This window comes from Gordonia humi (assembly GCF_014197435.1).
In the GTDB taxonomy this organism is placed as follows: domain Bacteria; phylum Actinomycetota; class Actinomycetes; order Mycobacteriales; family Mycobacteriaceae; genus Gordonia; species Gordonia humi.
Map to the genome: position 1 here is coordinate 2,005,569 of NZ_JACIFP010000001.1, position 115,343 is coordinate 2,120,911.

Consider the following 115,343-nt stretch of genomic DNA (forward strand, 5'->3'; position numbering starts at 1 on the left):
GCCACCCTCGTCGCAGCCGCGGTGTGGGTTTTGGCTGGAACCGGCGACTCGGTGGACCCCGCTGTCTGGATGCTCGACTTCGCGGGATTGCCCGCGGTGGCCGTCGCCGTCGCGCGACCGATGCGAGAGGCCCTCGTCGCACTCGTGATGTGCAAGGCTGCGGCTGTCGCTGTCGCACTGGCGCACAGCCCGACGACCGACGTCGGCGCGATGATGCGTGAGGGCGCCTTCGGCATGCTGTTCACCTCGGCCTTCGTCTACATCACCGCGATGGTCGTGCGGGCGGGGAGTGCCCTCGACTCGTCCCGCTGTGAGGCCGCCGACCTCACCGCGGTGGGCGTGCGCAACGCCGAACTCGCGCGGATCGACGGACTCATCCACGACCATGTGATCTCCACGCTCGTCGCGGTGACCGCCGACCCCGCCGACCCGCGCGTCGTCGAGGCGGCGCAGGCCGCACTCGCGCGTCTGGACGCACTGGCCGCCGACGACGGCGACGACGAGGTGATCGCCGAGACAGAACTGGTCGCGAGGATCCGCACCGCCGTCGATCCGTCGGTCGCGACGGTCGTCGACGTCTCCCGCGACCTGGACGGCTGCTACCCGGTCGCGGTCGGTCGGAGTCTGGCCGAGGCGGTGGGCGAAGCCGTCCGCAACTCCCGGATCCATGCGGGCGAGCACGCCGAGTGCGTCGTGGCCATCGAAGTGACCGGTGATCGTGTGGCGGTCACCGTCGCCGACGACGGCGTCGGTTTCGATCCGAGCACCGTCGCGATCGACCGACTCGGGCTGGCGTTGAGCGTGCGTCGCCGGATGGGATCGCTCGAGGGCGGTCGCGCGCACGTACGCAGTTCACCCGGACGCGGCACGACCGTCGAACTGGAATGGATCCGGCCGTGACCGCGGCGCAGACCGGCCCGCTGCGTCGCCTGCGGACCCCCGAACGGGAGGACGCCTCGGCGGTCGTCGGACTCCAGGACGGTCGTGTCCAGATCGCCGCGGCTGTCGTGCTCGCCGGCTTCGTCCTCCTCGGGCTCACCGGGGAGGGCGTCGACAGCCCGTGGCTCTACACCGCGGCGTTCGGTCTTCTGGTCGTCGCCTGGGCGCTGCCGCTGCGGGCGCCGGGCACCCCGATGGACGGGCGGGCCGCGGCGGCTGTTCTCGTGTCCCAGAGCGTGGCCGTGATCGGAGTGGTCGCGGCGGTCGAGCCGGTGGTCCGTGGGCCGCTCATGCCGTGCGCGGGTGCGACGGCGATCGTCGGCGCCCTGCTGTGCCTGCGGGGCCGGGTCGGCACCGCCTGGATCGCCTTCGTCGTGCTCACCGCGATTCTGGTGATCGCCGGTGTCGTCCGCGCGCAGCCGCTGGACTACGTGCAGATCATCGTGCCCGGGAACCTGGGCATCGTCGTCCTGCTGAGCGTCTTCGCGTCCGTCGTCGCACCCCGGGCGGATCAGATCTTCGCTCTCCGGCGTCAGGCCAGACGCGCCGCGGCCGAGGTCGCGGCGCGCACCGTGCGCGACCAGCAGCTGGCGCGTCTGGACAACCGGGTCCGACCGCTCTTACAGCGCATCGCCGACGGGCAGGTCCTCACCGAACGCGAACTGAACCAGTGCCGACTGGTGGAGGCGCAGCTGCGCGATCGGATCCGCGCGCCCGGTCTCGACCTCCCTCACCTGTTCGACTGTGCCTGGGCCGCCCGCAGCCGCGGCGTCCGCGTGGTGCTGCTCGACGACGGTCCGACCACGTCCGTCGCCGTCGACGATCGCCGAGCGCGAATCCTGGCAGAAGCGAGTTCGGCGGCCGTGACGGTGCTGCGCGACGCGGCGTCCGGCGCCCTCGTCACCGTCCGACTGCTCCCGGCAGGTCGGGACGCCGTCGCCACGATCTCCGTCGCGGTCGACGGCTCGGTGTCCCTTCAGGAGTTCTCCTGAGCGTCGATCGCGGGCAGTGCCTGTCGGACGCCCGGGCGGATTTGTCTCTGACCGGCAGGTTCGCCTACACTAGACCGGTTGCCTGCGGCGCTGCGCGTCGCAACCGGCACGCGAACCCACTCGGTGCGGATCCGTTCACGCGGAGAAGCCCAGGCAGGCGCATGTTCAGGTGGCAACAGACCATGCACGTCGGGTCGGCAATCCGGCGGGCATAGAAATCCAGGTCAAGGAGACAAGCAGTGATTCAGCAGGAATCCCGCGTGCGCGTCGCCGACAACACCGGTGCCAAGGAAGTCCTTTGCATCCGTGTCCTCGGCGGATCGTCGCGTCGTTACGCCGGCGTGGGCGACGTCATCGTCGCCACCGTCAAGGACGCCATCCCGGGCGGCAACGTGAAGAAGGGTGAGGTCGTCAAGGCCGTCATCGTTCGCACCACCAAGGAGCGTCGCCGCGCCGACGGTTCGTACATCAAGTTCGACGAGAACGCCGCCGTGCTTCTCAAGAACGAGAGCGACCCGCGCGGTACCCGTATCTTCGGCCCGGTCGGCCGTGAACTGCGCGACAAGCGCTTCATGAAGATCGTGTCGCTCGCACCGGAGGTGATCTGACTCATGAAGATCCACAAGGGTGACACCGTCATCGTCATCGCCGGCAAGGACAAGGGCGCCAAGGGCAAGGTCCTCGAGGCCTACCCGAAGCGTGAGCGCGTCCTCGTCGAAGGCGTCAACCGCATCAAGAAGCACGTCGCCGAGTCGGCGAACGAGCGCGGTGCCAGCTCCGGCGGCATCGTGACCCAGGAAGCGCTGATCCACGTCTCGAACGTGATGCTCGTCGATTCCGAGGGCAACCCGACTCGCGTCGGCTACCGCCGCGACGAAGAGACCGGCAAGAACGTCCGTATCTCGCGCAAGACCGGGAAGGACATCTGATCATGACCGCATCCGAGAAGGTTCAGCCGCGCCTCAAGGAGCGCTACCGCTCCGAGATCAAGGACTCGCTGAACAACGAGTTCAAGTACGCCAACGTGATGCAGATCCCGGGCGTCGTCAAGGTCGTCGTCAACATGGGTGTCGGTGACGCCGCCCGTGACGCGAAGCTGATCAACGGCGCCGTCTCCGATCTCGCTCTGATCACCGGCCAGCAGCCGGAGATCCGCCGCGCCCGCAAGTCGATCGCACAGTTCAAGCTGCGCGAAGGCATGCCGATCGGTGCCCGCGCCACGCTGCGCGGCGACCGGATGTGGGAGTTCCTCGACCGCCTCGTGTCGATCGCGCTCCCGCGTATCCGCGACTTCCGCGGCCTGAGCGACCGCCAGTTCGACGGTAACGGCAACTACACGTTCGGCCTCAACGAGCAGTCGATGTTCCACGAGATCAACATCGACAGCATCGACCGGCCGCGTGGTATGGACATCACCGTCGTCACCTCGGCCACCACGGACGACGAGGGTCGTGCGCTGCTCCGCGCACTGGGCTTCCCGTTCAAGGACAACAACGCTAAGGACAACTGACATGGCAAAGAAGGCTCTGGTCAACAAGGCCAACAAGAAGCCGAAGTTCGCCGTGCGTGCCTACACGCGCTGCAACAAGTGCGGTCGTCCGCACTCGGTCTACCGTAAGTTCGGTCTGTGCCGCGTGTGCCTGCGCGACATGGCTCACGCCGGCGAACTCCCCGGCGTTCAGAAGTCCAGCTGGTGACTTCTCCTCGGATCTTCTCTCTGCGCTGATCCGAGGACGCTCATGACTGCGGCCCCGCCTCCCTTGTCAGGAGGCGGGGCCGCAGTGTTTGTAGCGACACGCGATGCGTCGGTGGGCTTCTCACCCGGGACGGGACCGCAGCAGTCTGTTCGACCGTGTCCACCCTGTTCCACCGTGTCCACCGAATCGTGTCGGGGCCACCAGGTGCTGCGCGGTCGCGCCGCCGGCGCCTCGGCGGGGCCGAGACGCCGGTAGTCGACTACTTGATGATCGCCGCGAGCTTCGGCGTCACTGCCTGGACCGCGAGCGCGATGGACTGCGGGGTCCCGGCCGCCAGGCCCTGATTGATCTCGTCGTTCTCGTCGATGATCAACGCCCGGCCGTCGCGCACGACAGGCAGCGAATCTATCAGTCGGTCCGACTGGAGTTCGGACAGCGGCTTCGAGATGGTCGTGAAGACAGCGGTCTGTGCGTCGAGGGCCGTGACCTTCTCGGCCGGGACGTTGACGAAGAATCCGCTGGTCTTGAGGTCTTCGACCGGCTTGTACGCGGCGAAGCCGAGTTCGGCGAAGACGTCGAAGCGGGCGTCGCCGCGGATGTAGGCACCGTACGCGTCGCCGAACTTCGCGGCGTAGACGAACGAGCGACCGGCGAACTCGGGGTTGGCGGTCTTGGCCTTCGAGATCACCGAATCGGTCTCGGCGACGGCGGCCTTCGCCTCTTCGGTCTTGCCGATCGCCTTGCCGATCAGTTCGGTCTGCTCACGCCAGTTGACGGCGAAGTCGGGAGTGCCCGCCGGTGCGGAGGCCACCGGTGCGATCTGGCTGAGTCGGTCGAACACCTTGCTGTCGCCGGACGCTCGCACATTGAGGATCAGATCCGGTTCGAGCAGTTCGATCTGCTCATAGTTGTATGTGGTGCCGGAATTCTTGATGACGGTCGGAGAATCGTCGCCGAACTTGTCTGTTGCCCACGGACCGACGCCCTTGTTCTCGTCGCCGAATCCCATCCAGTCGTAGATGGCGACAGGCTTGACGCCGAGTGATGCCGCGATCTCACCGTCCGACCAGCCCAGGGCGACGACGCGGAGACCGTCCTTGGACTCGCGGACTTGAGTGGTCGGGCCGCGGTCGACCGACCCGACGACCTTTCCGTCGGCGTCGTCGTTCGACGACGAACAGCCCGCAGCCACTGTCACGACGGCGGCCAGTGCGGCGAGCAGAGCCAGCAGTCGTGTTCTCGATCGCATCATTTCGGTTGCCTTTCTCACGAGTCCGTGGACTCTGTCTGGAGCCTGGCCGCGTGTGATCGCGCGGCTTGGTAGTTCGCGGTGTCGCCGGGAAGGGCCGAGACCTTCACCGCACCCGATGCGAGCGGAACGACCATCGGCGTCCCGGTCTCCGGATCGGCGATGATCCTGCTCGCGACCCCGAACACGTTCTCCACGTTCTCGACGGTGACGACGTCGGTCGGCGGTCCCTCAGCGACGACCGTCCCGCTTCGCATCGCGATGAGGTGAGTCGCGTACCGTGCCGCCTGATTCAGATCGTGCAGGACGGCGACCAGGGTGACACCCCGTCGGTTGAGGTCTGAGCACAGGTCGAGTACTTCGAGTTGGTGTGCGAGGTCGAGGTAGGTCGTCGGTTCGTCCAGCAGCAGTACCGGCGTGTCCTGTGCGAGGGCCATCGCGATCCACACGCGCTGTCGTTGGCCGCCGGACAACTCGGCGACCGGTCGGGTCGACAGATCCGTCAGCCGGGTCGCCTCCAGTGCGTACCGGACCGCCTCCTCGTCCTTGTCGGTCCACTGAGCGAACATCGACTGGTAGGGGAACCGCCCGCGTGAGACGAGGTCGACGATGGTGATGCCGTCCGGCGCGATCGACTGCTGCGGCAGGAGCCCGACCTCGCGGGCGAAGGCCTTGCCGTTCCACTGCTGCACGTTCTTGCCGTCGAGGAGAACGTGCCCGCGCGACGGTTTGAGCAGCCGGGAGAGCGCCCGTAGGAGCGTCGACTTGCCGCACGCGTTCGGTCCGACGATCACCGTGAACGAGCCGTCGGGGATCATCACGCTCAATCCGTCGATGATCGTCGCGTTGTCATAACCGACGGTGATCGTCTCGGTGCCGAGTCGACCGGTGGTCGCCGGATCGCTGGTTCTGGTGGTCACGACGCCGCCTTCCGAGATTGTGCGATGAGGAGTCCGACGAGATACACGCCGCCGAGCGCGGTGGTGACGACGCCGACCGGCAACTGGGTCGGAGCGAGGAGTGTGCGGGCGATCGCGTCGCTGAGCACCAGGAGTGCGGCGCCGACAGCCGCGGAGGTGACGAGTGGGATGCCGGGGCCGCGCGTGATGCGCGCCGCGACCTGTGGTGCGATCAGGGCGATGAACGCGATCGGGCCGGCGACCGCGGTGACGACGGCGACGAGGCATACCGCGATGCCCAACAGCCAGAGCTGGATTCGGTCGGTGTCGACCCCCTTGCTCTCCGCGGAGTCTGTGCCGAGTTCGAACATCCGCATGCTGGGTGCGAGATAGGCGAGCATCGGGACGAGGAGGACCAGGGCGATGGCCACGGGCACGATGTCGGTCATGGTGAGCTGGTCGAAGATGCCCTGACCCCAGGCGGCGGCCACCGCGGCGTTCTCGACGCTGGAGTTGACCAGGAGAAAGCTGTTGAAAGCGATCAGCATCGCGCTGATGCCGATGCCGATCACCACCAGTCGGTTGCCCTGCAGCCCCTGCCCCCAGGTGAGCAGGTAGATCACCGCACCGGTGCCCAAGCCGCCGATGACGGCGCCGATCGTCGCCCCGGAATAGCCGAGTCCGAAGGTCAGCATCGCCAGCAACGCTCCGGTGTTGGCTCCGTTGGTGAATCCGATGATGTCGGGGCTGCCGAGTGGGTTGCGGGTGAGTGTCTGGAACACGGCTCCGGACAGCGCCAGCGCCATGCCCGCGACGATCGCGACGAGGACGCGAGGCAGCCGACCTTCCACGACGATCCGGTTGACCGCCGCGGTCTCGTTACCGAGGATGGCGCTCGCCACGCGCCCGAGCGGCAGATCCGCGCCTTCGACGGACCCCAGGGTCAGCGACCAGAGAGAGACGCCGACGACGGCGACAGCGAGGACCAGGGTCACGGCGACGGCCCACAGATCGATCTTGACTCGGTGTCGTCCGAGTTGCACGAAGCGGATGCGGCGAGGCCAGATCTGCGGTGACGAAGCGACGGGCTCGACACCGGTCGTCGGTTCAGACCGGCTCACAGGGCGACTCCCTTCCTGCGGACGAGAATGATGAGGGCGGGAGCGCCGATGAACGCGGTGACCATTCCGACCGGCAGTTCGGTCGGTGTGACGACGCGGCCGACGACGTCCGCGGCCACGAAGACTATCGGGGCGCACAGCGCGCTCGCGGGAATGATCCAGCGCTGGTCGGGACCCACGACCATCCGTACCAACTGGGGGATCATCAATCCGAGGAACGTGACCGGCCCGATGGCCGCGGTCGCCGCCCCGCACAGGAGCGTCATGGACACGAAGCCGAAGGCGCGGACCGTGGTGACCGGGACACCGAGGGATCGCGCGCGATCGTCGCCGAGGCCGATGGCGTTGAGGTATCCGGTGAGGGCGATCGCGATGACGATTCCGACGGCGATGTACGGCCAGACGGTTCCCAGGATCTCCCCGCCGTGATCCTTCTGGAGCGAGCCCACCTGCCAGGCGCGGATCGAGTCGAACGCTTTGGGGTCGACCATCGTCATACCGAAGGCGACACCGGTGAACACACAACCGACCGCGACGCCGGTGAGAACGAGCTTCGCCGGTGCGGCTCCGCCGCGTCCGCGCGATCCGACGAAGTACACGAGGATGGCGGCGAGGAATGAGCCCACGAGAGCGAACAGCACGTTCTCGGACGTCGAGGTCGCGCCGAGGATGGAGAATCCGACGACCATGAAGAAGTAGGCGCCCGCATTGACTCCGAGGATGCCGGGGTCGGCGAGTGGGTTTCGAGTCATCGCCTGAATGACGGCGCCGGCCACACCGAGTGCGGCGCCCACGACGATGCCGAGGATCGTCCGCGGAATGCGGGTGGTCCAGATGATCTCGGCGGTGGTCGATCCGTCATTGCCGGTCCACAGGGCGTGCCACGCCTGCGCGGCGGTGATGTCGCCACTGCCGACGAGCAGGCTGAGCACGGCTACCGCGATCACGAGCACCGCCAGTACGGCCAGCGCAGACAGTCGGCTGCTGAAGCGGCCTCGTCCGATCGGCGGACGGTCGACCGGTCCCGGGGCACTGTCCGGGCTGGTCGCTCCCGGCCGACTCGGCGACTCCGTGGCGGTACCCTCCGCCACAGTCGTCTCCATCGCTGGATCCATCCGAACCTCAGCTTTCGGAGTCGGGCTTGTCGCACTTTACGTTTGGCTACCCTAACACCTCAGTGGCTGTGTCGCACCGAGAGATCGTCGGTTTGCTCCTCGGCTATGCGAACGCTCCGATCCGCTTCGACGACGTCGTGGTCCGTCGCGCCGCCAGGTAGTCGGCGATCGACTCGACGGCACGACCGAGGACCTCGGCGTCGGGTAGGCACACGATCCGGAAATGGTCGGGCTCGGGCCAGTTGAAGCCGGTGCCGTGGGTCACCAGGACGTGCTTGGAACGCAGGAGGTCGAGGACGAACTCCTCGTCGTCGTCGATGCCGTACATCGCCCGGTCGATGCGTGGGAAGCAGTACAGGGCCCCGCGCGGCGGCACGCAGCTCACTCCGGGGATCGCATTGAGCGCCTCCGCGGTCAGTTCCAGCTGCCGCTCCAGTCGTCCGTCCGGGTCGACGACGTCGCCGGGAAGGGGCGAGTCGGCCGAGAGTGCGACGGGGATCGCGTACTGACCGGTGACGTTGGGGCACACGCGCATGTTCGACAGGAGGGTGATGCCCTCCAGTAGATCGGCGGCATCGTCCAGCGGGCCGGTGGCGACGACCCAGCCGGCGCGGTACCCGCACACCCGGTAGGCCTTGGAGAGGCCGCCGAACGTCAGGCATAGGACGTCGTCGCCGGCGGCACGCGCCGCGTGATGGTGGCGGGCGTCGCCGAATACGAGTTCCTCGTAGATCTCGTCGCTGAGCAGGACCAGTCCGTGGCGGCGCGCGATGTCGGCCATGCCTGCGACCGTCTGCTCGCTGTACACGGCCCCCGTCGGATTGTTCGGGTTGATCATCACCAGCGCGGTGGTGCGGTCGGTGACCTTGGACTCGATGTCCTCGAGAGAGGGGTTCCAGCCGTCGGACTCGTCGGCCAGATAGTGCACGGGCACGCCTCCGGTGAGATTCACCGCGCCGGTCCACGTGGGGTAGTCGGGCGCCGGGACGAGGATCTCGTCGCCCGGGTTCACCAGGGCCTGCAGGGTGAGGGTGATGAGTTCGCTGACCCCGTTGCCGAGGAAGACGTCGTCGCCGGACACGCCGTCGACACCGAGGCGACGGTAGTGGTCGGCGACCGCCTCGCGAGCGGGGCGGATGCCGCGTGAGTCCGAGTACGCCTGCGCGTCGTCCAGACCGGTGGCGACGGCCTCCACGATCTCCGGTCGGGCCTGCAGTCCGAACGGACGCATGTTGCCCAGATTCAGACGCAGGACGTCATGACCCTCGGCTTCCAAACGCATGGCTTCGGTCAGAATCGGGCCGCGGACGTCGTAGCGGACGTCGCGGAGTCGGTGGGACTGTCGGTAGGTCGTCATAGGACTACTACACCGCCGAAGTGGATCCGGGAGAAGGTCCACTTCTCTCAATCTCGTGGGACCACTTAAGGTGGGCGTATGGCCCGCACTGCTACGTCTGGTTCTCTCGTCCTGTCCCCGGTGTCCAGTGCCGCGGATCTGGTCGACGGCATCGTCGACCGGATCGTCGACGGGGCCCTGGTCGACGGCGATCGTCTTCCGTCGACCAGGGTCCTCGCCGAGCAGACCGGGCTCTCTCGCGGGACGGTGGTGCGCGCCTTCGACGAACTGGCCGCGGCGGGCTTCGTCGATTCGCGACACGGTTCCGGCACGCTGGTCAGCGCGGGTGCGACGCAGGCGGCCCGGGCGGGCGCCCGCACTCGCAAGCACGACGACGCGGTGCCGGCACCCGTCGTCGAACAGCGACGAGGCCGGTCGTCCCGCGACCTGCGCCCTGGCGTCCCGGACGCCGATCTCGTGGATCGACGGGCGTGGCGGAGCGCGGTCCGATCGGCCGTTACGGCGGGTCTGGCCGGATTGAATCCGTGGGAGGAGCCGAGTCCCATTCTGCGGGCCGCCCTGTCCGAGCACCTACGACGCCATCGCGGGATCGCCGCCGCCGATCCGCTGCTGTTCGACAGTTCGCGCTCGGCCGTCGCCGCGCTGTGCGCGGTGTTCGATGCCCGAGTGTTCCACGTGGAGGATCCCGGCTACCGCGGTGCGGTGCTGATGGCGCGTGAGCACGGGCTCGAGCTGCGGTGTCACCCGGTGGATCCGGACGGGCTCGACGCCGCGCGGTTGGGCGACGAGTCGGCGATCGTGTTCACCACCCCGGCGCACCAGTACCCCCTGGGGCATCGGGCGAGTGTGGATCGCAGGGTCGCGCTCGTCGAATGGGCGCGGCGGACCGGATCGTTGGTGATCGAAGACGACTACGACGGCGAGTTCCGCTACGGGGTGGCTCCGTTGCCCGCGCTGGTCACCCTGCCGGGCGCTGCCGACCATGTGGCGTACGTCGGCACGTCGTCGAAGTCGATGTCTCCGGATCTGCGGGTGGCGTGGTGCCTACCGCCCGCGGCTCTGCGTCGGGACGTGCAGCGTTGGCTGGCCGTGCACCGCCGCGGGCCGTCGTCGCTGCCCGCCGACGCGTTGGGCGAGTTCATCGGGTCGGGGGCGATGGACCGTCATCTCGCGCGTGCGGCACGTGTGTACAGCGACCGCCGGTCGCGGCTGGTGGCAGCGCTCGCCCGCGAGTGTCCAGACGTCGCCGTGACCGGGGTCGAGGCGGGGCTCCATCTGTGCGTGCTGTTGCCGGATCACGACGACGACGCCGTCGTCGACGATCTGGCGGAGGCCGGGTGGCGCACTCGATCGCTGAGCAGCCAGTCCTCGCGATTCCCCGTCTCCGGTCTGGTGCTGAACTATGCGCGGCTGGGCGGTCGAGACGCACGCGAGTTCGCCGCCGTGCTGCGCGAAGTCCTGAGTGCGGGAGCGTGAACGCTCAACGGCCGAGGAATCCGCCGAGCATGCCGCCGTCGTTCCCGCCGCCGGTGCCCCCGATGAATCCGCCCGGCGGTTGCTCGGACGGCTGCACCACGACGAAGCCCTGACCACCGAACGCGAGGGTGAAGCGCTCACCGGTGTTGCGGCCCATCAGGGTGTTGAGGCCGAAGGAGTCGTTGGTCTTGACCGACGTGCGCAGGCTCGACGACCATGCGACCGCGGCCTGCGGATCGGCGTAGGTGTCGCCTGCGACGCTCAGGACCACCGGTGAACCGTTCGTGGTGATCGCGATGCGGCCGCGGCCGGTGAACACGCAGTTGAACATGCCCGCGTTGCTCATCGCACCGGCGCCGCGCACGCGCTCGACGGTGTACTGCAGCGTCGGTTCGAAGCACAGCACGTTGGCGCCGTTGATGGTCAGACCGTCGGACCCGTCGAGATCGATGAGGTGCACCTCGCATGCGTTGTCGGCCAGGAACAGATCGCCGCGCCCGCTGACCTTCATGATGGGCACGCCCTCGCCGGTCATCGCCTGTTTCAGCGCGCGGCTGAAGCCGCCTGCGCCGAGCGCTTCGAAACGGAGATCTCCCTGGTAGGCGACCATGGAGCCTTGACGTGCCATGATCTCGCCGTTGAGACCGACTCGGCACATCTTGCTGCCCTGTTTGCCGATGCCCTGTGTCTGGATCTCGGCGTGCGCCGGTGCGAAGAGCTCGCTCTGCATGGACCCTCCTGGGGTGTGTGCGCTGCTGGGCGCGACTGCGGGGTTGGGGATCGGACTCTGCGGCTGATGCTGAGGCTGTTGCTGCGGCGGCCAGGGTTGTGGATCGGCGACGTGGGGTGCCGCCGGGACCGCGGGCTCGTCGTCGACGCTGATGCCGAAGTCGGTGGCGAGGCCCGCCAGCCCCGAGTCGTACCCCTGTCCCACGGCGCGGACCTTCCACGCGTCGCCGCGCCGATACACCTCGAGGCACACCACGGCCGTCTCACTGGTGAGCCCTGGTACGGGGAAGTCGGCGGCGACCGCGCGATTCGCGTCGAAGACGGTCGCGCGCAGCGCACCCGCGGTCGCGAACGACGCGGGTCCGGTGCCGTCGAGGCTGGCGGTGATCGCGATTGTGGTGATCTCACTGTCGACGGCGGCGGTGTCGATGCTGACGGTGTCGACCTCGCCCTCGTCCCGATACTGGACCCCGCGGGCCGAAGGCTGGTTGTAGAAGACGAAGTCGGCGTCCGACCGGACCCGGCCGGCGTCGGTCAGCAGGAGGGCGGACGTGTTGGCCGGCGATGCGCAGTGCACCTGCACGGTGACCGTCGACGACGGCAGGGGTTGGTTCTCGCCGGGGGACAGTTGTCTCACAGTGGACAGTCTACGAGGAGTGTGGAGTTCCCTCGGTTCGGTCGTCTGTCGCATGACCGACGGTTCGGCGACCGAGGACGTCCTCGCGTGATGATCTGGAAGTGCGTTCGGCCTAATGTCGTTCCTGTGCCAGACAGATTCGCGGTCGACCGATCAGCATGTGCAGGGGGCAGTCAGTGGTGAGTGTCGTGCTCGCAACAGGAATCGACGATGCGGCGTCGGTCGTGCAGCAGATCGGCGAGATGATCGGTGTGGTCGCCTTCGCCGCATCGGGAGCGTTGGCGGCGGTGCGCCGGAATCTGGACATCGTCGGAATCGTGTTTCTGGCGGTGAGCACGGCGCTGGGCGGCGGAGTCATCCGTGACGTCCTGGCGGGCAACACGCCCCCGACCGCGTTCACCGACTTCACGTTGATCGCGGCGGCCTCGGCGACGGGGCTGGTGATCTTCTTCTGGCATCCTCCCGCGCGGTTGACCCACTGGCCGTTGGAGGTGACCGATGCGATCGGGCTCGGACTGTTCGTCGTCACCGGGACCGCGGTCGGCTACGACTGGGGTGTCTCGGCGCCGTCGGCCGCGTTGCTGGGGCTCACGACCGGCGTCGGCGGCGGCATCATCCGCGACGTCCTGTCGGGTCGGGTCCCGGCTATCCTGCGAACCGACGAACCGCTGTACGCGATTCCGGCGTTCTGCGGCGCGGTCCTGACGGCGACCCTCATGCACTTCGATTGGTACCGAGCGTGGATAGGGTTGCTCTGCGCCCTCGCCGTGATCGCGTTCCGCCTGCTCGCGCTGCGCTACCGCTGGCACGGGCCTCGGCCGTACTACGTGTCGCGCGACGAGTAGGTCTCGCGCGACGAATAAGCTGCGCGGAGACCGTCCAGCTCGGCCTGCAGGGAGGCGAGATAGGTGGGGAGGTCGGTCAGCTGCTCCGGATCCGCGAGGATTCCGATCGACAGGTTGTCGCCGAAGGTCGACACGGTGTGGTTCACTCCGAGCCCGTCGTTGATCGGCGTGACGCCGAAGCAGGCGACAGCCGGCAGACCGGCCAGTGTCCAGTGCTCCGCCGACCCCTTGGGGATCGTGCTCACGCGCAGCTGGGTCGTATCGGGCTTCGGCTTACGCGCGGCACGCCGCTGACCGGTCCGGTACAGGATTCGGTAGATCCAGCCGGGAAGGCGGGGCAGAGCTCCGTACATCGCGGCGAAACTCGGCAGGTTCAGGCGGTCGCGCTCGGCCCGCACCTGTTCGTGGACGGCGACGACCTGCTCGGGGAACGGCAGGTCGGGCCGCAGGGGGACGGTCCCGAAACCCAGTGCGTTGCGCATCGCGGGGTCCAGGAGCGAACGGACGGAGACCGGGACGCTGGCCGCTATCGCCTGATCCGGGTCGCCGAGGTGAGCCGCGATCGTGCGGCCGATGACGCTCAACACCACATCGTTGACCGACACCCCGTGAGCCCGTGCGACGACGCGCAGGCCGGCGACCGACTGGAAGACGATCGCCGACTCCCGTCTGCCGCTCAACGACCCGTTGAGGCGGGTCGCCCGCGGCTGCGCGTCGGGCATCGACCACAGTCCCGCTTTGCGGTCGCGTGAGGCGCGCCGACTGACGCCGATCAACCGCCACAGGTCGGCGAGGACGAGGAACGGCCGGAGCGGGACGCGGGCGAGTTCGAGGGCGGCCAGTCGCGCACCGCTGTCCGGCGAGGCCGGCGACGGCGTGCCGACGTCGGCGGAGAAGAGGGAACGTGCGATGGCCGCGACACCCATTCCGTCGGCCATGGAGTGGTGGAACCGCAGGACGACAACTGTGCACGGCGCGTGCATCGCGCCGACGCCGATCACGTTGCGCACGATGTACAGCGACCACCGCGGGCGTGCCTCGTCGAAGGTCTGCTCGTGCAATTCGGTGATGAAGTCGACGAGTTGATCCCAGCCCATCGCGGGCAGGTGGTCGATGTGGTCGCGAGGGTCGAACTCGGGGGTGTCGGTCCAATACGCGTCGCCGATCCCGCCGAGCGGGATCACCAGTCGCTGCCGCAGGACCTCGATTCCACCAGCGCGTGCGGCGAGCCACTCGGTGAGGTCCTGACTCGAGGAACTGCTCTCGGGGAACGCGTACGCGGTGACGATGGACGATCGGACCCGAGGCGACTCCGCATATGCGAAGTTGACGTCATACGGGGATACTCGGGAGGTTGTCACTCTTCGAGACTAGGTTGTTCGGACGATGAAATGTAATCCGAATGATCCAATTGGTCGGTGTTTCTGTCCTCGATGCCGGTCTCAGCGGGTCAATGCGACGGGATGTCGAGGACGGTGGACAGTGGCTCGGAACTCATGGGCAAGCGAGTCATCGGCGCGGGGGCATGACATCTCCCTCTCCTCGCGGTGATCGCGGAACACCTCGACGAGGGCACCCGCGCGCATACGGGTGACGGACGCAGGTCGGGGGCGGGTGCCAGCTGAACGCGGCACGGCGGTGGCCCGCTTGCGGGTGGTCCGGGCCGACCGCAAGCATACGTCGGACTCTATGCCCGATACGGACGTACTGCTGCCATCGCACGAGAATCGGGACCAAAGGATCCGAGCGTGCCAGGACATGGGAGGCAGGTGTGCCAGACCGAGCATGCACAGGCGTCTCGGTGGCACTGTTACGTTCGCGGGGGACGAGCCGAAGGAGACGTGGTGAGGACAGTCGGGCGAGGCGTGTGGAGTGCTCTGTGCGGGCTGAGGCTCGAGCACTTCACGTTCGTCATGGCGACCGGGATCGTCTCGACGGCGGTCGCCAACTCCGGTGCGGACGATCTCGCTCGGGTCCTGTTCTGGATCGGGCTCGTCGGCTATGGCGTGCTCGCGGTCGGGACGGTTCTGGGCTTGGTGCGGCGGCAGTGGTCCGTGCGCGCCGAACTCCACGACGGTGCCTGCTCCGCACTGGCGTTCGTCGCCGCGGGCGGCGTGCTGTCGGCGCACGCGACGTCGACTGGATCGACCACGCTCGCGCTGGTGCTGATCGTCGTGTCGGGTGTCGCCTGGTTCGTCCTCCAGCACGGCGTGCTGGCGTCCCTGGTGGTGCGTGCGAGTACCGGTGACGGGCCGCGCTCGTTGTCGATGTTCGACGGCACCTGGTTCCTGCTGGTGGTCTCCACTCAGGCGCTCGCCGTGTCGCTTGGTGCGTGGTCGAAGATCGTGCACACCGACGTGGGTGCGACTCTCGCGGTCCTCGCGTGGGGGCTGGGTGTGCTCCAATTGATCGTGATCGCGTGTCTCGTCTCCGCGCGGCTGCTGGTCGTCGGCGTCGGACGCGACGACGACGTCTCCCCCTATTGGGTGTTCCTCGGCTCGGGCGCCATCACGATTCTGGGGGCGGCCGAGGTGCTGGGCGCCGCCTATGATCAGATCCTCCTCTCGCCCGAGCTGATCGGCGGTGTCGCGATGGCGATCTGGGCGTTCGTCACCTGGATGCTGCTGCCGACCGTGGCTCTGCAGGTGTGGCAGGAGTTGCGCTCCGGATCGCGCGGACGTTATCGTGCCGCGCTCTGGTCCGCGGTGTTCCCCATCGGCATGTACGGCGAGTCGAGTCGTCAGCTCGGATTCATCCGCGGCACGTCGTGGCTCGACACGCTCGGCACCTGGGAGGCGTGGGTCGCCCTCGGTGCGTGGATCGCGGTGGCGCTCGGGTTGGTCTCAGCGATCGGCGGACTCGTCGCCGGCGGTGCTCCGCGGTGGCGACGTTCGTGATCCGTGTGACGGACTCATCGGGCGGCTCCGTGGTCGTGCAGAACGGCGACGACGGCGGTCTGCCCCCGGTTCAGTGCGTTGGTGAGCACGGTGCGACCGTCGGCATCGCGGATATCGGGATCGGCACCGGCGTCGAGCAGGTCGGAGACCACCTGGCGGTGGTTCTGCGAGCCGTCGCCGTAGACGACGGCCTCGTGCAATGCCGTCCACCCGGGAGTGTTCACATGATTCACGTCGACACCGGCGTCGATCAGCGTTCGGACGGTGGAGACGAATCCGTGCTCGGATGCGGGAATCAGTGCGGTGCCGCCGAATCGGTTCACACTGCGCAGGTCCGCGCCGTGGTCCAGGGTCATGCGCAGGATGGTGTCGTAGCCCTCGGCGCCCGCGTAGAGGTAGGCCGAATCCTCGATGTCGTCCTTCGCGTTCACATCGGCGCCCGCGTCGATGAGGACGCGAGCGGCGTCCACCCCTCGATTCTTGGTGGCGGTCACCAGTGGTGTGCGCCCCTGGCCGTCGCGGCTCTCGATCTCAGCACCGCGCGCGAGCAGGTCGCGCACCTGTGCGGCGTCGTTCGCGGCGGCCGCGCTCTGCAGCGGGCCGTTGAGTGACGGGTCGACGATCGTCGGCGGTGCGGTGGTCGGCGGCGGCGTCGCGACGACGCCGCCGGTCGTGGCATGTGTGCGGCTGGTCGAGGGAGCGGCGGCCGTCGACTCCTCCGATGAGCAGGCGGTGACGCAGACGGTCGTCGCCGCGACAGCCGACGCCAGGATCAACGTCCGGCGAATCGCACTCCTCATGAGAACCTCCGTGTCTGCGGGTCGAACTCCAGCATGCCCACCGATTTCGATAGTGTCCAAGTCGCACTTGCCATGATTTCAATAGATGTCATCTATCGTCCCCGTATGGAGTTGCGCCACATCAGGTATTTGCTCGCCGTCGCCGATCACGGCAACTTCACCAGGGCCGCGGAGGCGCTGCACATCTCGCAGCCGACACTGTCTCAGCAGATCAAGCAGCTCGAACGGAGCCTGGACGTCGAGCTACTGGATCGTTCCCATCGAGTAGTGACGCTGACCGATGCCGGCGCCGCCTACGCTCATCACGCGCGTCTGGCTCTGCGCGATCTCGATGCCGGCAGTCGCGCGGTGCACGATGTCCTCGACCTGTCTCGCGGGCACGTGCGCGTGGCGATGACACCCACCTTCTCGGCCTATCTGGTGGGGCCGCTGATCAAGCGGTTCCGTGAGGAGTGCCCGCATCTCACGCTGACGCTTCTCGAGACAACTCAGGATCGGATCGAGACCGGTCTGATGGCCGACGAGATCGACGTCGGCATCGCGTTCGCCCGCCCGCATCTTCCGGGAATCCTGGCCTCCGGCTTGTATGTCGAGGGCCTGACGCTTGCGACTCGGCGCGGACACGGGCTCGTCCGACGGTCGTCGGCGACGCCGATCGACGCACTCGACGACGTGCCTTTAGCGCTGCTGAGCACCGACTTCGCGACGCGTACACACATCGACCGCCATTTCGTCGACAGCGGAGTGACGCCGAAGGTGACGGTGGAGGTGAACTCGGTGAGTTCACTGATCGAAGTGGTGCGAAGCTCCGATCTCGCGACCGTGCTGCCGACTCTCGCGACCGATGCGCACGACGACGTCGCGCGCGTGCCGGTGACGCCCGCTCTTCCCGACCGCGCTGTCGAGCTGTTGGTTCGCGAGGCCGGTCACCGATCGAGCGCCGCGCGAGCATTCGTCACGGTCGCACACCGCGTCTCGGGCGAGGTGACGGTCTCCTCCCGTGGCGGCATGGATCCCTAGTCGAGACGTCCGTCGATCGCAATCGGCCCGCCCGGTCTACGGGCGACGACGTACTGTCCTCGTCGTGACCCGACTGTCGGTGCGGATCGCCGTGAGCGTCAGGCGGGCACCTGGTCCAGGAATCCTCGGACGTCCTGGATTCGTCCCTGCTCATCGAGGACTATGACGTCGAAACCGATGATCGCCGGTTCTGCGCCCGCAGGCCCGAGTCCCCATCGGAACCGGAGCTGCCGATGGTGGGCGTCGACCTCGCCGATCCTGGAGAACACGAAGTCGGGAAACTGGTCGTGCACGCCGTCGATCACCGCACTCATGCCGGAGTGGCCGCTGACCTCGGCGAGCGGATCGACATAGGAGACCGACGGCGACCAGGCCGCCGTCAGAAGGTCTGCTCGGTCGGTCCCGCTGGCATTCCATGTCTTCAGGTACTTCTCGGCGATGTCGTTCATCGTTCTTCCTTCCAGAGCCGGTCATGTCGACGTGAACAAAGTCTGACGAGAGCGAGCCGTGTGGACCATGACCTCGGAGGTCATAGCCCGTCACGGCGGTGTTCGGCCGCTCGACCCCGACTGCCGCGCGCATCGCTCCGCAGATCGGCCCTATGTCTTCAAGACGACTTCGCCGGAGGGTTTGTAGTCCGAACCGCTGAGGAGTCTCATCGACCGGTATCTGCCGCCGTTCTCCTTGACGTAGCCGATCAGTTCGTCGTCGAGGTTCTCGTTGTAGACGAGAGCTCCCGGACGAAGCTTGTGCTCGATGGTCTTCAGGACCTCGAGTGAGACGGCCGGTATCCATCCGTCGATGACCGCGAGATCGATTCGGTCTGGAACCGAGGAGAGCGCTTCTCTTGCGTCGCCCTCGAGAATCTCGACGTAGTCGGACAGTCCCGCGCGATCGATGTTCCTCCTGGCTTGCTCGACCTTACTCGGCACCAGCTCGGCGCTGTACACGATGCCCGCGCCTGCCTCTTTGAGTGCGGCCGCGATGAAGATCGTCGAGAAGCCCAGCGAGGTCGCGAATTCGACGACGTTCGTCGCCCGGCCGTATCGCGCGAGCAGGTACAGCTGGTCGCCTTGCTCCGGGCTCATCGAGAATCCTGTCTCCGGATGCGCGTAGGGGTCGAGGTCGAAGTCGTAGCTCCCCCACTCGATATGGCGCTCGCGCTCATAGAGCTCGTGCAGAACCGCCAATACTCTCTCATCTGTTATCAGTGCACTGCTGAACTCTGGTCTTGGCACGGTGTGTCACTCGCCTTCTGTCGATGCGTCCGGTCGGATGTCGGTGGTCGTGATCTGGAGGTCGGTCGCCTCTGCGCAGTGCGGCTCGTCAGGCCGAGCCCCCGAGGAATGGTGGCGTCCGACGGGAATCATCATCGGCTTCCGGGAGATCGGGTCGCGGCCGACTCGGTTGGCCAGCCCGAACACTCGGGTGATGTTCTCGGCGGTGAAGACCCGGCTCGGCGGCCCGGCCGCTTCGCATGCTCCATCGGACATCAGTACGAGATGATCCGCATAGCGGGCCGCGAGGTTCAGATCGTGCAGGACCATGATCACCGTGGTGCCGTGGTGACGGTTACGGTCGGTGAGCAGGTCGAGCACTTCGATCTGATGGCTGACGTCGAGGAATGTGGTCGGCTCGTCGAGCAAGAGGATGCTGGGTTGTTGCGCCAGGATCATCGCGATCCATACCTTCTGCCGCTGACCACCGGACAGTTCGTCGATGGCGCGATCGGCGAGTCCGGTGATGCCGGTGTCGGCGAGGGCGTCGGCGACGGCCGCATCGTCCGCCGCGCTCCACCGCGACACGATGCTCTGGTGGGGGTGCCGGCCCTGCCCGACCAATTCGGCGACGGTTATGCCCTCCGGAGCCGTCGGCGACTGCGGAAGCAGCCCGACGACGCGAGCGAGCCGTTTCGCGTTCACCCGATGCAGTGGCTTGTCGTCGATCAACACCCGGCCGCTGGTCGGGCGGAGGATGCGCGACATCGACTTCAACAACGTCGACTTTCCACACCCGTTCGGGCCGATGATCGCGGTGGTCGCTCCGGCCGGGAACGCGAGCGTGAGGTCGTCGATGACGATCCGCTTGCCGTAGCCCACAGTCAGGGACTCGGTGCGCAGGGAGTGGTCGGCGGTCATAAGGCTCCTCCTGACCGGTTCGACCGGACGATGAGATAGACGAGGTACGGGGCACCGAGAACGCCGGTGACGACCCCGACCGGGAAGCGGTTGTCGAAGGCGAACTGGCCGCAGAAGTCCGCGACAGTGACGAGCAGTGAGCCGACGAGCGCCGCAGGCAGCAGCGGCGCACCGCCCGCCGGTCCGAGCATGCGCACCGCGATCGGCCCGGCGAGAAACGCGGCGAAGGCGATGGGGCCGGCGGCCGACGTGGCGAACGCGATGAGGACCACCGCGACGACCGTGGTCAGCAGTCGGCTCCGGTCGACGCGGACTCCCAGCGATGTGGCGGTCTCGTCGCCGATCTGGAGCAGCCGGAGAGTTCGGTCCATATAGACCAACACCGGGGCGAGGACCGCGAGTGCTATCACTACCGGAACGACCGACGGCCAGGCGGCGTTGTTGAGACTTCCCGACAGCCAGCGGGTCGCCGCCTGCAGGTCCCAGTCGGTGGCGAGCGTCAGAATGTACGACGTCGCACTGTAGAGCATGGCGGCGACGCCGATGCCGATGAGCACGAGCCGGGCGCTCGCCGAGCCTCCTCGATACGAGAGCAGGTACACCACGAGCGCGACGACCAGTGCGGCGACTATGCCGAACACGGACACCACGGGGCCGCTCAGCGAGAGAACGATCACCGCGAACGTCGCGGCCGTGCTGGCTCCCGCACTGATACCGATGATGTCGGGACTGGCCAGTGGATTCCTGAGCATCACTTGGAAGGCTGCGCCGCCGAGTCCGAAGCAGGCCCCCGCGACGACGGCCAGGACGGTACGTGGAAGACGAAGGGTACCGACGGTGTAGCTGGCGCCCGGCACGGTCCTGCCCGCGATGACATCGATGACGTCGGCAGGCGGATAGTAGGTTCGGCCGCAGGTGAGGGAGACGACGACGGCGGCCAGTACGGCGAGCGACAGGCCCGCGACGACGAGCCCGCGGCGGGTACGTCGCCGCCGACGTGCCCGACGGACGACGATGAGTGCGGCCGACCGCTCCGGTGCCGGCGAACTGGTGGTCATAGACTGCGAATCCTCTGACGTCGAACGATGTAGATGAACACGGGAGCACCGATCAACGATGTGATGATGCCGACCTCCACCTCGGTGTCGCCGGCGATGACACGGCCGACGATGTCCGATGCGGTCAGCAGCGCTGCACCGACGACGGCCGCTATCGGCATGGTCCACCGGTGGTCGACCCCGAGCAGCAGTCGGCAGACGTGCGGGACGACGAGCCCGACGAACCCGATCGGACCGGCGATCGCGGTCGCCGCGCCGCACAGCACCACCGCGCCGAACGATGCGACCACGCGAGTGCGGGTCACGTGCTCACCCAGCCCCGACGCGGTCTCGTCGCCGAGAGCCAACGAGTTCAGAGACCGGGCGGTCGACCAGCACACGACGAACCCGACCGCCAAGAACGGGGCGATGAGCCGAAGCGAATTCCATGTGCCGCCGCCGACGCCGCCGATCTGCCAGGAGCGCACGCTGCCCGCGATATCGTTGCGCGGTAGAACGGTGGCGATGACCAGGGACGACAGTGCCGCGGAGATCGCGGCTCCGGACAATGCCAGCTTCAGCGGGGTCGCACCGCCGCGGCCCATCGAGCCGACCGCGTAGACGAAGACCGCGGTGACCGCCGCCCCGACGATGGCGGTCCAGACGTACGAGCTCGCCGTGGTGAGCGAGAAGAACGCCATTCCGACGACCACCGCGAGCGATGCGCCCATGTTGACGCCGAGGATTCCCGGGTCGGCGAGCGGATTGCGGGTGACCGCCTGCATCGCGAGGCCGCTCACCGCGAGTGCCGCCCCCACCGCCATCGCCAGCACCGTGCGTGGAATCCGGCGAGCCACGACGGCGTGCGCCAAGGCGTCGCGATCGCCGAACAGGGCGGCGAAGAAGTCGTCCGTCGAGATGTCACGCGACCCGAATCTGATCGACAGGACGGCCATGACGAGCAGGACGACGGCGGCCGCCGCGGTCCACGCCCACCGACCGCCGCGTCGTGCCGGGGCGGACGCCTGCTCGACGAGACGGTCGGCGACGCTCATGACTTGGCCGGCGACGCTTTGTCGAGGAGGTCGAGGTAGTCGTCCAGGGTCCAGGTTATCGACAACGGTGTCGGGTTGGCGGCCGTGCCGAGCGCACTGTCGCCCGGGAGGTTCACCACCGCGTCGTTGGCGATCGCGGGGATTCGGGACAGCAGGGAGTCCTTGCGCAGAGCGGAGATCACATCGTCGCCCCCGTACGTGACGATGATGTCGACGTCGGCCAGGGCATCGATCTGTTCGGCACTCTTGGTCAGCGAGAACTTGTCGGTCTCCGCTGATGCTGCGGCGATGCTCGGCGGGGTCTTCATGCCGAGGTCGGTGAAGAACATCGCACGCGTGTCATGGGTGGTGTAGAAGCTCACCGTGCTCAGGTCGGTGGTGTCGACGTGCGTCAGGAACATCACCGACTGGTCCTTGATCGCCGGGTGCTCGGCCGCCTTCTCGGCGACGGTCTGCTCGATCGACGCGATCAGACCCTCGCCCTCGTCGCTCTTGCCGATGGCCTTGCTGTTGATCCGGATCATCTCGCGCCACGGCGTGCCCCACGCGGTCTCCGGGTACGCCACGGTCGGCGCGATCTTCGAGAGCTTGTCGTAGTCGTCCTCCGACAGCCCGGAGTACGCCGCGAGGATCACGTCGGGTCGGCTGTCGGCGACCGCTTCGAAGTCGATGCCGTCGGTCTCATCGAACAGGACCGGCTTCTCGCCGCCCAACTCGTCCAGCTTGTCCTTCACCCAGGGGAGCAGGCCGTCCCCGTCCTCGTCCCCGAAGTTGGCGCGGGCCATTCCGACCGGCACCACGCCCAGAGCGAGGGGGACCTCGTGGTTCGCCCAGGCGACAGTCGCCACGCGCTCCGGCGCACGATCGATCACCGTCGTGCCGAGGGCGTGTTCGATGGTGATCGGCTGCCAGTCCTGATCGGCGCGGCTGTCGTCGTTCGACGAACATCCGGCGGCGAGCAGAGCGACGATGAAGACAGCGAGCGCGGCGATGGCGCCGCGCGGTGTCGTTCGCATCAGAGTTCCTCTCGGTGAATCGCACGACCATGACCGCACCCGACGTGCGGGTACGCGGTGATGACGTGCGGAGTGAGGGAAGCACCAGTCGGATTCTGACTGAGTGCAACCTAAGTTTTCTTAGGCTAAGCAACAGAAAGAAGGGCCGCAATCAATCAAATTGGACGACCACTAGTCCGTTTCGGACACCGACATGGCCTCATCGTGGTCGTATGTGGTGTGGCGCGATCGGAACTGGCCCGGTGTGAGGCCTGTCACCTTGCGGAACGCGACACTGAAGGACGTTGCCGTGTGATACCCGCACGGCTCGCACAGTTCCTCGAGTGTCGCGCCGTCCAGCAGCAGCGGGATCGCGTACTGAATCCGCGCTCCGCGCACCCACTCGGCGAAACCGCAGCCCGCGTGCTCGACGAACTGCCGCCGCAGAGTTCGACTGCTCACGCCGAGTCGCTGGGCCCAGCCGTCGAGGGTGGTCTGCGTCGACGGGTCGGCGAGCACCGACTCGATGATCGGAGTCAGCGACATGTCGGTCGGCATGCTGACGCGGAGTTGGCGTTCGGCTGGACTGATGACGTCGAAGACCATCGCTTCGGCGACGGTGCGCGAGTCGCTCGACAGGTTCGGTTCACTCAGACGCAGCAGGAGCAACCGCAGCAGCGGAGTCACCTCGACCGCGACCGGTCGAGTGGAGAGCGCGTCGAGCGAGTCGATGTCGAAATGAGTCGAATACGACGTCGAGGACGCCATCATCCAGCCCGAATGCGGCGTACCCGCGGGGATCCACAGGCCGAGCCCGGGCGTGGTCGTCCACCGCTCGCCGTCGGCGACCACCACGCCGGCTCCCCGGTCCTTCCACACGAGTTCGTGGGTCGGGTGCGAGTGGGTGTCGAAGTACACTCCGTGATCGGAGTGCTCGTGGTGATTGTGAATCGCGACCGGCATGGCGATCTCGCCGGCTCGATAGTTCGGCAGGGTGCGATACTCACTCACGCCGCTGACCGCACGCCACCGCACGGGCGGCCGCACCTCTGGCATACGGACAACCTTCCCTCGCGTCCAGGTGACGGGTCTCCATAAGCCGGCGACCTGAGGTCACGACGGCCCTGATCGACGGGCCGACCCATCTGTACCGTAGACGGCTCCGGAGCGTCGTCGGCCGGGGCCTCGGGGTGGATTCCCGACCCACTCGATGCGCACGCGTCGAACGGGCTCTCGTCGTCGGGCTGTCGACGTTCGGCGGTCAGCCGTAGACCTGCGTCGATCGCACCGAATCACGGCCGAGTAGGAACCACAGAAGTGACCCGATCAACGGGAGGCCGATGACCGCGACAGCCCACACCGACTTGCTCAGCACCGACAGGCCCTTGATGCCCATGATCTGCGCCAGGGCCGACATGACCAGCCCGAGCACAGCGAGCCCGGCCAGCAGGCCCCCGATGACGAGTCCGGTCGCATATCCCGATGTCAGACTCTCGCCCGAATCGGCCACAACCGGAAAAGTGTCTGCGTTCATGAAACAGGCCCCTTTCGGACACGCCGGCACAGAGCCTCGCTCCGGGTGCCGCCACTACGGTGTTGGTGTTCATGTAGTCGCGGTCTCGAGGGTCTTCTGCACGAAATAGTGAGAAGACTCACACTCGGGAGCTTCTCGCAGGCGGGCTCGATGTCGACTGACGGCGTGAGTCGACCGTTAGAGACGTACTGTCGCGGATCGTTCAGAACCGGTGCTGCCGCGACGACGGTTCGGGCTGCTGGTATTCGATGTTGCCCACGAACACGAGCCCGTGGAGGTCATGTCCGGCACCGCGATAGATGTGCTGTTCGAGGATGATGTGAGTGTTCGCGACGGTGCTGTCGTGCCGCGTGGCGCCTTCTCTGAGCGGTGCGAGATCCTCCGGCCCGAGGCTGTGTGTCCGCGATCTCAGCAAGGACGTCGTCGACCGGCCGATGTTCCCGGTGCTCTGCGTCGCGGAAGTCGGGGTCGTACAGGCGTCGGCCGATCGGCCGGTCGTGAACGGGTGCTGTTGAGCGCGGATTCACTTCTCGACGCGGCTGTGCAGGGCGGCGTTGAGATCTCGGCGTGCTCGCGTGGCGGAGGCGGTGATCGAGGTCGGCCCCGCCAAGGCTAGAAGCCCGTCGACGACAGCGCTCGGGCCAGACTTGTCCCACTGATGAACATCGGGTGAATCCTCGCGGAGTGACGAGAAGGTCGATCACCGGCTCGCGGCAGCGGTAAGGCCCGCGCGTCTGGAGGCGGGGGTGCGCCCGGCCGATGCCGTACGCCGTTGCTTACTCGGGGGAGAGACGACTTACGGGAACACAGCACATCCCTCGATGTGGTGTGTTCCCGTATTGCGCTGCTGTGGAGCTAGGGAGAATCGAACTCCCGACCTACTCGATGCGAACGAGTCGCGCTACCAACTGCGCCATAGCCCCGGGTGTCACCGAAGTGAACCGTGAACCACTATAACAGCGCCGTATGCTGACAGTGGAATCCGGGTCGCGTCCGCTGCGACCCGGATTCCACTCAGGCTGTATGTCAGGCGCCGAAACCGAAGGTCAGAGCAATCGACAGGAAGTCGCCGCCGAAGACGGTGATGTCGTTGAAGAACTGGGTGAGGGCGGGGAACATGGCGTTCCTTTCGGTTGGATTCCAAGCGCATCGTTTGATGCACGAGAATCGTTACATGAGGATTGCCTAAGTTGTAGATGTCCCGGCGTACGTCACAGCCGGTTACATGTTGTGACGGGGCGCAAGTTTCCTCGATCGTCGCCTCTCGCTGCCGCGCTGAGCTGGTCTTATTCGACGATCAGCATGGTTATCGCGGTAACTGAACGTTAGCGCGCAACACGGCGTTCATGTATCCGAAGGTTACGGAAATATTCAGACGATTGCCGAGATCTCAACTGCTGCTTGAGATTCAGCACGCGGCGAGGACTCGCTGCATCGCCTCCTTCTCCGCCTTCGTGACCCACAGACGGTAGGAGGCCTTCACCTCGATCTGCCGCGAGACGTAGGTGCAGCGGTATGCGCGGTTCGGCGGCAGCCACGTCGCGGCGTCTCCGTCCTTCTTGCGGGCATTGGTCGGTCCGTCGACGGCCTGCAGATTGAGCGGATCGTTGGCGAAGGACTTCCGCTCGTCCGCGGTCAACTGCTGTGCGCCTTTCTGCCAGGCGTCCGACAACGCGACGACGTGATCGATCTGCACCGCGTTCGACGTCGTCTCGCCGCGCTGGAAGTCGATCACCTTGCCGGTGTACACGTCGTCGAGAATGCCGGTGAGGATCACGCAGTCGCGCGTTTTCGGCTTGGTCGTCAGATCGATGAGATCTCGGCGGAGGATGTCGTTGCGGGTGTCGCAGCCGTTGTGCCCGCCCTCGACGTCGACGTCGTCGATCCATCCCTTGCCGAACTGGCTGCGCGTGTAACCGGTCTTCGGTGCGCGCCCCTTGACCGGGATCGTCTCGAGGGTCGCGAGCGCGTTCGAGGCGGGACCCGTGGTCGGCGTCGCGGGCTCGATCGGCGTCGTGGGCTCGACCGGTGACGGCGACGCACTGGTGACCGGCGCATCTTCGACGATGGAATGACCGTCGATCGCGGTGCTCGACCACGACACGTCCGTCCGGGCCTCATCGGGCAATGCGCAGCCGGAGACGACGAGACCGGCGGCGGCGACCGCGGTGACGGCTGCGAGGCGGACGGAACTGTGATCGGAGAACAGCGACATGGCTCCCATTGTGCCGACCGCCCCCGACAATTCCGGCTCGGCGCCCGCCGGGCACCGACGGTCACCGCACGAACGGCGCGAACGGAGCGATGAGGCTGTCGAGGATGACGCGGCCGGTGAACTCTGCGTAGAGACCGACACTGTCGTGGAGTGTCTTGTTCGCGTCGTCGATCTCGTGCATATCGGGCACACGTTCGACGTAACGATCGGGGTCGTCGCCCCGGATGACGCTCGCGATGGCATTGAACGCATCCGAGTCGGTGTCGTCCAGATACGCCGAATGGGAGTCCCTGCCCTCCAGCAGCCGACGATGCCCGTGTTCGTCGGGGGACAGGTATCCGCTGTCGAGACGGATGACGCCGTCGGCGTCGTCGGGGTCCCCGCCGTGCAGTGGTGTTCCCGCCTCTTGCGCGTAGTGGATGACGTCGCCGGGCGGGGTGATCGAATAGCGGATCACGTCCGGGGCCGCGTTGTGCCATTCGCCGGGCAGTGCGCCGGTGCCCGCGGCCGACGCGTAGACCACGCGGTCGGCCCGTACGCCGAGTTGTTCGGCGGTACCCACGATCGTGCCGCCGTACGAGTGCCCGATGAGAGTGGTGGCGGCTCGCGGCGCCGCGACGGCCAGCTCTGTGTCGAGTGCATCGACGAACTGTTTGAGCCTCGGGGCGGCCTCCACGGCCAGGCGCGGGTCGACGGCCGTCGTCTTGAGCGGGGCCTTCCACGGCGCCGCCACGATGCTCTGCGGGAACTCGGAGTCGGCCCACACGATCACCGGGGAGCCGGTCTTCTCGTTCAGTGCCACCGCCCGCCTGCGCAGCGCGTCGGCGTCGTCGCCCGCTGTACCGGTGCCGGGAACGAAGACGGCGACGCCCGTCGACGACGCGTTCAGATCGCCGACGATCTCGACGAACCGTCCTCCGGCGTCGGGCTCGTAGGCGAGGAAGGCTCGGCGGTCGTCGAGCATCGACTCCAGGCGCTCGCGTTCGTCCGGATCGGATGTCGTGTCGGCGCGCATGAGCATCGTGTACCGGTTCGCGGCGACTCGATCGTCGAACGGAATGCCGTCCAGGTTGCCCACGACCGCCGACGAGGCTGTGATCACCCGGTCCTTCTCGTGCTGGGACAGCGACTCCCAGTACGACCTGCGCAGTATTGTCGGCAGGCTGCGCAACCGGTCGGCGGCCTCGGCCGGAGTCTGCGTGGTCCCGTCGGGCAGGGTGACCCGGTCTCCTGAGCCGTCGAGGTGTCCGACGGCGTCGGTGACGATGTCGTGCAGCAGCCGGTCGGCCATGTCCGCCTCGGTCAGGAGTGCGCGGATACGACCGGCGAGGTACCGGGCGTCGGTCCGCTTGGCCGGGTCCGGATGAGTCACCGTGCCGTCGGCGGCGACGGTGTAGCCCTGCGAGCGGGCCAGTTCGACGCGCTCGCGCAGCGTCGTCTGGATGTCGGCCAGCACCGAGGTCCGGGAGCGGACGGCGTCGGCCGCCGTGTCGATCGCGTGCGCCGAGCGCCCGAGCGACGACCCGACGACGAGCGTCTGCGTCAGTGCCGCATCGTGGGTGCTGCCCGACCATTCCGGATCGGCGCCGCACGCGCGCAGCGAGCGTCCCGCCGCGTCGACGAGCCGGTCGCTGAGAGTCTCCAACCGGGTGGCGACCTCCCGGAGGTCGTCGAGCCGCCAGGAGAGGACGTCGTCGACGCCGGTCATCGGACGTCCGCGTCGCCCGCGTCGCCGAGGGCGACCGCCGCCTGGGCGTCCGACTGCTCCGTCTGCGCGTTGAACACGGCGAGCGCGTCCCCGAGCGCTATCAGCCGTCGGCCGTCGGCGTCGCAGATCGTCGTGGCACGTGAGCAGAACGCGGCCACCGCAGCGACACCGATCGATGAGCCCGCGGTCGGCTGCGGCACGCGCACGTCGACGATCGCGTCGCCGACCTCTCTCCACACCGACGCGATCACCGCGATCCGGTCAGGAGTGATCCCGAACGGCGACATGGCTCCCCCTGCAGCAGTAGTGCGCCCGTATCGGGCCTCTACAGGGTCAGACGCACGCGAGCCCCGTGCGGTTCCGTGGTTGTCCACAGACCCGCGCGGGGCTCGTCACGCGGTGGCGTCAGCTCAGTACCGACGTCCTCGCTTCGACGTCGGCGAGGAGGTTCGCCACCGTCTCGCCGGAGTCGGTCTTGTTGGTGCCGATGAAACCGGACGGACCGCGCTTGATCCACCCGGTCACATACACGCCCGGGACCGGGACGTCGCCGTCGACGACGCGACCGGCGACATTCGCCACGGTGCCGGTCGCGTCGTCGAACGGCAGTCCAGGAACGGGAACTCCCCGGTAGCCGATCGAGGTCAGCACGACGCCCGCGTCCATCGTCTCGGACCGGTCGGTTCCGGTGTGCACGAAGCGGACGCCCTCGACGCGGCCGACGCCGACGATCTCGGCGGGCGTCCGGCCGAACGTCAGCCGGATGAACGGTTCGGCGGGCCGGGGCCGCTCGGAGATCTCACGCAGCACGGACACCTTCGCGGCGACGGTCGGATCGTCGATGTCGTCGGCGTTCGTCCCCGCCAGATCGGCCGGGTCCACCCAGACGCGGGCGTGGCCGTCGGCGAGTCCGATCAGTTCGGGCAGGGTGAACGCGGCGTGTTCGGGTCCTCGGCGTCCCGCGACGACCACCTCGCGCACCGACGACGACCGGAGAGCGGCCAAAGCGTCGCGTGAGATGTCGGTCTTCGCGAGTTCGTCGACGTCGCCGGTCAGGATGCGAGCGACGTCGAGCGCGACGTTGCCGTTGCCGACGACCACCACGCGCTCGGTCGAGAGATCGGGACCGGCGTCGAGGAAGTCGGGATGACCGTTGTACCAGCCGACCAGCGATGTGGCGCTCTGAACGCCGGCCAGCTCGATGCCGGGCACCGCCAGCGGCTTGTCGGTCGGTGCGCCGCCCGCCCACAGCACCGCGGTGTAGCGGGACCGCAGTTCGTCGAGCGTGACGTCGCGTCCGACCTCGGTGCCGAGGCGGATCTCGATGTTCGGATGGCGGGCGATCTCGTCGAACAGGTTCATCACAGTGCGCGTGGCGGTGTGATCCGGTGCCACGCCGAACCGCGACAGGCCGAACGGCTGCGACAGGCGTTCGAAGACGGTGACGCGCACGCGCGGCTGCTTGAGCAGTTCGTCGGCCGCGTACATCGCCGACGGTCCGGAACCGACGATCGCGACGTCGACGACCTCGGGACCGCCGCGGATGGCGCGCGGTTTGGAGATCGGCGCGAGCGGCAGACGCTTGGACTTCTCGACGGGGAACCGGACGGCGTCCTCGGGCGGAATGCCGTAGTGCGCGGCGTTGACGTCGACGAACCGTTCGGCGGCGTCGGCCAGCCGATGGCCGGGGACGATCGCGCCGACCGGACATGCCGAGACGCATGCACCGCAGTCGACACAGGTCGACGGATCGATGTACAGCATCTCGGCGACGCCGAAGTCTGGCTCGTCCGGGGTGGGATGGATGCAGTTCACAGGGCATGCATAGACGCACGAGGCGTCGCCGCAGCACGCCTGGGTCACGACGTGAGGCACAGGCGTATCAACTCGCGGTGTAGGCGGGCTCGCTGCGGAACCGCGACGAGCGGCCGTCGATGCCCAGCGCCTTCCACACGCGACGCGACACCGGGTTCATCAGTCCGCACTGGTCGGCGAGCATGCGGACGTCACCGAACACGCCGGACAGGAACACTCGCGACTGCTCGGACTCCCAGAAGATCTCCTTCATCACCTCGCGCGGGACGTTGAACTCCTTGGCGAACTCGGCCGGGGGAACGACGATGGCGCCGCACAGCACGCGCATCACGAGCGGCATCACGAGCGACAGCACGAACTTGGCGAGCCGACCCTTCTTCGGGATGGTGGTCCGCAGGTGATTGTGCGCGAACGAGATGTGCCGTGCCTCCTCCGCGACGTGCAACTCCATGACCGCGGACATCGCCGGGTGCATCTCGCTGTCGCGGCCGGCGCGCAGGAAGTCCTTCTGGATGTGGTCGATCGGCTCCTCGCCGGCCAGAACGCCGAAGAAGAACACGGTCGGGGTGAGAGTGGAGAACAACGGGATGATCGGCGAGAGAAGACGCAGCCAACGGCGCATGCCCGGCGTCGGCATGTCGATCCGGTTCACCAGCTCCTGGAACATCAGGGTGTGATTGCACTCCTCCTTGGATTCGTGCGTCACATAGCGGAAGCGCTTGTCGCCGTTGTCGAGACGGTCCGCGTACTGGATGAGTCCGCGAATCAGGATCGACTCGAACTGCAGGCCGACCTTGGCGACGTTGGCCTGGCGCCACATGCCGATGCGGATCTGCTCCGATTCCGGCAGGGCCTGGTACCACGGATGGCGGCCGATCGGGTCGACGGTGTAGTTCAGGATCCACCGGCTGTCGTTCGGAACGACCGCCATGTCGGGTGCGTCCCAGGCGATGTCGAGATACGGATCGAAGTTCCGGTGCACCGATGCCGACGAGAGGTCGTCGAGGACCTGCTCGTAGTCGAGCTTGTCGTCCTGCTTCACTGGCGGCTGGTAGGTGTGCGGCCGCGGCTGCGTCGAAGTCATCTCGAATCTCCTCACTGGTGACGGCCGGGTCCCGGCCGCGTCGACCTTCTGACACCAACCGTGACATCAAGCGTTGATCTTGTCAATGGCCGATGACACGATGGGGATTGTCGGACGGGTCCGTTCGGATCGAGTCCGTCGCCCGCGTCGCCCCGACCGTGAGCGATGCCGGATAATAGCCGACGTGGAACTCGTCCTGATCGTCGTCTTGTGTGTTCTCGCGATCGCGGCCGCCAACCTGCTCGCGCCGCGGCTGCGGATCGCCGCACCGCTCCTACTCGTGATCTTCGGTGTCGTCGTGAGCTACTTCCCGGGTGTGCCCCGCATCTCGGTCGACCCCGAGATCATCCTGATGGGGGTGCTGCCGCCCCTGCTCTACGCCGCGGCCGTCGCTATGCCCTCGATGGAGTTCAAACGCGACTTCCAGGCGATCAGCGGTCTGTCGGTGGTCCTGGTGGTAGTCAGTTCGCTCGGGTTGGGCGTCGTGTTCATGCTGATCCTGCCGGAGGCCGACTATGCGACGGGAGTCGCGCTGGGCGCGATCCTCAGTCCCACCGACGCGGTCGCGACGACGACGGTCAAACGAGTCGGCGCACCGAACCGACTGATCACCGTCCTCAGCGGCGAGAGTCTGTTCAACGACGCGAGTGCACTGGTCATGCTGCGCGCGGCGATCGCCGCCATGGCCGCGAGCGTGTCCCTGTGGGGCGTCGCCGTCCAGTTCGTGTGGACGGTGGTCGCCGCCGTCGTCGTCGGTGCCGTGGTCGGCTGGGTGTTCATCCGCATCCGCGCCAAGATCGAGAACGCGGTGGTCGCCACCGCGATCTCGTTCGTCACGCCGTACGTGGCGTACGTGCCCACGGAACTGATCGAGGGCTCGGGCCTGGTCGCCGCGGTCGCTGCCGGGCTGGTGTCCGGTCGAGGCGCGGTCCGACATCTGAACGCCGCGCACCGTCGGTCGGATGTGCAGAACTGGCGGCTCGTGGAACTGCTCTTGGAGGGCAGCGTCTTCCTGCTCATGGGTCTGGAACTCAAAGACCTGGTCTTCGACGTGCACGAGAGCCACGAGACGATCTGGCACGCCCTGTGGCCGGCCGCCCTCGGATTCGTCCTGCTCGTGGTGCTGCGGCTGATCTTCGTCATCCCGCTCGTCCACTGGACCGAACGGCGTGCGCAGCGCGTGATCGCGCGCGAGGAACGGCTCGAGCAGTTGCAGAGCGACCTGGCCGACGCCGAACACCTCGACAAGCGTCGCGCCCGACTGGTGCAGAACCGCATCGATCGTCGACTCGCCGACATCGCCTACTACCGGATGGAGTCGATCGGCACCCGCGAGGGATTCGTCGTGGTCTGGGCGGGGATGCGCGGTGTGGTGACCCTGGCCGCCGCTCAGACGCTGCCCGCCGACACCCCGTACCGCTCGATGCTGGTGCTGTCGGCGTTCTTCGTCGCCGTGGGCTCGCTGATGCTGCAGGGTGGCACGCTCGGCTGGTTCGTCAAGAAGATGAGACTGCCCGACCAGGAGGCTCAGGAGGCGGCCCAGCGCCGGGCGATCGGCCGCGAGATGGCTTCGGTGACCCAGCGGGTGATGATGGAGCCGGACGCGTGCGGTGCCGATCCTCAGCTCGCCCGCAGCATCGAAACGGTACGTCGGCTCGAGTCGGCCGACGGGGAGGACGAAGTCGGCGAGATCGACTATCTGGGCGACGAGATGGTCGACCGCCGCCTCGAGACCGCCAAACAGCTGCGCCGCGTCCGACGGCTCATCGTGGCCGAACAGCGTAAACATCTGCTCGGCCTCCGCGAACGCGGCTCGTACAGTTCCAGCGCGCTCACCGCGGCGCTGGACCGTCTCGACGCCGAAGAGCTCAGTCTCGACGCGCAGGCTCCGCCCGCATCGACCACCTGACGACGCGCGAGGCGGTCAGACGACGGCGGGGACGGCGCCGAAGACCCACGTGACGGTCAGCGCGAGCAGGAACCACGACGCGCCCTGCCACACCTGCCAGCCGACGTTCGCGCGCCAGGCGAGCGCGGTGCGGATCATCGCGGCGATCGCGCCGATGCCCACGACGACGGGGCCGGCGATGATCAGCCCGTCGCGCAGACCACCGGAGGTGTTCATGGCGGCGATGAGGACGACGATGCCGACGGCGAAGGTCACGAGAATGTGGATTGCGGCGTCGCGTGCGGGGCCGGAGCGTCTGGGGGAAGTCATCTGCTGGTGTCCTGAAGTCGGATGAGCGTGCACCATCACCCTACCGAGGACTTTCGACCCGACGTCCGACGGTGCAATTCGGGAGCGATTGCGACAGAATGGATTCAGGCGCACCGAGGGAGCCGAGACCGCGGCTTCCCGGCCTCTTCGAGAAGGAGTGCATTCGAGATGAGCTTGATACTTGTCGGCGTGGACGGTTCGGACACATCGAAGGACGCGGTCAAGTGGGCAGCGAAGGCCGCTGCGGCGGAGAAGCTTCCCCTGAAGATCGTGGCCGCTTACACCTCGACGACCAGTGACTATGCGCCCGGGCTGGTGATCCCGCAGGACGTGATCGACGCGATCCGTGCCGAGGCCACCGAAGCCGTCCAGAAGGCCGCCGACATCGCTCGCGAGGAGGCCGACGGCATCGAGGTCTCCGGATCGATCGTCGAGGGCGACGCCGCGCGGGTCATGCTCGAGATCGGTGAGCACGCGCACATGATCGTCCTGGGCACCCGCGGACTGGGCAGCGTCAAGGGACTGTTCCTGGGTTCGGTCAGCACCAGCGTCGCCGCGCATGCCAAGGGACGCGTCGTGATCGTGCCCGCCGGAAGCACCGACAACGACGGCCCGATCGTGGTCGGCGTCGACGATTCGGCCACCAGCGACCCCGCCGTCGCCGAGGCGTACCGCCAGGCAGGTCTGCGGAACCGCGAGCTCACCGCGGTGCACACGTGGACCCCGCTCGACGCGGACGCCCTCCACGGCTTCGGGCTCGACCAGGCCGAGATCGACGAGATGTCGCGGCAGGCCGTCGAAGCGGTCTCCGAGCGCATGGCCGGATACTCCGAGGACTACCCCGACGTCGAGGTGAACCGGGTCGTGATTCCCGAGGAGCCGGCCAAGGCGATCCTGGCGGCCGCCGAGGACGGCGCGTCGATGATCGTGATGGGCAGCCGCGGTCGTGGCGGCTTCACCGGTCTGCTTCTCGGCTCACGCAGCCAGAAGGTGCTCCATCACGCACATGTGCCGGTGATGATCGTCCGCAAGTGAGTCGACCGAACGAGGACGGGCGCCGGCCGGAAGGTCGGCGCCCGTCGCTATCTTTGAAGGCATGAAGCAGCTCCCACGCGGACTATGGGTCCTGCTGGCGGCGAACGTCGTCATCGCTCTCGGCTACGGGCTGATCGCTCCCGCCCTACCGATCTTCGCCAGTGACTTCGGTGTGGGCGTCACGGCCGCGACCGTCGTCGTATCCGCCTTCGCGATGATGCGGTTGCTGTTCGCGCCGCCCACCGGTCGCCTGGTCTCCTTGTTGGGGGAGCGGCGGATCTATCTGACCGGTCTGCTCATCGTCGCGCTCAGCACCCTGGCCTGCTCGTTCGCCCAGGCCTACTGGCAGCTGTTGGTCTTCCGCGCGGCGGGCGGCATCGGTTCGACGATGTTCTCGGTGTCCGCGATGGCACTGCTCATCCGTCTCGCACCGCCGCAGATCCGTGGCCGGGCGTCCGGTTACTACTCGGCGGGCTTCCTGATCGGCAACCTCGCCGGACCGCTGCTGGGCGCCGCACTGGTCGACGTCCTCGGGCTGCGCCTGCCGTTCGCCGTCTACGCCGTCGCCCTGCTGATCGCGGCAGCCGTGGTGGCGATCGCGATGCCCGCCGTCCCGCCGCCCGCCCAGACCCAGCCCGGCGCCGCGGCGCCGCTGCCCGCCGCGACGTTCGCCGAGGCGATCCGATGGCCCGAGTACCGCGCGATCCTGGCGGCCAATTTCGCGCAGGGCTGGGCGTCGATGGGCGTCCGCGTCGCCGTCGTCCCGCTGTTCGTCGAACAGGGACTCGGCCGTTCCGGAGGGTGGGCGGGCATCGTCCTGGCCTGCTACGCGGCCGGGAACATCGTCGCGATCATGGTGTCCGGTCGGCTGTCTGACCGGTTCGGGCGGCGCCCCGTGATGATCCCCGGACTGACCGTCGCCGCCGCGTCGACACTGGTGCTCGGCTGGTCGCCGAATGTCGAGACGGTCCTCGTGCTGACCGCCGTCGCGGGTGTCGGGTCGGGGCTGTTCGCACCCACTCACCAGGCGGCGTTGGGCGATCTGCTCGCCAAGCGAGCGCGCGGCGGTTCTGCGCTGGCCGCCTACGGCATGTCGTCGGACATGGGAACGGTGGCCGGACCGATCGCGGCGGGGTTCGTCGCCGATCGGTGGGGGTACGGGCCGTCGTTCGTGCTGACCGGATGCGTCGTCGTGCTGGCGCTGATCCTGTGGCTCTTCGCGCGCGGCGACACGACGCGCGCCGTGACCGTCACGTCCAACTCGGCAACCACATCTGACGACCCCACTCCACGTTCGAGATAGGCGCGCCGGTCAGAATCGGCCACAGCCAGATGAAGTTCGCGATCACGAGCGCCACGTAGACGGCGACGATCAGCACCGCCAGGGTCCGCCGGTCCGGCCGTCTGCTCTTGGCGCCCCACGCCAGGACGTCGCTGCAGCAGAGCGCCAGACCCATCATGAGGAAGGGCGCGAACGCCGTCGCGTAGAAGAAGTACATCTGCCGGTCGAGTTCGGCGAACCACGGAACGATTCCGGCGGCGTACGCGACGAGGACCGCGACATAACGCCAGTCGCGGCGGGAGGCGATCCGCCACAGCGCCCAGGCGATCATCGCGAGCGACAGCCACCACATGGCGGGGGTGCCGACGAGCATCTGTGCGCGGACGCAGTCGCCGCCACCGCACTGGTCGGGCCCGTAGTCGATCGCGTACAGCATGGGACGAAGGCTCATCGGCCACGTCCACGGCTTCGACTCCCACGGGTGATGGTTGCCCGCCGAGTTCGTCAGTCCCGCGTGGAACTCCAGAATCCCCGACTCGTAGAACCAGAGGGAGCGCAGCGCGGCGGGCACCCAGGCGAACGGTCCGCCCGTGCCGACCTCGGTTCCGACGACGTACCGGTACACCGACGACTCGGAGGCGAGCCAGGTGGCGAAGGTCGCCAGGTAGATGCCGATCGGCATCACCGCGAGCGAGAGCCCGGACGGGATCAGGTCGCGACGTGCGACGCCCGCCCACGGGCGTCGCACGTGGTAGGCGCGGCGGGCCGCCACGTCGAATCCCAGCGACAACAGGGTGAAGAAGATGACGAAGTACAGGCCCGACCACTTGGTGCCGCAGGCCAGACCGAGCATCGCGCCCGCGGCGAACCGGTACCAGCGAAAGCCCAGTCGCGGACCGAACGGCGAGTCGTCGATGCGGCCCTGCGTCCAGACGCGGTGCAGGCGGGCGCGCATCTGATCGCGGTCGGCGACGATCGCGGCGAACGCCAGCACGATGAACAACGCCTGGAAGATGTCGAGCATGCCCATCCTGGACTGCACGAACAGCACGCCGTCGCAGATGGCGAAGATGCCGGCGAGCGCGCCGACCAGTGTCGATCGCGCCATCCGGCGGACCGTCAGATAGACGGCGACGACGATGATCACACCCGAGACCGCCGACGCGAAACGCCACCCCATCGGTCCGTAGCCGAACATCCACTCGCTGATCGCGAGCATCCACTTGCCGACCGGCGGATGCACCACCAGCCCGTACCCGGGGTTGTCCTCGATCCAGTCGCCGCCGGTCAGCGTCTGCCAGCCCTGCGGGACGTAGTGCTTCTCGTCGAAGACCGGGGTTCCGTCGGACGTCGGATGCGTCAGATCCCAGAGGCGCGTGGCGACCGCGATCAGCGCGATGACGACCCCGACGATCGTGCCGCGCAGACGGTCGGTGGGTCCGAAGACCGGCTCGGGCACGGCGGGACCGGGACTGGTGCCGAGGTCCTCGGTGTGCGGCCTGGGCGCGTCGGGTGCGCGGTCGGCGGCGAGATCGGCGGTCGTCACTCGATACAGCCTAGTGGCTCGCGTCGCGGCCCGGCTCGGCCCGCGGCCCTGGCACGTATTGTTAGAACGCTTGCGGGTCGATCTGAGCTGTGACTACGGTCGAACCGCAGGGCCGATCGATCGAATTCGACAGAGGGAGCGCGGGAATGGCACGGTTGACCCTGGAACAGCGTCGGGAGGCGGCGATCGAGGCCACCCTGCGCGTGATCGCCGCCGACGGCGTGGAGGCCGCGACCACGCGCCGCATCGCCACGGAGGCGAAGATGGGCCAGTCGAGCATCTTCTACGCGTTCTCCTCCAGGGACGAGCTGCTCGCCGCCGTCGTCGAACACGGTGTGGCACAGGAACTCGAGTCGATGAACGAGTGGCTCGAGACGCTGGTGGACTTCCCGACGAGCGGCGCACCCACCGAGGACCTGATCCGTGGTGCACTGGGCGCCTTCGCCGAGAACGCGATCTCCGACACCGCACGTCAGCAGGTGCTGATCGGACTGGCGCTGTACGCGCGTCGCACGCCGGGTCTGGAGCATCTGGCCGAGCGCCTCTACGAGGGCTACTACGAGGTGGCCGCCGGACTCCTCGACCAGGCCTCGCGCATCTCCGGTTGCGTGTGGACCAGGCCGACCGAGGAACTCGCGCCGATGGTCATCGCGCAGACCGACGGCATCACCCTCTGCTGGTTGGGCACGGCCTCGCGTGATCACGTCGACGCCGTCATCGACAGTGCGGTGACCTTGATCCTCACGTACCTGGAGTAGGCCCTACCCTGGAGCGGGTGAACAGTTCAGACGGGTCCGGCGTGCTGATCCTGGCGGGCACCCCGATGGGGCGGTTCGACGACGCGTCGCCCCGCCTGCGGGAGGCGTTGACGACGGCCGACATCGTAGCCGCCGAAGACACTCGCCGCACCAAGGCGTTGGCGGCCTCGCTCGGTGTCGAGATCGGCGGACGGATCGTCAGTTACTACGACCAGGTGGAGGCCGTACGCGCGCCGAAGCTGGTGGAGGCGATCGTCGGCGGAGCCACGGTCCTGCTGGTGACCGATGCGGGTATGCCGTCGGTGAGCGACCCCGGCTATCGGGTGGTCGTCGCATGCGCCGATGCCGGACTCCGCATCACCTGCCTGCCCGGTCCGTCCGCGGTGACGACGGCGCTGGCCCTGTCGGCGATGCCGTCCGAGCGGTTCGCGTTCGACGGTTTCGCCCCGCGAAAGTCCGGCGCCCGCCACGACTGGCTGACGAGCCTGCGCTCCGAGCAGCGGACCGTGGTCTTCTTCGAGTCGCCACACCGCCTCGCGCAGACCCTCGCCGACGCCGCAGAGGTCCTCGGGGCCGACCGGCGCGCCGCCGTGTGCCGCGAGCTGACCAAGACTTACGAGGAGGTCCGCCGCGGCGGGCTCGGCGAACTCGCGCGGTGGGCTGCCGACGGGGTCAAGGGCGAGATCACCGTGGTGATCGCCGGCGCCGCGGAGATCGACGAGACCGTCCCTCTCGAGGCGCTGGTCACGCGCGCCGAAGAACTGGCCGACTCAGGTGTCCGGCTCAAGGACGCGTGCGCGCAGGTCTGCGCCGGGACGCCGTTCTCCAAGCGAGACGTGTACGAGGCGGTGCTGGCGGGGCGGTAGGCGACGGCCTACGCCGCCACCCGGTCCCGGCCCGCCAGGTATCCGGCGGCGATGATCACGCACGTGCCGACGAGCAGGATCACCAGCACCGGCGTCCAGGAGTCCGTGGCGTCGTGCAGCGCACCGGCGAGGACGGGGCCGACGGCGGCCAGGACGTAGCCGAAGCACTGGGCCATGCCCGACAACGATGCGGCCTGCCGGTGGTTCGCGGTGCGCAGCCCGAACAGCGACAGCGACAGCACGATGGCGGAGCCGCCGCCGACGCCGAACACGCACGCCCACACGATTGACGCCGACGGTGCGACGAGGACACCGACCACGCCGATCAGCAGAACGGTGCCGATGGCCGCACCGAGGTAGCGCTGGTCGGCGAGCCGGGCGATCAACGCCGAGCAGCCGAGTGCTCCGACGATGCCGCACGCGTTGAGCATGAACTGGTGTGCACCCGCGGCGCCGTCGCTGACTCCGGCATCGGTCTCGATGGTCGGCAGCCAGGTGATGACGACGTAGAACACCGTGGACTGCAGACCCATGAACAGGGTGACCTGCCAGCCGAGCAGTGTCCGCCACGGCGAGCGCGCGGCCACTGGGGCGGGCGTGGGCTGCACAGACACGTCGACGGGTTCGGCCACCGCCGTGGTACGCCGCAACTGCGGCGCCATCACACCCAGGGCGACCAGTGCCAGGCCCGCCCACATGCCGAGCGGCAGCCGCCAGCCCAGCGCGGTCGCGCCCGCGACGGGTACGGCGACGCCGGCGGCGATCGCGGCGAACGTCGACTGCACGGCCGAGTACGCGCCGGTGATCTGGCCGATCCTCGTCGGGAAGTCGCGCTTGACCAGTGCGGGGAGCACGACGTTCAAGACGGCGATCGCGACGCCGATCAACGCCGTGCCGATCCACAGCATGGCCTGCGGCGGAACCGAACGGAGCACCAGACCCAGCGCGAGCACGCCGAGCGAGGCTCCGATCGCTCGTTCGAGACCCATCCGGTCGGCCAGCCGTGGCACGAACGGCGAGACCGCCGCGAACGCCAGCAGCGGCAGACTCACCAGGATCGACGCCGCCGACGACGGGAGGCCGAGATCGTCCTCGATGTCGGTCAGGACGGGGCCGACGGTGGTGATGGCGGCACGGAGATTGCCCGCGACCAGCAGGACGCCCGCCACGACGAGCGCGGTCGGCAACGGATGCGAGCGCGCGGCGGCGCGGACGTCGACGGTGCTCACCGGTTATCCTCCGCCCAGGCGTGCACCATCACGACGGTGCGGTCGACGGCCGCGGCCGCGGCCTCGGGGTCTCGTGCGGCGACGGCGTCGAAGATCGCCTGGTGCGCGCGGTCGATCTCCACGACCTCGGGGGCCGACGTGATGGGGAAGTCGCGGGAGTTGAGATGTTCCAGCGCCTGCTCGTTGCCGCCCACCCCGCGATACAGCTCGGCGAGCAGCGCATTACCCGACGCGTCGAGGAGGATGCGGTGAAAGGCGATGTCCGCGGCCGCATAGGCGGCGCCGTCGACGGCCTCCGCGCGAGCGGCGAGCGCCTCCCGCAGACCGCGAAGGTGATCGGCGGAGGCGTTGCGGGCCGCGAGCCGGGCGCCTTCGCGTTCCAGGATCGACCGGACCTGTTCGACGTCCGCCGTCCGGTCCCGGTCGACGCGTCGTGCGAGGGCGGGCGCGACGTCGCTCGTCGCCGTGACGAACGTGCCGTAGCCGGGGCGGGCACCCAGCATCCCGGCGAGGACCAGCGACCGCAGCGCCTCCCGGACGCTGCCGCGGCTGACACCCATCTCCGCGGCGAGGGCGAGTTCGCCCGGCAGCAGTGAGCCGACCGGGAACTCGCCCGCGGCGATGCGGTCGCGGAGCTGATCGGCGACCTGCTCGGGCAGAGTCCGGTTCTGTGCGATACGAGGCATGATATCGACGCTATCTCTTTGACCAAATGTAGGACAATCTGTGCGAGCAGTGTGATCGATCACCGTCCGACTGGTTCGGTGACATGCGTTTCGAGTACTTTCGTGAGGTGCTCGAGAAGACGATCCGCGGCCTGAACCCGGCCGGCTTCGCCATGGTGATGGCCACCGGGATCGTCTCGATCGCCATGAACGTACAGGGGTGGGACGTCGGATCGTCGATCCTGATGTGGATCGGCATCGTCGCCTACGCGGTTCTCGTCGTGGCCTACCTGGTCCGGTTCGTCCGGTACAGGCACGCGGTGGCCACGGACCTGCGCATCCCGTCCCGCACGTTCGGCTTCTTCACCGTCGTGGCGGGCACCGGGGTGCTGGGTTCGAGGCTGCTGCTCGACGGGGCGATCCGGTGGGCCGAGATCGCGTTGATCGTCACGACCGTCCTCTGGGCGATCCTCGGCTACCTTCTGCCCGCGGTCGCCTTCGGCGCGCGAAAGGACGAAGCGCCGCTGCGCACCGCCGACGGGAGCTGGTTCGTCTGGGTGGTCGCCACACAGGCGGTGGCGGTCCTCGCGTCGAGTCTGCAGCCTGAACTCGAGACATGGCGCACCGAACTCGCGCTGCTCGCGGTGTTCTGCTGGGCGGTGGGCGTGTTCCTTTACGTGGCGGTCGCCGTGTTCGTCGCCGCTCGCCTGCTGTTCTCGCGGCCCGCGCCGGCCGACGTGTCGGGCGCCTACTGGGTGGCGATGGGGGCGACGGCGATCTCCGTCGTCGCCGGAGCCCACATCGGGGACATGACCGACGTTCCGCTCTTGGACGTCGTCGGGTCGACGGTCGCGGCGGCCACCTTCCTGCTGTGGGCGTTCGGCACCTGGCTGGTGCCCGCGCTGCTCGTCGCGGGGTACTGGCGGCATGTGATCCATCGTGTGCCACTGCGTTACGACGTGTCGCTGTGGACCATCGTCTTCCCGCTCGGCATGTACGGAGTGGCCAGCCGCACCCTCGGCGATACGCACGATCTGCCGATCGTCGACGGCATCGGGCACGCCGAGATCTGGCTCGCCGTGATCGCCTGGGGCGTCACCTTCCTGGCGATGGTGTGGTCGCTGGGGCGGCGGTTGTCGGCACGGGACGCACGCACGCCGTAGCGTGCGGTCAGCGGGCCGCGAAGCCGACGATCGACGCGGCCTTGTCCAGGCACTCCTGCCATTCGGCTTCGGGGTCGGAGGCTGCGGTGATGCCGCCGCCGACACCCAGCGTCAGGGCGCCGTCGGGGGTGACGGCCACCGTCCGGATCGCGACCGACAAGTCGAGCAGTCCGCCGGGCCCGGCGATGCCGATCGCCCCGCAGTACACGCCGCGTTCGTGCTCCTCCCATCCGGTGAGCAGGTCGGCGGCGCGGATCTTGGGGGTGCCGGTGACCGAGGCCGGCGGCAGCGTCGCGGCCAGGAGGGCGTCGTGGCCGATGTCGGGGCGCAGTGTCGCCGACACCGTCGACACCAGATGCCACACGCCCGGGGCGCCCATCACGTGCAGCAGTTCCGGGACGCGCACCGATCCGATGGTCGCGACGCGGCCGAGGTCGTTGCGGACCAGATCGACGATCATCACGTTCTCGGCGATGTCCTTGGTCGACGCCGACAGCACGGCCGGGTCGACGTGGACGGGCACAGTGCCCTTGATCGGCGACGACGACACCTCGTCGCCGCGCCGGTCGAGGAACTGTTCGGGGGACAGACTCGCGACGGACCCCCAGTCGCCGGTCAGCCAGGCGGCCTTGGCCGGGGCAGTCGCCGCGGCGATGTCGGCGAAGAAGTCGAGCGGGTCGCCGTCGAGGCGGCCGGTGAACCGCGTGCACACGCAGGCCTGATAGATCTCGCCCGCGCCGATCGCATCGATGCACGCCGCGACGGCGTCGATGTGGGGTGTCTTGGCCGGGGGAGTCCATTTCGCCGACCACGCCGTCGCCGACCACGCCGACGTCGGTTCGACGGCGGCGAGGCAGTCGACGACCCAGGCCGGGCACGGGGATCCGTCGATCGACTCCCACTCCCATGCGTCGTCGCGCAGCAGGAGGAGCCCGTCGCAGATGCCGCCGACCACATCGGGCGCCTGCCCGGGCGGCGCGTACGAGATCGCCCCCAACCAGAAGTGGTCGGGCCGATCGGGCGGCGCGACACCGCGTCGCACCTCGACCGACGGCGCGATCACGGCGTCGGCGTCGGCCCACCGCCCGATGAGCGCCGCGGGCGGCGCGAGCCCGTCGCGTCGTGTGCGAGCGTGCAGGGCGCGCAGAACGGGGAGCGGGGATGGGTCAACCACCGGGCCGCCTCATCGCCGTCGCGCGAGCACTACGCCTCGTGGCGCGGGAACACCGGGCTGGGCTGGGGCAGGACGGTCCCCGGGGCCAGCCGGTCGCCGAGCGAGGCGAAGGTGCGCGCATCGGCGTCGACGGCCAGGTAGTCGAGGATCGTCGACGTCGAGCCGGGCATCGTCGGCTGGGTCAGCAGCGTGACGATCCGGACCACCTCGGCGCACACGTACAGCACTGTCCCGGTGCGTTCGAGGTCGGTCTTGGCGAGTTTCCACGGCTCCTGCGCCGAGATGTACCGGTTGGCGTCGGCGAGCGCCGACCACAGGGCTTCGAGGCCGAGGTGGATGGCCTGGACGTCGAAGTGCGCGCGGACCTTCTCCAACAGCGCGTCGGCGGTGTCGAGCAGCGCCCGGTCGTCGGCGGTGAACTCGCCGGGCGTCGGGAGCACGTGGTCGAAGTACTTGCCGACCATCGACAGGGTGCGCTGCGCGAGGTTGCCGTATTCGTTGGCCAGGTCGGCGTTCTTCCGGGAGACGATCGCCTCGGCCGAGTACGAGCCGTCCTGTCCGTACGAGACCTCGCGGAGGAAGAAGTAGCGGACCGGGTCGAGGCCGAACTCGGAGATCAACACGTGCGGGTCGACGACGTTGCCGACCGACTTGCTCATCTTCTCGCCCTTGTTGAACAGGAAGCCGTGCGCGAACACCCGCTTGGGCACGGCGATCCCCGCACTCATCAGGAACGCGGGCCAGTACACACAGTGGAAACGGATGATGTCCTTGCCGATGACGTGCAGATCGGCGGGCCAGTAGCGGTCCATCGTCGCCGGATCGTCGGGGAAGCCGACACCGGTCAGGTAGTTGGTCAGTGCATCGACCCATACGTACATGACGTGTCCGTCGGCGCCGGGAACCTTGACGCCCCAGTCGAAGGTGGTGCGCGAGATCGACAGGTCGGTCAGTCCGCCCTCGACGAACCTGACGACCTCGTTGCGTCGCGAGTCCGGTCCGATGTACTCGGGGCGGTCGCGGTACAGGTCGAGCAGTGGCTCGGTGTACTTGGACAACCGGAAGAAGTACGTCTGCTCCTGCGTCCACGTCAGCTTGTGGCCGTTCTCGGTGGCGATCCGATCGCCGTCGTCGTCGAGGCTGGTCTCGTCCTCGGTGAAGAACGCCTCGTCGCGTACGTCGTACCAACCGGCGTACGTGTCGAGATAGATGTCGCCCGCGGCCTCCATACGCTTCCAGATCTCCTCCGACGCGCGATGATGGTCGGCGTCGGTGGTCCGAATGAACCGGGTGAGGTCGGTGCCCAGCGCGTCGTGCAGCGCCTGGAAGCGGTCGGAGTTCCGACGCGCCAGCTCGGCGGTCGACACGCCTTCGGCCTCCGCCGTCTGCTGCATCTTCTGACCGTGCTCATCGGTGCCCGACTGGAAGCGGACGTCGAAGCCGTCCAACGCCTTGAACCGGGCGAGAACGTCCGCCGAGATGAACTCGTAGGCGTGCCCGATGTGCGGGGCGCCGTTCGGGTACGCGATGGCGGTGGTGATGTAGTACGGCCGGGAGGCGTTTTCGGGGGCGTTGACCATAATGTTCCCAGGATAGTCAGAGCGAGCGACGGTACGGCTCGCACCCCGCGGGAGCGGCCGGAGCCTGTCGCGGGAGAGGCTGGGAGATCGGCTTGCGGACCGCGACGTCGCCCAGCACGAAGCGTTCGCCGTGATGCGCGAGTTCGATGGTCGGACCCGACATCAGCCGGTACGTCGCCGAGTCGGCGGTGATCGCGACCACGATGCGCGACTCGCCGATCGTCATCCGGAAGCTCATGTAGGTGAGCTGGCGCGGCAGCTGCGGGGCGAACGTGATGTCGCCGCCGAAGTCGCGCATCCCGCCGAAGCCCGCCACGCAGTCGGTCCACGCGCCCGCCAGGGCCGCGATGTGCAGACCCGACGACACATTGGAGTGCAGGTCGTGCAGATCGGTGAACACCGATTCGCTCATCAGGTCGTAAGCCAGGTCGAGGTAACCGACCTCGGCGGCGGTGACCGCCTCGCAGCATGCCGACAACGACGAGTCGCGCACCGTGATCGGGTAGTAGTAGTCGAAGTTCTTGAGTTTCTGCTCGGCCGTGAAGTGCTGGCCGAACAGATACATGGCGAATACGAGATCGGCCTGTTTGACGACCTGCTTGCGGTAGAGGTCGTAGTACGGATAGTTCAGCAGCAGGGGGTAGCGGCCGCGCGAGCGGTCGAAGTCCCAGCGGTCGAGCAGGGTGAAGCTCTCGGACTGCTGGTGCACGCCGAGGGACTCGTCGTATCCGACGGTCATGTCGTCGGCACACGCCGTCCAGTGCGCGGTCTCGGCGGCGGTGACCCCGAGATCGCGTGCCACGCTGGGGTGTCGCCCGGCTGAGGCGACGGCGTCGCGCAGCGCCTGCTGGGCGGCCAGATTCGTGAACAGGTTGTTGTTGACGATGGCCGTGTACTCGTCCGGTCCGGTGATGCCGTCGATGCGGAACTTCCCGTTCGCGTCGTGGTGGCCGAGACCGGTGAAGAAGCGGGCGATCTCCACCAGCAGCTCGACGCCGCACTCGATCTCGAACGCTTCGTCGCCGGTGGCGCGGATGTAGCGGGCCGTCGCATTGGCGATGTCGGCGGACACGTGGACGCCCGCGGTGCCCGCGGGCCAGTACCCCGAGCACTCGTCGCCGTTGATCGAGCGCCACGGGAACATGGCGCCCGATGCGCCGAGTTCGGCGGCGCGGGCCTTGGCCTTGTCCATGGTGCCGTGCCGCCAGCGCAGTTCCTCGCCCGCGGCCGCGGGCACGGTGTAGGTCAGCATCGGCAGGACGAAGGTCTCGGTGTCCCAGAAGGTGTGCCCGTCGTACCCGGGGCCGGTCAGGCCCTTCGCCGGAATCGCCCTGGACTGCCCGCGTGCACCGGCCTGCAGAATGTGGAACAGCGAGAACCGGAGAGCCTGCTGCATCTCCGAGTCGCCGTCGATCTCGATGTCGGCGTCGGCCCAGAACTCTTCGAGGTAGGCGACCTGTTCGGCCTTGAGCGCATCCCATCCCGTCTCACGGGCCATCGCCAGCGCGGCATCGACCTGCGCGCGGAGCGCGGGCACGCTGCGTCGCGCCGACCAGCCGTAGCCGAGGAACTTGGTGAGCACGATCTTGCTGCCTTGCGGCACGGTCGCCGCGACGGTCAGTCGGGCGAGGTCGCCGTCGGCGCGGATCGAGGTGTCGCCGGTGGCGGGCAGTTCCAGTTCGTGGTCCATCGCGGCGGCGACGGTGAGTGCCGAGCGTCGGGTGTGGTGGACCAGGACGGCCGAATAGTCTTCACAGTCGGCGAGGTCGGCGACCAGCGGCTTGTCCAGGGCGGCGGCCAACCGCGGATCGTCGGCCGCCGACTTCCCGCCCGGGCCGCCGATCGGCTCGTTGGCGAGCAGATCGGACTGCAGCACCAGTTTCATGTCCTCGCCGACCGGCTCCACCTCGTAGCGGATCGCGGCCACCGTGCGTTTGGTGAACGAGACCAGGCGCTCGGATCGGATGCGGACGGTGCGGCCGGTCGGCGAGGTCCACAGGGTCTCGCGTTTGAGGGTGCCGGTCTTGAAGTCCAGGACGCGCTCGTGTTCGACGGTGCTGCCGTACCGCAGGTCCATCGGCTCGTCCTCGACGAGCAGGCGGATGATCTTGCCGTCGGTCACGTTCACCACGGTCTGCCCCGACTCGGGGTAGCCGTAGCCGCTCTCGGCGTACGGCAGATCGCGCAGCTCGTAGAAGCCGTTGAGATAGGTGCCCGGGACGTCGACCGGCTCACCCTCCTCGAACGTGCCGCGCAGACCGATGTGGCCGTTCGAGAGCGCGAACAGCGCCTCGGTGCGCCCGATGGTGTCGATGTCGAAGCCTCGCCACCGCAGTTCCCACGGACTGACGTCGAATCCGTGGTCCGGGCGCGTGCCGTGGACGGGCACGTTCAGTGTGTCCGGATGGCTCGACGTGTCGCCGTGGGTGGTGTGCGCGAGGTCAGCGGAGTACTGGTCCATGTGTTCGGGAAGATCCTTCAGCTCTGCAGGAGGTCGGCGAGGTCGGTCACGACGATGGAGGCGCCGGCGGCACGCATGGCGTCGGCCTGACCGCCGCCGACGCGGTCGACGCCCACGACGTAGCCGAAGTGCCCGGCGACGCCCGCCTGGACGCCGGAGATGGCGTCCTCGAAGACGGCGGCCTGTGCGGGCGTGACGCCCATCAGCTGAGCGCCGCGCAGGTACGAATCGGGTGCGGGTTTGCCGGGCAGGTTCTCCGCGACGATGGTGTTGCCGTCGACGCGGTGCTGCGCGAACTGCGCCAGGCCTGCCGCGTCGAGCACCTTCGCGCCGTTCTTCGACGATGTGACCACCGCGACCCGCAGTCCGGCTTCGCGCGCAGCCTGCAGATAGCGGAGCGAGCCCGGGTAGGCCCGTGCGCCGTCGCGGTCGAGCGCGGCGAGGAACTCCTCGTTCTTCGCGTCGCCGATCGCGGCGGCGGCCTCGTCGTCGACGGTGATGCCGCGGGAGGCGAGAAAGCTGCGGACGCCGTCGAGTCTCGGCCGACCGTCCACATAGTCAAGGTAGTCGCGGTCGGTGAACGGACCCGACGTGTCGCCGCGTTCGGTCAGGAAGGCGTCGAAGGCCTTCTTCCACGCGGCCTGGTGAAGGACGGCGGTGGTCGTCAGGACCCCGTCCATGTCGAAGAGGGCGACGGTGACGTCATCAGGTAGACCCAGCACCGATACGAGGCTACCGGGTACGGAGAGTTTGCGCGCGTGCGGTGATCGGGCACAGTGGTTCCCTGTGAGTTCCAGCAAGAAGGACCGTCGTCGCACACCCCCGCCCGACCCGGAGCCGCTGCCCGGTCTGATCGACGCCCACACCCACCTCGCGGCCTGCGGCGGGCGCACCGCCGAGGACGTCCGCGCGATCCTCGACCACGCCGAGGCGGTCGGCGTGTCGCAGGTGGTGACCGTCGCCGACGACATGGTCGACGCCCGCTGGGCCGTGGCGGCCGCGCACTGGGACGCTCGCGCATTCGCGGCGGTGGGGCTCCATCCGACGCACGCCGCCGACCTCGACGACGCGGCCCGCGCCGAACTGGAGGAGATGTCCGGCGACGAGCGGGTCGTCGCCATCGGCGAGACCGGCCTGGACTACTACTGGACGACGCGCTCGTACGACTGCGCCGACCCGGCGGTGCAGCGCGACGCGTTCGCCTGGCACATCGACCTGGCCAAGCGGACCGGCAAGGCGTTGATGATCCACAACCGGGAGGCCGACCGCGACCTGCTCGACGTCCTCGCCGCCGAGGGGAGCCCGGAGACCGTGGTGATGCACTGCTTCTCCGGCGACCGCGCGATCGCGGCCGAATGCGTCGACCGCAACTACTACTTGAGCTTTTCCGGCACTGTGACGTTCGGCAACTCGGACGAGTTGCGTGCCGCGGCCGACATCACCCCGGCCGAGCTGATGCTGGTGGAGACCGATGCGCCCTTCCTGACCCCGCATCCCTACCGTGGCCAGCCGAATCAGTCGTATTGCGTGCCGTACACGGCTCGGGTTCTGGCCGCCGTCAAGGGGCTCGACGAGCAGGAGACGGCGCGGATTCTGGGGGCGAACGCGCGGCGTGCGTACTCGTTGCCGTTGCGCTGACAGCACCCTTTTCGTTACCGTATCGTGATCCCGCAACTGATCAGGATGAATGAACCTTGTCTGTTTTCACTCGTATCAACGCGTCAACGTCCATGCGTGCCCGCCTCGCGGTGGGGGCTGTGGCCTCCACCGTCGCAGCAGGCGCCGTCACCGGTGCCGTCATGCATCGCGAAGTGACGCTCGCCGTCGACGGTGAGCAGACCACGGTCAGCACCATGGCGTTCTCCGTCGAAGGCGTTCTGAAGGAGAACGGTGTGGAGCCGGTCGGTGGCGACCTCGTGAGCGCACCGCTGGCGAGTTCGCTCAGTGACGATCAGACCATCACCGTCGATCGCCTCAAGCAGGTCAAACTGGTCGTCGACGGCAAACCCGAGGTCGTCACGACCAATGCCTCCGACGTCCGTCAGGTGCTCGCCGAACAGGGCTTGAGCACCAGCAAGGTGGACGATCCGCTCGACGCTCCGCTGCCGGTCGACGGTGCCGACCTCGACGTCACCCTGCCCAAGCGCGTCGTGCTGCACGACGGCGGCGACGTCTCGCGGCCGACGATCGCCGCGAAGACCGTCGGCGATCTGCTCGCCGAGGCCGGCGACCCGCTCGAGTCCACCGACACGGTGGTTCCCGCCGCGACCACGCCGGTCGCCAAGGACATGGTCATCAAGGTGACCCGCGTCCGGACCGAAGAGGTCACGGTCGACGAGGCGGTGAAGTCGCCGGAGATCGAGAAGAAGGATCCGAAACTCATCAACGGCAAGCGTGAGGTGATCGAGAAGGGCACCCCGGGCAAGTCGAAGGTCACCTACAAGGTCACCAAGCGCAACGGCAAGGTGGTCAAGAAGGAGAAGGTCTCCGAGCAGGTCCTGACGAAGCCGACCGCGAGCACCGTCCGCGTCGGCACCAAGCCGGGCGCCCCGGACGTCCCGTTCGGCGTCTGGGACCGTCTGGCCCAGTGCGAGTCGACCGGCAACTGGGCCATCAACTCCGGCAACGGCTTCTACGGCGGCATCCAGTTCGACCAGAACACCTGGGACCGCTGGGGCGGCCAGGAGTACGCGCCGCGCGCCGACCTCGCCACCCGCGAGGAGCAGATCGCGATCGCCAAGAAGACCCAGGCGGCACAGGGCTGGGGCGCCTGGCCGTCGTGCACCTCGCAGCTGGGCATCGGCTGACGCCTATTCTTGGCGGTATGCCTCCTCGACTCCTCGGTCCCGCCGAGATCCGCGCGCTCGCCGCGGAGTTGGACGTCCGGCCCACCAAGACACTGGGTCAGAACTTCGTCCACGATGCGAACACGGTGCGTCGCATCGTCACCTCGTCCGGTGTCGGCGCCGACGACGTGGTCCTCGAAGTGGGGCCCGGACTCGGGTCGCTGACTCTGGCACTGCTCGGTGAGGCGGGGCGCGTCGTCGCGGTCGAGATCGACTCCAAGCTGGCCGCCCGGCTGCCGCGGACCGTCGCCGATTTCGCGCCCGAACAGCGCGGATCGCTCGACGTGGTGACCGCCGACGCGCTCACTGTGACCCCTTCCGACCTGCCGGCGACGCCCACCGCGCTGGTGGCGAACCTGCCGTACAACGTCGCCGTTCCGGTGCTGCTGCATCTCATGGCCCAGCTCCCGACGCTGCGCACCGCGCTGGTGATGGTGCAGGCCGAGGTCGCCGACCGCCTCGCGGCGACCCCCGGAGGCCGTATCTACGGTGTGCCGAGCGTCAAGGCGCGCTACTACGGCGACGTCACGCGCGCCGGGTCGATCGGCAAACACGTCTTCTGGCCCGAGCCCAAGATCGAGTCGGGTCTGGTCCGTATCGAACGGACCGACCGGTTCGGGCTCGACGAGGACCGTCGTCGTCGCACGTTCGCGGCGATCGACGCCGCATTCGCTCAGCGACGCAAGACCATGCGTTCGGCGCTGGCGGTCTGGGCCGGCAGTCCGGTGCGCGCCGAGGAACTGCTGCGCGCCGCCGACATCGACCCGCGGATCCGCGGCGAGCGCCTCGAGGTGGACGACTTCGTGCGCCTCGCCGACGTCGCCGCATCGGCGGATATCATCGAACGATGATGATCGGCGGTGCCACCGCACGAGTCCCCGCGAAGATCAACCTGCATCTGGGCGTGGGACCGCTGCGCGACGACGGGTTCCACGAACTGTCCACCCTGTTCTGCGCCCTGGGCATGCACGACGATGTGACCGTCCGTCCGGCCGAGGAGCTGACGGTGACGGTGACCGGCGAGAATCGTCGTGCCGTGCCGTCGGATGCGTCGAATCTCGCGGCGAGGGCCGTCGTCGCCCTGGCGGATCGGATCGGGCGGTCGCCCGACGTCTCGATCACCATCGACAAGCACATCCCCGTCGCGGGCGGCATGGCGGGTGGATCGGCGGACGCGGCCGGTGCATTGATCGCCGCGGCGCGTCTCTGGCGCGTCGACCGCGATCAGGTCGACCTGCACGAGATCGCCGCCGAACTCGGATCGGACGTGCCGTTCTCGCTGACCGGCGGCGCGGCACTCGGCACCGGTCGCGGGGAGAAGCTGCTGCCGGTGCTGCACCGCGGCGAGTTCCACTGGGTCCTCGCGGTGTCCGGGACCGGACTGTCGACGCCGGACGTGTACCGCGAGTTGGACCGGCTCCGCGCGGCGGGCGACCGCACCACCGACGCGGGAACCGCGCGTCCCGACGGGTTGATGGTGGCCATCGCCTCCGGTGACGTCCGCGCGGTGGCTCCGCTGCTCCACAACGATCTGCAGCCCGCGGCGCTCTCGCTGCGGCCGCTGCTTCGTCGCACGCTCCGCGCGGGCACCGAGGCCGGAGCCCTGGCGGGCATCGTCTCGGGTTCGGGACCGACGTGCGCCTTCCTGTGCGCCGACGCCGCTGCCGCGGTGGACGTCGCCGCGGAGCTGTCCGGCTCCGGCGTCGCCAAGGCGGTACGGACCGCGTCCGGTCCGGTCGCGGGCGCCCGACTGGTGCCCCACTGACGTTCCTACGCCCTCGCACCGATCTCACCACCCACAACCGTCACACGACACAGAACGGAACCCATGGCCTCGGTCAACAACGGCACCAACACCTCACTGATCACCGCGGAGAAGATCAGTAAGAGCTTCGGGATCAAACCGCTGCTCGACGAGGTGAGCGTCGGCGTCCACGAGGGCGAGCGGATCGGCGTCGTCGGACTCAACGGAGGCGGTAAGACCACGCTGCTGGAGATCATCGCGGGCATCACCGAACCCGATGAGGGACGGGTGTCCCGCGTCGGGGGCGCCGTGGTCGCCACGGTCACCCAGCGCGGGGAGATGCCTGCCGATCACACGGTGGCCGATGTCGTGGTCGGGGTCGGGGTGGCCGAACACGAGTGGGCCGCGGACGCGAAGATCCGCGGCATCATGGAGGGCATCGGTGTCGACGAGATCCTCGACCGCAAGGTCGACGAGCTCTCGGGCGGGCAGCGTCGTCGCACGGCGCTCGCGGCCGCGCTGGTCACCGACGCGGACCTGCTGATCCTCGACGAGCCGACCAACCACCTCGACATCGAGGGCGTGCACTGGCTGGCCGAGCACCTGAGCAACAGGCGCAGTGCGCTGATCGTCGTGACGCACGATCGCTGGTTCCTCGACACCGTCGCCACCCGTACGTGGGAGGTCCACTCCGGCCGCGTCGACGAGTACGAGGGCGGCTACAACGACTGGGTCTTCGCCCGCGCCGAACGCGCCCGACAGGCCGACGCCGCCGAGGAGCGCCGCCGCAACCTGGCCCGCAAGGAACTCGCCTGGCTGCGCCGCGGAGCACCCGCGCGCACGTCCAAACCCAAGTACCGGGTGGAGGCCGCCGAGAAGCTGATCTCCGACGTCCCGCCGCCCCGCGACTCGGTCGCGCTCTCGGCGTTCGCCAAGCGTCGACTCGGCCGTGTCGCGATCGAGCTGGAGAACGCGCAGTTGCGCACGCCCTCGTCCGACGATCGGCCCGGCCGCGTGCTGTTGGAGGACACGACGTGGCGGTTGGCGCCGGGGGAGCGGGTCGGTCTGGTCGGTGTGAACGGCTCAGGCAAGACCACACTGCTTCGCGCGCTCGCCGGCGACGCATCGGTCGAGCCCGGCAAGCGCATCGAGGGCAAGACCGTATCGATCGGTTGGCTGCGGCAGGAACTCGACGACCTCGACGAGTCGCTCCGGGTGCTCGACGTGGTCGAGAGCGTCGCGGGCCACATCATGCTCGGCGACAAGGAGCTCTCGGCGAGCCAGCTCGCCGAACGCCTCGGCTTCTCGCCGGCCCGCCAGCGGACTCCGGTCCGCGACCTGTCCGGTGGCGAGCGTCGTCGCCTGCAGTTCACCGTCGTCCTGATGGGCGAACCCAACGTCCTGTTGCTCGACGAACCGACCAACGACCTCGACATCGACACCCTCCAACAGGTCGAGGACCTCCTCGACTCGTGGGCGGGCACCCTCGTGGTGATCAGTCACGACCGCTACCTGATCGAGCGGATCTGTGATTCGACGTGGGCGCTGTTCGGCGACGGGAAGCTCACCAACCTGCCGCGCGGCATCGAACAGTATCTGGAGCGACGTGCGCGGGACGCGCAGAAGCCGACCAAGTCGGCGGTGCGACCGGCCGAGGCCACGGCCGCCGCGGACGAGGCGAAGGTCTCCGCGGCCGAGCATCAGGCCGCGCGCAAGGAGTTCAACGCCGTCGAGCGGAAGATGGAGAAGCTGTCCGGGCAGATCTCGACGCTGCACGAGCAGATGGCGGCGCACGACCAGAGCGACTACACCGGCCTCGGTGAGCTGACCGAGAAGGTACGGGCCGCCGAGATCGAGAACGAACAGCTCGAGGAGCGGTGGCTGGAGTTGTCGGAGATCATCGGCTGACGGCGCCACCCGGCGAAGCACGCGTGTACGTGGACATCGCCGGTAGCCGCTCCGGTCGCTCGCCGCGCCGGACGACGGCGCGGCGAGCGCAGGGGAGTCGGATCAGAGGAACGAGTCCTCACGAGTCAGACCGTAGCGGGGGTGTTCGCCGACGATCGACTCGAAGATGCCGTAGCCGGTCGCATCGCCCTCCTTGGTTCGGATCACGCAGTCGCGAAGCTGGTGCGCCTCGTCGATCGTCTCCCGTCGTGTCATGTCCTCGTACCGTTCACCGGCGGTGTGGTCGACACCGTGCCACATGCCGTGGCGATCGCCCTTGAAGCCGAAGTACAGGGCGGTTCCGAGATGGAATCCGGTGTCGGACACCGGCTCGATCTCGATGGTCCGCTTCTCACCCCACCCGGCGTCGAAGGTCATCGTGCCGCCGAGGAGGCGTCGGGTGGCCGGATCGTACTTCAGGTCGTCGACGCATCCGTGCAGCGGTTCCTGCCTGCCGTCCGGGTAGTTGACGAACCCTGAGAAGTAGTGCACCTCGCCGTCGACCCACTGGAGGTAGTGGTGGATCTCGTATGGATCGCTCCCGTCGGCGGGTTGAAAGTACATCGGACTCCAGGTGAGCAGGAAGTCCTCGTTCATCCTGTTCGGCGCCTTGACGTCCGGCGCCGGTTCGCCGACGTCCATCCGGACGCCCCACGAGCGGTCTCGGTAGCCGAGCCACGTCTCGTCGGTGATCTCGGTCCGTTCGCCGTCGATCTCCAACCACCCGGAAACAGTGCACAGCTGGTGGAAACGGCGCAGGTCGGAGGCCACCCGGAAGCCGTCGGACCCGCGTTGCGCGTCCTTGCGCTCCAGGAACGGCGGCAGCACGGCGGTGAGCGTGACGTCGAAACTGATCGGCTGCACGTCGTTGGCGCGCAGCACGGCGCGCACCTTGTTCATCGGCTCCACGACCTCGTAGTCGATGGGTCCGACGCCCACACGACTGAAGTCGGTGTCCAGTTCGGTGCTGGCACGCACGGTGATCTGCTCGACGCCCCGGGAGACGCCGGCGAAACCGTCGATCACATTGCGGTTGTGATATTTGCCGATGCCGAAGTCGATCTGTACGGAGCCGTCGCGGGCGAACAGCGACAGCCAGACCTTCTCCGTCCACGAGATGTCGGCGTTGGAGACGGTGGCGAAGGTCTCGGGGGTCTGATGGACGAGGTACTCGTCGGCGGGGACGACGACCTGCATGATTTGGCGCATGGGTGTTCCTTTCGGGAGGTCTCGGAGTCGAGTCGTGAGTCAGCGGGTGGCGCTGAAGGCGCTCGGTCGGTCGTGCCCGACGAGCGCACCGCCGAAGATCGCGGCGGCCTGGTCGTCGTCCCCGAGCGGTTCGGGGAACAACGCCATGGTGGCGGGGGAGATCTGCCAGTCGATCGCGTCCTCGACTCCGGCGACCCGAGCGAACGGGCGCAGCCCCCAGGTGTACATGCGGGTCGCGGACAGGATCCGGTCGTCGCGGCCCATGTCGCTGAACGTCTGATACAGCTTCAGGTGCTCTTCACCGATACGGCCGGCGAGGTCGGGCCATTCGCTCGGCGTGAGGACTCGACTGGAGCCGTCCGCGTAGCGCGCGATGACCGACGCCGAGGTCACGGTCGACAGGAAGTTCTCCGGCTCGGTGAACGTGGTGCCCCAGTCGTTGATCTCGAACTCGCGGAATCCCTCGGTCGGGAACGACAGCACGAGCGTCACCCCGGCTACGCCGGGATCGCACTCGGCCGCCCACGGATACGAGAACTGCCCGGAGTCGAGGCTGAGGAAGTCGCGCACGAGCGTCGCGCGACCCGGCTCCTCGGGATACGGTCCGTTGTCGCAGATACCGACGCGCGAGTCGGTGAAGTACATGAAGCAGTACCCGGACAGCGCCGCATTCAGTTGCCGCAGCGCGCGATTCGCGTCGTCGTCGAGAGGTGCGATGCGGGAGCGGAGCGATGCCACGTCGGCCGCGGGGAGGAAGCGGTTGGTGAAGCCCGCGTCCTTGTAGTCGAGTGTTCCGTCCCCGCGATGTGCCAGTGCCAGTCGCCGCCAGAAGTCCAGCACGGTCGCGACGTCGTCGAGGGCCTCATCGGGGGCGAGTCTGCCCATCGAGATCAGCAGCTCCCGTCCGCACAGGTAGTGGTAACCGACCATCCAGATCCACAACGGGCTGATCTGCCCGGCGTGGCGTAGCCGCGCGCCGATCTCCTCGGCGGACAGCGCCGCGTCGATGGCGCGAACTCGGACCGGATAGCTGTGGAAGTCCTCGACCACCGACATCGACATGTACGGCATCATCGGGAAGATCTCCGAGGTGAAGTCCGAACGCCGTGTCATCTCCGGTTTGAACGACCGACCCATGTGACTGATCAACTGGTCGAGTCGGTCTCGGGTCAGCTCCTGTCCGAACAGGGCGGGCAACGCGAGCTCGTCGACTGAGGCCGGGAACGGTTTGCGGCCTATCTCGTCACCGGCCGCGTCCACGTAGTCCCACCAGTCGGTCGCCGGATCGCCGGAAGTCCGCGCGGTGCGCGGTCGGTCGGCGGCTGCCGCGTTCCCGGTCGGCACCGTCGAGCTCGTCCCGCCGGTCTCCGGAGCCTCAGGCGGTGTCGGCGGTGCGACCGCCGACTCGTCGCGGCCGGATGTCAACCATCCGTCGCCCGAGCTCGCCGCGCGTAGCGTCACCTCGTCGCCGTCGGCGGGACGCCAGCCGTCGAACTCCACGGACAGCAGACAGGGCACCTCGTACTCGCGCGAGACGATCGCCAGATGCGAGCGGGTGGTTCCGGACTGGCAGACGATGCCGCCCAGACGTCCCAGAACCGGGGAGGAAGGTGGTGCCGCCCGATTCGACGAGTGCGATCACCTCGTCGAGGTCGTCGCCGAAGGCGTCTATCACGTCCTGTGGGCTGCTGAACGTGCGTATCCGGCCGCTGCGCGCCCCGAAGTCGTACGAGCTGATGCCGGCGGCCGCCTTCTCCGACGTGGTCATCGTGCGCCCCCGATCGGCCGGAAACAGCTGTCTCGGTCGGGAGGCACGAAGATCCCGCCGATCAAGCCGAGCGCCACATCGGGATCACTGAATCGCTCGTACGAGTCGGCGACCGACTCACTGACCGACCAGTCGATGTCGTCGTAGCACCCGGCGATGCGCGCCCACGCCTTGAGCTTCCAGCTGTACATCTGGGTGGCGTACAGATTGCGTTCACGCGCGGGCGTCTCGGCGAGTCGTGCGTAGAGTGCGCGGTGCGCCGTGCGGATGTGTGCGGTCATCTCCGTCACGTCGGTGTGCGACAGGGGCCGCAGCCGACCGTCGCGGACCGCGAACACGCGGGCCGCGAGCACGTCTGCCAGATAGTCGTCCGGTTTGAACCAGGCGGTGCCCCACACGTTGTTGTCCATCGAGACCGAGTCCGGCAGCCGGTACGCCAACACGAAGTTGTGCTCGGGCAGAGTCTCCCGGATGCCGTCGAGCCAGGGGAAGTCGCCGACTCCGTCACAGGACAGTTCCCGCAGGGCGACGAACGTGCCGTCGCCGAGGTCGTACGGACCGGTGTCGCAGACCGCGGTCCGGGCATCGCAGTTCTCCAGGAACGCGTACGCGGTGAGGCGCGCTGCGAACTTGCGGATGGTCGCGGTCGCGGCGGCGTCCACCGGCTCGAGCTGGTCGACGATGTTCGCGAGGAGGTCGCCGTCGACGATGTGCGAGCTGTTCGCGGGATCGGCGTCCATGTTGTAGAGGACGCCGTCGGTGCGCATCGCGATGGTGGCACGGCGCCAGAACCGCAGCACGGTGAGTTGGTCGTCGAGACCCTGTGCGGCGTCGTTCTCGCCGAGGTCGACGAACAGTTCGCGGCCGGTCATGTAGTGCAACGGCATCGCGGCGAGATTGATGAAACTGCGCTTGGAGCCGATCGGCAGTCCTGCGGCCACGATCTGTTCGGGTGTCGCGTGCGCGGCGATGGTGCGCAGCCGGTCCGGCACTTTGAGGTAGTCCTCCATCATCGACATCACGATGTAGGTGTTCATCCCGAAGAGTTCGGATTCGAAGACGGTGCGCAGTGCCAGCTCGTTCTTGTACGCACGACCGCCCTCGTCGATGAGCTGATTCCACTCCTCGAGGGTCGGCTCGTAGTCGGGATCGGTGAGCAGTCGCGGGTGCGTCACGGCGGTCATGCGGTCACCGCCGATTCGACGACGTCGATCGTCGCGGTCTCCGAGTCGGTCAGGCCCAGCCGGACCCGGGCTCCGTCGGGGATCTCACCGGCGATGGACGCGACGAGTACGCACGGCACCGCGGATTCACGCGACAGGATCGCCAGGTGTGATTCGCGGCTGCCCGCGGTGCAGACGATCGCCTTCAGATCGGGAAGGATCGGCGACAGGAACGTCATCCCGCCCTTGTGGACGAACGCGATCGTGTCGTCGAGGTCGTCGTCGTCGATCTCGAGCACGTCAGTACGACTCGATCCTGTCGGTGGGACCCGCCGACGGCGGCGGGACCCTCGTCGTATGGACCGCGGCGTTGTCGGCGGACGAGTCGGTGATCGCGATGGTCGAGTCGATGTACGACGGCGGGCTTGCGGAATTGACGTCGACGGCTGCTCGGGGCTTCGGTGCGCACGCGGACTAGCGTGAACACCATGTCGTACATCCGCACCGCCGTGCAGAACGGTATCGGGGAGATCGTCCTCGACCGACCGAAAGCCCTCAACGCACTCGACCAGAGCATGATCGACGACCTCCACGACACCCTCACCGCGTGGGGTGACGACGATGCGGTCGACACCGTGCTCGTCACCTCCGCGAGTGACCGCGCCTTCTGCGCGGGCGGCGACATCCGGGCCGTCCGCGACAGTGCCGTCGCGGGCGACGCCGCGGCGGTCACGAAGTACTTCGCGAGCGAGTACCGCGTCAATCAGCTGATCGCCGAGTATCCGAAGCCGTACGTCGCCCTCGTCGACGGCGCCGCGATGGGCGGCGGCCTGGGCATCAGCGTGCACGGCGAGATCCGCGTCGTGACCGAGAAGGCGCTCATCGCCATGCCGGAGACCGCCATCGGTTTCGTCCCGGACGTCGGCTCGAGCTACTTCCTGCCCCGACTGCCTACGGGTGTCGGCATGTGGCTGGGCCTGACCGGCGCCCGGCTGCGCGGCGCCGACGCCGTCGCGGTGGGGCTCGCCACGCACTTCGTTCCCTCCGATCGAATCGAGAGGGTCGCCGAGACGATCCGCTCGGGCGCGGGCATCGCGGCCGCGCTGGCCGATCACCGTGATCCGGTGGAGGCGACGCTGCCGCTGCGCAAGATCGCCGACTACTTCGGCGACACCAACGTCGAGGGGATCGTCGGCGGTCTGCGCGGAGCGGTCGGCGACGAGTGGGCGGAGGAGATGCTGGCCCTGCTCGGTGCGGGGTCGCCGACCAGCTTGTTCGCCACCGCGCGCCTCATCGAACTGGGCGAGTCGTCGTCGCTGGCCGAATGTCTCGAGCGTGAGCTGTCGACCGCGGAGAAGATCACCGCCCACCCGGACTTCGCCGAGGGCGTCCGCGCGGTACTCGTCGACAAGGACCGCGACCCGTCGTTCGCTCCGGCGACGATCGAGGAGGTCTCGGCGGCGTCGATCGCGGACCTGGTGGGGTAGCGGCCGGACTCCTCCGCTACGCCTGTACCTCGAATCGCCCGGACAGACGCGCGGTGGCCGGCGGCGCCGTCGGGGTCGGTGCTTCGTCGTAGGGGACGTCGTCGGACGGGGCGAAGGGGTTGGCGTCGTCGGCGACTGCCTCCGGGCAGTCGAAGCGGCCGGCCGCGGCGGCGGCGCCGACCCGGGTGAGGGTGAGCGAGCAGGCGGTCGCGGAGTAGTAGAGGCCGTCGACGGAGACGCCGACCCGCGCCGGAATCGGCGCGGTGAGCTTCGGCGCCGGAGGCGATCCGGGCACCCGGCCTCCCGTGAGGGCGGAGGCGAGGAACTCGAACTGGCCGCCCTCACCGTCGGTGCCTGCGAAGGTGAACAACAGGGTGTCGGGCGGCACCTCGACCGAGGGGTTGCCACTCTTGGCGAATTCGACGCACCTCGCCTCTGCGTCGGTCGGCTCGACGCGGATGCGCATGGTTCCGCGCGTGTAGCGCAGTCCGTAGGCGCTGCGGTCGACGTCGCCGACAGGTGTCGGAGCGTCGCAGCGCGCCGGATCCAGACGCGGGGCGTCCGCGCGTTCGGGGACGTGCTGGTCGCCGGACGACGCGCATCCGCCGACGAGTAGTGCGGCGGCGGCGACGCCGACCGCGTACCGGGCGTGCACGTCAGTCGGCGGCGGCGACGAGGGGCTCCAGCAGAAGGTCCTTGTGCTCCTTCTCGATGTACTGCAGTCGCCACTTGTCGCTGAAGAGGGCGAGGATCGCGCCGTCGCTGCGGGTGAAGACTTCCACACCGCGCTGCTTGCCGAGTTCGGGAGCGCTCGCGTCGTCGGTGCGGCGGGCCAGCGAATAGCCGAGCGGCTCGATGATCGTGTCGACGTTGAACTCGGCCTTCATCCGGGCCGTGACCACCTCGAACTGCATGGGGCCGACGGCGGCCAGCACCGGTGACGCGTCGCCGCGCAGGTCGTTGCGGAGCACCTGGACCACGCCCTCGGCGTCCATCTGGTCGATGGCCTTGCGGAACTGCTTGTACTTGTCGGCGGTCGTCACCCGCAGCGCCGAGAAGTGCTCGGGTGCGAACGACGGGATCGGCGGATACTGCACCTTCGGATCCAGGTACAGGGTGTCGCCGGGTGCCAATGCCATCGCGTTGACCAGACCGACGACGTCGCCCGGGTACGCGGTGTCGACGGTGGCACGGTCGCGGCCGAACACGGCCTGCGCGTACTTCGTCGCGAACGGTTTACCGGTCTGGGCGTGCGTGACGACCATGCCGCGCTCGAACTCGCCGGACACGATGCGCATGTAGGCGAGGCGGTCGCGGTGCGAGGAGTCCATGCCCGCCTGCACCTTGAACACGACGGCGCTGAACGGATCGGTCACCTCGCGCGTCTCATCGTCGATGCAGACGCGTCCGCGCGGCGGGGGAGCGAACTCGACGAGGGCCTCCAGCAGTTGGCGGACGCCGAAGTTGAGCATGGCCGAGGTGAAGATCATCGGCGAGGTCTGACCGGCCAGGAACATCTCCTGGTCGTGATCCTGGCCGAGTTCGCCTAGCAGTTCGCTCTCCTCGACCGCGGCCTCCCAGGCGTCGCCCTCCGATGCGGCGGCGGCGTCGGCGTCGAGCAGTTCCTCGGGGGCGATCTTGGCGCCGCCCGCGGTGCGCGTGAACTTGATGAACCGCCCGGTGCGTCGGTCCAGGAGTCCGCGGTAGTCGCCCGCGATGCCGACCGGAACGTACAGCGGAGTCGGGATGAGGCCGATGCGCTCGCTGATCTCGTCGATCAGCTCCAGCGGCGTCTGGCCGGGGCGGTCCCACTTGTTGATCACGGTGATCACCGGGATCCCGCGATGGCGACAGACCTGGAACAGCTTCAACGTCTGCGGCTCCAGGCCCTTCGCGGCGTCGATCAGCATGACGGCCGCGTCGACGGCGGTCAGCACGCGGTAGGTGTCCTCGGAGAAGTCCGAGTGACCGGGCGTGTCGACCAGGTTGATGACGTGCGGCCACTCCTTGTCGTCGTCGGTCGCCTCGCACGCGTAGTTGAACTGGAGGGCCGTCGAACTGACCGAGATGCCTCGCGCCTTCTCCATCTCCATCCAGTCGGAGACGGTGGATCGTCGCCCGCCCTTGCCGTGCACGGCGCCCGCTTCGCTGATCATGCGCGCGTGCAGCGCCAACGCCTCGGTCATCGTCGACTTACCCGCGTCCGGGTGGGAGATGATGGCGAACGTACGACGGCGCTGCACTTCACGGGAGATGACGTCAGAACTCACCCGTCTACGCTATCGGGCCGCAGGTCGCTGCGGCAAAAGCGAGGCGCGTCGCGCGCTGCGGCCGATGCCATCGGCGTGTCGTGGAACCGACCCGCGGCGGCGTGCGTCTGACCTTGCATGAAGGACTCGGGGATCTACACGCGGAAGCAACTGCAGGCACGCGACTACACCGACGCCGACCTTCGACGGGCGGTCGCCTCCGGTGATCTGATCCGGCTCAGATCCGGGTGGTTCGCGGCTCGCGTCCACGACGCGACGGCGGCCATGGCCGTCCGCGACGGCGGAGTGCTCGCCTGTGTTTCGGCGTTGACCTTCTACGGGCTCTGGGTGCCTCCCGGCTCCGTCCACGACCTGCACCTGAGACGGAGTCCCGGCATGTCGGGCAAGACCTGCGCGTGTCGTCCGTTCCACGGGCCGGTTCGAGAGACCGTCGAGGCGGTCGATTCGATTCCTCTGGCCCTGAAGTACGGGGCTCGCTGTATGGGCGTCGACGAGTGGATCGCCGTCTGCGATTCGTACCTGAACACGACTCGAACGAGCATCGAGGATCTGATCACGGCGATGGGCGAGGTCGGGGCGACCGTCTGCGACCTGGCGTACCGGACCGATCCCCGATCGCAGTCGGGCACCGAGTCCATCGTCCGGGTTCGTCTCCGTGCTCTCGGGTACGACGTGGTGGTCCAGCCGCGCATTGCTGGAGTCCAGTGGTCGGACCTCCGGGTGGGAACGTTGATCCTCGAGTGCGACTCGGTCCTGCACCACGCGTCGCGCGAAGACTATGAACGCGACCATCATCGCGATCGTCGGGCCCTGGTCGACGGGTGGCTGACCATGCGCCTCACCTACGACGACATCGTGTACGGGTGGGCGGAGACGCTGGCGGACATCCGCGCGATCACGCAGGCTCGTCGGAACCGGCCGCGAAGCCGTCGTGATCGTGCGATGGTCCTGAAATCAGTCCGCTCGTCAGCCGCTTTGGACGAATAGTCCAGACAAGGCGATGAGCCGACGGATTTCAGCAGAACTCGATCACCGGTCCCGATCGGGCCGTGCTACTCGAACGGGATCGGCGGCATCTTGACGACCTGGGCGGCATAGCTCAGGCCTGCACCGTAGCCGAGGAGCAGAGCGGTGTCACCGGGTTTGGCGGCGCCGGTGGAGAGCATCTCCTCCATGGCCAGGGGGATCGACGCGGCCGACGTGTTGCCGGTGTGTTCGATGTCGCCGGCGACACGCGTGGTCTCCGGGAACTTGAGGCTCTTCGCGAGCAGCTCGTTGATCCGCGAGTTGGCCTGGTGCGGAACGAAGACGTCGACCTCGCTCGCGTCCACCTTGGCGACGTCGAGGGCGCGCTGGGCGGCCTTGCCCATCTCGAATGCGGCCCAGCGGAACACCGCGGTGCCCTGCAGGCGGATGTACGGGCGCGCGGTGTGATCGTCGCCGTCGAGATAGGTGAGCCAGTCGATGTCCTGGTGGATGGCGTCGAACTGGGTGCCGTCGCTGCCCCACACCACCGGGGCCAGACCCTGCTGCTCGGTCGGTCCGACGACGACGGCGCCCGCGCCGTCGCCGAAGATGAAACAGTTGCCGCGGTCGGTCATGTCGAGGGTCACCGAGAGCTGCTCGGCTCCGATCACCAGGACGTGGCTGGCGCTGCCACCCCGGACCATGTCGGCGGCCAGTGCCATCGCGTAGCCGAAGCCCGCGCAGCCGACCGTCACGTCGAACGCCGGGACACCGTTCGCGCCGAGTTCGGTGGCGATCTTCACCGCGCCGGCGGGGGTCTGGAGGAGGTGGGTGTTGGTGGCCAGGATGACCGCGTCGATGTCCGATCCGGACAGGAGCGCGTTCGCGATCGCGGTGCGGCCCGCATTGACGCCCATTTCGACGACGGTCTCGTCGCGGCGGGCGAAGCGTCGGGACTTGATACCGGTCCGCGTGTAGATCCACTCGTCCGACGAGTCGATGTTCTCGCAGATCTCGTCGTTGGTGACGACGCGTTCGGGTCGGTATGCACCGATGCCGAGCATTCCGATGTTCTTGATACCGACGGCTTCGTTCAGTTCCACCATGGACGATGTCCTCTCCAGTCCTGCGTCTGTACTCCATACGGTCTCATGCACAGCGGCCTACCGGGAAGTACCGGATACCGTAACGGGTATGTCTGCAGGAACGACGCGGCTGTTACTTCTGGGTGCCGTGAGCCTGTTCGAGCCCGTGAACGGATACCAGATCCGTCGCGAGCTCCTGTCGTGGCGGGTCGACGAGTGGGCCAGCATCCGCCCGGGCTCGATCTATCACGGGTTGCGCGCACTCGCCGGGCAGGAACTGCTCACCGCGACCACGATCGACGACGACGGCCGCGACGTCGTCGTCTACGAGATCACGCCGGAGGGGCGATCGAGGATGGAGACGATGATCGTCGACGCCATCGAGTCGGTGAACGTCTTCGATCGTCGGGCGTTCCTGGCCGCGTTCAGCCTCCTCCCGACGCTCGCCGAGGAGCAGGCGCGTGCGTCGCTGACCAATCGTCGCGCCGCGCTCGTCGACGGGCTCGCCGAACTGGTCGCCGGGCAGTCGAACGAGTACGCGCCGCCGCACGCCCGCCGCACCCTCGACTTGTGGACGCGGCTCGCGTGGACCGAACTGACCTGGCTCGACGGTGTCTTCGCCGAGTGGGAGGGCGGCGACCTCCGCGCGACGTTCCATCATTCCTGGGCGCCTCCCGCCGACGATCCGGGCACCGAGATGATCGCGGAGCGCGAGCGCTATCTTCGTGCGCTGGGACGGTCGTGACCCCGGCATCGATGTCGGACCCTCGTGATATCTCTGTTGACACGTTTGAATGACGACCATCACACTGATCGTATTCAAATTTGAACACAGCTCATCATTCGAAGGGGGACACCTCGCATGATCCATGCCAGAGGACTCGCCGCGACGTTCACCACGGGTCGCGGCAAACAGACCAGGGAGGTCCGTGCCGTCGACGGCGTCGATCTCGACATCGCCGAGGGGGAGGTGGTGGGCTTCCTCGGCCCGAACGGCGCGGGAAAGACCACTACGCTCCGCATGTTGACCACGCTCCTGCGGCCCACCGCGGGTACGGCGACGGTGAACGGATACGACGTCCTCACCGAGTCGGTTCAGGTGCGCCGCAGCATCGGTTACGTCTCCCAGGCCGGTTCGACGTTCTCCCAGGCGCTCGCCGGCGACGAGGTCAGCGACCACGGGCAGCTCTACGGGATGTCTCGACGCGATGCGATCGCCCGTGGCAAGGAACTCTTCGAGCACCTGCAACTCGACGGACTCTGGGACCGGATGCCCAAGAACATGTCCGGCGGACAGAAGCGTCGCCTCGACATCGTCATGGGACTGGTCCATGATCCGTCCCTGGTGTTCCTCGACGAGCCGACCACCGGCCTCGACCCACAGGCGCGTGCCAACCTGTGGGAGCACATCGCTCGTCTGCGCACCGACCGTGGCGCGACCGTCTTCCTCACCACGCACTACCTCGACGAGGCGGATGCGTTGAGCGATCGGATCCTGATCATCGACAACGGCCGCATCGTCGCCGCCGACACTCCGGAGAACCTGAAGTCGCAGGTGTCCGGCGACCTGATCCGCCTCGAGTTCGACGACCACGCCGACGTGCCGGCCGTTGCGTCGATCCTGGAGTCGGTCGGCACCGACGTCGAGGTCGACGAGGCGACGGTCAGCGCACGAGTGCGCGGATCGGCGCGCGTGGTCCCCGGCCTGCTGCGCGACCTCGAATCGCGCGGTGCGGTTCTGGCCGGCATCGAGATCGTCAAACCCACGCTCGACGACGTGTTCCTGACCCTGACCGGCAGATCGTTGCGCGACGACACGCCGACCGAGACCGAGAAGGAGGCCGTGTGATGGCATTCGCCACCGAGTCGTACGTCGTGTTCCGCCGACAGCTGCGGATGAACCTGCGCAACCCGGCCTGGGTGCTGATCGGCATCATGCAACCGGTCATGTACCTGCTGCTGTTCGGTCCGTTGCTCAAACCGTTGGTCAGTCAGTTCCCCGGGGCGGGCGACAACGCCTACACCTTCTTCGTGCCGGGACTACTCGTCCAGCTCGGCATCTTCGGCGCGATGTTCGCCGGCTTCAGCCTGATCGGCGAGTGGCGTGAGGGCGTCATCGAGGCCGAGCGCGTGACTCCGGCCAGCCGTACCGCGCTGCTGTTCGGCCGTATCCTGCGCGACCTGCTGCAACTGCTGGTGCAGGCGCTCATCCTGATCGGACTCGGCTATGCGATGGGCATGCGCGGCGGACTCGGCGGTGTGCTCGTCGGACTGATCATCACGCTCCTGGTCGGTGGAGCGTGCGCGGCGGCTTCGAACGCGTTGGCGCTCACCACCAAGAGCGAAGACGTGATGGCGCCGGTCATCAACATGGTGATGATGCCGATTCTGCTGCTCTCGGGCATCTTGCTGCCGATGACCATCGGGCCGCAGTGGCTCCAGCGGATCAGCGACTTCATCCCGTTCCGGTGGATCACCGACGCCGTCCGCAGTTCGTTCCTCGGCGATGTGGTGAATTCGCAGGTCGGCTGGGGCCTGCTGGCCGCTGTCGTCCTCGGCGCCCTCGGAACATGGTGGGGCACCGCGGTGTTTCGCAAGGAGAACGCGTAGGGGCGGTGATCAGGCGATGTTCCGCTACGCCAGCCGCAGATGCGTGGCGAGCGGGCCGACGGGTTGGTCGGCGAGTCCGTCGAAGCTTGTGATCGTCGGGGCGGGGGGCAGCGTGACGACGCCGCCCGCATAGCTCAGTCCCGCACCGAATCCGAGGAGCAGAGCGGTCTGCCCGCCCTGAGCCTTGCCGGTCGCCAGCATCTCCTCGATGGCGAGCGGGATCGACGCCGCCGAGGTGTTGGCGGTGTTCTCGATGTCGTTGGCCATCGGCAGTTCGTCGGCGAAGCCCAGGTTCTTCTTCATCAGGTCGTTGATGCGGGCATTGGCCTGATGCGGAACGAACACCTCGATGTCCTCGATGCTCGCGCCGGAGATCGCCAGCATGTTGCCCAGCGCCTTCGGCAGGGTGATCGCGGCCCAGCGGAACACGGCCGGACCGGCCATGCTGATCACCATCCGGCCCACCGGATCGGTCTCGGGGTCCTTGCCCTGGTACTCGACGGCGCGTGCCATGTACGAGACGGTGTCGAAGTTCTGGATGATCGCGTCGGCATTCTGACCGTCGCTGCCCGAGACCATCGGCGACATCCCGTTGGTCTCGCTCGGTCCGACGACCACCGCACCCGCACCGTCGCCGAAGATGAACCCCGTGGACCGGTCGGTCACATCGAGTCCCACCGACATCGTCTCGACGCCGATCACCACGACGTACGTGGCGCTGCCCGCGCGGATCGCGTCGGCGGCCACCCCGAGCGCATAGCCGAAGCCGCCGCAACCGGCGGACACGTCGAACGCCGAGACGCCGTTGAGACCGATGTCGTCGGCCACGAGCGGAGCGCCGTGCGGAACGTTGTACGGCCAGCTGCTGGTGGCCAGGATGACCATGTCGACCTTCTCCCGGTCGACGCCGGAGTTGTTGATCGCACGGTCGGCCGCGGCCGCAGACATGCTGCGGATCGACTCGTCGCCGCTGATCCAGCGGCGCGCGCGGATGCCGCTGCGCTCGTGAATCCACTGGTCCGACGAGTCCAGGACGGTGCAGAGTTCATCATTGGTCACCAGGCGTGCAGGTCGATACGCGCCGATGCCCAGCATCGCCACGTTCTGATGTCCCGACGGAGTCGCCAGTGTCGCCAAGTCGCTGTCCTTCGCTGTCTTCCCGCCACCACACTCCGGGCGGGGTCTGGACGGATTCTACGTCTGCCGTTCTCGTCGGGTCGGGCCAGGCATGTCGTGGCGGGGTTCGCGGGCCCGCAGCGTGATCAGTCCGCCGGCCGCCGAGAGCGCGAACGACGCCACGAACATCAGCCAGAACCCGCCGACGGCTGCGACGAGGCCGGCGCCGATCATCGGCCCGAGGAGTTGACCGAGGGCCGCCGCGACGTTGACGATTCCCAGATCGCGACCGTGGTCGCGTTCGCGGGGCAGGACGTCGGTGGCGAACGCCAACCCGGCGGTGGAGAACGCGCCGTAGCCGACACCCATCACCGCGGCCGCGATCATCGCCGCCACGAACGTCGGGTCGACGAGGACCACCAGTCCCGACAGCGACTGGAACAGTGCTGCGAGCACAGTCAATCTGCGACGGTGCCCGTACCTGTCGGCGATCGTGCCGGACACGATCGAGGCGATGACGACGAAGATCGTGTACACGACCACCAGGATCAGCAGGTTGTCCTCGGCATCGGTGTCGGACTGGCCGAGACCGTACATGAGGAAGAACAGAAGCAGCGACGTGATCAGCGCGTTGCCGATGTTGGCCACGAGACGGCCGGTGAGCATCCAGGCGAAGTCGCTGTCGCGCAACGACGCCCACACGCGGGTGGGATCGGCGGGCCGCACGTCGGCGGCGGGCGCCGCCGGATCCGGCAGTCCGAACGCCGCCCAGGTGCCGACGGCGCCGATCAGCACCGCGAGAAGCAGATAACCCGGAAGCACGCCGAGCCCGAGCATCACGACGGTGCCGACACCGAGGACGATGCCCAACGCCTGCGACGAACCGACGGCGGCAGAGGCGGCGCCGCGTCGTTCGAGGGGGAGTTGGTCGGCGATCAGCGCGGTGAACGCCGCCGATGCGACGGCCACGCCGACACTGACCCCGATCCAGGCCAGCGCGACGAGCGCGGGCCTGTGCGCGAAGCCGGTCAGGACCAGTGAGACCGCGGTGAGCCAGGTGCCGGCGAGCGCCCAGATGCGACGTCGACCGCCGAACGCCGCGGGCATGCGCGTGCCGTCGGTGCGGTCTGAGAACGCGCCCGACGCCGGTCCCGCTATCACGCCGGCCAGGCCGCCGATCCCGAGGATCACACCGGACACCACGACGCCGCGGATCCACTCGTCCCCGCCGTCGGAGAGCTGATCGTCCAACTGGAGTGGAAGGAGCAGCTGCAACGGGGTCAGCTGGACCATCCAGATGACGAGCCAGACCAGCGTGAACAGGGACAGCCAGCGGCGGCCGCCCGGCGTCAGGCCCGTCACCGGCGGTTCTCGGCGATCACCGCGCGGTACCAGTCGTAGGAGGATTTCGGAGTCCGCGTGCCGGTCGCGAAGTCGACGTGGGTCAATCCGAATCGTTGCGTGTAGCCGTCGGCCCACTCGAAGTTGTCCAGCAGCGACCACACCGTGTACTCGTCTATCCGCACACCCGCGTCCATCGCCTCGGCCACTGCACGGAGGTGCCCGTCGAGGTACGAGATGCGGTCGACGTCGTCGATCGGAGACGAGCAGACGTCGGGTTCGGGGAACGACGCTCCGTTCTCACTGATCACGATCGGCGGCAGATTCTCGTAGCGAGTCGCGAAGTCGACGAGCAGATCGCGCAGGGCGGCGGGCACGATGGGCCATTGCTCGCCGAAGCCGGTGACCGGTGCACCGGGCGTGGGCACCATCTCGAACGGGATCGGGATGTCCGGGGCCGGTGCGGTCACCGTCGTCGGATTGTAGAAGTTGACGCCGTAGAAGTCCGGTGGCGTCGAGATGATCTCCATGTCACCGTCGCGGACGGGGATCCGCGTGTCGATACCGGGCAGATCGGGATACGTCCCGGTCAGGATCGGATCGGCGAACATCCGGTTGTGGATCGCATCGTAGGCCGCGGCGGCCGCCGCGTCGGCGTCGGTGTCGTGCAGTCGCAGGACGCGCGTGTGGTTGTTGGGCAGTCCGACGGCGGTGGCGCCGTGTTCGCGCAGTACCCGCATCGCGTGCCCGTGCGCGAGCAACTGGTGGTGCGCTGTGCTCAGCGCGTCGAACAACAGGAACTCGCCGGGTGCCAACTCGCCCACCGCATAGCCCTGCAGAGTGGTCATCGCAGGCTCGTTGACCGTGTACCAGTCGTGCACTCGATCGCCCAGACGCGCGGCGACGAGTTCGGTGTACTCGGTGAATCGGGCGACGGTGTCGCGCTCGGTCCAGCCGCCCGCCTCATGAAGCGGGATCGGCAGATCCCAGTGATACAGGGTGGGGAAGGGGGTGACTCCGGCGTCGAGGAGGTCGTCGACGAGTCGGGAGTAGTAGTCCAGACCGGCGGTGTTCACCCGACCCGAGCCGTCGGGCTGCACCCGCGTCCATGAGATGGAGAACCGGTAGCGGTCGACGCCCAGCCCGGCGAGGAGGGCCACGTCGTCGGCCCATCGGTGATAACTGTCGGCGGCCGGGTCGGCGGTCGCGCCGTCGACGACCTTGCCGGGAGTGTCGACCCAGGCGTCCCAGACCGACCGGCCTCGGCCGTCTTCGGTGCGGGCGCCTTCGATCTGGAACGCGGCGGTCGCCGTGGACCAGCGCAGCGGCTGGGGAAGTGCTGGGACGTCAGGCATGCGGCGTCGACTCCTTCGACCTCGACAATGTTGATCGATCGATCAACAAGTGATCGGCATCATCATCGCCGATGTCGCCGCCGCGCGGGCCGACTCCGTGAAATCGGTGGTGACTACCAGGCGTGCACGGTGTTCTGCGCGGCTTCCAGACCCTGCTTCACCAGGAGTTCGGCGGCGTCGACGCCGTTCGCGATCAGGAGTTCCACCTCGGCCTTCGCGGCGGCCGGAAACGTCTTCAACACGAAGTCTGCCGGATCCTGCCTGCCCGGCGGACGGCCGATGCCGAGCCTCACGCGGAGATAGTCGCGCGTACCGATCGCCGAGGTGATCGATCGCAGACCGTTGTGTCCGCCTTCGCCGCCGCCGCACTTGAGCCGCACCTGACCGAAGTCGATGTCGAGTTCGTCGTGCAGCACGATCAGATCCTCGGGCCTCACCGAGTAGTACGCGGCCAGCGGGCCGATCTGTCGGCCCGTCACGTTCATGTAGGTGCGCGACTTCGCGACCGTCACCGGCTCGCCGCCGATGCGGACGGTCGCGGTCTCGGCGCCGGAACGCTTGTGCACCGAGAACTTCTCGCCGTACGAGAAGACCAGGCTGTCGGCGACCATGGCCCCGATGTTGTGCCTGGTCTTCTCGTAGGTTGGACCGGGATTGCCCAGTCCGACGATGAGCTTCACTTACTCGGCTGCGGCTTCTTCGGCCTCGGCCTCGTCCTCGTCGTCCTCGACAGCGACGACCGTGGCCTCGTTGACGGCGACGACAGCGTACTCGGCCGGGGTCACCAGGGTGACGCCGTCCTGCAGGTTCAGATCGCCGGCGGTGACCAGGGTGCCGGCCGGAGCGTTCTCCAGGTCGACCACGATGTTCTCCGGGATGTGCAGAGCCTCGGCCTCGATCTCCACCGAGCCGAGCTCCTGCACGATCAGGGTGCCGCCCATCGGGGTGCCCTCGACCAGGACCGGAACGTCGACGATGACCTTCTCGCCGCGACGCACGACGAGGAAGTCGACGTGCTCGATGTAGTCGCGCAGCGGGTGGATGTCGACCTGGCGGGTCAGAGCGAGCTGCTTGCTGCCTTCGATGTCGAGGTCGATGACGGCGTTGAGGCCGTTGTTACGCAGGATCGCGTTCAGCTCGAGGCGGGGGAGCAGCAGGTGCTTCGGGTCGGTGCCGTGGCCGTAGATGACTGCGGGGACCTGGCCCTCGCGACGAGCGCGGCGGGCGGCACCCTTGCCGCGACCGGTGCGGATGGCAGCGGCGATGGACGGAGTGGTGTCCGACATGTGTGACCTCCAATGGGTTTCGATTGCTTCTGCGCCACGACGACGCAGCGTCGACAGGCAGAACCCGATCACCGAAACGGCGGAGGTGTCCGCAGTCGCGCCGATAACGGTGATCGCTCACCCTCGCCGAGACAACGGGATGCAGCTTACCATGTGGGCATGACGTCACAGAATCCGGTTGACCTGGTCCGACACTTTCTCACCGGTCTCGCCACCGGCGACGTCGACGGCGCCCTCGAGGACGTCGACGACGCGATCGTCTACACGAACGTCTCGCTGCCGACTGTCCGGGGCAAGGCGAAGTTCGGCGCGATCATGCGCGGGCTCGGCCGACCGGGCCTCGGGTTCGACGTGCAGTTCCTGGCGATCAACGCCGCCGACGACGGCGTGGTCCTCACCGAACGCATCGACGAGCTCGCGGTGGGGCCGGTGCGCATCCGTTTCTGGGTGTGCGGCCGCTTCGAGGTGCGGGAGGGGCGGATCACCGTGTGGCGCGACTACTTCGACTTCTTCGACGTGACCAAGGGCCTCGTGCGCGCCGTTCTCGGCGTCGTGGCGCCGCCGCTCAACCGGAAGATCGACGGCGTCGGCTGAGCCCGGCCTCCGCCGTCGAGACCGCTACAGGATCTCGTCGACGCTCTCGATCGGTCGGGCCAGGCGGGTGCCCTTGGCGGTCACCACGAACGGGCGCTCCACCAGGACCGGGTTCGCCACCATCGCGTCGAGGATCGCGTCCTCGGACGCATTCGCGAGGTCGAGTTCGGTGTAGAGGGACTCACGCTTGCGAACCGCTCGGCTCGGGGTGAGTCCCGCGTCGGCGAAGAGCTTCTCGAGCTGCTCGCGGGTCCAGCCCTCGGTCAGATACTTGACGACGGTGAGTTCGACGCCCGCGCCTTCGAGCTTCGCCAGGGTCTTCCGGGAGGTCGAACAGCGGGGGTTGTGATAGATCGTTGCGTCCACCGTCCAAACGTACCCCTACGACGATCTCGGCGGTGGGACCGTCGGATCAGCGACGAACGACCCCCGAGGGCGCCGTCCGCCGGGCCCTCGGGGGTCGCTCCCCGGAATACGAGACTGCTATGCGTTGCCGTTGAACAGGCTGGTGACCGAGCCGTTCTCGAAGACCTCACGGATGGTCTGGGCGAGCAGCGGCGCGATCGAGAGAACCGTGAGGTTCTCGAACCGCTTGTCCTCACCGATCGGCAGCGTGTCGGTGGCGATCACCTCGCGCGCACCGCAGTTCGCGAGGCGCTCGGCCGCCGGATGCGAGAACACACCGTGCGTGGTCGCGATGATGACGTCGCCCGCACCGGCCTCCTTGAGGACGCTGACGGCGCCTGCGATGGTGCCGCCGGTGTCGATCATGTCGTCGATCAGAACGCAGGTCTTGCCCGCCACGTCGCCGACGACGCGGTTCGACTTGATCTGGTTCGGCACGTCGGGGTCACGCGTCTTGTGCACGAACGCCATCGGTGCGCCGTCGAGGGAGTCGGCCCACTTCTCGCCGACCTTGACGCGTCCGGCGTCCGGCGAGACGACACAGATGTTGTCGGTGCCGTACTTGGTGCGGACGTACTCGGCCAGCTGCCCCTGCGCGTGCATGTGGTCGACGGGGCCGTCGAAGAAGCCCTGGATCTGATCGGTGTGCAGGTCGACCGTGATGATGCGGTCGGCACCCGCGGTCTTGAACAGGTCGGCGACGAGGCGAGCCGAGATCGGCTCGCGGCCGCGGTGCTTCTTGTCCTGCCGCGCGTACGGGTAGAACGGCAGGATCGCGGTGATGCGCTTGGCCGATCCACGCTTGAGAGCGTCGATCATGATGAGCGTCTCCATGATCCACTGGTTCATCGGGTACGGGCAGCTCTGCAGGACGAAGGCGTCGCTGCCGCGTACCGAGTCCTCGAAGCGGACGAAGATCTCGCCGTTCGCGAAGTCGCGTGCGGTCTGCGGTGTGATGGGGACGCCGAGCGAGTCGGAGACGGCCTGGGCCAGTTCGGGGTGCGCGCGACCCGCGAACAACATGAGGTTCTTCTGGTTGTCGGTGGTCCAACTCATCGGCTAGCTCTTCTTCTCCTGGTCTCGACCGTTCTTGGCTCGGACCGCCGCTTCTGCGGCAGCCGTTCCGGGGCGCTTGGCAGGCACCCAGTCCTCAATGATGCGCTGTGATCCAGCGCTCACCGAAAGTGCACCCGACGGAACGTTCCCCCGGAGCACGGTACCCGCACCGGTGTACACGCCGTCACCGATCTCCAGAGGCGCCACGAACATGTTGTCCGAGCCGGTGCGGCAGTGCGATCCGATGACGGTCTTGTGCTTGTCGACGCCGTCGTAGTTGACGAAGACGCTCGATGCGCCGATGTTGGTGTATTCGCCGATCTCGGCGTCGCCCACATAGGTCAGGTGCGGCACCTTGGTGCCGGTGCCGATCTGCGCGTTCTTGGTCTCGACGAAGGCGCCGATCTTGCCCGTGGCACCGAGGTCGGTGCCCGGGCGCAGATAGGCGAACGGCCCGACAGTGGCGCCGGCGTGGATCACCGCGCCGCTGCCGTGGGTGCGGATCACGCTGGCGCCCGCCCCGATCCGCACGTCGGTGAGTGTGGTGTCCGGCCCGATCACGGCGTCGTCGGCGATCTCACAGCGGCCGTGCAGCGCAGTGCCCGGCTCGATGCGCACGTCCTGGCCGAGCCGCACCGCCACGTCGATCCACGTGGTGGCCGGATCCACGACGGTGACTCCGGCGAGCATGTGGCGCCGCACGATGCGCCGATTCAGCTCGGCTCCGAGGTCGGCGAGCTGAACGCGGTCGTTGCAGCCGGCGACGACGGCCGGGTCGTCGACGACGTGCGCGCGGACCGTCCGGCCGGCGGCGCGAGCGATCTCGACGACGTCGGTCAGGTAGTACTCGCCCTGCGCGTTGTCGGTCGACAGGCTAGCGAGTCCCTCGCGCAGGACGGCGGCGTCGAAGGCGTAGACGGCGGCGTTGACCTCGGTGATGGCGCGCTGGGCGTCGGTGGCGTCCTTGTGCTCGACGATCGCGGTGACGTCGCCGTCGTCGCCGCGAACGATCCGGCCGTATCCGGTCGGATCGGCGGCGACGAAGCTGGTGAGCGTCACGGCGGCGCCGTCGCCTGCGGTGTGCGTGGCCACCAGGGCTTCGAGAGTGTCGGCGTCGAGGAGGGGCGCGTCGGCGACCGTCACGAGGACTGTGCCGTCGAAGTCGTCGAGGACGGTCATGCCCGCGCGGGCGGCGTCGCCGGTGCCGAGCGGCGACGCTTGTTCGGCGATGAGGATCCGACGGTCGAGTTCGTCTGCGACGGAGTCGATCTCGGCGGTCACCTTCTCGCGCTCGTGGCTGACGACGCCGATGAGGACCTCTGGCGCCAGTCCGTTCGCTCCGTGCATCGCGTGTCCGACGAGGGAGCGACCCGCGATGCGATGCAGGATCTTCGGCGTCTTCGACTTCATACGGGTGCCAGCTCCCGCGGCAAGCACGATGACCGCGATCGCGCTCCGGCCGGACTGTCTGCTCATCGATGATCCTTCGCTCGAGACGTTGACGGCTGCCGGGGAAATCCTACGCATCGAGGTGCCGACGAGCCGCCCGCACGCCGTGTGACATGCGACCCGCTCCTGATTCGTCGGTCGGGCGGCGCACCTCGTCGGTCGAGCGGCGTCGCGACCCGTCGAATCGCTCCGCGGGCGTGGTCACGCCGCTGCCCGTCGGCTGTGGCAGAATCTCAGACGCAGTAATCCGCCATGGTGTAATCGGCAACACTCCTGATTTTGGTTCAGGCATTTCAGGTTCGAGTCCTGATGGCGGAGCACAGGCGTGAGCGCAGTGCGACGCGGACGTGAACGACGGGCCGACAGGCGTGTTGTCCGTCGGCCCGTCGCTCTCAGCCCCCGGGGCGGTCTACTTGTATTCCGGATTGTTCGTATAGGGCAGCTCGATGTTGATCGGCATGCGCAGTTCGGAGATGTACAGCAGCACGAACTGACGCAGCATCTCGTCGAAGGTCCAATAGACCTCTTTGGGCATGCCGACATCGAGGAGTCCCTCGCGGACGAGCACGAACGGCCCCCACGACGCAGCGAGCAGCGGATCCCAGACGGGCTCGCGCGGGATGCGGAGTTCGGTGGCGATGCGGTCGCCGAGCATGAACCGTGTCAATGCGCCCAGCACGCCCGGAGAAAGGATCGACAGGTCGAGGTTGAAGCCGAGCTGCAGCAGCATGTGTGCCAGCTTCCGGCCCTCCGGCGTCCCCTTCAGGATCGGATCGAGAGCGACCTTCGACTGATCCTCCGCGTCCTTCCACGTCGCCGGGATGAGTCCGTCCCGGATACCGAGCATGTGACCGGCGACCTGCCACGAGTGCAGGAAACCCTCGGATTCACGGGCGTCGACCGGGACCTGCCAACGTCGCAGCATCCGCATCACCGTCGTGGGCAGGCTGTGCCAGGTGACCATCTGATCGGCCTGGGTGATCGGCTTCTCCTGATACGGCATGCGCGAGGACCACTTGTGCTGCTGGGGCAGGAGGTGCCGGACGGCGGAATGGATGAGCCGCGTCTTCACACAGGTCACCGCCATCTCGCCGCCGTCTTGGTACGCGTTCAGCGAGCCGATGTCGTAGCCGAGCTTGGCGGTCTTGGCGATCCGGTCCTTGAGCTGGGCTCCACCGCGCGAGTAGTACACGACCATCGCCTCATGCGGGATCACCGCGCTCATCATGCCGCTGGCGAATCCGTAGAGGGCCCCGAGATAGGTGCCGCGCTTCTGATTGAAACGGACCGCGTCGTCGAGCTTGCCCGCGTCGGCCCAGTCGGGGAGTTCCCGCGCCTTCTCGATGAAGGTCCGCAGATCGGCGGGGATCTCCTTCGACAAGCCCTGACCGTTCTTCTGCCACTTACGCATCGCGTTGTTGACCTTGGTGACCTGGCCGCTGGAGTAGATGTCGGCGATCAACTCGTCCGGCTCGTCGTCCCAGGTGTGCTTCGCGTCGATCCTCGGGCCGTCGCCCGGCGCGGCCCCGGCCCTGGCCGCCGTCCACCCGAAGGTGGGCGCTGCGAGCAGTGCCGCACTAGCGCCGGCACCGACCCGGAGTACTCGGCGACGTGACAGATCTTCCATGGCATTCCCCGTCCCAGTTGATCACTGCGTAACAAAATCGGCTATCTTGTAACATTGGTAGCACCTGGTGATCGCAGTCACAAGGGATTCGCATAAGAGAGGTACTATCAAGCCGATGACCATCGACGAGACGACCTCTGCGCCGCAGACACTGTTCGAGCGGGCGACGCGGAAGGCGATCAACGATCCCCGTCAGCGGCCGGCCGACCCGACTCGGGAGAAACTGCTCGTCGCCGCATACGAACAGTTCTGCATCGACGGTATCGCCGGAGCCTCGATGGAGGACGTCGCCAAGCGTGCGGGCACCTCGCGGATCACGATCTATCGGAAGTTCGACAGCAAGGACGATCTCGTCGACGAGGTGATCGCTCACGAGCTCGGTCGATACTTCGAGTACTTCCGGCGGGCGATGACGGAGGCCGATACCTTCGCCGAGCGTCTGGTGACGGGGTTCGTGACCTCTATCCAGCAGATCTGGTCGAATCCGCTCATCAAGCGACTGATCGCCGACGATCCCGCATTGGTGCCCGGCCTGGTCGGCGGAGGCGGCGGTCGCAACATGCACGCCGTGAGTTCTTTCGTCGCCGCGGCCCTCCATCGAGAACAGGACGACGGCAACCTCGATTCGTCGGTCGACCCGGACCTCGCCGCTGAGCTGATCGCGCGGATCACCGGATCGTTCGTGACCTTGCCCGGGGGACTCGTCGAACTCGACGACACCGAGCAGCTCGAACAGCTCGCTCGTCAGTATCTGCTGCCGATGCTCAAGGTGTCTGTCGACCGTTAGCCGCATGCGGCCGGCGCCGTCCCTCTCGCCCGCGTACGGGTGACGCCCGCGCGGACCCGTCCTGAACCCCTGTGACCTGGTGATTTGCTCTGGCTGGGGAATCTGCGTAACTTATGTCGAGTCAGCGCGGCTCCGGCCGCGCCGGCATCGACTATCCCCCTATGTCCGCGATTATGACTTCGCGGTCGGGTCGAGTACAGTCGAGAAGCGCTCAAAGCGAACATGAACGTTCTCCCCTGGAAACAGTGAATGAACTTCAGGTTTGCCGAGGGTATTCCAGTCTGGTAGGTTGGAAGAGTTGGCCTGAAACGGCCGATACACAATGAAATATGTTCACTGGAGGTCGACCCGACCATGTCGGGGTGGTGCTGGTGGGTGTGTGTTCTTTGAGAACTCGATAGTGTGTGACAGAGATTTTCTTGTGCCACATAAAGATTGTTTTTTGTGGCAGGAAAACTATTTTGTGAACAGGCATGACACAACCTTGTGTGGTTGTTGTCGTGTTGTTTGATGATTGTTATTCTTGTCAGTTTTTTGGATTTGGTCAGGCTTTGCTTTCTGGCTTGTGTTGAAAACTGTGTTTTCAATATTTTTTGTTGGAGAGTTTGATCCTGGCTCAGGACGAACGCTGGCGGCGTGCTTAACACATGCAAGTCGAACGGAAAGGCCCCTTCGGGGGTACTCGAGTGGCGAACGGGTGAGTAACACGTGGGTGATCTGCCCTGCACTCTGGGATAAGCCTGGGAAACTGGGTCTAATACCGGATATGACCTGATGCTGCATGGTATCGGGTGGAAAGCTTTTGCGGTGTGGGATGGGCCCGCGGCCTATCAGCTTGTTGGTGGGGTAATGGCCTACCAAGGCGACGACGGGTAGCCGACCTGAGAGGGTGATCGGCCACACTGGGACTGAGACACGGCCCAGACTCCTACGGGAGGCAGCAGTGGGGAATATTGCACAATGGGCGCAAGCCTGATGCAGCGACGCCGCGTGAGGGATGACGGCCTTCGGGTTGTAAACCTCTTTCGCTAGGGACGAAGCGCAAGTGACGGTACCTGGAGAAGAAGCACCGGCCAACTACGTGCCAGCAGCCGCGGTAATACGTAGGGTGCGAGCGTTGTCCGGAATTACTGGGCGTAAAGAGCTCGTAGGCGGTTTGTCGCGTCGTCTGTGAAATTCTGCAACTCAATTGCAGGCGTGCAGGCGATACGGGCAGACTTGAGTACTACAGGGGAGACTGGAATTCCTGGTGTAGCGGTGAAATGCGCAGATATCAGGAGGAACACCGGTGGCGAAGGCGGGTCTCTGGGTAGTAACTGACGCTGAGGAGCGAAAGCGTGGGGAGCGAACAGGATTAGATACCCTGGTAGTCCACGCCGTAAACGGTGGGTACTAGGTGTGGGGTCCATTTCACGGATTCCGTGCCGTAGCTAACGCATTAAGTACCCCGCCTGGGGAGTACGGCCGCAAGGCTAAAACTCAAAGGAATTGACGGGGGCCCGCACAAGCGGCGGAGCATGTGGATTAATTCGATGCAACGCGAAGAACCTTACCTGGGTTTGACATACACCAGACGCGCATAGAGATATGTGTTCCCTTGTGGTTGGTGTACAGGTGGTGCATGGCTGTCGTCAGCTCGTGTCGTGAGATGTTGGGTTAAGTCCCGCAACGAGCGCAACCCTTGTCCTGTATTGCCAGCGGGTTATGCCGGGGACTTGCAGGAGACTGCCGGGGTCAACTCGGAGGAAGGTGGGGATGACGTCAAGTCATCATGCCCCTTATGTCCAGGGCTTCACACATGCTACAATGGCGCGTACAGAGGGCTGCGAGACCGTGAGGTGGAGCGAATCCCTTAAAGCGCGTCTCAGTTCGGATTGGGGTCTGCAACTCGACCCCATGAAGTCGGAGTCGCTAGTAATCGCAGATCAGCAACGCTGCGGTGAATACGTTCCCGGGCCTTGTACACACCGCCCGTCACGTCATGAAAGTCGGTAACACCCGAAGCCGGTGGCCTAACCCCTTTGTGGGAGGGAGCTGTCGAAGGTGGGATCGGCGATTGGGACGAAGTCGTAACAAGGTAGCCGTACCGGAAGGTGCGGCTGGATCACCTCCTTTCTAAGGAGCACACAACACTCTCGTGCTGTCCTCGAACGCAGGATGGGCGAGTGTGTGTTCATGGGTGAAACACAAGAAATCCACGCCTGCGGCGGGCACCCTGGTGGTGCCGGTCGTGCTGGTGAGCATCGATGTGGTGCTTGCTGGTGGTGGGGGTGTGTCGGGTGACCGGCATGCTGGGATGTCACACGCTATCGGGGTTCTGAGGGAATACACTGGGTGTGTTTCTTCGTGCTTGCTGGATGTCCGCGCACGTGTTGTGTGGTGGGTCGGGTGGGTGTGTGTTGTTTGAGAAGTAGATAGTGGATGCGAGCATCTTACATGTAAGGTGTGTATTGCAATTTCAATGAAAATGTGATGTCCACATTCGTGTCACAGTCGACTGTTTCCCGCACTTGTGGGGGTGGTGGTTGTGGTGTGTTTGTGGGTGTTGTTGTAAGTGTTTTAGGGCGTTCGGTGGATGCCTTGGTACCAGGAGCCGATGAAGGACGTGGTAGGCCGCGATAGTCCTCGGGGAGTTGTCAAACGAGCTGTGATCCGAGGGTGTCCGAATGGGGAAACCCAGCACGAGTTATGTCGTGTTACCCACTCGTGAATGTATAGCGGGTGTGGAGGGAACGTGGGGAAGTGAAACATCTCAGTACCCATAGGAAGAGAAAACAAGAGTGATTCCGTGAGTAGTGGCGAGCGAAAGCGGATGAGGCTAAACCATGCGTATGTGATACTCGGCAGGGGTTGTGCGTGTGGGGTTGTGAGGGCATTATGTCATCGTCTGCCGGCGGTGGGGTCAGTAAAAAATTGTTGTGTTAGGTGAAGTGGCTTGGAATGGTCTGCCGTAGTGGGTGAGAGTCCCGTAACCGAAAACGCGATGACTGGCTTTAGTGTTTCTCAAGTAGCAGCGGGCTCGTGGAATCTGCTGTGAATCTGCCGGGACCACCCGGTAAGCCTAAATACTTTCTGGTGACCGATAGCGGACTAGTACCGTGAGGGAAAGGTGAAAAGTACCCCGGGAGGGGAGTGAAATAGTACCTGAAACCGGACGCTTACAATCCGTCAGAGCCCTCTATTGTTGTGGGGTGATGGCGTGCCTTTTGAAGAATGAGCCTGCGAGTTAGTGCTCAGTGGCGAGGTTAACCCGTGTGGGGTAGCCGTAGCGAAAGCGAGTCTGAATAGGGCGTGTAGTCGCTGGGTCTAGACCCGAAGCGGAGTGATCTACCCATGGCCAGTGTGAAGCAGCTGTAAGAGGTTGTGGAGGCGCGAACCCACTTCAGTTGAAAATGGAGGGGATGAGTTGTGGGTAGGGGTGAAAGGCCAATCAAACTCCGTGATAGCTGGTTCTCCCCGAAATGCATTTAGGTGCAGCGTCACGTGTTTCTTACTGGAGGTAGAGCTACTGGATGGCCGATGGGCCCTACTAGGTTACTGACGTCAGCCAAACTCCGAATGCCGGTAAGTGAGAGCGTGGCAGTGAGACTGCGGGGGATAAGCTTCGTAGTCGAGAGGGAAACAGCCCAGATCGCCGGCTAAGGCCCCTAAGCGTGTACTAAGTGGAAAAGGATGTGGGGTCGCTTAGACAACCAGGAGGTTGGCTTAGAAGCAGCCATCCTTGAAAGAGTGCGTAATAGCTCACTGGTCAAGTGATCCTGCGCCGACAATGTAGCGGGGCTCAAGTACACCGCCGAAGCCGCGGCACTCACACGAGAACATCGGCAGGTTTTCCTGTCTAGTGGTGTGGGTGGGTAGGGGAGCGTCCTGCATCCGTGGAAGCGCCGGAGTGATCTAGGTGTGGAGGGTGTGGGAGTGAGAATGCAGGCATGAGTAGCGAAAGACAAGTGAGAAACTTGTCCGCCGAATGACCAAGGGTTCCTGGGCCAGGTTAATCCGCCCAGGGTGAGTCGGGACCTAAGGCGAGGCCGACAGGCGTAGTCGATGGACAACGGGTTGATATTCCCGTACCCGTGCACTCGCGACAAGTGGTGAATCATCTGTACTAACCATCCAAAAGCTGCTGTGGCTTTCTTCGGATTGTTGTGGTGGTGGCTGCATGGGACCTTGGGTGTAGTAGTCAAGCGATGGGGTGACGCAGGAAGGTAGCTGGGCCAGTCGTTGGTTGTGCTGGTGTAAGCCTGTAGGACGGGACATAGGTAAATCCGTGTTCTGTGTGTCTGAGAGGTGATGCGTAGCCGTTGTGGTGAATTCAGTGATCCTATGCTGCCGAGAAAAGCCTCTAGTGAGTTGGTGCATGGCCCGTACCCCAAACCGACACAGGTGGTCAGGTAGAGAATACTAAGGCGATCGAGTGAACTGTGGTTAAGGAACTCGGCAAATTGCCCCCGTAACTTCGGGAGAAGGGGGACCATTGCTGGTGAAGGACTTCGCGTCTGGAGTTGGTGGTGGTCGCAGAGACCAGAGAGAAGCGACTGTTTACTAAAAACACAGGTCCGTGCGAAGTCGTAAGACGATGTATACGGACTGACGCCTGCCCGGTGCTGGAAGGTTAAGAGGACCGGTTAACCACTTTGGTGGTGAAGCTGAGAATTTAAGCCCCAGTAAACGGCGGTGGTAACTATAACCATCCTAAGGTAGCGAAATTCCTTGTCGGGTAAGTTCCGACCTGCACGAATGGCGTAACGACTTCTCTGCTGTCTCAACCACAGGCTCGGCGAAATTGCAGTACGAGTAAAGATGCTCGTTTCGCGCGGCAGGACGAAAAGACCCCGGGACCTTCACTATAGCTTGGTATTGGTGTTCGGTACGGTTTGTGTAGGATAGGTGGGAGACTGTGAAGCGTGCACGCTAGTGTGTGTGGAGTCGTTGTTGAAATACCACTCTGATCGTATTGGGCTTCTAACTTCGGACCCTGATCGGGTTCAGGGACAGTGCCTGGTGGGTAGTTTAACTGGGGCGGTTGCCTCCTAAAGTGTAACGGAGGCGCCCAAAGGTTCCCTCAGCCTGGTTGGCAATCAGGTGTTGAGTGTAAGTGCACAAGGGAGCTTGACTGTGAGACGTACGTGTCGAGCAGGGACGAAAGTCGGGACTAGTGATCCGGCACCGGCGTGTGGAAGCGGTGTCGCTCAACGGATAAAAGGTACCCCGGGGATAACAGGCTGATCTTCCCCAAGAGTCCATATCGACGGGATGGTTTGGCACCTCGATGTCGGCTCGTCGCATCCTGGGGCTGGAGTAGGTCCCAAGGGTTGGGCTGTTCGCCCATTAAAGCGGCACGCGAGCTGGGTTTAGAACGTCGTGAGACAGTTCGGTCTCTATCCGCCGCGCGCGATTAGAAACTTGAGGAATCCTGTCCCTAGTACGAGAGGACCGGGACGGACGGACCTCTGGTGTGCCAGTTGTTCTGCCAAGGGCACGGCTGGTTGGCTACGTTCGGAAGGGATAACCGCTGAAAGCATCTAAGCGGGAAGCCTGTTCCAAGATGAGGTTTCTTACCAACTTTGGTTGGGTAAGGCCCCCTAGAGATGATGGGGTTGATAGGCCAGAATTGTGAGCGCAGTAATGTGTTGAGGTGACTGGTACTAATAGGCCGAGGGCTTACATACAATGCTCACACGTTTTTGTTTGGTTGTTTGCATCCACTATTTGCTTCTGAGGCAACACACGTGTTTGTGTGTGTCTTGTGTTTTTACGGTGGTTTTAGCGGTGGGGGAACGCCCGGTCCCTTTCCGAACCCGGAAGCTAAGCCTGCCAGCGCCGATGGTACTGCACTGTAATGGGTGTGGGAGAGTAGGACACTGCCGTAATTTACTTGGTGGGGCCCCTGATCTGTGACAGGTCAGGGGCCCCACTGCTGTCTGCACCCCGGCACCAGACCTGCTCTACGGTGACCTGCCGAGCGCGGACCGTCGCACCGATAGACTCACCACATGGCGATCGACAGGCCGGCCGACGGCGCAGAAGAAGTAGTCAAGGCGCCGCGCGCACGAATGACAGGCGCGCAGCGTCGCCTGCAGCTGATCGAAGTGGCACGGGGACTCTTCGCCGAGCGCGGCTTCGAGGGAACGTCGATCGAAGAGATCGCGCAACGGGCCGGTGTCTCCAAACCGATCGTCTACGAACACTTCGGCGGAAAAGAGGGGCTGTACGCCGTCGTCGTCGACCGGGAGATGGACAAGCTCCTCGAGATGGTGACGTCCTCGCTCACGAAGAATCGCTCGTTGTACCGCATTCAGCAGGTCGCGCTCGCGCTCCTCACCTATATGGAGGAGCGCACCGACGGCTTCCGGATACTGGTCCGCGGTGAGTCCGCGGTCGGCGACAACGGCGACACCAGATACTCGAGCCTGCTCAACGACGCGATCAGTCAAGTGGAGCACATCCTGGCCGGCGACTTCGAACGACGCGGATTCGATCCGGCGCTGGCGCCGTTGTACGCCCAGGCCCTCGTCGGCATGGTGTCGGTCACCGCCCAGTGGTGGCTGGACGTGCGGGAACCGGCGAAGGAGGTCGTGGCCGCGCATCTGGTCAACCTGTGCTGGAACGGACTCACCCGCCTCGACCCCGACCCCGTCCTCGTCTCCTCCGACTACCAGGAGGCGGCCCCGAAGACGACAGCCCTCGAACCGGGCACCGGAGACTGACGTCAGCGGTCGACGGCGGCCGACTGACGCCGATGCAGGAGCGTCCCCGCACCCCACAGCACGGCGGCCAGCACCGCGGTCGAGATGATCTGACTGCGGACTCCGTCGTCGAACAACCCCATCACCACGATCGCGATCAGCGCGAGGAACGTGACCACCGACAGATACGGGAACAGCCACATCCTCATCGGCAGCGCCGTACCCGTGGCGTCGGCGCGGCGTCGTAGAACGATCTGTGCGGCCGTGATCGACAGCCACGTGACCAACAGGGTCGAACCGACGACCGACAAGAGAGTGTCCAGGACCTGCTCGCCCCAGAGGTAGTTGGCGGGCACCATCAGGAACCCGACGACGACGCTCGCGAGAACGGCGCGGACAGGCACCGAGTTCGTCGACGTGCGCGTCACCGACGACGGTCCCATCCTCCGGACGCCGAGCGAGAACAGCATCCGTGAGGCTCCGTAGAGGTTCACATTCATCGACGACAACAGGGCGATGACGATGATCGCACCCATCGCGGTCGCGACTGCCGGGAGGCCGGCCTTCTCGAGGACGCCGACGAACGGCCCCGTGTCGAGGCTCTCATCGCCCGCCGGAATCACCAGCAGGATGACCAGCACTGATCCGATGTAGAACACGAGGATCCGCCAGACGATCGTGCGGATCGCCTTGGTGACGCTGGGCCCCGGATCGTCGGTCTCCGCCGCTGCGACGGCGATGATCTCGATGCCGCCGAAGGCGAACGCGATCACCAGGAGAGCGGCGGTGATACCGCTGAGCCCGTGAGGTGCGAAATCACCGAGGTGGTCCAGACCGGGCGACGGCTCCGACGTCCACCCGAGCAGGTAAGCCGCGCCGATGCCCAGGAAGACGACGATGAACACGACCTTGATCAGGGCCAGCCAGAACTCGAGCTCGCCGAAGTTGGCGGCACCGGTCAGGTTGAGCACGGTGAACACCACCATGAAGATCAGCGCCCACGCCCACGCCGGTACGACGCCGATCAGGTTCTCCAGGCCCTCGGCCGCGGCCAGCGCCTCCGCGGAGACGACGATGGTCATCTGCACCCACCACAGCCACCCCATCATGAACCCGGCGCCCGGTCCGAGCGCCGTCCCGACGTAATACGAGAAGGCACCCGGGTTCGGGTCGGCGGCGGCGAGTTCACCGAGCATCCGCATCACCGAGACGATGATCAGACCGATGATCGCGTAGGCGATCAGAGCTGCCGGGCCCGCGAGCGAGACACCTTCGCCCGAGCCGACGAAGAGACCCGCGCCGATCGCCGAGCCGAGGCTCATCATGATCAGGTGCCGGGGACGGAGACCTGCCCTGAGGTGACTCTCGTCGGTGACGTCGATGTGATCTTGTCCGGAGTCGGCCATTCGATACAGCCTACGGACCGTGCATACGACAGAATCGACTCCCATGGTGACGTTGCGCGATGCACGCGTCGACGACCTGAACGCGGTCGCCGACATCTACCGACACTACGTCGAATCGTCGACGGCGACCTTCGACCACATCGCCCCCGATCTGGCGACCTGGCAGCGGAAACTGGAACACTGTCGCACCGGACGGCTGCCGTTTCTCGTCGTCGAAGATCCGGAGGTCGCGTCCGGAGTCCTCGGCTTCGCGTGCCTGGGGCCCTATCGTGGCAAAGCCGGGTGGGCCCGAACCATGGAGGACAGCATCTATCTGCGGCCCGAGGCCGCCGGGCGAGGCATCGGCAGTCGACTGATGCGCGCGATGATCGACCAGACCGATCCGGCGGTGGTCCGCAACATCATGGCGGTCATCTCCGACGAGGTCCCCGAGTCCGTCGCCCTGCACCGGAAGGCCGGGTTCGTCGAGTCGGGTCGGACTCCGGGAGTCGGATACAAGTTCGGACGCTGGGTCGGCGTCGTCTACATGCACCTGTCACTCGCTCCGAGCGAAGTCGCCGAATCGGGCGATTGATAGACTCGGCGGCGTGCCCATCTGCCTGACCACCGCAGACTCGCCGGCCGACCCGGCGATGCACGGTGTTCTCGCCGCGGTGGTCTCGCTGATCCTCGGTGTCGCAGCGCACGGATTCGGGGGCGGTCTCACCGCGCACGGCCCGGCCACCTCGCATGTGCTGATCCTCGGCGCTCTCGCCGTCGTCGTCGGGTTGATCCGCGCGGGCCAGGTGAAGTCCGCCGATGCTCGGCGATCGCCGGGCGTCGGCTGGGTCGGCACCGCGGCTGCGCTCGTCGGCGGACAGGTCGTCGCGCACGCCTGTCTGGCGATGCTCGGCCACGGCGCCCTCATGCCCGACACCTCGATGCTGGTCTGGCACGTCCTCGCACTCCCGGCCGCCGTCGCGGTGCTGGTCGTCGCCGAACGGCTCACGCACGCGTGCCGACGGCGAATCCTCATCGTCCGACGACTGGCGACCGGTGTGGAGCCGGTCGAGCCGATCGTCCCCGCCGCCGTGCACTCGACACTCGCCCGGGTGCACACGCTTCTCCTCGTCAGCGCATCAGGCGTTCGCGGTCCTCCGGCAGCAGTGTGAACTCTTCGACTTTCACTCACACCTTGCTCATCTGAGGAGACCTCATGGCACGGCGCCATCAGGTGCGCTCGGCAGGACTGACCGCGTTCGCGGCAGCCGCCCTCGCATCCGCCACTCTGTTCACCGCCTGCTCGACCGATTCACCGGACACCCGTTCGGACGCCGACGCGATCACCGTGTCGCAACCCTGGGTCAAGGCGCTCGACGACGTCGCCGCCGACGGCGGTATGACCTCCGCCTTCGCGGTAGTCGAGAACGACTCCGATCGGGACGTCCGGATCGTGTCCGCGTCCAGCGACGTCGCCAAGACCGTCGAACTCCACGAAGTGGTGGAGTCCGGAGGCACCACCACCATGCGCGAAGTGGACGGCGGCATCGTCGTCCCGGCCAAGGGGTCGGCGACGCTCGACCCCGGCGGCGAGCACTTCATGCTCATGGGCGTGACGAAGTCGATCCGTTCGGGCGACACGGTGACCATCACCGCGCGCTTCGACGACGGCTCCACGGAGACCGTCGAAGCCATCGCTCGGGACTTCAATGGAAACCAGGAGAACTACTCGCCGGAGCACACCGGCGAGCGGAGTTGACCCGCGTCTCCCGGAGAACACTGCTGACCGGCGGAATCGGTCTTGCCGGTATCGGCGTGGGAGCGGCCGCCGTCGGCGTCGGACACGAGGTGTCCGCGTCGACGACGGACGCTCCGTCGACGCTGCCGTTCTTCGGAGAGCACCAGTCCGGAATCACCACGCCGATGCAGTCGCATGTGAACTTCATCGGCCTCGACCTGGTGGACCCGGCCGATCACCGCGTGCTGCAATCGATTCTGCGGATGTGGTCGCAGGACGCGGCGAATCTCACCCAGGGCCGCCCGGGATTCTCCGATACCGAACCGGAACTGGCTGGCGATCCATCGCGTCTGTCGATCGCGGTGGGACTGGGGCCCGGAGCCTTCGCATCCCCCGCACTGGCGTCTCGACGGCCGGGGTGGTTGACGCCGCTGCCCGACTTCGCGATCGACCGACTCCGACCCGAGTGGGGACAGACCGATCTGGTGGTCGCGGTGGCATGCGACGAGCCGATGACGTTGGCGCACACGGTGCGGCTCGTCATCGCGCCGGTGCGGACGCGCACACGGGTGCGGTGGATGCAGCAGGGATTCCATCACGGCCGGAATCTGTTCGGTCAGGTCGACGGCACGGTGCAGCCCGACGCCCGGCGCTACGACGACCTCGTGTGGAACGACGGTCGGGAACAGCCGTGGATGGCGGGCGGGACATCGCTCGTGCTGCGCCGAATCGCGATGAACATGGACACGTGGGAGTCACTGGATCGGCACGGGCGCGAGTTGTCGATGGGTCGCACCCTCGACAACGGCGCTCCGCTGACCGGTTCGCATGAGACCGACGATCCGGTGTTCACCGCGACCTCGGGCGGCATACCGGTGATCCCGGAGTCGTCGCACATCGCGCGTGCGCACCGGCGGACCGACCGGGAACAGTTCCTGCGGCGGCCGTACAGCTACGACGTCCCGCCGTCGCCCGGAAGCGGGGACACCTCCGACAGCGGGCTGATCTTCGCCGCCTACCAGCGCGATCCCGTCGTTCAGTACGTGCCGGTGCAGCAGCGACTGTCCGACCACGACGCACTCAACGAGTGGACGACGCCGATCGGGTCGGCCGTCTACGCGATGCTGCCCGGGCCTCGCGAGTACCTCGGCGAGACGTTGTTCGCATAGCTCGATTCGGGTGGCCGACACGTGTGTGCGATCCGCCGTCCCACGTGTCGGCGACCCGGACCCGGCGGGGTAATAGACTGATCCGAGTGTCGACCACCCACGATGTCCCGGGGACCACTCTGTCCGGCTTGACCGCGTTCGCGTTGCGCGACGACGCATTCGCCTCGATCAGGGAGCGGGTCGGCCGGTCCCGCCTCGAGATCACCGCACCCGACGCGATCAGACCGTTCCTCGTCGCGGCCCTCGCCGACGTCGACGAGGCACCCGTCCTGGTGGTGACGGCCAACGGTCGTGAGGCCGACGATCTGACCGCGGAGCTGGCCGAACTGCTGCCGCGCGGCGAGTCCGTCGCCCAGTTCCCGTCGTGGGAGACTCTCCCGCACGAGCGGCTGTCGCCGTCCGCCGACACCGTCGGCGCGCGCCTGGCCGTTCTGCATCGCCTCGCCGATCCGGGATCCGAACCGCTGTCGGTCGTCGTCACAACGGTCCGGTCGCTCGTCCAACCGATGGCGCCGGGTCTGGGTGAACTGCGCACGCTGACCCTTGCCGAAGGCGTCGAGTTCGACTTCGACGGCCTGATCGAGCACCTCGTGGAGATGGCGTACGAGCGTGTCGACATGGTGGGGCGACGCGGCGAGTTCGCCGTCCGCGGCGGCATCCTCGACGTGTTCCCGACCACCGCCGACTATCCGGTGCGCGTCGAGTTCTGGGGCGACGAGATCACCGACATGCGGGCGTTCTCCGTCGCCGACCAGCGGACCCAACCCGAGGTGGACTGCTCCCGTGTCCAGGTGCACCCGTGTCGCGAACTCGTCCTGACGGCGCAGGTCCGGGATCGGGCTGCCGAGCTCGCCGAATCGACATCAGACGAGTCGCTGCGCGAGATGCTGACCAAGTTGGCGGAGGGCATCCCCGTCGAGGGCATGGAGGCGCTGATCCCGGCCCTGGTCGACGGTGAGATGCAGTTGCTCACCGAAGTGATGCCGGACGGCGTGCGGGTGCTGATCCTCGACCCGGAGAAGGTCCGCACACGGGCCGTCGACCTCGCCCGTACGGGGGAGGAGTTCCTCGAAGCGTCGTGGAACGCGGCGGCGCTCGGGGCGGACGCGCCGGTCGACGCGCGCGCCGTCGATCTGACGGCGAGTGCGTACCGGCCGGTGGACGAGGTCGAATCACTGACCGTCGCCGCGGGGCATCCGTGGTGGACGTTGAGCCCGCTCGCGACCGGCATCGGTGACGAACTGGTCTTGGATGTGGAACCCGGACCCGCGCCGCACGGCGACGAACGGGAGCTCATGGGGCTGATGGCGTCGCTGCGCGCGCAGCTGGCATCGGGTTCGCGCGCGGCGATCGTCGCGGCCGGCCGCGGTACCGCGACTCGGTTCGTCGAGCGCCTCGGCGAGGCCGAGGTGCCCGCCCGGTTCATGGACGACGGCGCCGAGCCGCCCGCCGACGCCGTCGCCGTCTATCACGGCACACTGCGGCGCGGCGTCACGCTGGCGAGCGCCGGCCTCGTCGTCGCTACCGAAGCCGACATCACCGGTGCGCGGGTGACCGGAGTCAAGGACGGTCGCAGGCTGCCGGCCAAACGTCGCAACCAGGTGGATCCATTGGCGCTGACCGCCGGCGACATGGTGGTCCACGATCAGCACGGCATCGGCAGATTCGTGGAGATGATCGAGCGGACCGTGTCGGGTGCTCGCCGCGAGTACCTGGTGATCGAGTACGCGCCCGGCAAGCGCGGTCAGCCGGGCGACCGACTGTTCGTCCCGATGGAGGCCCTCGATCAGCTGTCCCGCTACGTCGGCGGCGAGCAGCCGTCGCTCTCGAAGCTCGGCGGATCCGACTGGGCCAACACGAAGAAGAAGGCGCGCAAGGCGGTCCGCGAGATCGCCGGAGAGCTGGTCCAGCTCTATGCGGCGCGCCATGCCGCGCCGGGATTCGCGTTCAGCTCGGACACCCCGTGGCAGCGTGAGATGGAAGACGCGTTCGACTACACCGAGACCGTCGACCAGATGACGGTGATCTCCGAGGTCAAAGCCGATATGGAGCGGCCGGTGCCGATGGACCGCGTCGTGGTGGGCGACGTCGGCTACGGCAAGACCGAGATCGCGGTGCGTGCGGCGTTCAAAGCCGTGCAGGACGGCAAGCAGGTCGCGGTGCTCGTGCCGACGACCATCCTCGCAGGGCAGCACCTGCAGACGTTCACCGAGCGCATGGCCGGCTTCCCGGTCACCGTGCGCGGGCTGAGTCGGTTCACCGATGCGGCGGAGTCGAAGGAGATCCTCGCGCAGATGGCCGACGGCGAGGTGGACATCGTCATCGGAACACACCGCCTGCTGCAGACCGGGGTCCGCTGGAAGGACCTCGGCCTGGTGATCGTCGACGAGGAGCAGCGTTTCGGCGTCGAGCACAAGGAGCACATCAAGTCGCTGCGGACCCACGTCGACGTACTGACCATGTCGGCCACGCCGATTCCACGAACCCTCGAGATGTCGATGGCCGGCATCCGTGAGATGTCGACGATCCTCACACCGCCGGAGGAACGGCATCCTGTCCTGACCTATGTCGGCGCGTATTCGCCGAAGCAGGTCGGCGCCGCCATCCGTCGCGAACTGCTGCGCGACGGTCAGGTGTTCTTCGTGCACAATCGCGTGTCGACGATCGACAAGAAGGCACAGGAGATCGCGGCGATGGTGCCGGAGGCGCGGGTCGTCGTCGCGCACGGCCAGATGGGGGAGGACCAGCTCGAACGGACCGTCGACGCCTTCTGGAACCGCGAGTACGACGTGTTGGTCTGCACGACGATCATCGAGACCGGTCTGGACATCTCGAACGCCAACACGCTGATCATCGACGGCGCCGAGAACTTCGGTCTGTCGCAGCTGCACCAGTTGCGCGGGCGTGTCGGACGATCGCGGGAGCGCGGGTACGCGTACCTGCTGTACAGCGGGGAGAAGCCGCTGACCGAGACCGCTTACGACCGTCTCGCGACCATCGCGCAGAACAATGAGCTGGGTGCGGGCATGGCCGTCGCCCTGAAGGACTTGGAACTGCGCGGTGCGGGCAACGTGCTGGGCGCGCAGCAGTCCGGTCACGTGGCCGGGGTGGGATTCGACCTGTACGTGCGCCTCGTCGGCGAAGCCGTCGAAGCCTATCGCGCGGCCGCCGACGGTCAGACCGTCGAGACGCAGGAGTCGACGGAGGTGCGGATCGATCTGCCGGTCGACGCGCACATTCCGACCGAGTACGTCGAAGCCGACCGTCTCCGACTGGAGGCCTACCGCAAGCTCGCGTCCGCCTCCAGCGACTCCGACGTCGACGAGGTGCTCGCCGAACTCACCGACCGGTACGGTCCGCCGCCGGAGGAGACGATGCGGTTGGCCGCGATCGCGCGGCTTCGACTGCGATGCCGTGAGCGCGGCGTGACCGAGGTGGGTCTGGCCGGTCAGTCGGTGAAGGTGTCGCCGATGGTCCTGTTCGACAGCCAGCAGATCCGGCTCAAACGCCTGTTCTCGTCGGCCCAGTACCGCGCGACGACGCACACGGTGACCCTGCCGATCCCCCGCACCGGCGGCGTCGGTTCACCTCGCCTGCGCGACACCGAACTGATCGACTACGTGGTCGGCCTCCTGCAGTCCATCGCGCCGCTGGAGGAGTGAACGCCCCGTCACCGGACCCGTCCGGTCACCGCACCGGTCGTCGTCCGGACAAAGCCACCAGCCGTTCCATCGGCGGCGCCGAGTCGGCGATCGGAACCGCCGGTCCGAACGTCTTTCCCTCACCCTGGAAATCGGGCGTTAGCATGCCCGGTGCGAACGCCAGCGATGCTTCGAGGGCCTCGTCGTCCGGATTCCAGTCCGCGCCGGCGGCCTGGGCGAGATCCCAGCCGTGGACCTGGTACTCCCACAGGATCATCGACGCCGCCATGTCGCCGGGCATGCCTGCCTCGCCGATGTTCAGCGGATGGGCGAGGGCGTCGGGCAGCGCGGCGCGCAGACGGCGAGCGGCGTCGCGGACCTGGTCGGCGCCGCTGCCCTCCACCGTGATCGAGTCGGGATCGCTGCACGTGTGATCGTCGGCCGTATAGCCGTCGGTGAACGCGGTGAGCCAGCCGACGACGTGTGCGCGCAGAGCGTCCACGTCGAACTCGGTACACGGAGTCGGTGCCGTTCCCGGAGTGTCGGCGGCCCGGTCGAGGAGGTCGGCGAGCTGGTCGAGGGTGCGGGGAAGTGCTGTCGAGATGTCCATGCGGTCGACGCTACGAACCGGGGCCGGGAGGATTCTTGAAGATTCGCGACAGATGATCGCGCTAGGCTCTGCTCGTGGCCGCCGATGATCACTCCACGACCTTCGACGGTCATACGCGCGGCATCCTCCAACCGGCGCGGATGTTCGCCGTCGTCGACTTCGACCGCTACGCGGTGCCCGATGAGCTCGACGGCCTCGTCGAATGGTTCTGGTCGGTGCGGTGGAGTCTGCCCGACGGGCAGGATCATCGGCAGTCGGTCCTCGCACCGCCCGCGGTGAACATCAGCGTCGGGACCGCGCCACCGCCCGGCGAGGATCCTCCACCGGGTCCGTATCCGCTGGCGGCGATGTTCAACGGCGTCACGACAGAGGTCACGGTGCGGACGCTGAGCGGAAGCGGGTGGAACGTCGCCGCGCGCTCGACGACCGGCGGATTCGGCGCGTGGCTCGACGATGTGCACGCGGTCAACGACACGCACCTCGACCTCACCGACGTGTTCGACGTCGATCCGGGGCTGGCCGTCGAGGTCGCCGACCGCCCGTTCGGAGCGGAGCGGACGGTTCCGATCGGAGAGGCACTCGTGCGCCTGCTCGATTCTCGGCCGCGGTCGAGAATCGAGCGTGCGCGCGAGGTCGCCGCGCTCAGCGCCGAGATCGAACGGAATCGGAGTGTCACCACTGTCGGACAGCTCGCCCGGCTCGGCGGAGTCACGGCGAGGACGCTGCAGCGGATGTACACCTCATGCGCGGGTGTCTCGCCGACCTGGGTCATTCGGCGGCATCGGTTGATCGACGCCGCCGATCGGGTGCGCGACGGGCGGACGCCCGACTGGGCGCAGCTCGCCGTCGACCTCGAATACGCCGATCAAGCGCATCTGACCAGGGATTTCACCGCGACGATCGGGATGTCGCCGGGTGCGTACGCGGCGGCGAACCGGTCAGAGTGACCTCTGGGCCGAGGCCCCCGGGCGACGGTCTCAGGCCGACTGCGCCTCCGCATGCACCGACAGCGCCGCGACGATCTGCGCGACCTCGTCCGGTGTCGCCTCGGTGAGCGGCGGGCGGACCGTCGGATGGTCGATCACGCCGAGCCGGTGCAGGGCGACCTTCGCGGCGACGGCGCCGCCGGTGGCGATCGAGTTCAGGGCGGTGGCCGACGGGATGAGGTCGCGGTTGATCTCGCGGGCGGTCGGCAGATCGTTCTTGGCGACGGCCTTGATGAGCGAGGCGTTCTCGGCGGAGCGGACGGCTCCGACGACGCTGACGACACCTGTCGCCCCGGCCGCGAGGTAGGGCAGGTTGAGTCCGTCGCTGCCGCAGTAGAAGGCCATCGGACATTCGGCCATCACCGCCATCGCCTGGGCGATGTCGCCGGTCGCGTCCTTGACCGCGAGGATCTTCGGGTGCTGAGCGAGGTCGATCAGCGTCGCCGTCGCGATCGGCAGCCCGGTGCGGTGGGGCACGTCATACAGCATGACGGGCAGGCCGGTGGCGTCGGCGACGGCGCGGAAGTGGTTCGCGACGCCGATCTGCGACGGCCGCGAATAGTACGGGGTGACGACGAGGAGCGCGTCGGCCCCGGCGGCCTCGGCCAGGCGGGCGCGGCGGATGGTGGAGACGGTGTCGTTGGTGCCGACGCCGACGATGATCCGTGCGCGGCCCTTCGCCTTGTCGACGGCCAGACGGATGACCGTGTCGAGCTCGTCCTCGGACAGGGTCGGCGACTCGCCGGTCGTACCCGCGACGACGATACCGTCGCACTTGTTCTTGACCACATACTTGACCATCGATTTGAAGCTCGACTCGTCGACGGAGTAGTCGGGCTTCATCGGGGTCGGAACGGCGATGAGATTGGTGCCGAAGGCGTGGGCGGGCGCGAGCATCATGGGAACCATTCTCACGGCGATCACCGTCAACGACAAGCGAGCAGTTCTATGTCACATTGTTTACGATTGCTTCATGATCGATGTATCGGCGCTGCAGGCGCTCCGTGCGCTCGCCGATCTGGGGACGATGGGCCGCGTCGCCGACGAACTGGGGTTCACGGCGTCGGCGATCTCACAGAAGATCAAACGGCTCGAGGCCGAGGTCGGCGTGCAGTTGATCTCGCCGGCCGGGCGACGGGTCGTTCTCACCGCGGCCGGTCGGGCGATGGTCGAGGCTACCCCAGGCGTGGTCGAGGCATTGGAGCTGTCGATGTCGGCGGCACGGTCGGCCGATGCGGGCGAACCGCGCGGCCGGTTCCGCATCGTGGCGTTCTCGACGGCGGTGCGCGGGATCGTCGCGCCCGCGCTGGCCGGTCTCGCGGTGCGATATCCGGATCTCCGCGTCGAGGTGACCGAGGCCGACCCGGTGCCCGCGGTGTACGCGGTGGAGTCCGGCGGCGCGGAGCTCGCGCTGGTGCACGACGCCGACGGGGTCCCGACTCCGGTGTCTCCGGGAGTCCACGCGTCACTGCTGCACACGGACGTCGGTGACCTCGCCGTCCCGTCCGGTCATCGTCTCGCCGCTGTCGACGGCCCCGTCCGGCTACGCGATCTCGCCGGATGCCGTTGGGTCACCAGCCCATCGGGAACCGTGTGCCATCAGTGGTTTCAGCGGATGTTCGCCGGCGGCGACGCCGAACCCGACGTGTTGCACTCGGTCGACGACTTCAGCACGCAGATGGCGTTGGTCGCCTCGGGAGGCGTTGTCGCACTGATTCCGCGGCTGGCGCGGCCCGTCCCGCCCGACGGTGTGGAACTGCTCCCGCTGCGCCAGGCGCCGCGTCGCGAAGTGCACGCGGTGTGGCGACGCAGCGGTGAGGAGGATCCGGCTCTGCGTGCGGTCGTGAGTGCGCTGCGGGAGGCGGAGTAGCCTCCGGGCGCGCTCGTGGCCTGAGACGTTCTGGGCGCGCCGCCGACAGGTCGAGGACCGAGTTCCTGCGCGATGCTCGGGAAGTTGTCCAGGCCAACCCCTTTCATCACGCGCATAACCGACTAAGGTTCTTCTGAAAGCCGTTCACTCCGGGGAGGAGTTCCGATGACCGTTGTCCTGCTTGATCCGTCTCGGCCCGACATGGTGCCCGCGGGGGCGGTGGGACTGCTGGCGTCGACGGTCGCCGTGACCGAAGAGGTTCACCCGAATCTGTTGTGGCAGTTGCCCGATTACGTTCTTGTGGGCGGGGACGAGCAGCACCTGGACGTACTCGTCACGTCCGACACTCGGCATCCCGCGGTGCGTGCGCGCCTCGACGCCGGTGAACGCGTGGTCCAGGGCGACCCGGTCCGCGGCGCTCAGATTCTTCACGCCGTCGATCTGATGGACCGTCTGCGTCGCATGGGGCCGTGGGAGCAGCGGCAGACGCACGATTCGCTGCGCCGCTATCTCCTGGAAGAGGTCTACGAACTGCTCGACGCGATTGACCACGGCACCAAGGACGATCTGAAGTCCGAACTCGGAGACCTGCTGTTGCAGGTCTTGTTCCATTCGCGGATCGCGGCGGATGCGCTCGACGGGTTCGACATCGACGACGTGGCACAGAGTTTCGTCGACAAGGTGTCGTACCGGACGCCCGGCGTCCTCGGTGGCGAGCATGCTGACCTGGAGCGGCAGATCAACGAGTGGGAGGCTGCCAAAGCCGCCGAACGCGAAGCGCAGCGGGGGAGCGTGCTCGACGGCATCGTCACCACGCAGCCCGCACTCGCGCTGACGCAGAAGATCTTCGAGCGACTGGCCGGTGCCGATTTCCCGATCGCCGCGCTCAGTCCGTCGCTGTACTCGGTGTCGGTTCCGTTCCGAAAGCATGCGACGGTCAGCGTCGAGGACGATGTCCGCACTCGCGCGATGGCTTTGATGGATCAGGTCCGCGCCGCGGAATCGGCCGCACGCGCAGACGGTGTCTGGCCGACCGATGAGAACACCTGGCGCAAGTATCTCGGCATGGATTACGACGACGATGCGGTCGACGAAGACGTCGACGCAGGCGAGGACACCGTCGACGACGAGTGGGTGTCGGACGACGTCGACGATTCCGATGACGAGGCCGAGTACGAGGACGTCGCCGTCGACGCCGACCCGATCGCCTCCGGGAAGAAGTCGAAGAAGCGGGTCAAGGGCGTCAAGGTCAGGAAGAGCGTTCCGGGGATGGTCGTGGTGGAGAAGTGGAGTGCGGAGGGGGAGTGAGCGGCAGACAGCCTGATTGGACGTGGCCGGAGATTGTGGTCGCCGGTGCGCTTCAGGACGCGGGAGGCTGGTCAGGGACGATTCGGCAGCAGGATCGTCGTGTGGTTGAACTCTCTGAACTCTTGCGGTCTGTCAACCCCGCTTATGCCGTGAACGAGAGATTCCGGAGTCCGGCGTCGTTGCAGCGCAAATTGGAGGACTTACGAACCGCTCACCCGACCTACGGCGGCGTGAAAACACGAGGCGGACGTGTCACTGTCGCCGTTGTGGAGGCGTACGCGCAGAATCCGACTCTCATGCGGACACTGGCGGAACGGTTTCGAAGTGACCCGTCGATGTTATCGGTCGACGCCGACGTTGGGGAAGACGCTGCCATCGACCTTGACGAGGTTGCCGAACATGGTTCGGCATCCGCCGTTGAAGGAGCTGTTAAGCGTCGAATCGCGACGTTTCGCGAACGCGATCCAAAGCTTCGGCAACGGAAAATTGACGAAGCGATGCGCGAACGCGGCCGCCTCGCCTGCGAAACGTGTGGATTCGACTTTCACGAGAAGTACGGCGGCCTCGGCGCGGGATACGCCCATATCCATCACATAGTGCCGCTGCACGTCACGAACGAGGTTCTTAACACGACCGAAGACCTGATTGTCCTCTGCGCGAACTGCCATGCGATGATCCACCGGCGACGACCGTGGAAGACGCCGAAAGAACTCATGGAAGCGATCGATGCGGCCAGTCAAAGCGGCGCAGTCTTGTCCCGGTCGTAACTGGCACCCGGCTGCGACCGGACCCGGCATCTGCACATTCACTATGTGCGTCTGTGGTCGCAGGGGTGGGACGACGACCGGCACGTCGATCCGTATGCGGTGACGCAGACCAACGGCGATCGGCTCGACCTCGGATACGCGACCGAAGTGTTGTACGCGGCGTGGGAGTGGAAGGCAGCGCTGACCGAGAGCGCGGAGATAGAGGGGACCGCTGCGGCGGCCTAGCGTTCCGCGGAACGCTAGGCGGACCGCGTAGGTTCGGCATTCGTCGATCTGTGCTCCGAGTCGTCGCGACGTGCTGCGGTCTTCTCGCTATTGCGCGACGATGATCAGTGTCGTCCGAACGATTGAAGAGGTGTGCGATGCCGGAATTGACCTCAGCCCAAGCCGACGAGTTCCTCCGAGGACTTCACGTGGGAGTCCTCGCGATCGAAAGGAAGTCGAATCCGCCCCTCGCGGTGCCGATCTGGTACGACGTCGACGATGCAGGCAACGTCGTCATCGGAATGGGCGTCGACTCGCTGAAGGGAAAACTGCTCCGTCGTGCCGGCCGGGCGACGTTCACTGTTCAACGCGAGGAGCCGCCGTACGAATACGTGAGTGTGGAGGGATCGGTGACCTTCGGCGATCCCGACAGGTCGGTGACCGAACGCATGGCGAAGCGCTACCTCGGCGACGAGAGTGGCACCGCGTTCATGGCGGGCTGGTCGGCTGACGGTGCGATGCTGGTGACGCTCGCGACCGAGAAGGTGAGGTCGTTCGTGTTCACCGAGTGAGGTTCGGTGTGGCGTGGTCTCGACCAGCGGAGAGCCGGGTCAGGCGAACAGTCGCTGACCCCACCATTCGCCGTCCTTCACACCCGGGGGGACGGCGAAGATCGCGGAACCGTTGGGGATCAGGTACTCGGTCAGCGCGTCCTTGCGGGAGAGGGTCTGCTGCATCGGGACGAACTGCTTGAAGCTGTCGCGGTTGAACGCGATGAAGAACAGGCCGGCGTCGAGGTGTCCGAAGCCGTCGGAGCCGTCGGTGAAGTTGTAGCCGCGTCGCAGGATCTGGACGCCGTTGTTCTGGTCCGGATGAGCCAGGCGGACATGCGCGGTGCGGGCGATCATCGGGGCGCCGTACGTCGTCATATTGAAATCGGGCTCGTCGAACTCCGACTCCTTGCCGATCGGCGCGCCCTCACCCTTGGTGCGACCGATGACAGTCTCCTGCTCCTTCAAGTTCTGGCGGTCCCACGGCTCGATGTCCATCCGAATACGGCGGGCCACCAGGTACGTGCCGCCGGTCATCCACTGCGCGGCAGGCGGATTGTCGCCCTCGGCGACCCAGACGTGCTCGTCGAGCACACCGGTGTCCTCGGCGCGGATGTTGGCCGTGCCGTCTTTGAATCCGAACATGTTGCGGGGGGTGTCCTGGCCGCGCGTGGTCGACGACGTCCGGCCGAATCCCAGCTGCGACCAGCGGACCGACACGACGCCGACGCCGATACGCGCCAGGTTGCGGATCGCATGCACGGCGACCTGCGGATCGTCCGCGCATGCCTGAATGCAGATGTCCCCGTACGAGCGGCCCGGTTCGATCTTCTCCTGTGCGAACATCGGCAGATCGGCCAGCGCCGCGGGCTTGCGTGCGGCGATGCCGAAACGGTCCTTCCGGTTCGGGTCCGATGCGCTCGGTCCGAACAGGCCCGGACCGAAGCCGATGGTCAGGGTGAGATGAGCGGGGGAGAGTCCCAGTGCTTCACCGGTGTCGGCGGGCGGCGTGTAGTCGCCCAGACCCAGAGCGCCGTCGTCGACGGTCTCGAGACCGCGGGTCATCCGATCCGCGGCATCGGTCCACTTCTTGAGCATGTCGACCAGTTCGTCACGCGAGTCGGTGACGACGTCGAACGCCGCGAAATGCAGCCTGTCCTGCGCTTCGGTGGTGATCCCGGCCTGGTGATCGCCGCGGAACGCGACAGTCTGATCGCCGGAGCCGTCGTCGGACGACGACCCGGCGAAGTAGCCGCCGGTGACACCGGCGGCGCCGCCGACGACGAGTCCCGCACCGGCCGCCCCGAGGACGGCGCGGCGCGAGAACGACGTGGAACTCTCCTCGCTCATGTACCCGCTTACTTGTTCAGAACGATCCCGGGAACCTGCGACAGGCTCGCCGACAGTGCATCGATCTTGTCCGACAGGCTCTTTCGTGTCGCCTCGTCGACCTGGTCGTACGACTTGTAACCGTCGCCCTCACGCAGGGCGTCGATGCCCGTGCGCACGGCCTCGAACTGAGCGGTGATCTTGTCCATCAGTTCCGGGCTGGCCTTGGAGATCATCGGCTGCATCTCGGCGATGAGGGTCTCGGCGCCATCGATGTTGGCGGCGAAATCGAACAGGTCGGTGTGACTGTAGCGATCCTCTTCGCCGCCGACCTTGGTCGCAGCGATCTCGTCGACCAGAGCCTGCGGACCCTGCACGAACGACTGGGTCTCGAACTCGAAGTCGGGCTTGTTGACCTCGGTCTGCAGTGTCTTCGCATCGGTGAGCAGTCCGTCGGCGATCTTCGCGATCGCTTCCTTCGTGTCCGCGGTCTTGGCCTGCGCGGCATCGGCCGGCGAGACCTGTCCGGGAGCATCGCCGATCTCGTCGGCCTTCGGCGGCCACAGGAAGCGTTCGATGCGGTGGAAGCCGGTGAACTCGACCTTGCCGTCCTCGGTGTCGTCCCACCGCATGTCGATCTTCGGATCCAGATCCGGGAAGCTCTCGGCGACCGGCTCGATCCGCTCGTAGAAGGTGCGGACCTGACCGAACTGGCCGCGTGCGGCATCGAGGTCACCCGACTTCACGGCGCCGGTGAACGTCTCCAACTGAGCGACGAGACCGTCCACCTGGCCGCGCACGTAGTCGAGGTAGCGCGCCTTCGCGGCCTCGACGTCGGCCGGAGCCTCGCTCTTCTCCTTCTTCTCGCCGGTCACCTTGACCTCCTTGCGGATGCCCTGGCCGACCATGCCCGGCTTGCAGGCGACGGTGTACGTACCCGGCTCGACGATCTCCACGCCCAGCTTTCCGGTGAGGCCGGGACCGATGTTCTCGACCTCGCCGAGGACTCGATTGTTGTTGCCGTACACGTAGAATTCGGTGACTTTCGACCCCGAGTTGGTGACGGCGAAATCGACCTGCCCGGTCTGCAGATCGGTGGAGTCCAGATCGCAGGCGTCGTTCGACGAGGTCACCTTGATGGCGCCCTCGCCGTCGGACTTCGATTCACACGCGGCGAGCGCGATCGGTGTGGCAGCCGCCAGACCGATGATCGTCGCGGTGCGAAGACCGCGAAGCAGAGACAAGGGGGCCATGAGGGTTCCTTTCGGGGATGAGAACTTCGGAGAGAAGATCACGAAGCGGCGGGCGCAGAGGCCGACGGCGTGGATGCGGCCGATTTGGGCTTGGTCCCGCGTAGAACGAATGCGGTGCCGACGATCACGATGTAGCCGGCCCACACCGACACCTGCAGCACCGTCGGCTCCGGCCGGAAGTTGAAGATTCCCTGCAGCACTTCGCCGTACCAAGCGCTCTGGTCGTACCACGAAGTGATGTCGAAGGCGATGTCGTGCAGACCCGGCAGCCAGCCGTACACCTGCAACGCCCGCACGCCGTACGACGCGATACCGGCGGCTACGACGATCAGGAACAGTCCGGTGTAGAAGAAGAACCGGTTGAAGTTGATCTTGATCGCACCCTTGTACAGCAGGAACGTGAGACCGATGGCGACGACGATGCCTGCGAGCAGTCCGAGCAGAGGCCACGGACCATTGGAACTGCTCTCGGCGTAACCGACCATCAGCAGCGCCGTCTCGAAACCCTCACGTCCGACCGCCAGGAACGCCAACCCGGTGACCGCGGCCCCGCCCGCGCTCATCGCAGTGGTCAGACCCGACTTGAGCTCGCCGGAGATGCTCGCCGAGGCCTTCCGCATCCACAACACCATGAACGTCACGATCACCACGGCGACCAGCGACGCGATACCCGCGATCAACTCGGCCGCCAACGACGACATCGTCGACGTGCCGAACTGGATGATGAGGAACGTGCCCACCATCATCACCACGGCGGCGAGCACGCCCAGCCAGATCCATTTGACGGCGTCGCGACGACCGGACTTGACCGCGAACGCGATCAAGATCATCACGACGATCCCGGTCTCGAGACCCTCGCGCACACCGATGAGCCCGCTCCCGAACATCTGGGTGGCGATGGACGGAGCACCCTCTGCGGTGATGGTCGATATCAAGAGATTGCGGCTTTCGTGAGGCTAAGTTCATGTAGGCAAGGGATGCCTTAACAGGCAACGGCTCACAATAACCGATGCCTGCCTCCGCTGGAAATAGGTCTATCGGCCTACGCGGGGTCTCGGAGGTGGTCAGGCGCGTCTGTCGCTGTACGCGGCGCGGCTGATGATCTCGAGTACGCCGATGAACTGGTCGCTCCGACTGTCGACGATGGACGTGTGCGTTCCGCCGGGGACCATGACGAACGTCGACGGTGCACCGGCCTTCTTCGCCGCGCGCACGTAGTTCTCGCCCAGGACTGCGGGGACGATCCTGTCCTTGTCGCCGTTCATCGCGACAGTCGGGATCTCGGGATCGATGTTCTGGATCGGATCGACCTGCTCGTAGCGTTGCGGATACTTCGTCGGCGTCCCACCCAGCACGCCGACGATGTTGTCGTCGCCGCGCTCGACGGCTTCGCGCATGTCCAACGGCCCGGCCAACGAGATCACATGGTTCGGCCGGATCGCGGGATGCGAGCCGACCTCGTCGTCGTCGAGCTTGTGGCGGGTGCCCACCCACATCGCGAGCTGTCCGCCCGCGGAATGCCCGGCGACGACGACGTTGTCGGTGTCGATCTCGGGATTGGCGGCGTCGACCTTGGGAATGAAGTCGATGGCCGCGGCGACGTCGGCGAACGTCGTCGGCCACCCGCCGCCCGCGCCGACGCGCCGGTACTCGACGTTGTAGACGGCGAGGCCCCGTTCGGCCAGCCGGCGCGCGAACGTCACGAACACGTCCGCTCCGATCTCCGACTTCCACGCGCCGCCGTGGATCAAGATCACCAGCGGAACCGAGTCCTCCTCGTGCTCGCCCGGCGGCAGGAACAGGTCGCCCCAGTTCTGATCGTCGTCGCGGCCGCCGGTGGTGGTCGGGTACAGGTAGCGGGTCGCATCGACGTTCGTCGAGGCCTTGACCTTGTCGAAGTCGGCGGCCGCCTTGCCCGGATCCGCGGCGACCGCGGCGTCGTCGTCCGAACCGGATGAACACGAGGCGGTCAGGAGCAGGGCGGTGGCTGTGACCGCGGCGAGGATCTGGCGCATCGTCGTCCTCACTTGATCGCCGAGTTGACGACGGACTTGTTGATCACACCGCGTTCGAGTCCCCAGCGCCCGGCGATCTCCTTGAGCTCACCGGAGTCGATCAGATGTTGCACCGCCTCCCGCAGGACTGGACCGAGCTCGGACCTCTGCGAGACGGCGAACCCGTACGGGCGGGTGTCGAAGGCTCCGCCGGTGGTCTCCAGCTCGCCGTGCGAGGTCTCGACCGCGTAGGCGCTGACCGGCGAGTCCGCCGACACCGCGTCGACGTCGCCGCGCTTGAGCGCGTCGATCGCCTCGATCTCGGAAGCGAAACCGACGATCTCCAGCGGCTTCTCGCCGGTCGTCTCGCACGCCTGGCTCTTGGCCGGCAGCTCCACCGTCAACTGGACGGTCCCGGTCTGAGCGCCGACGCGGCGCCCGCACGCATCGTGCGGTCCGATGTCGGCACCCGTCTTCCTCGCCCACAGGGTGCCCGCGCGCAGGTAGGTGACCATGTCGACCTGCTCCTCGCGCGCGGCGGTGTCCGACAATCCCGCCACGGCCACATCGGAGGACCCGCCGACGACCGACGGCAGCAGATCCGGGAACGAGACGTCGCGGAGGTCGACTCCCACGCCCAGCAGTTTCGCGACCCGAGTCATCACGTCGACATCGAACCCGACCAGTCGGCCGTCGCGCCAGAACTCCATCGGTGCGAACGGCGTATGAGTCACCACACGCAACGTGTGCGAGTCGCGGATCGTGGACGGCAGATGCGCGTTCAGCTCGTCGACCGGGATGGACGTCGCAGACGACGCCGAGTCGGACTCGTCGTCGGACGAGCAGGCGGCGGTCCCGAGAACGAGCACCGCACACACTGCGATCACCGCCGAGGGCAGTCGGATCCGCATTCACCAGTCCTTCAGGTCGGTTTCGTCTCGTTTCCCACCATAACCGGACCGGGACGGATCACCTCGGTTCGGCAGCGCGTCCGTCACACGAATCGGCGACGGCCGAGGCGAACGCCGCCATCCTGTGCCGTGCGACGTCGTAACCCCTCCGCGCGATCAGGGCATCGCGCACCTGCGGATGCACCCGCGCGGCGACACCGGTCCACCACGGCGTGTGCGACCGGGGCAGATCGCCCAGAAGCCGGTCGGACGCCGCCGTGAACACCGGCGCCAGGCGCAGGTAGTCCGGGAGGAACTCGCGCAGATCACAGTCGGCGAAGCGGTCCCGGTGCACCTGCGCGATCGCTCGCGGCAGATCGGCGTCGATGTGTGCGGCGACGCCGGACATGAGCCCGGCCATCACCGGACGGTGCGGTCGTCGTTCGTCCCGCCGCTCGCACGTCGACCATGCCCGCTGCCACATCGGCTCGCACTCCTCGCCCCGTTCGTAGGCGTCGAGGTTGCGTGTGTAGAAGGCGTCGAACCGCGGAATCAGCGTGAGCACCCAGTCGGGACGGTCGAGCACGCCGCGGTCGCACGCGGCGATCATCTCCTCGGTGACATAGGCGTACACACGCGCGAACCACTGTTTCGGATCGTTCGACGCCGCGAGCCGCTCGGCGATCGCACGCTGGCCGTCCAAGATCCGCGACGCCTCCTCGCGCAGCGGCGGCAGGAGACGGATGGTGCGAGGGGTCGCTGCGGGCGCGACGGCCGACTCGGGCGGGGTGAGCTCGGCGAGCAGATCCAGCGACTCGGCCACCTGGCGCCGCACAGTCCGCGCGATCACCGGCGTGGCCGGGCCGATCACCAGCCGCATCCGTACCGTCCACGTGAGCGTGCAGCCGGACGCCGTCGGCACGATCTCCTGTGTGCCCGAATGGTCGAGCAGTGCGGGACCGCCGTCGTACACGCGGTAGGAGAAGCTCCGGGCGAACTCGACGCGTTCGACGACCTCCTTCAACCGCACCCGGCCACCGGGAAGCGTCACCGTCCGCAGCGTACCGACGGCGTCCGGGCGGTCACCGGCTCCGAGCGCACGCAGCGCGATGGCCGCGGTGGACCAGCGGTTCATCTGGATCGGATCGGTGAGCATCGTCCACGCCCGCTCGGGCGAGCACGTCAGTTCCCTGGTCAGTCGGAACTCGGTCATGCGACTCTCCCGTACCGATCCGCGTCGGGTGCGGCCAGATCCATGCCCAATTGGGTGGTCACCATCCGCAGCTCTCGTTCGGCGATCCGACTGTCCGAGCCGAACACACCCATCGCTCGCAACACCTCCCGGGACCGGACCAGCGGCCGAGCCAGTACGACCAGGTTGTGCAGGGGCGTGGCGCGCAGCCCCAGCGCGGCCGCGACGTCGTCGTCGACCCAGCGGGTCGACACGCTCGCGAACACGGTCCGGAGCAGTGGCCTGGTCATGCTGTGGACGGCGCCGTTGATCGCCTGCGCCAGCGGCGGAGGCAGCGGTAACGGGATCTCGGTGCGGTAGCCGTCGTCGAGCAGGGCGGTGACCAGGATCCGCGCGTGCGGATCGGGCTCCATCCGGAATGCGCGGGCCACCTCGTCGATCTCGGCGGCGTCGGCGAAACTGCGGGGGAGCAGGTCGTCGTCGACGCCCATCAACCATCCGAGCCACCGCCACATGTGGGTGATCGCCTCCCGCTCGGCGTGTGAGTACCGCAGCCCGAAGTCGTGTCCGACCCGCAACGGCAGCGCCAGGAAGCCCGCGGTGATCGTGAACTGGCTGTACGTCTGATTGATCGGCACTCCCCACTGCGCGGTGTCCCAGCCCTGACGCTGCACCAGGTGGTAGCGGACCATCGCGTGGACCAGGCGGATCCGCAGCGTCTGCACCCACCCGGGCGCTCCGGGTTCGGCGTGACCGGGAGCGGTGGCCAGGGCGACCCATCGGGCCGTCGCCTGGACGCGATCCCAGGTCCCCTCGGTGAGTCGGCCGGTCTCGGCGAGCGGCCGGGTGAACCCCCGAGCCTGATAGCCGTAGATCAACGACTGGTAGAGCGTCGACGACTGCAGTGACCCGAACCGCCACCAGGCCGTCGCCCCGGCGTGTGCGAGCGCCGGGTCGTACCAGGTCGGCGGAGTGCGGACATGTTCGAGGAAGGCGGCCAGGGCGGGGGTGGCCGCGGTGACGGAGTCGGGATCGTCGAGGGCGGCCATCACCGCGCCCCACTCCATGGCGTCGGCGCCGCCGCGCCGGGCGAAGAACTCCGCGACGACGGCGTCGCCCAGGCGATCGCCCTTCATCAGGCCGTCGGCCATGCTCGCGGCACGCGCGGGCCGCTGCGCGGCGACCGTCTCCCAGTTACGTGCGCCGGTGATCGCTGCTGCTTGCTCCGCCGTGACGTTCCCCATAAAAGACAGTGTGTTCTTTTGTGAGACGAAGGTCAAGGATCGTCTCGGTGTGGTGTGGTGTGGTGTGGTGTGGTGTGGTGTGGTGCGGCGCGGTGCGCTAGGGATTGGCCGCCGACAGTCCCGACCACAACAGCGAGGTCACGTGGTCGACGAGCTCGTCGCGGCCTATCTCACGCGTGACGGCCCACCACTCGACGCTCGCGGCGACGGCGCCGACCATCGCGCGCGCCCACACGGGAGCGGGCGCCGGGTCGAGGTCGCGTGCGGCGAATCCGGCGGTCAGCACCTGCGTCAGTGTGGTCTCGACGAACGACCGCCCGTCGGTGTGCCACCGCGCCGCCAGGACGGGAGCGAGATCGGGATGATCGTCGAACCAGGACGCGAGGAGGTCGACGGCGGCGCGGGTCTGGGCGCGGGGATCGTCGTCGCCCGCCGCGAGCGAGCGCATGCCGTCCACGATCCGACCCGAGTGCCGAGCGGCGAGCGCGTCGAGCACCGCGTCGCGGTCGGCGAAGGCCGCGTACACCGCCGACCTGGTGAGCCCGGCCTGCGCGGCGACGTCCGCGAGCGAGGCTCCCGCGCCGGTATGGGCGATCGCCCGTTCGGCGGCGTCGAGCAGTTCCTCGCGACGCACGTCGTGGTCGACGCCGGGCCCGGGCGGGCGGCCTCGTCGCCGATTGATCTGACTCACAGGGGTGACGCTACGGGAACCTCGGCGGGTCGCCGGGAGTTATGTCCTCGATATGGCACCGTAGGTGTCGCTCCCGCTTCGGAAGGACTGATCAGCTGTGTCGACGGCTACCACTCTGCGCCGCCTCACCCTGCCTGTGATGGCGGGCCTGGCAGCCGTCTCGCTGACCGCCTGCAACATCGAGATGCCGTGGGACGGACCCGAGATCCCCGACGGTCTGCCGCCGGGACCGGGAGTCCAGCAGCCGTTCGTCGACATCGATGCGCCCGGTCGTACCGCGGAGACCCTCCGTGAGTGGGCGACGCCGATCTCGGAGGACACCGGCATCGACCTGGTCGCGCTCGAGGCGTACGGCAACGCCGCCGAGATACAGCGGCAGCAGCACCCCGAGTGCGGCATCGCCTGGACGACCATCGCCGGGATCGCAGGTGTGGAGACCAAACACGGCACCCACCGCGGTTCCGAGATCGCCGCCAACGGTGATGTACGACCGGTGATCCGAGGCCCGCAACTCGATGGGACCAACGGCAACTGGGAGATCCGCGACACCGACAACGGCAGACTCGACGGTGACAAGGAGTACGACCGCGCCGTCGGTCCGTTCCAGTTCATCCCGGAGACGTGGAAGCGCTTCGGCGTCGACGCGAACGGCGACGGCAAGGCCGACCCCGACAACATCGACGACGCCGCCCTCTCGGCAGCCCGCTACCTGTGCGTGTCCTCCGGCGGCGACATGACCACGCCGGAAGGATGGGAGAAGGCGATCCTGACCTACAACAACTCGATGGACTACGTCCTGCGGGTGCGCAACCACGCCAACGCGTACTCGGTCAACGTCAGGTACTGACGGGGCATCGCCGCGGCGAGCCATTACCCTAGTAGGCGTACCGAAGACGACGTCTGTCCAGGCGTCACCCGCGACCATCTGAATGGGGCTGGAACAAGTGGCAATTATCGAGCAGGTCGGCGCGCGCGAGATCCTCGACTCCCGAGGCAACCCGACCGTCGAGGTGGAGGTCGTCCTCGACGACGGCACGTTCTCGCGGGCGGCCGTCCCGTCGGGTGCGTCGACCGGTGAGCACGAGGCCGTCGAACTGCGTGACGGCGGTGACCGGTACCTCGGCAAGGGCGTCACCAAGGCCGTCGAGGCGGTGCTCGGCGACATCGCCCCCGAGGTGATCGGCATCGAGGCCGACGATCAGCGTGTCCTGGATCAGACCCTGGTGGACCTGGACGGCACCCCGAGTAAGTCGCGTCTGGGCGCGAATGCTCTGCTGGGCGTCTCGCTGGCCGTCGCACGCGCGGCCGCCGAGTCGGCAGGCCTGCCGCTGTTCCGTTACGTCGGCGGACCCAACGCGCACATCCTGCCGGTCCCGATGATGAACATCATCAACGGCGGCGCGCACGCCGACAACGGCATCGACTTCCAGGAGTTCATGATCGCGCCGATCGGTGCTCCCACGTTCAAGGAGTCGCTGCGCTGGGGCGCCGAGGTGTACCACGCACTCAAGTCGGTGCTGCACAAGCAGGGCATGAGCACCGCGCTCGGCGACGAGGGCGGTTTCGCCCCCGACCTGCCGAACACCGAGGCCGCCCTCGACGTCATCGCCACCGCCGTCGGCAACGCCGGTCTGAAGTTCGGCAGCGACGTCGTCGTCGCTCTCGACTCGGCCTCGACCGAGTTCTTCCGCGACGGTGCGTACCAGTTCTCGGGATCGGCGCAGACCGCCGACCAGATGATCGAGTTCTACCGCAAGCTCGTCGCCGACTACCCGATCGTCTCGATCGAGGACGGACTGGCCGAGGACGATTGGACCGGTTGGGCCGCGCTCACCGAGGCCATCGGCGACAAGGTGCAGCTCGTCGGCGACGACCTGTTCGTCACCAACCCGGAGCGCCTGGAAGAGGGCATCACCAAGGGCATCGCGAACGCGCTGCTGGTGAAGGTCAACCAGATCGGCACGCTGACCGAGACGCTCGACGCTGTCGCGCTGGCCCACAACGCGGGCTACAAGACGATGATGAGCCATCGCTCGGGCGAGACCGAGGACACCACCATCGCCGATCTGGCCGTCGCGTGCAGCAGCGGCCAGATCAAGACCGGTGCGCCGGCCCGGTCGGAGCGCGTCGCCAAGTACAACCAGCTCCTGCGCATCGAAGAGGGACTCGGCGACGCCGCCCGGTACGCCGGCGACCTGGCGTTCCCGCGCTTCGAGGCCTGAGCGGTCGGCACGAATGGCTGAATCGACTTCCGGACGCGGCAACCGGGGCCGGACCACCCGACGGGCCGACCGGCCCGGCCGGGCGCGTCCGACCACCCGCCGCGTCCGGAGTCGAGACCAGCACGACGACGATCTCGGAGCGCTCGCCGACGCCGTCTCGGAGAATCCGTCGCGCCCGCCCGTCGAGGAGGCCCAACCGTATCGCCGGTCGACGCGCGGTCGCGGCGGCACTCGGGGGAGCAGGCCGGGCATCGTGTCGAGGCTGGGGCGCGTCGATCCGAAGCGCGCCGCGGTGATCACCCTGGTCGTCGTCTTCCTCGCGCTGACGCTGGCCGTCCCCGTCCGAACGTATCTCTCGCAGCGCAGCGAGTTCAACGAGTTGCGGGCCGAGAACGCCGCATTGCAGGCGGAAGTCGCCGAATACGAGCGCAAGGTGGTCGAGCAGAACGACCCGGCGTACATCGAGGCGCAGGCACGTAAGCGGTTGCAGATGGTCAAACGCGGGGAACGTCAGGTGATCGTCATCGCGCCGAGCAGAGAACAGCAGGAAGCCGCGGAACGCGCCGAACGCGAGCGCGAATCCAATCCGTGGTACCAGAACATGTGGGATGCGGTGTCCACACCGCCGGAGGGCAAGTGAGCGTTTCCGACAACGACCTCGCGGCCGTCGAGCGACAGCTCGGACGGACGCCGCGCGGCGTTCTTGAAGTGAGTTACCGGACCCCGGACGGTGAGCCGGCGGTGGTGAAGACCGCGCCGCGGCTGCCCGACGGCACCCCGTTTCCGACGCTCTACTATCTGACCGACCAACGGCTGACCGGCGCGTGCAGCCGTCTCGAGTCCGGCGGCGTGATGCGCGAGATGCAGGCACGTCTGGCCGACGACGATGAACTCGCCGCAGGATATCTGAGTGCGCACCGGAGCTATCTCGCCGAACGCGACGAGATCGAGTCGCTGGGCACCGACTTCACCGGGGGCGGCATGCCCGACCGGGTGAAGTGCCTGCACGTCCTGGTCGCGCACTCGCTGGCCAAGGGGCCGGGCGTCAACCCGCTCGGCGACGAGGCCGTCGCGATGCTCGCCGATGTGGAGAAGCTGCGCGGCGTCGCGGTGCCCGCCGACTGGCCCGCGCTGCCGGACTCCGCCGAATGACCCGCGTCGCCGCCGTCGACTGCGGCACCAACTCGATTCGCCTGCTCATCGCCGAGCCCGCCGACGACGGCTCACTCGTCGACGTGGCCCGCGACATGCAGGTGGTCCGTCTGGGGCAGGGGGTCGATGCGACCGGCGAGTTCGCGCCGGAGGCCATCGAACGTGTGCGTGCCGCGCTGGCCGACTACGTCGACGACATGATCGATGCGAGCGTCGACCGTGTTCGGATGGTCGCGACGTCGGCGACCCGTGACGCCGGCAACCGCGACGAGTTCTTCGCGATGACCGCCGGTCTGCTGGGGGAGGTGCAGCCGGGCGCCGTCGCCGAGGTGATCTCCGGCGAGGAGGAGGCCCGCCTGTCGTTCCGCGGCGCGGTCGGCGACCTCGACCCCGCCGACGGACCGTTCGTCGTCACCGATCTGGGCGGTGGCAGCACCGAGGTGGTCGTCGGATCGGTGAGCGGCGGGGACGCCGTCGTCGCCGGTGCCTATTCGACGAACATCGGCTGCGTCCGTCTGACCGAGCGTGCTCTGGCGTCCGATCCGCCGACCCTCGACGAGGTCGACGCCGCCGTCGGCTATGCCCGGCAGGAGCTGGCGAAGGCGTTCGCCGCCGTGGACGTCTCGGCCGCGCGGACGTGGGTGGGCGTTGCGGGAACGCTCACGACGTTCGCCGCGCTGCACGCCGAACTCGACCACTACGATCCCGACGTGATCCACCTGTCGCGGATTCCGCTGGCCGACCTGCACAGGCTGTGCTCGAAGATCGTGTCGATGACCCGCGCGGAGCGTCTGGCGCTGGGGCCGATGCATCCGGGTCGAGCCGACGTGATCGGCGGCGGCGCACTCGTCACGCAGGAGTTGGCTCGCAACTTCGCCGATCGCGCCGCCATCACCGAGATGGTCGTCTCCGAACACGACATCCTCGACGGGATCGCGCTCGGGCTGCTCGAGTAGCACGGAAGTGGCCGCCGACTCCGTTCACGTTCAGCCCGCGGGGACGGTGCGCTCGCGCACGGTGGGGTCCGGCGATGTGGAGTCGGTGCGTCGGGACGGTCCAGGCCTCCGTGTGAGGGGCAGGAGCGCCCCCGCGCCGATGAGCGCGATCGCTCCCGACACGACGAGGAACCGCCAGTCGCCGAGCCAGGCGCCGACCAGCGGACTACTCGCGCGAGCTAAGGCGATCGGAACTGAGATGATCGCGAGAACACTGGCGAATCGAGCTATGCCGAAGGAGTCCGCGACGATCGACGGCCGGGCGATCACCCCGATGCCCTGACCCAAGCCGACAGCGGCCACACACAGCAGGGTCAACGGGATCGACAGACCTGCTAGGGGGAGCAGCAGCAACCCGGCGCCCTGGATCGCGAACGCGATCGCCGACGCCACCGTCATGGACAGAACCCGGACGAACGCACTGATCATCAACCGGGACAAGACCTGGAGGACGCCGATCGCGATCGGGATCGACGTGGCCACCGCTTCGGAATGCCCGACGTCTCGCAGATAGGTGACGACCAATAGGAGAAACGCCGACACCGACGCGGCCTGAGCGACGAAGGCGACCAGTACCAGCCAGAAGTCGGTGCTGCGCACCGCGGCACCCACTGACGAACCCGGCCGATGCTGCACGCGCGCCCGGTGATCGTCCCCGCTCGGAAGCGCGAACAGATGCGCGGGCACCGACACCGAGAGCATGACCGCCGCCAGGACGATCAGTGTCGACCGCCAGCCGAGCGTCGCATTCAGCCACCCCATCAGCGGGTACACCGCGTAGGTGCCGAGCCCGGCGATCATCGTCACCGCGAGTATCGAGCGATCGCGATGTTCCACTGAGGTAGCGACGACGATGACCGCGAACGCGGCCTCGTACGTCGACATCACGATCGACATTCCGATCAGCACGAAAGCGCCGTAGACCACGGTGAGCGACGCGGCGTGCGACCACAGCAGCACTCCGACCGCTCCGATCACCGAGCCCGCAGTCATCAACGCACGTCCGCCGTGCCGATCGAGTGCGACTCCGACCGGAAATGCGGCGGCGGCTCCGACGAGTGTCGACACAGTCGATGCGCCGGCGACAGCGGTCCGCGACACCCCGAGTTCGTCGGCCATCGGATCAAGGACGACCGGAAGGATCTGAATCATGGCGATGAAGCCGATCATGCTCGTCAGCGAGAACGCTGCGACCAGGAGCTGCCGCGAGCCGGGTGTGCGCCAGGGGCGTGGTCGAAGCTGGGCGATCATCCTTTAAGGAGTGGTAGGAGATCCCGCCCCTGGCGTTCGATCTCTCGGCGATACGGGGTGTCGGACAGAACGAAATGAGAGATGCCCAGATCTTCGTATCGCTTGAGCGTCTTGGCGACCTCGGCCGCCGAGCCGACGATCCATGTGCTGCCCGCACCGCCGCCACCGACCCGGGCCGGTGCGGTGTACAGATTGTCGTCCAGTACGTCGCCGCGCGCCGAGAGATCGTACAGCCGCTGTTGCCCGACGGCGCGTCTGCGGTGCGGGTTGTCCCCGACCCGTGCCGGTCGGTCGGAGCGGGCGGCGTTCTCGGCCATCGCCGCGACCCGCGCCTGTGCATCGGCCCAGGCCTGCTCGGACGTGTCCCGTACGACAGTGGTGACGCGAAGACCGAACTCGAGCGGCGGTAGATCACGGCACTGGGTCGCCTCCAAAGACTTGAGCCGATCGATGCGTTCGGCGACATCGTCGAGCGGTTCTCCCCAGAACAGCTGAACGTCGGCCTGCTGTGCAGCGACCTTCTCCGCAGCTGCGGACGCGCCGCCGAAATAGATGGTCGGGTGCACTCGATCACCACGCTGTTCGATGCGGGGCACCACCGTGGAGTTCTCGACCTCGAAATGTTCGCCGCGGTATGTCACGTCCTCCTGCGTCCACAGCTTCCTGGTCAGCTCGATGAACTCGCGGGTCCGGTCGTATCGGTCCGCCTGGGCCGCGTCGGCGTCACCGTATGCGGCGAGATCGTCCTTGCCCGAGACGATGTTGATGCGCAGTCGTCCGCCGCTGAGGTGGTCGAGGGTGGCGGCGGCCGATGCGAAGTTGGCCGGCCGCCAGTATCCCGGGCGGATCGCGACCAGCGGTTGGAATGTCGTCGTCCGTGCGGCGAGCGATGCGGCGACCGTGAACGTGTCGGGTCGCCCCCAACCGGTGCCGATGAGTGCGCCGGACCAGCCATGGTCTTCAAGCGCGACGGCATGGGCGGAGAGGGCTTCGAGGCTGTTGTGGTCGCCGACGGCGTCGTCGCCGCGATGGCCGGGGCTGACCTCGTTGGGGATGTACCAGAGGAACTGTGAACTCATCGGTGAGTCTCCGATCGTGGGGCGGGAAGGGGTCAGCGGGCGAGCTGGGCGAGCTGAGCGTCCCGAATGTCCGAGCGCTGGCCCTGGACCAGGACGAACAGTGCGTTGCGTGCGTGGAGTTGTGCGGTGTCGTCTGCAGCTAGCCCACGGCCGGCACGTGTGATGACGAGTGCTCGACTGATAGTGGCCAGCGCCTCGCCGACCGCGACCCTGGTCGCCAGACGCTCCGCGACGCGGTACGCGATGTCGCCTCGGCTCGCGGCCTCGTCGGAGAGCCGGTACGCAGCGGCGCGGAGCCGGGTCAGGCGTGGCCGCCATACGGCGGCGACGTCGACGGCGCGCGGGTTCGATTCGTCGGACAGTTCGCGGAGGATCGCGGCCGCCACCCCGAAATGGTGTGCCCGGGCATCGCTCGCCGACGCGCGGTCGACGACGTTCCAGTCGGCGAGCGGTTCCACGTCGAGAACACTGTCGTCGGGAACGAAGACATCGTCGATGCGGACCCGCTCAGTACGACTGCCGTGCGCGGCGTGCAGATCCAACGGCGACGCCGTCATACGACCGCTGACGGGCACGATCGCGGTCACCACGCGTTCGGTCTGAGCATGGACGCCGGAGACGAGCAGGGCAGAACTCAGCCCCCATCCGCTCACCCACGAGACGGTGCCGGACAAGATCCATCCGCCCGACGTCGGGCGAGCCGACACATGACGGTCTGGGTAGCCCCGTACATCGCTCAGAGCGGCGCCGAGGAGCAGTCGGCCGGAGAGGATCTCCATGACCAACGGTCCCGTGATGCGGTCGCTCGCGGCGGCCTTTGCGACCCGAGCGACGACGGGCGCGTGCTGCGTCCATACCAGCCACGTGTTCAGACAGGCCTCAGACAGGATCTCGTGGATCCTGCGGTCCGTGGCGCGGCCGATAGCGGCACCACCGAACGCAGATGGTGCGAGATGATTGAGGAGGCCCAGGTCGGACAGGTCCGCGACGCGGTCGGCGGGTACCCCGTGTCGGTCGGTGTGCAGTGCCGACGGCGCCAGCACAGTGTCGGCGTATCGCTGCACCCGTCCGATGAACGGGTGGTCGTCGTCGACGTCTCCCTCTGTTCGGTGGTCCGCAAACGCGGCAGTCATCTGGCAACGTCCTTTCCTCACGCTGCACGTGAGACATGGGAGGGGTGACGAGGGGAGCCGACCGAGTACCGCCGAACGCACCGGACGGATGGGGGTCGGCACGCCTATGCGGACGACTCGGCGAGCCTGACGTCGAAAGCTACTCGGACGACTCGACCGCGCGCGACCGTTTTGTGCGTCGTGAATCCAAATCGAGAGTAAGACTCTGTGCGATTTGAAGGAGGGCGGCGGCCTAGGGCTGCGGATAGTGTTCGACTTCAGTGGAAATCTGTTGGTCCGGCAGACCGAATCGGGTCATTCGCCCCTGAAGGACACGATTCCACCGGCAGTGAAGTCTGTCTCCGAATTGCCGGCGAGAACGCTGATTCTCGTCGGAGGAAACGTCTATGAACCCGGTGGGAAATCTGGTTCCCGGAGATTATTCGTATGTGTGCATGTGAAAGGACACGATCGTGATATCGAACGCCTGGAAGAATGGCGCTGCACTCGTTGTGGCCGGTAGTGTCATCGCGGCGCTGGCCGGGTGCGGCCAACGCCTGGACTCGAATGACGGTGGCACGC

106 protein-coding genes, 2 tRNA genes and 3 rRNA genes (2 of these 111 cut by a window edge) are annotated in these 115,343 nt (G+C 67.1%); 51 read left to right on the forward strand and 60 right to left on the reverse strand.

What is annotated here, in order from left to right; genetic code table 11:
• The 6 genes from BKA16_RS24170 to BKA16_RS09170 form a co-directional block, all read left to right on the forward strand.
• Window positions 1-900, forward strand: partial view of an ATP-binding protein gene (locus tag BKA16_RS24170; RefSeq protein ID WP_183370360.1) — the 3' portion only. Its footprint begins 330 nt before the window's first position; 900 of the gene's 1,230 nt are visible here — the last part of the coding sequence; its start codon lies beyond the left edge, outside the window; its stop codon occupies window positions 898-900.
• Window positions 897-1,931, forward strand: coding sequence for a hypothetical protein (locus BKA16_RS09150; protein WP_183370361.1), 1,035 nt, complete (start codon window positions 897-899; stop codon window positions 1,929-1,931). The genes BKA16_RS24170 and BKA16_RS09150 overlap by 4 nt, the downstream gene beginning before the upstream one ends.
• A 239-nt stretch (window positions 1,932-2,170) precedes the next feature.
• Window positions 2,171-2,539, forward strand: coding sequence for a 50S ribosomal protein L14 (rplN, locus tag BKA16_RS09155; protein WP_183370362.1), 369 nt, complete (start codon window positions 2,171-2,173; stop codon window positions 2,537-2,539).
• A 3-nt stretch (window positions 2,540-2,542) separates the two neighbouring features.
• Window positions 2,543-2,860, forward strand: coding sequence for a 50S ribosomal protein L24 (gene rplX / locus BKA16_RS09160; RefSeq protein ID WP_183370363.1), 318 nt, complete (start codon window positions 2,543-2,545; stop codon window positions 2,858-2,860).
• Between the two features lie 2 nt (window positions 2,861-2,862).
• Window positions 2,863-3,441, forward strand: a complete 579-nt coding sequence (rplE, locus tag BKA16_RS09165; protein ID WP_183370364.1) for a 50S ribosomal protein L5 — start codon at window positions 2,863-2,865, stop codon at window positions 3,439-3,441.
• Between the two features lies 1 nt (window position 3,442).
• Window positions 3,443-3,628, forward strand: coding sequence for a type Z 30S ribosomal protein S14 (locus BKA16_RS09170; RefSeq protein ID WP_183370365.1), 186 nt, complete (start codon window positions 3,443-3,445; stop codon window positions 3,626-3,628).
• A gap of 259 nt (window positions 3,629-3,887) precedes the next feature.
• Here BKA16_RS09170 and BKA16_RS09175 read toward each other — a convergent pair whose 3' ends face one another.
• The 5 genes from BKA16_RS09175 to BKA16_RS09195 all read right to left on the reverse strand — a co-directional run bounded on the left by BKA16_RS09175 (window position 3,888) and on the right by BKA16_RS09195 (window position 9,369).
• Complete coding sequence (locus tag BKA16_RS09175; RefSeq protein ID WP_246371699.1) at window positions 3,888-4,880, reverse strand: ABC transporter substrate-binding protein; 993 nt, start codon at window positions 4,878-4,880, stop codon at window positions 3,888-3,890.
• A 14-nt stretch (window positions 4,881-4,894) separates the two neighbouring features.
• Window positions 4,895-5,797: an ABC transporter ATP-binding protein gene (locus BKA16_RS09180; RefSeq protein ID WP_343067340.1), complete on the reverse strand. Its 903-nt coding sequence runs from the start codon at window positions 5,795-5,797 to the stop codon at window positions 4,895-4,897.
• Entirely contained in the window at window positions 5,794-6,897 is a 1,104-nt protein-coding gene (locus BKA16_RS09185; RefSeq protein ID WP_183370366.1) for an iron chelate uptake ABC transporter family permease subunit, read from the reverse strand. Before BKA16_RS09185 ends, BKA16_RS09180 begins: the two co-directional genes overlap by 4 nt.
• Window positions 6,894-8,000 carry a FecCD family ABC transporter permease gene (locus BKA16_RS09190; protein ID WP_183370367.1) on the reverse strand — a complete coding sequence of 369 codons (1,107 nt, stop codon included), beginning with the start codon at window positions 7,998-8,000 and terminating at the stop codon, window positions 6,894-6,896. The genes BKA16_RS09185 and BKA16_RS09190 overlap by 4 nt, the downstream gene beginning before the upstream one ends.
• A gap of 115 nt (window positions 8,001-8,115) precedes the next feature.
• Entirely contained in the window at window positions 8,116-9,369 is a 1,254-nt protein-coding gene (locus tag BKA16_RS09195) for a pyridoxal phosphate-dependent aminotransferase (protein WP_183370368.1), read from the reverse strand.
• A gap of 78 nt (window positions 9,370-9,447) precedes the next feature.
• Here BKA16_RS09195 and BKA16_RS09200 point away from each other — a divergent pair, with 78 nt between their 5' ends.
• Window positions 9,448-10,845, forward strand: a complete 1,398-nt coding sequence (locus BKA16_RS09200; protein ID WP_183370369.1) for an aminotransferase-like domain-containing protein — start codon at window positions 9,448-9,450, stop codon at window positions 10,843-10,845.
• A 4-nt stretch (window positions 10,846-10,849) separates the two neighbouring features.
• Here BKA16_RS09200 and BKA16_RS09205 read toward each other — a convergent pair whose 3' ends face one another.
• Complete coding sequence (locus BKA16_RS09205) at window positions 10,850-12,211, reverse strand: AIM24 family protein (RefSeq protein WP_343067341.1); 1,362 nt, start codon at window positions 12,209-12,211, stop codon at window positions 10,850-10,852.
• Between the two features lie 158 nt (window positions 12,212-12,369).
• Here BKA16_RS09205 and BKA16_RS09210 point away from each other — a divergent pair, with 158 nt between their 5' ends.
• A complete protein-coding gene (locus BKA16_RS09210; protein ID WP_183370371.1) occupies window positions 12,370-13,056 on the forward strand; it encodes a trimeric intracellular cation channel family protein in 687 nt (228 codons plus the stop codon).
• Here the strand turns inward: BKA16_RS09210 and BKA16_RS24175 are convergent.
• On the reverse strand, window positions 13,035-14,417 hold the full coding sequence (locus tag BKA16_RS24175) for a wax ester/triacylglycerol synthase domain-containing protein (protein WP_183370372.1): 1,383 nt from the start codon (window positions 14,415-14,417) through the stop codon (window positions 13,035-13,037). The genes BKA16_RS09210 and BKA16_RS24175 overlap by 22 nt on opposite strands.
• A 480-nt stretch (window positions 14,418-14,897) precedes the next feature.
• Here BKA16_RS24175 and BKA16_RS09220 point away from each other — a divergent pair, with 480 nt between their 5' ends.
• Window positions 14,898-15,953 (forward strand): SLAC1 family transporter, encoded by a 1,056-nt coding sequence (locus tag BKA16_RS09220; protein WP_183370373.1) that lies wholly within the window; start codon window positions 14,898-14,900, stop codon window positions 15,951-15,953.
• 14 nt (window positions 15,954-15,967) lie between these two features.
• Here the strand turns inward: BKA16_RS09220 and BKA16_RS09225 are convergent, their stop codons facing one another.
• Window positions 15,968-16,753, reverse strand: a complete 786-nt coding sequence (locus tag BKA16_RS09225) for an ankyrin repeat domain-containing protein (RefSeq protein WP_183370374.1) — start codon at window positions 16,751-16,753, stop codon at window positions 15,968-15,970.
• Window positions 16,754-16,858: 105 nt separating this feature from the next.
• Between BKA16_RS09225 and cynR the strand changes: the two genes are divergently transcribed.
• On the forward strand, window positions 16,859-17,773 hold the full coding sequence (cynR, locus tag BKA16_RS09230) for a transcriptional regulator CynR (RefSeq protein ID WP_183370375.1): 915 nt from the start codon (window positions 16,859-16,861) through the stop codon (window positions 17,771-17,773).
• Window positions 17,774-17,871: 98 nt separating this feature from the next.
• Here cynR and BKA16_RS09235 read toward each other — a convergent pair whose 3' ends face one another.
• From BKA16_RS09235 to BKA16_RS09300, 14 genes are all read right to left on the reverse strand, one after another.
• Window positions 17,872-18,222 carry a nuclear transport factor 2 family protein gene (locus tag BKA16_RS09235; RefSeq protein WP_183370376.1) on the reverse strand — a complete coding sequence of 117 codons (351 nt, stop codon included), beginning with the start codon at window positions 18,220-18,222 and terminating at the stop codon, window positions 17,872-17,874.
• A gap of 150 nt (window positions 18,223-18,372) precedes the next feature.
• On the reverse strand, window positions 18,373-18,963 hold the full coding sequence (locus BKA16_RS09240; RefSeq protein WP_221246789.1) for an O-methyltransferase: 591 nt from the start codon (window positions 18,961-18,963) through the stop codon (window positions 18,373-18,375).
• Between the two features lie 54 nt (window positions 18,964-19,017).
• Entirely contained in the window at window positions 19,018-19,911 is an 894-nt protein-coding gene (locus BKA16_RS09245; protein WP_183370378.1) for an ABC transporter ATP-binding protein, read from the reverse strand.
• The gene (locus BKA16_RS09250) at window positions 19,908-20,969 is read right to left on the reverse strand and encodes a FecCD family ABC transporter permease (protein ID WP_183370379.1); all 1,062 of its coding nucleotides are present in this window, start codon (window positions 20,967-20,969) and stop codon (window positions 19,908-19,910) included. Before BKA16_RS09250 ends, BKA16_RS09245 begins: the two co-directional genes overlap by 4 nt.
• Complete coding sequence (locus BKA16_RS09255) at window positions 20,966-22,003, reverse strand: FecCD family ABC transporter permease (protein ID WP_183370380.1); 1,038 nt, start codon at window positions 22,001-22,003, stop codon at window positions 20,966-20,968. Before BKA16_RS09255 ends, BKA16_RS09250 begins: the two co-directional genes overlap by 4 nt.
• Window positions 22,000-23,019, reverse strand: a complete 1,020-nt coding sequence (locus BKA16_RS09260) for an iron-siderophore ABC transporter substrate-binding protein (RefSeq protein WP_183370381.1) — start codon at window positions 23,017-23,019, stop codon at window positions 22,000-22,002. The genes BKA16_RS09255 and BKA16_RS09260 overlap by 4 nt, the downstream gene beginning before the upstream one ends.
• 171 nt (window positions 23,020-23,190) lie before the next feature.
• Window positions 23,191-24,009, reverse strand: a complete 819-nt coding sequence (locus tag BKA16_RS09265) for an AraC family transcriptional regulator (RefSeq protein WP_183370382.1) — start codon at window positions 24,007-24,009, stop codon at window positions 23,191-23,193.
• Window positions 24,010-24,259: 250 nt separating this feature from the next.
• Window positions 24,260-24,532 (reverse strand): PLDc N-terminal domain-containing protein, encoded by a 273-nt coding sequence (locus tag BKA16_RS09270; RefSeq protein ID WP_183370383.1) that lies wholly within the window; start codon window positions 24,530-24,532, stop codon window positions 24,260-24,262.
• An 850-nt stretch (window positions 24,533-25,382) separates the two neighbouring features.
• Window positions 25,383-25,455: transfer RNA gene (locus tag BKA16_RS09275), tRNA-Ala, on the reverse strand.
• Between the two features lie 485 nt (window positions 25,456-25,940).
• Complete coding sequence (locus BKA16_RS09280; protein ID WP_183370384.1) at window positions 25,941-26,747, reverse strand: HNH endonuclease family protein; 807 nt, start codon at window positions 26,745-26,747, stop codon at window positions 25,941-25,943.
• Between the two features lie 61 nt (window positions 26,748-26,808).
• On the reverse strand, window positions 26,809-28,455 hold the full coding sequence (locus tag BKA16_RS09285) for an alpha/beta hydrolase (RefSeq protein ID WP_183370385.1): 1,647 nt from the start codon (window positions 28,453-28,455) through the stop codon (window positions 26,809-26,811).
• The gene (locus tag BKA16_RS09290) at window positions 28,452-28,742 is read right to left on the reverse strand and encodes a hypothetical protein (protein WP_183370386.1); all 291 of its coding nucleotides are present in this window, start codon (window positions 28,740-28,742) and stop codon (window positions 28,452-28,454) included. Before BKA16_RS09290 ends, BKA16_RS09285 begins: the two co-directional genes overlap by 4 nt.
• Before the next feature lie 118 nt (window positions 28,743-28,860).
• On the reverse strand, window positions 28,861-30,330 hold the full coding sequence (locus BKA16_RS09295; protein ID WP_183370387.1) for a 4Fe-4S binding protein: 1,470 nt from the start codon (window positions 30,328-30,330) through the stop codon (window positions 28,861-28,863).
• A gap of 7 nt (window positions 30,331-30,337) precedes the next feature.
• Window positions 30,338-31,354, reverse strand: coding sequence for an AurF N-oxygenase family protein (locus BKA16_RS09300; RefSeq protein ID WP_183370388.1), 1,017 nt, complete (start codon window positions 31,352-31,354; stop codon window positions 30,338-30,340).
• A gap of 184 nt (window positions 31,355-31,538) precedes the next feature.
• Between BKA16_RS09300 and BKA16_RS09305 the strand changes: the two genes are divergently transcribed.
• Entirely contained in the window at window positions 31,539-33,263 is a 1,725-nt protein-coding gene (locus BKA16_RS09305; protein ID WP_183370389.1) for a cation:proton antiporter domain-containing protein, read from the forward strand.
• Window positions 33,264-33,278: 15 nt separating this feature from the next.
• On the opposite strand, the gene BKA16_RS09310 is transcribed toward BKA16_RS09305, so the two are convergent.
• Window positions 33,279-33,572 carry a hypothetical protein gene (locus tag BKA16_RS09310; protein WP_183370390.1) on the reverse strand — a complete coding sequence of 98 codons (294 nt, stop codon included), beginning with the start codon at window positions 33,570-33,572 and terminating at the stop codon, window positions 33,279-33,281.
• A 168-nt stretch (window positions 33,573-33,740) separates the two neighbouring features.
• Between BKA16_RS09310 and BKA16_RS09315 the strand changes: the two genes are divergently transcribed.
• Both BKA16_RS09315 and BKA16_RS09320 read left to right on the forward strand, forming a co-directional pair.
• Window positions 33,741-34,607, forward strand: a complete 867-nt coding sequence (locus BKA16_RS09315; protein ID WP_183370391.1) for a universal stress protein — start codon at window positions 33,741-33,743, stop codon at window positions 34,605-34,607.
• Between the two features lie 61 nt (window positions 34,608-34,668).
• Window positions 34,669-35,910, forward strand: a complete 1,242-nt coding sequence (locus BKA16_RS09320; RefSeq protein WP_183370392.1) for an MFS transporter — start codon at window positions 34,669-34,671, stop codon at window positions 35,908-35,910.
• On the opposite strand, the gene BKA16_RS09325 is transcribed toward BKA16_RS09320, so the two are convergent.
• The gene (locus tag BKA16_RS09325; protein WP_183370393.1) at window positions 35,858-37,435 is read right to left on the reverse strand and encodes a dolichyl-phosphate-mannose--protein mannosyltransferase; all 1,578 of its coding nucleotides are present in this window, start codon (window positions 37,433-37,435) and stop codon (window positions 35,858-35,860) included. The genes BKA16_RS09320 and BKA16_RS09325 overlap by 53 nt on opposite strands.
• 146 nt (window positions 37,436-37,581) lie before the next feature.
• On the opposite strand from BKA16_RS09325, the gene BKA16_RS09330 reads away from it, so the two are divergent.
• Together BKA16_RS09330 and rsmI are read left to right on the forward strand one after the other, a co-directional pair.
• Window positions 37,582-38,193, forward strand: a complete 612-nt coding sequence (locus tag BKA16_RS09330; protein WP_183370394.1) for a TetR/AcrR family transcriptional regulator — start codon at window positions 37,582-37,584, stop codon at window positions 38,191-38,193.
• A 17-nt stretch (window positions 38,194-38,210) separates the two neighbouring features.
• Entirely contained in the window at window positions 38,211-39,059 is an 849-nt protein-coding gene (gene rsmI, locus BKA16_RS09335; protein WP_343067343.1) for a 16S rRNA (cytidine(1402)-2'-O)-methyltransferase, read from the forward strand.
• An 8-nt stretch (window positions 39,060-39,067) separates the two neighbouring features.
• Here rsmI and BKA16_RS09340 read toward each other — a convergent pair whose 3' ends face one another.
• Both BKA16_RS09340 and BKA16_RS09345 read right to left on the reverse strand, forming a co-directional pair.
• Window positions 39,068-40,288, reverse strand: coding sequence for an MFS transporter (locus tag BKA16_RS09340; RefSeq protein ID WP_183370395.1), 1,221 nt, complete (start codon window positions 40,286-40,288; stop codon window positions 39,068-39,070).
• The gene (locus BKA16_RS09345; protein WP_183370396.1) at window positions 40,285-40,974 is read right to left on the reverse strand and encodes a FadR/GntR family transcriptional regulator; all 690 of its coding nucleotides are present in this window, start codon (window positions 40,972-40,974) and stop codon (window positions 40,285-40,287) included. The genes BKA16_RS09340 and BKA16_RS09345 overlap by 4 nt, the downstream gene beginning before the upstream one ends.
• Before the next feature lie 107 nt (window positions 40,975-41,081).
• Between BKA16_RS09345 and BKA16_RS09350 the strand changes: the two genes are divergently transcribed.
• Window positions 41,082-42,116: a tellurite resistance/C4-dicarboxylate transporter family protein gene (locus BKA16_RS09350; protein WP_343067344.1), complete on the forward strand. Its 1,035-nt coding sequence runs from the start codon at window positions 41,082-41,084 to the stop codon at window positions 42,114-42,116.
• Window positions 42,117-42,123: 7 nt separating this feature from the next.
• On the opposite strand, the gene BKA16_RS09355 is transcribed toward BKA16_RS09350, so the two are convergent.
• Genes BKA16_RS09355 through BKA16_RS09370 form a run of 4 tightly spaced genes read right to left on the reverse strand, consistent with a single transcriptional unit; the run spans window position 42,124 to window position 48,053 of the window.
• Window positions 42,124-43,290: an aminodeoxychorismate synthase component I gene (locus BKA16_RS09355; protein ID WP_183370398.1), complete on the reverse strand. Its 1,167-nt coding sequence runs from the start codon at window positions 43,288-43,290 to the stop codon at window positions 42,124-42,126.
• Window positions 43,291-43,319: 29 nt separating this feature from the next.
• Window positions 43,320-44,870, reverse strand: coding sequence for a methionine--tRNA ligase (metG, locus tag BKA16_RS09360; protein WP_183370399.1), 1,551 nt, complete (start codon window positions 44,868-44,870; stop codon window positions 43,320-43,322).
• Window positions 44,871-44,886: 16 nt separating this feature from the next.
• Entirely contained in the window at window positions 44,887-47,331 is a 2,445-nt protein-coding gene (locus tag BKA16_RS09365) for a glycoside hydrolase family 65 protein (RefSeq protein ID WP_246371701.1), read from the reverse strand.
• A gap of 17 nt (window positions 47,332-47,348) precedes the next feature.
• Entirely contained in the window at window positions 47,349-48,053 is a 705-nt protein-coding gene (locus tag BKA16_RS09370) for a beta-phosphoglucomutase family hydrolase (protein WP_183370400.1), read from the reverse strand.
• A gap of 64 nt (window positions 48,054-48,117) precedes the next feature.
• On the opposite strand from BKA16_RS09370, the gene BKA16_RS09375 reads away from it, so the two are divergent.
• From BKA16_RS09375 to BKA16_RS09395, 5 genes are all read left to right on the forward strand, one after another.
• Window positions 48,118-48,969, forward strand: a complete 852-nt coding sequence (locus tag BKA16_RS09375; protein ID WP_343067345.1) for a TatD family hydrolase — start codon at window positions 48,118-48,120, stop codon at window positions 48,967-48,969.
• A gap of 56 nt (window positions 48,970-49,025) precedes the next feature.
• Window positions 49,026-50,138, forward strand: coding sequence for a resuscitation-promoting factor (locus BKA16_RS09380; protein ID WP_246371706.1), 1,113 nt, complete (start codon window positions 49,026-49,028; stop codon window positions 50,136-50,138).
• A 17-nt stretch (window positions 50,139-50,155) separates the two neighbouring features.
• Window positions 50,156-51,028 carry a 16S rRNA (adenine(1518)-N(6)/adenine(1519)-N(6))-dimethyltransferase RsmA gene (gene rsmA / locus BKA16_RS09385; protein WP_183370403.1) on the forward strand — a complete coding sequence of 291 codons (873 nt, stop codon included), beginning with the start codon at window positions 50,156-50,158 and terminating at the stop codon, window positions 51,026-51,028.
• A complete protein-coding gene (locus tag BKA16_RS09390) occupies window positions 51,028-51,942 on the forward strand; it encodes a 4-(cytidine 5'-diphospho)-2-C-methyl-D-erythritol kinase (RefSeq protein WP_183372984.1) in 915 nt (304 codons plus the stop codon). The genes rsmA and BKA16_RS09390 overlap by 1 nt, the downstream gene beginning before the upstream one ends.
• Window positions 51,943-52,005: 63 nt before the next feature.
• Entirely contained in the window at window positions 52,006-53,829 is a 1,824-nt protein-coding gene (locus tag BKA16_RS09395; RefSeq protein ID WP_183370404.1) for an ABC-F family ATP-binding cassette domain-containing protein, read from the forward strand.
• Window positions 53,830-53,931: 102 nt separating this feature from the next.
• Here the strand turns inward: BKA16_RS09395 and BKA16_RS09400 are convergent, their stop codons facing one another.
• The 4 genes from BKA16_RS09400 to BKA16_RS09415 all read right to left on the reverse strand — a co-directional run bounded on the left by BKA16_RS09400 (window position 53,932) and on the right by BKA16_RS09415 (window position 58,307).
• Window positions 53,932-55,077 carry an Rv3169 family protein gene (locus BKA16_RS09400; protein ID WP_246371709.1) on the reverse strand — a complete coding sequence of 382 codons (1,146 nt, stop codon included), beginning with the start codon at window positions 55,075-55,077 and terminating at the stop codon, window positions 53,932-53,934.
• 39 nt (window positions 55,078-55,116) lie between these two features.
• Window positions 55,117-56,673: a PEP-utilizing enzyme gene (locus BKA16_RS09405; RefSeq protein WP_343067605.1), complete on the reverse strand. Its 1,557-nt coding sequence runs from the start codon at window positions 56,671-56,673 to the stop codon at window positions 55,117-55,119.
• Between the two features lie 168 nt (window positions 56,674-56,841).
• Window positions 56,842-58,029, reverse strand: a complete 1,188-nt coding sequence (locus BKA16_RS09410; RefSeq protein ID WP_183370405.1) for a hypothetical protein — start codon at window positions 58,027-58,029, stop codon at window positions 56,842-56,844.
• Entirely contained in the window at window positions 58,026-58,307 is a 282-nt protein-coding gene (locus tag BKA16_RS09415; RefSeq protein WP_343067346.1) for a PEP-utilizing enzyme, read from the reverse strand. The genes BKA16_RS09410 and BKA16_RS09415 overlap by 4 nt, the downstream gene beginning before the upstream one ends.
• 23 nt (window positions 58,308-58,330) lie before the next feature.
• On the opposite strand from BKA16_RS09415, the gene BKA16_RS09420 reads away from it, so the two are divergent.
• Window positions 58,331-58,486 carry an SRPBCC family protein gene (locus BKA16_RS09420; protein WP_183373250.1) on the forward strand — a complete coding sequence of 52 codons (156 nt, stop codon included), beginning with the start codon at window positions 58,331-58,333 and terminating at the stop codon, window positions 58,484-58,486.
• 10 nt (window positions 58,487-58,496) lie between these two features.
• Complete coding sequence (locus tag BKA16_RS09425) at window positions 58,497-59,495, forward strand: enoyl-CoA hydratase/isomerase family protein (RefSeq protein ID WP_183370406.1); 999 nt, start codon at window positions 58,497-58,499, stop codon at window positions 59,493-59,495.
• Window positions 59,496-59,511: 16 nt separating this feature from the next.
• Here BKA16_RS09425 and BKA16_RS09430 read toward each other — a convergent pair whose 3' ends face one another.
• Both BKA16_RS09430 and BKA16_RS09435 read right to left on the reverse strand, forming a co-directional pair.
• Complete coding sequence (locus BKA16_RS09430) at window positions 59,512-60,150, reverse strand: hypothetical protein (protein ID WP_183370407.1); 639 nt, start codon at window positions 60,148-60,150, stop codon at window positions 59,512-59,514.
• 1 nt (window position 60,151) lies between these two features.
• Window positions 60,152-61,765: a peptide chain release factor 3 gene (locus tag BKA16_RS09435; protein WP_183370408.1), complete on the reverse strand. Its 1,614-nt coding sequence runs from the start codon at window positions 61,763-61,765 to the stop codon at window positions 60,152-60,154.
• A 117-nt stretch (window positions 61,766-61,882) separates the two neighbouring features.
• Here BKA16_RS09435 and BKA16_RS09440 point away from each other — a divergent pair, with 117 nt between their 5' ends.
• Window positions 61,883-62,752 (forward strand): hypothetical protein, encoded by an 870-nt coding sequence (locus tag BKA16_RS09440; protein WP_183370409.1) that lies wholly within the window; start codon window positions 61,883-61,885, stop codon window positions 62,750-62,752.
• A gap of 65 nt (window positions 62,753-62,817) precedes the next feature.
• Here BKA16_RS09440 and BKA16_RS09445 read toward each other — a convergent pair whose 3' ends face one another.
• Entirely contained in the window at window positions 62,818-63,837 is a 1,020-nt protein-coding gene (locus tag BKA16_RS09445; protein ID WP_183370410.1) for a beta-ketoacyl-ACP synthase III, read from the reverse strand.
• Window positions 63,838-63,925: 88 nt separating this feature from the next.
• On the opposite strand from BKA16_RS09445, the gene BKA16_RS09450 reads away from it, so the two are divergent.
• The 3 genes from BKA16_RS09450 (at window position 63,926) to BKA16_RS09460 (ending at window position 66,426) form a co-directional block, all read left to right on the forward strand.
• The gene (locus BKA16_RS09450; RefSeq protein ID WP_183370411.1) at window positions 63,926-64,561 is read left to right on the forward strand and encodes a PadR family transcriptional regulator; all 636 of its coding nucleotides are present in this window, start codon (window positions 63,926-63,928) and stop codon (window positions 64,559-64,561) included.
• Between the two features lie 117 nt (window positions 64,562-64,678).
• Window positions 64,679-65,665: an ATP-binding cassette domain-containing protein gene (locus BKA16_RS09455; protein ID WP_183370412.1), complete on the forward strand. Its 987-nt coding sequence runs from the start codon at window positions 64,679-64,681 to the stop codon at window positions 65,663-65,665.
• A complete protein-coding gene (locus BKA16_RS09460) occupies window positions 65,665-66,426 on the forward strand; it encodes an ABC transporter permease (protein ID WP_183370413.1) in 762 nt (253 codons plus the stop codon). The genes BKA16_RS09455 and BKA16_RS09460 overlap by 1 nt, the downstream gene beginning before the upstream one ends.
• Window positions 66,427-66,450: 24 nt before the next feature.
• On the opposite strand, the gene BKA16_RS09465 is transcribed toward BKA16_RS09460, so the two are convergent.
• The 5 genes from BKA16_RS09465 to BKA16_RS09485 form a co-directional block, all read right to left on the reverse strand.
• Window positions 66,451-67,563: a beta-ketoacyl-ACP synthase 3 gene (locus BKA16_RS09465; RefSeq protein WP_183370414.1), complete on the reverse strand. Its 1,113-nt coding sequence runs from the start codon at window positions 67,561-67,563 to the stop codon at window positions 66,451-66,453.
• A 57-nt stretch (window positions 67,564-67,620) separates the two neighbouring features.
• The gene (locus BKA16_RS09470) at window positions 67,621-68,904 is read right to left on the reverse strand and encodes an MFS transporter (RefSeq protein ID WP_343067348.1); all 1,284 of its coding nucleotides are present in this window, start codon (window positions 68,902-68,904) and stop codon (window positions 67,621-67,623) included.
• Window positions 68,901-70,238: a GH1 family beta-glucosidase gene (locus tag BKA16_RS09475; protein ID WP_183370415.1), complete on the reverse strand. Its 1,338-nt coding sequence runs from the start codon at window positions 70,236-70,238 to the stop codon at window positions 68,901-68,903. The genes BKA16_RS09470 and BKA16_RS09475 overlap by 4 nt, the downstream gene beginning before the upstream one ends.
• 113 nt (window positions 70,239-70,351) lie before the next feature.
• Window positions 70,352-70,918, reverse strand: a complete 567-nt coding sequence (pth, locus tag BKA16_RS09480) for an aminoacyl-tRNA hydrolase (protein ID WP_183370416.1) — start codon at window positions 70,916-70,918, stop codon at window positions 70,352-70,354.
• Complete coding sequence (locus BKA16_RS09485) at window positions 70,919-71,524, reverse strand: 50S ribosomal protein L25/general stress protein Ctc (RefSeq protein WP_183370417.1); 606 nt, start codon at window positions 71,522-71,524, stop codon at window positions 70,919-70,921.
• Window positions 71,525-71,683: 159 nt separating this feature from the next.
• Between BKA16_RS09485 and BKA16_RS09490 the strand changes: the two genes are divergently transcribed.
• Window positions 71,684-72,118, forward strand: coding sequence for a limonene-1,2-epoxide hydrolase family protein (locus tag BKA16_RS09490; protein WP_183370418.1), 435 nt, complete (start codon window positions 71,684-71,686; stop codon window positions 72,116-72,118).
• 24 nt (window positions 72,119-72,142) lie between these two features.
• On the opposite strand, the gene arsC is transcribed toward BKA16_RS09490, so the two are convergent.
• The 3 genes from arsC to glmU form a co-directional block, all read right to left on the reverse strand.
• Window positions 72,143-72,484, reverse strand: a complete 342-nt coding sequence (gene arsC / locus BKA16_RS09495; RefSeq protein ID WP_183370419.1) for an arsenate reductase (glutaredoxin) — start codon at window positions 72,482-72,484, stop codon at window positions 72,143-72,145.
• Window positions 72,485-72,601: 117 nt separating this feature from the next.
• Entirely contained in the window at window positions 72,602-73,579 is a 978-nt protein-coding gene (locus tag BKA16_RS09500) for a ribose-phosphate diphosphokinase (RefSeq protein WP_183370420.1), read from the reverse strand.
• Window positions 73,580-73,582: 3 nt separating this feature from the next.
• A complete protein-coding gene (gene glmU / locus BKA16_RS09505) occupies window positions 73,583-75,055 on the reverse strand; it encodes a bifunctional UDP-N-acetylglucosamine diphosphorylase/glucosamine-1-phosphate N-acetyltransferase GlmU (RefSeq protein ID WP_183370421.1) in 1,473 nt (490 codons plus the stop codon).
• 219 nt (window positions 75,056-75,274) lie between these two features.
• On the opposite strand from glmU, the gene BKA16_RS09510 reads away from it, so the two are divergent.
• Window positions 75,275-75,346 (forward strand) — tRNA-Gln (locus BKA16_RS09510).
• Between the two features lie 91 nt (window positions 75,347-75,437).
• On the opposite strand, the gene BKA16_RS09515 is transcribed toward BKA16_RS09510, so the two are convergent.
• On the reverse strand, window positions 75,438-76,655 hold the full coding sequence (locus tag BKA16_RS09515) for an oxygenase MpaB family protein (protein ID WP_183370422.1): 1,218 nt from the start codon (window positions 76,653-76,655) through the stop codon (window positions 75,438-75,440).
• A gap of 115 nt (window positions 76,656-76,770) precedes the next feature.
• On the opposite strand from BKA16_RS09515, the gene BKA16_RS09520 reads away from it, so the two are divergent.
• From BKA16_RS09520 to BKA16_RS09540, 5 genes are all read left to right on the forward strand, one after another.
• The gene (locus BKA16_RS09520) at window positions 76,771-77,442 is read left to right on the forward strand and encodes a TetR/AcrR family transcriptional regulator (protein ID WP_183370423.1); all 672 of its coding nucleotides are present in this window, start codon (window positions 76,771-76,773) and stop codon (window positions 77,440-77,442) included.
• 593 nt (window positions 77,443-78,035) lie between these two features.
• Window positions 78,036-79,557, forward strand: a 16S ribosomal RNA gene (locus tag BKA16_RS09525).
• Window positions 79,558-79,990: 433 nt separating this feature from the next.
• Window positions 79,991-83,111 (forward strand): 23S ribosomal RNA (locus BKA16_RS09530).
• 84 nt (window positions 83,112-83,195) lie between these two features.
• A 5S ribosomal RNA gene (gene rrf, locus BKA16_RS09535) occupies window positions 83,196-83,312 on the forward strand.
• Together the 16S, 23S and 5S rRNA genes form the textbook arrangement of a ribosomal RNA operon.
• 123 nt (window positions 83,313-83,435) lie before the next feature.
• Window positions 83,436-84,149 (forward strand): TetR/AcrR family transcriptional regulator, encoded by a 714-nt coding sequence (locus BKA16_RS09540; RefSeq protein WP_183370424.1) that lies wholly within the window; start codon window positions 83,436-83,438, stop codon window positions 84,147-84,149.
• Window positions 84,150-84,151: 2 nt separating this feature from the next.
• Here the strand turns inward: BKA16_RS09540 and BKA16_RS09545 are convergent, their stop codons facing one another.
• Window positions 84,152-85,534: an amino acid permease gene (locus tag BKA16_RS09545; protein WP_183370425.1), complete on the reverse strand. Its 1,383-nt coding sequence runs from the start codon at window positions 85,532-85,534 to the stop codon at window positions 84,152-84,154.
• Between the two features lie 43 nt (window positions 85,535-85,577).
• Here BKA16_RS09545 and BKA16_RS09550 point away from each other — a divergent pair, with 43 nt between their 5' ends.
• The 5 genes from BKA16_RS09550 (at window position 85,578) to mfd (ending at window position 92,082) form a co-directional block, all read left to right on the forward strand.
• On the forward strand, window positions 85,578-86,108 hold the full coding sequence (locus BKA16_RS09550) for a GNAT family N-acetyltransferase (RefSeq protein WP_183370426.1): 531 nt from the start codon (window positions 85,578-85,580) through the stop codon (window positions 86,106-86,108).
• A gap of 13 nt (window positions 86,109-86,121) precedes the next feature.
• Complete coding sequence (locus BKA16_RS09555) at window positions 86,122-86,685, forward strand: hypothetical protein (RefSeq protein WP_183370427.1); 564 nt, start codon at window positions 86,122-86,124, stop codon at window positions 86,683-86,685.
• 44 nt (window positions 86,686-86,729) lie between these two features.
• On the forward strand, window positions 86,730-87,272 hold the full coding sequence (locus tag BKA16_RS09560; protein WP_183370428.1) for a copper chaperone PCu(A)C: 543 nt from the start codon (window positions 86,730-86,732) through the stop codon (window positions 87,270-87,272).
• On the forward strand, window positions 87,269-88,420 hold the full coding sequence (locus tag BKA16_RS09565; protein ID WP_183370429.1) for a Dyp-type peroxidase: 1,152 nt from the start codon (window positions 87,269-87,271) through the stop codon (window positions 88,418-88,420). Before BKA16_RS09560 ends, BKA16_RS09565 begins: the two co-directional genes overlap by 4 nt.
• 143 nt (window positions 88,421-88,563) lie before the next feature.
• The gene (gene mfd, locus BKA16_RS09570; protein WP_246372192.1) at window positions 88,564-92,082 is read left to right on the forward strand and encodes a transcription-repair coupling factor; all 3,519 of its coding nucleotides are present in this window, start codon (window positions 88,564-88,566) and stop codon (window positions 92,080-92,082) included.
• 25 nt (window positions 92,083-92,107) lie between these two features.
• Here mfd and BKA16_RS09575 read toward each other — a convergent pair whose 3' ends face one another.
• Window positions 92,108-92,671 (reverse strand): TIGR03086 family metal-binding protein, encoded by a 564-nt coding sequence (locus BKA16_RS09575; RefSeq protein WP_183370430.1) that lies wholly within the window; start codon window positions 92,669-92,671, stop codon window positions 92,108-92,110.
• Between the two features lie 74 nt (window positions 92,672-92,745).
• Between BKA16_RS09575 and BKA16_RS24075 the strand changes: the two genes are divergently transcribed.
• A complete protein-coding gene (locus BKA16_RS24075; protein ID WP_183370431.1) occupies window positions 92,746-93,618 on the forward strand; it encodes a helix-turn-helix domain-containing protein in 873 nt (290 codons plus the stop codon).
• 30 nt (window positions 93,619-93,648) lie between these two features.
• Here the strand turns inward: BKA16_RS24075 and dapA are convergent, their stop codons facing one another.
• Window positions 93,649-94,566: a 4-hydroxy-tetrahydrodipicolinate synthase gene (gene dapA, locus BKA16_RS09585; RefSeq protein ID WP_246372195.1), complete on the reverse strand. Its 918-nt coding sequence runs from the start codon at window positions 94,564-94,566 to the stop codon at window positions 93,649-93,651.
• Window positions 94,567-94,630: 64 nt separating this feature from the next.
• Between dapA and BKA16_RS09590 the strand changes: the two genes are divergently transcribed.
• From BKA16_RS09590 to BKA16_RS09610, 5 genes are all read left to right on the forward strand, one after another.
• Window positions 94,631-95,527 carry a LysR family transcriptional regulator gene (locus BKA16_RS09590; RefSeq protein ID WP_183370432.1) on the forward strand — a complete coding sequence of 299 codons (897 nt, stop codon included), beginning with the start codon at window positions 94,631-94,633 and terminating at the stop codon, window positions 95,525-95,527.
• 165 nt (window positions 95,528-95,692) lie between these two features.
• Window positions 95,693-96,835: a nucleoside triphosphate pyrophosphohydrolase gene (locus BKA16_RS09595; protein WP_183370433.1), complete on the forward strand. Its 1,143-nt coding sequence runs from the start codon at window positions 95,693-95,695 to the stop codon at window positions 96,833-96,835.
• 497 nt (window positions 96,836-97,332) lie between these two features.
• Window positions 97,333-97,602 (forward strand): HNH endonuclease, encoded by a 270-nt coding sequence (locus tag BKA16_RS24285; protein ID WP_382427886.1) that lies wholly within the window; start codon window positions 97,333-97,335, stop codon window positions 97,600-97,602.
• Window positions 97,603-97,647: 45 nt separating this feature from the next.
• Entirely contained in the window at window positions 97,648-97,827 is a 180-nt protein-coding gene (locus BKA16_RS09605) for a hypothetical protein (RefSeq protein WP_183370435.1), read from the forward strand.
• A 137-nt stretch (window positions 97,828-97,964) separates the two neighbouring features.
• Entirely contained in the window at window positions 97,965-98,378 is a 414-nt protein-coding gene (locus BKA16_RS09610) for a pyridoxamine 5'-phosphate oxidase family protein (protein ID WP_183370436.1), read from the forward strand.
• Window positions 98,379-98,417: 39 nt separating this feature from the next.
• Here BKA16_RS09610 and efeB read toward each other — a convergent pair whose 3' ends face one another.
• From efeB to BKA16_RS09650, 8 genes are all read right to left on the reverse strand, one after another.
• Window positions 98,418-99,707: an iron uptake transporter deferrochelatase/peroxidase subunit gene (efeB, locus tag BKA16_RS09615; RefSeq protein WP_183370437.1), complete on the reverse strand. Its 1,290-nt coding sequence runs from the start codon at window positions 99,705-99,707 to the stop codon at window positions 98,418-98,420.
• 8 nt (window positions 99,708-99,715) lie between these two features.
• On the reverse strand, window positions 99,716-100,939 hold the full coding sequence (gene efeO, locus BKA16_RS09620; protein ID WP_183370438.1) for an iron uptake system protein EfeO: 1,224 nt from the start codon (window positions 100,937-100,939) through the stop codon (window positions 99,716-99,718).
• 38 nt (window positions 100,940-100,977) lie between these two features.
• Window positions 100,978-101,871 carry an iron uptake transporter permease EfeU gene (gene efeU, locus BKA16_RS09625; protein WP_183372990.1) on the reverse strand — a complete coding sequence of 298 codons (894 nt, stop codon included), beginning with the start codon at window positions 101,869-101,871 and terminating at the stop codon, window positions 100,978-100,980.
• Between the two features lie 132 nt (window positions 101,872-102,003).
• Window positions 102,004-102,954, reverse strand: a complete 951-nt coding sequence (locus BKA16_RS09630) for an alpha/beta hydrolase family protein (RefSeq protein WP_183370439.1) — start codon at window positions 102,952-102,954, stop codon at window positions 102,004-102,006.
• Window positions 102,955-102,962: 8 nt separating this feature from the next.
• Window positions 102,963-103,844: an ABC transporter substrate-binding protein gene (locus tag BKA16_RS09635; protein ID WP_183370440.1), complete on the reverse strand. Its 882-nt coding sequence runs from the start codon at window positions 103,842-103,844 to the stop codon at window positions 102,963-102,965.
• A 58-nt stretch (window positions 103,845-103,902) separates the two neighbouring features.
• Window positions 103,903-105,036: an SRPBCC family protein gene (locus tag BKA16_RS09640; RefSeq protein WP_183370441.1), complete on the reverse strand. Its 1,134-nt coding sequence runs from the start codon at window positions 105,034-105,036 to the stop codon at window positions 103,903-103,905.
• Complete coding sequence (locus tag BKA16_RS09645) at window positions 105,033-106,259, reverse strand: oxygenase MpaB family protein (protein ID WP_183370442.1); 1,227 nt, start codon at window positions 106,257-106,259, stop codon at window positions 105,033-105,035. Before BKA16_RS09645 ends, BKA16_RS09640 begins: the two co-directional genes overlap by 4 nt.
• A gap of 97 nt (window positions 106,260-106,356) precedes the next feature.
• Complete coding sequence (locus BKA16_RS09650) at window positions 106,357-106,950, reverse strand: TetR family transcriptional regulator (protein WP_183370443.1); 594 nt, start codon at window positions 106,948-106,950, stop codon at window positions 106,357-106,359.
• A gap of 139 nt (window positions 106,951-107,089) precedes the next feature.
• On the opposite strand from BKA16_RS09650, the gene BKA16_RS09655 reads away from it, so the two are divergent.
• From BKA16_RS09655 to BKA16_RS09675, 5 genes are all read left to right on the forward strand, one after another.
• Window positions 107,090-107,797 carry a lytic transglycosylase domain-containing protein gene (locus BKA16_RS09655; protein WP_183370444.1) on the forward strand — a complete coding sequence of 236 codons (708 nt, stop codon included), beginning with the start codon at window positions 107,090-107,092 and terminating at the stop codon, window positions 107,795-107,797.
• A 97-nt stretch (window positions 107,798-107,894) separates the two neighbouring features.
• Window positions 107,895-109,172 (forward strand): phosphopyruvate hydratase, encoded by a 1,278-nt coding sequence (eno, locus tag BKA16_RS09660; RefSeq protein ID WP_183370445.1) that lies wholly within the window; start codon window positions 107,895-107,897, stop codon window positions 109,170-109,172.
• Between the two features lie 13 nt (window positions 109,173-109,185).
• Window positions 109,186-109,812, forward strand: a complete 627-nt coding sequence (locus BKA16_RS09665) for an FtsB family cell division protein (protein ID WP_183370446.1) — start codon at window positions 109,186-109,188, stop codon at window positions 109,810-109,812.
• Window positions 109,809-110,324: a DUF501 domain-containing protein gene (locus tag BKA16_RS09670; protein ID WP_183370447.1), complete on the forward strand. Its 516-nt coding sequence runs from the start codon at window positions 109,809-109,811 to the stop codon at window positions 110,322-110,324. Before BKA16_RS09665 ends, BKA16_RS09670 begins: the two co-directional genes overlap by 4 nt.
• Window positions 110,321-111,280 carry a Ppx/GppA phosphatase family protein gene (locus BKA16_RS09675; protein ID WP_183370448.1) on the forward strand — a complete coding sequence of 320 codons (960 nt, stop codon included), beginning with the start codon at window positions 110,321-110,323 and terminating at the stop codon, window positions 111,278-111,280. Before BKA16_RS09670 ends, BKA16_RS09675 begins: the two co-directional genes overlap by 4 nt.
• Window positions 111,281-111,310: 30 nt before the next feature.
• On the opposite strand, the gene BKA16_RS09680 is transcribed toward BKA16_RS09675, so the two are convergent.
• Genes BKA16_RS09680 through BKA16_RS09690 form a run of 3 tightly spaced genes read right to left on the reverse strand, consistent with a single transcriptional unit; the run spans window position 111,311 to window position 114,782 of the window.
• Complete coding sequence (locus BKA16_RS09680) at window positions 111,311-112,570, reverse strand: MFS transporter (protein ID WP_183370449.1); 1,260 nt, start codon at window positions 112,568-112,570, stop codon at window positions 111,311-111,313.
• Window positions 112,567-113,649, reverse strand: a complete 1,083-nt coding sequence (locus BKA16_RS09685) for an LLM class flavin-dependent oxidoreductase (RefSeq protein ID WP_183370450.1) — start codon at window positions 113,647-113,649, stop codon at window positions 112,567-112,569. Before BKA16_RS09685 ends, BKA16_RS09680 begins: the two co-directional genes overlap by 4 nt.
• Window positions 113,650-113,681: 32 nt before the next feature.
• The gene (locus BKA16_RS09690) at window positions 113,682-114,782 is read right to left on the reverse strand and encodes an acyl-CoA dehydrogenase family protein (RefSeq protein WP_183370451.1); all 1,101 of its coding nucleotides are present in this window, start codon (window positions 114,780-114,782) and stop codon (window positions 113,682-113,684) included.
• 491 nt (window positions 114,783-115,273) lie between these two features.
• On the opposite strand from BKA16_RS09690, the gene BKA16_RS09695 reads away from it, so the two are divergent.
• Window positions 115,274-115,343, forward strand: the 5' portion of a protein-coding gene (locus BKA16_RS09695) for an ABC transporter substrate-binding protein (protein WP_343067351.1). 1,526 nt of this gene lie beyond the right edge of the window; only the first 70 of its 1,596 coding nucleotides appear in the window; it begins with the start codon at window positions 115,274-115,276; its stop codon lies off the right edge, out of view.

Coding starts and splice junctions, on each gene's coding strand:
- BKA16_RS09345 (WP_183370396.1), bottom strand. CDS start 40,974: ATGCCTCGTATCGCACAGAACCGGACTCTGCCCGAGCAGGTCGCCGAT.
- BKA16_RS09645 (WP_183370442.1), bottom strand. CDS start 106,259: ATGGGGAACGTCACGGCGGAGCAAGCAGCAGCGATCACCGGCGCACGT.
- BKA16_RS09440 (WP_183370409.1), top strand. CDS start 61,883: ATGAAGGACTCGGGGATCTACACGCGGAAGCAACTGCAGGCACGCGAC.
- BKA16_RS09575 (WP_183370430.1), bottom strand. CDS start 92,671: ATGGACATCTCGACAGCACTTCCCCGCACCCTCGACCAGCTCGCCGAC.
- BKA16_RS09300 (WP_183370388.1), bottom strand. CDS start 31,354: ATGACTTCGACGCAGCCGCGGCCGCACACCTACCAGCCGCCAGTGAAG.
- BKA16_RS09675 (WP_183370448.1), top strand. CDS start 110,321: ATGACCCGCGTCGCCGCCGTCGACTGCGGCACCAACTCGATTCGCCTG.
- BKA16_RS09665 (WP_183370446.1), top strand. CDS start 109,186: ATGGCTGAATCGACTTCCGGACGCGGCAACCGGGGCCGGACCACCCGA.
- BKA16_RS09210 (WP_183370371.1), top strand. CDS start 12,370: ATGTGCAGGGGGCAGTCAGTGGTGAGTGTCGTGCTCGCAACAGGAATC.
- BKA16_RS09280 (WP_183370384.1), bottom strand. CDS start 26,747: ATGTCGCTGTTCTCCGATCACAGTTCCGTCCGCCTCGCAGCCGTCACC.
- BKA16_RS24285 (WP_382427886.1), top strand. CDS start 97,333: ATGCGCGAACGCGGCCGCCTCGCCTGCGAAACGTGTGGATTCGACTTT.
- BKA16_RS09245 (WP_183370378.1), bottom strand. CDS start 19,911: ATGACCGCCGACCACTCCCTGCGCACCGAGTCCCTGACTGTGGGCTAC.
- rplX (WP_183370363.1), top strand. CDS start 2,543: ATGAAGATCCACAAGGGTGACACCGTCATCGTCATCGCCGGCAAGGAC.
- BKA16_RS09610 (WP_183370436.1), top strand. CDS start 97,965: ATGCCGGAATTGACCTCAGCCCAAGCCGACGAGTTCCTCCGAGGACTT.
- BKA16_RS09445 (WP_183370410.1), bottom strand. CDS start 63,837: ATGGTGGAACTGAACGAAGCCGTCGGTATCAAGAACATCGGAATGCTC.
- BKA16_RS09640 (WP_183370441.1), bottom strand. CDS start 105,036: ATGACCGAGTTCCGACTGACCAGGGAACTGACGTGCTCGCCCGAGCGG.
- BKA16_RS09260 (WP_183370381.1), bottom strand. CDS start 23,019: ATGCGAACGACACCGCGCGGCGCCATCGCCGCGCTCGCTGTCTTCATC.
- BKA16_RS09410 (WP_183370405.1), bottom strand. CDS start 58,029: ATGACCGCCGTGACGCACCCGCGACTGCTCACCGATCCCGACTACGAG.
- BKA16_RS09550 (WP_183370426.1), top strand. CDS start 85,578: ATGGTGACGTTGCGCGATGCACGCGTCGACGACCTGAACGCGGTCGCC.
- BKA16_RS09290 (WP_183370386.1), bottom strand. CDS start 28,742: ATGTCGCCGTTCGGGATCACTCCTGACCGGATCGCGGTGATCGCGTCG.
- BKA16_RS09450 (WP_183370411.1), top strand. CDS start 63,926: ATGTCTGCAGGAACGACGCGGCTGTTACTTCTGGGTGCCGTGAGCCTG.
- BKA16_RS09395 (WP_183370404.1), top strand. CDS start 52,006: ATGGCCTCGGTCAACAACGGCACCAACACCTCACTGATCACCGCGGAG.
- BKA16_RS09285 (WP_183370385.1), bottom strand. CDS start 28,455: ATGACCGGCGTCGACGACGTCCTCTCCTGGCGGCTCGACGACCTCCGG.
- BKA16_RS09540 (WP_183370424.1), top strand. CDS start 83,436: ATGGCGATCGACAGGCCGGCCGACGGCGCAGAAGAAGTAGTCAAGGCG.
- BKA16_RS09560 (WP_183370428.1), top strand. CDS start 86,730: ATGGCACGGCGCCATCAGGTGCGCTCGGCAGGACTGACCGCGTTCGCG.
- rplE (WP_183370364.1), top strand. CDS start 2,863: ATGACCGCATCCGAGAAGGTTCAGCCGCGCCTCAAGGAGCGCTACCGC.
- cynR (WP_183370375.1), top strand. CDS start 16,859: ATGGAGTTGCGCCACATCAGGTATTTGCTCGCCGTCGCCGATCACGGC.
- BKA16_RS09190 (WP_183370367.1), bottom strand. CDS start 8,000: ATGGAGACGACTGTGGCGGAGGGTACCGCCACGGAGTCGCCGAGTCGG.
- BKA16_RS09455 (WP_183370412.1), top strand. CDS start 64,679: ATGATCCATGCCAGAGGACTCGCCGCGACGTTCACCACGGGTCGCGGC.
- BKA16_RS09365 (WP_246371701.1), bottom strand. CDS start 47,331: ATGGACCAGTACTCCGCTGACCTCGCGCACACCACCCACGGCGACACG.
- BKA16_RS09200 (WP_183370369.1), top strand. CDS start 9,448: ATGGCCCGCACTGCTACGTCTGGTTCTCTCGTCCTGTCCCCGGTGTCC.
- BKA16_RS09175 (WP_246371699.1), bottom strand. CDS start 4,880: ATGATGCGATCGAGAACACGACTGCTGGCTCTGCTCGCCGCACTGGCC.
- rsmA (WP_183370403.1), top strand. CDS start 50,156: ATGCCTCCTCGACTCCTCGGTCCCGCCGAGATCCGCGCGCTCGCCGCG.
- BKA16_RS09270 (WP_183370383.1), bottom strand. CDS start 24,532: ATGAACGCAGACACTTTTCCGGTTGTGGCCGATTCGGGCGAGAGTCTG.
- BKA16_RS09685 (WP_183370450.1), bottom strand. CDS start 113,649: ATGAGTTCACAGTTCCTCTGGTACATCCCCAACGAGGTCAGCCCCGGC.
- BKA16_RS09515 (WP_183370422.1), bottom strand. CDS start 76,655: ATGGAAGATCTGTCACGTCGCCGAGTACTCCGGGTCGGTGCCGGCGCT.
- BKA16_RS09485 (WP_183370417.1), bottom strand. CDS start 71,524: ATGTCGGACACCACTCCGTCCATCGCCGCTGCCATCCGCACCGGTCGC.
- BKA16_RS09520 (WP_183370423.1), top strand. CDS start 76,771: ATGACCATCGACGAGACGACCTCTGCGCCGCAGACACTGTTCGAGCGG.
- BKA16_RS09330 (WP_183370394.1), top strand. CDS start 37,582: ATGGCACGGTTGACCCTGGAACAGCGTCGGGAGGCGGCGATCGAGGCC.
- BKA16_RS09225 (WP_183370374.1), bottom strand. CDS start 16,753: ATGAGGAGTGCGATTCGCCGGACGTTGATCCTGGCGTCGGCTGTCGCG.
- BKA16_RS09680 (WP_183370449.1), bottom strand. CDS start 112,570: ATGATCGCCCAGCTTCGACCACGCCCCTGGCGCACACCCGGCTCGCGG.
- metG (WP_183370399.1), bottom strand. CDS start 44,870: ATGGTCAACGCCCCCGAAAACGCCTCCCGGCCGTACTACATCACCACC.
- BKA16_RS09630 (WP_183370439.1), bottom strand. CDS start 102,954: ATGCGCCAGATCCTCGCCGCGGTCACAGCCACCGCCCTGCTCCTGACC.
- dapA (WP_246372195.1), bottom strand. CDS start 94,566: ATGGTTCCCATGATGCTCGCGCCCGCCCACGCCTTCGGCACCAATCTC.
- BKA16_RS09170 (WP_183370365.1), top strand. CDS start 3,443: ATGGCAAAGAAGGCTCTGGTCAACAAGGCCAACAAGAAGCCGAAGTTC.
- BKA16_RS09390 (WP_183372984.1), top strand. CDS start 51,028: ATGATCGGCGGTGCCACCGCACGAGTCCCCGCGAAGATCAACCTGCAT.
- BKA16_RS09195 (WP_183370368.1), bottom strand. CDS start 9,369: ATGACGACCTACCGACAGTCCCACCGACTCCGCGACGTCCGCTACGAC.
- BKA16_RS09255 (WP_183370380.1), bottom strand. CDS start 22,003: ATGAGCGTCGCCGACCGTCTCGTCGAGCAGGCGTCCGCCCCGGCACGA.
- BKA16_RS09655 (WP_183370444.1), top strand. CDS start 107,090: ATGGCGGGCCTGGCAGCCGTCTCGCTGACCGCCTGCAACATCGAGATG.
- BKA16_RS09690 (WP_183370451.1), bottom strand. CDS start 114,782: ATGACTGCCGCGTTTGCGGACCACCGAACAGAGGGAGACGTCGACGAC.
- BKA16_RS09250 (WP_183370379.1), bottom strand. CDS start 20,969: ATGACCACCAGTTCGCCGGCACCGGAGCGGTCGGCCGCACTCATCGTC.
- BKA16_RS09315 (WP_183370391.1), top strand. CDS start 33,741: ATGAGCTTGATACTTGTCGGCGTGGACGGTTCGGACACATCGAAGGAC.
- BKA16_RS09460 (WP_183370413.1), top strand. CDS start 65,665: ATGGCATTCGCCACCGAGTCGTACGTCGTGTTCCGCCGACAGCTGCGG.
- BKA16_RS09595 (WP_183370433.1), top strand. CDS start 95,693: ATGACCGTTGTCCTGCTTGATCCGTCTCGGCCCGACATGGTGCCCGCG.
- BKA16_RS09635 (WP_183370440.1), bottom strand. CDS start 103,844: ATGCGGATCCGACTGCCCTCGGCGGTGATCGCAGTGTGTGCGGTGCTC.
- BKA16_RS09425 (WP_183370406.1), top strand. CDS start 58,497: ATGTCGTACATCCGCACCGCCGTGCAGAACGGTATCGGGGAGATCGTC.
- BKA16_RS09590 (WP_183370432.1), top strand. CDS start 94,631: ATGATCGATGTATCGGCGCTGCAGGCGCTCCGTGCGCTCGCCGATCTG.
- efeB (WP_183370437.1), bottom strand. CDS start 99,707: ATGAGCGAGGAGAGTTCCACGTCGTTCTCGCGCCGCGCCGTCCTCGGG.
- BKA16_RS09475 (WP_183370415.1), bottom strand. CDS start 70,238: ATGCCTGACGTCCCAGCACTTCCCCAGCCGCTGCGCTGGTCCACGGCG.
- BKA16_RS09310 (WP_183370390.1), bottom strand. CDS start 33,572: ATGACTTCCCCCAGACGCTCCGGCCCCGCACGCGACGCCGCAATCCAC.
- BKA16_RS09320 (WP_183370392.1), top strand. CDS start 34,669: ATGAAGCAGCTCCCACGCGGACTATGGGTCCTGCTGGCGGCGAACGTC.
- BKA16_RS09545 (WP_183370425.1), bottom strand. CDS start 85,534: ATGGCCGACTCCGGACAAGATCACATCGACGTCACCGACGAGAGTCAC.
- BKA16_RS09500 (WP_183370420.1), bottom strand. CDS start 73,579: ATGAGTTGGACCACCGACAACCAGAAGAACCTCATGTTGTTCGCGGGT.
- BKA16_RS09400 (WP_246371709.1), bottom strand. CDS start 55,077: ATGCGCCAAATCATGCAGGTCGTCGTCCCCGCCGACGAGTACCTCGTC.
- BKA16_RS09490 (WP_183370418.1), top strand. CDS start 71,684: ATGACGTCACAGAATCCGGTTGACCTGGTCCGACACTTTCTCACCGGT.
- efeO (WP_183370438.1), bottom strand. CDS start 100,939: ATGGCCCCCTTGTCTCTGCTTCGCGGTCTTCGCACCGCGACGATCATC.
- glmU (WP_183370421.1), bottom strand. CDS start 75,055: ATGAGCAGACAGTCCGGCCGGAGCGCGATCGCGGTCATCGTGCTTGCC.
- BKA16_RS09235 (WP_183370376.1), bottom strand. CDS start 18,222: ATGAACGACATCGCCGAGAAGTACCTGAAGACATGGAATGCCAGCGGG.